Here is an 85,305-nt window from a genome sequence, read left to right on the forward strand (position 1 = left end):
CCGCACCCGCGCAGGCCATCGCCCCGCACGCGAGCGCGGCGCCGATCGCGGCAGCGGCCTCCATGCGCAGCCGGTCCGTCATTTCGTCCAGCAGGCCGAAGGCATGGGGATCGCGCCAGGCCGCTCCTGCCAGGAAGACCGCCGCCAGCCCCGCCAGCCCGCCAAACCCGCCCAGCAGCGACGGCAGCGCGGATCGCGGAACGCCGCGCCCCAGCGCCAGCCCGACGGCGCTTCCGGCGATCAGCGCCGCGCAGATTTGCGGCAGCGCCATGACATCATGGCTGTAGAGGGTCACGGCCGCCGCGACCGTCATCGCGGCGCTCGCCAGATGCGCGCCCCGCCGCAACCCGCCGCCAAGCGGGGCCAGCAAAGCCGCCGCGAACAGCAAGGCGGCCAGCGACCAGCCGGCCAGGAGCGTCGCGTTCACGCCTTCCATCATGGCCGGGGCGGCATGTCGATCCGCCGCGCCGCCACGAAGCCGCCGCAAAGCCCGGCGCTGCCCGCCACTATCGCCAGCAGGCCGAATATCCGAGCCAGGCTGCTGCCCGCTTCCGCCGAGACGATCAGCGCGCCGAGCAGAATGGCGGATGACAGCATCTGGAGGACGGAAACGAGCGCCCAGCCCTCATCCGGCCGCGTCCGCCATGCGACGAGCGCCCCGACGATGCAGGCCGCCAGGAAGAAGGGGAGAAGGAACGCCATCATCTGTTCCCCCTCATTGCGGGACGTCGACGACCGTCCAGCCCCGCCGGGCCGAAGGAGATCGTCGGGAAACCGACCGCTCCTTCATTCTCCGGGGACGGGCCGTCTCGCCCACCCCGGCGACCAGGCGCGCCTTAGCTGGCGATCAGCAGCACGACCAGGGCGGCGACGACGACGCTGGCGATGGTTCCCCATTTGATGAGGGCCACGAACCCTTCATAGGTCTGGGTTGCGCTGTTCATATTCCCGTCCGAAGCCATGCACCGTCCCTCTCTGTCCGTTTCGCGGGCATCCTCTTATCGCCAAGGCCGCTCCCCCTCAAGCCGTCAGCGAACAAGAAAATTTTTCCGGTTAAGCCGGTCTTTACCCCTCTTCCCTACTTTCGGTGCCAGTTCGCATAAGAGGGGTAAGGATGGCGCGCGACGGCGTTCCGATGCTGATGTTGATCGACGACGAGCCGGCGCAGCGCAGGCTGGTGTCGGCTCTCGCCGCCCGCGCGGGATGGCGCACCATCTTCGCCAATGACGGCGACACCGCGATTGCGATGCTGGGCACGCAGGACGGCATGCGGCTGGACGCCGTGCTGCTCGACCAATGGAGCCCCAGCTACGAGCCGACCGGCCTGGTCCGCGAACTGCGCGCCCGCCGCCCTGCCCTGCCCATATTGATCCTGACGGCGCATAACAATGTCGCCGTTGCGGTGGAGGCGATGCGGGCCGGCGCCACCGACTATCTCGCCAAGCCGATCGCGCCCGAACGGCTGCTCGCCGCGCTCAACGCCACGCTGAACGGCGAACATGGCAAGGGCGAGTTGCGCCCGCTGACCGAGAAGATTCCCGCCGCCCTGTCCTTCGAGGATGTGGTGGGCGCCGCGCCGCAGTTCCGCGCCGCGCTCGCCATCGCGGCCAAGGCCGCCCGCGCCCGCGTCCCCGTGCTGATCGAGGGCGAGAGCGGCGTCGGCAAGGATGTGATCGCCCGCGCGATCCACGCCGCATCCCCCCGCCACAAGCAGGCGATGATCACCGTGAATTGCGGCGCTATCCCTGCCAATCTGGTGGAATCCGACCTGTTCGGCCATGAACGCGGCGCCTTCACCGGCGCCTTCGACCGGCAGGTCGGCAAGTTCGTCGCGGCCGACATGGGCACGATCTTCCTCGACGAAGTGAGCGAAATGCCGCTGGACGCGCAGGTGAAGCTGCTGCGCGTGCTTCAGGACGGCGAGGTCCAGCCGATCGGCGCGCGCCGCCCGATCCATGTCGATGTCCGCGTCATCGCCGCCACCAACAAGCGGCTGCATGACGAGATCGAGGCGGGGCGCTTCCGCGAAGACCTATATTACCGCCTCAACGTCGTGCAGCTCACCATTCCGCCGCTGCGCGAACGTCTGGGCGACGTGCCGGCGCTGTGCCGCCATCTGCTCGCCCGCATCGCGACCCAGCCGGGATTGCGCGGCCTTGGCCTTACCGACGACGCGCTGGCGCTGCTGATGCAGCATGACTGGCCGGGCAATGTGCGCCAGCTTCAGAACGCCCTGTTCCGCGCCGCGGTGCTGTGCGAGGGCGATGCGCTGACCCCCCAGGACTTCCCGCAGATCGCCGCGCAGATCCGCGGCCGCGGCCATGGCGAGTCCCGTGGCCGGCTCCATGCCGTGCCGCAGCCGCATCGGGAAGCCGCCGGCATCACCCTGTTCGAAGGCGACGGCCATGTCCGTCAACTGGCGGAGATCGAGGCGGACGTCATTCGCCTGGCCATCGGCCATTATCGCGGGCGCATGACCGAAGTGGCCCGGCGGCTGGGCATCGGCCGCTCGACCCTTTACCGCAAGCTCGCTGAACTGGGCATCGACAGCGCCGCCTGATCTTTTCGGGCTGCCTTTTCTGGGCCGCCTGATCGGGCCGGACGCCCCGCGCCATCGTCGCTCCATCGCGCCGCGTTCGGTTGCGGCGTTGAAATGTCGCGGCGGCTATGCTTTGGGGGAGCGATGAAAAGCGCCACCCTCGCCGCCGCCATGCCACTCCTCCTGCTGGTCGCCTGCGGGCGGGCGGAACCTGTAGAGGATCTCCCGAGCCAGGACGAACTCGCCGCCGCCGCCAACGCCGCCGCGGCCAGGGCGATGGCCGAAGCGAAGGCCGACACCCCCGAATCGCGCAACTATGTGAATGTGGAACGCGGCTTTTCCATCACCTTCCCCGAAGGCTGGCAGAAGGACGCGGCGTCCAGCAATGCCGACGGCGTGGTCTATCAGGACCCCGGCGCGGGCGCGGACGTCCGCATCTTCTGGCAGAAGAAGGAGGGCGACCAGACGCTGCAACAGATCGTCGAGACGGTGAGCGAAGGCTCCGAAGGGGTAAGCGGCGATTATATCGGCGACAATGAATATCGCGGCACGGCCAATGACGGCGAGGGGAACAACGTCGCGCTGCGGCTTATGAAGCAGCCGGACGGCGCCATCGTCACGGCCAGCTTCGTCTATCCCGAAATGCTGAGCGAGCAATATCAGGCGATGGCGGAAAAGACGCTCGACAGCCTGCGCATCTTCGCGCCCAAGGCGCAGACGCCCGACGGCGCCGCCGTTCCGGCGGCTGCGGGAAATGCCGGCACGCGTTGAGGCGGCCGGTGATGAAGTGATCATGGATGGGGAGCGGACATTCCCCTATTCGTCACTCCGGACTTGATCCGGGGTCCCGCTACCTTTTCCAGGCGCACTCTCAGAAAGAAAGCGGGACTCCGGATCAAGTCCGGGGTGACGAAACTGATGACCGCAACTGGCCACAAACCACCCCCAGCGCGAACTCACTCGTCGATCGGAACGAAGGCGCCCTTTTCCCGGTCCTTCATCACCTTGTCGGCCCGAAAGACCGACCCGCTCATCGTGATGTAAACCCCCGGCGCGGCAAGCTGCGCCGTCGCGAAGGCCATGCCCAGGTTGAAGCTGGCGTCGCTTTCCCCGAAACGCGCCGGGGCGAGAGCGCCCACCAGCACCACCGTCTTGCCGGCAATGGCGGAGAGCGACTTCGCCGTCTCCGTCATCGTGTCGGTGCCATGGGTGATGATGATGCGGCTTTCCGGCGCGGCGGCGACCCGGTCGCGGATCAGGGCGCGGTCGGCATCGTCCAGTTCCAGGCTGTCCTTGCGCACCACCTCCTCGATGCGGAAAGGCCGCTTGACCCGGCCGATGTCGAGCAGCTTCGCCACCACGGTTTCGCCCACCTGATAGTCCGACAGCGCATCGAAATAGATCTTGTCGATGGTCCCCCCGGTGGTGAGGACAAGAATCGGCGTTTCGGGGGACGGCATCGCAGGACTCCAAAGGGGACTGTTGCCCCCTGTAAAGCATTTCCATGAAGAGGTGAACCGCCCGGCCCTATTCGCCCCTGGCCATGGCCTCGCCCCGGTCGCGGGCGGCGACCAGCGTGTCGGTGAGCAGCTTCAGCAGCCGGTCGTCGGCGTCGAGCACGTTCAGGCCCTGCCGCGTCATGCCGCCGGGGCTGGCCACGCGGTCCGCCAGCGCGGCCGGGCTTTCGCTCGCCAGCGCGGCCATGCTGGCCGATCCGCGCACGGTGGCGAGCGCCATGCGCGCGGCCTGATCGGCGGGCAGGCCGATCGCTTCGCCCGCCCGCGCAAGGGCATCGACGAAGCGGAACAGAAAGGCGGGGCCGCAGCCGGACAGCGCGGTGACTTCGTTGAACTGGCCTTCATCCGCAATCCATTCGGCAAGGCCTAGCGGGGCGATGAACGCATCCACCGCCTTGCGCGACGCCGCCGGGAATGCGGCATCCGCATGGAGCGCGGTGACACCCTCCCCTATGCCCACCGGCAGGTTGGGCATGGCGCGGACGATTTCCGCCGCCGCGGGGAAGACGGCGCGCAGATCGGCCAGCCGCGTTCCCGCAAGGATCGAAACGATCCGCATATCGGCGCTGCAAAGCGGCGCAAGCAGGCCCGCGACATCGCCAAGCTGATAGGGCTTCATGCCCAGCAGGATGGTGGTGCCGGCGGGCAGGGAGGCGGGATAGTCGGTGACGACCGCCACCCCTTCCGCCACCGCCTTGCCGCTGGGACGCAACACGACCACCCGCGCCGGATCGAGGCCGCAGGCGAGCCAGCGCCGCAGCATCTGCCCCGCCATATTGCCGCAGCCGACAAGGAAAAGATGGTCGGGCCAGATGTCGGTCATGGGAAAGGGTCTCAGGCTTCGCCGCGCGTTTCGATGAGGCTGGCGGAAATCGCCTCCGTCGGGGTCTTGCCGCCCCAGAGGACGAACTGGAACACCGGATAGAAGCGCTCGCATTCGTCTATGGCGGTTTCCACCAATATCTGCGCCTGGTCGAGCGTCAGCGTGCCGCCCGCCCCCAGCAGCGTGCCGTGGCGGAACAGCACGATGCCGCTGGACGACCAGAGTTCGAAATGGCCGAGCCAGAGCTGTTCGTTGATCAGGCCCAGCGTTTCGTAGATGGCGCTGCGCTTGTCCTCATTCACCCTGATGTCGGGCAAGGCGAGCATTTGCAGCACCTGGTCCTCGTCGCGCCAGATGCCGCGCAGCTCATATTGCGCCCAGGACCCCTGGGTGCTGGCGACGATCTCATCCTCACCGACCTGATCGTAGCTCCAGCCATGCGCCTCGAAATAGGCGGCCAGCATGTCGATCGGCGCGGCCTCTTGGCCGCCATTTTCATATTCGTCGCTGTCCATCATCTGCGCGCCTTAAAGCATTTTTGTGCGCCGGTGGAAACCGGGGCGGCATGGAAAATGCGTGGACAACTCCGCTTCCGCCGGAAATCAGCCGGTTATTCGCCGTCCCTGGGCTTGGCCCGGACCGTCTGCTTGACCGGTTCGGACGCCTTGCCCTCCAGCGCGTCGAGCCGGGCCTTCAGCAATTCCACCTCCTCCCGGGCGGCGGCGGCCAGCGCCTTCACCGCGTCGAATTCGTCGCGGCTGACGAAATCCATGCCGCCGATCCACTGCTTGGCCTTTTCGCGGGCGTTGGTTTCGAATTCGCGGCTCATGCCCGCGACGGTTCCGGCCGCGCCGTTCACCAGCTTGGCAAGGTCGTCGAAAAAGCGGTTTTCGCTCTGCATGATGCTATGTCCTTCCGTGCGGCGTCGCGACGGGCGGCGCCAAAAATCATATCTGGGTCTGGAGAGCGGGTTTGCCAAGGCTTTCCGCGTCCGGATTGAGGCGGCCGATCTCATAGTTGAGGTAGGAGGCGAAGGCCAGCCAGCACAGATAGGGCAGCAGCAGAAGTCCCGCGACCCGGCGGACGCGCCAGAACAGCGCGGTCGTGACGGCGACCAGCACGAACAGGACGACGATCAGCGCCAGGGCCTGATCCACCTGATGCGCCCGGAAGAAAAGCGGCGACCAGAGGAGGTTGAGGATGAGCTGCGCGACGAAGGCGATGATCGCCGCGCCCCTGCCCCTGGCGCCGCGGGCGTGGAGCACGATGGCGAAGGCCAGCGCCATCAGTACATAAAGCACGGTCCAGGCGGCGCCGAAGACCCAGCCGGGCGGGATCAGTTCCGGCTTGGCGAGCGCGGCGAACCAGCGATTGCCATAGCCACTATTGGCGAGCTTGCCCGAAAGAAAGCCAAGGAAAACAATCGCGGGCACAGTAACCAACGCCCAGCGCGCATAGGCAAGACGTAATTGACCCGGAGACGCAATCTCGTTCATCGGCAACGAAGCTCCACCTTTTACTCGGCGGCTTCGGGCGAATCCTTCAAGGCCGAGTCCAGCCGCCGACTGACGGTTTGCGGTGAAACGGTTCGTCCCGCAACCCGCGAATAGAGGATCGGGATCAGGAACAGCGTGATCAGCGTCGCCAGGCTGACGCCGGACACCACCACCACGCCGATGGAATGGCGCGCCGCCGCGCCCGCGCCGCCGCGTATGACCAGCGGCATTGCGCCGATGACCGTGGCGATGGAGGTCATCAGGATCGGGCGCAGGCGGCGGGCCGCCGCTTGGCGGATGGCCGCGCCGATCTCCAGCCCCTCGTCGCGCAACTGGTTGGCGAATTCGACGATCAGGATGCCGTTCTTCGCCGCCAGCCCCACCAGCATGACGATGCCGATCTGGCTGTAGAGATTGACCGAGCCGCCCGTCAGCGAGAGGCCCAGCACGCCGCCCGCGACCGCCAGGGGGACGGTGGCGATGATGACGCCGGGATGGACGAAGCTTTCGAACTGGGCGGCCAGCAGCAGGTAGACGATCAATATGGTGAGGCCGAAGACCAGCCAGATCGACCCGCCGGTCTCGCGCAGCGACTGGCTCTCGCCCCGATAGCCCAGCGCCAGCACTTCGGGCGACTGGCGGGCCTGATCCTCTAGGAAATTCAGCGCCTCGCCCAGCGAATAGCCCGGCGCCAGGGCAGCGGTCAGGGTGATGGCGCGCAGCTTGTTGAAACGGTTGAGCTGGCGCGGCCCCGCCACTTCGCGAAGGGTGACGACGGCGGACAGGGGCACCAGCATGCCGGTGCGGCTGCGCACGTTGATGCGCTCCAGGTCGGCCTGGGTCTGCCGCCCCTCCCGCTCCGCCTGCACCAGCACGCGATATTCCTCGCCCCGGTCGACATAGGTCGTGACGCGGCGGGAACCGAGCAGCGTCTGCAAGGCCTGGCTGATGTCGTTGGCCGATACGCCCAGGTCGCCCGCCCGCTGCTGGTCCACCTCGATCCGCATCTGCGGCTTGGTTTCCTTATAATCGGAATCGAGGTTGATGAAGCCCGGATTGGTCGCGGCGGCGGCCATGATGCGGTCGCGCGCGGCCACCAGCCCCTCATAGGTCGATCCGGCCAGCACCAGATTGACCGGCAGGCCGCGTCCCCGGCCAAGCCCCGAACGCGGCGCGACATTGCCGCGCACGCCGGGCTGGCTGGCGATGATCTTGTTGATCGTGTCGGCCACCTGCGCGGTGGTGACGGTCCGGTCCTCCCACGGCCGCAGGAAGGCGATGATGTTGCCGCCGTTGAAATCGTCGCTCGCCCCGAAACCGGCGGGCGCGCGCATGTTCAGCACCTGGAGAATGCCCTTGTCCCGCAGCGGCTGAAGATCGGTTTCGATCTTCTGCATATATATATTCATGCGGTCGAAGCCGGTGCCTTCGGGCGCCGTCACCTGGCCGTCGACCACGCCGGTATCCTCCGCCGGGGCGAGTTCGGTCGGCAGCATGGTGAACAGCGCGCCCGCGACCGCCAGGAACAGCGCCACGGGGACGACGGCCATGAGAGGCCGCCTCAGCACCCGGTCGAGCAGGCGTCCATAGGCCGCCTCCAGCCGCTGGAACCGGTCGTCCACCCAGCGCGACAGGCGCGACCGTTCGGAATGGCGCAGCAGCTTCGAACAGAGCATCGGCGCGAGGCTCAGCGAAATGAAGCCGGAAAAGGCGATGGCGGCGATCATCGCGATGGCGAGTTCGCGGAACAGCAGGCCGGTCTGCCCGGCTAGGAACATCACCGGCACGAACACCGCGCAGACCACCAGCGTCGTCGAGATGATCGCGAAGCCCACCTGCCGCGTGCCGAGATAGGCGGCGGCCAGCGGGTCTTCCCCCTGTTCGATGCGATGATAGACATTTTCCAGCACAACGATGGCGTCGTCCACCACCAGCCCGATCGCCAGCACGAAGGCGAGCAATGTCAGCAGGTTGATCGACAGACCCAGCAGCCACATGACGGCGCAGGTCGCCAGCAGGCAGATCGGCACGGTGATCGACGGGATGATCGTCGCCCGCATCGACCCCAGGAAGAGGAAGATGACCAGCACCACCAGCAGGGCCGCTTCGCCCAGCGTGTCGTAGACATTGTCGATGGCGCGGCTGATGAACAGCGATTCGTCCGATCCGATGGTGACCTTCATGCCCGGCGGCAGGGTGGTCCGCAGTTCGGCGATCAGCGCCTTCGCCTTTTCCGCGACTTCCAGAGTGTTGGCGCCCGACTGGCGGATGATGCCGACGCCAACGCCGGTCGCGGCGTTGGAGCGGAAGGAGGTGTAGGGATTTTCCGCGCCCTGCTCGATCCGCGCCACATCGCCCAGCTTCACCTGATAACCGTCCGCGCCGCGCCCGACGACAAGCTGCGCGAACTGTTCGGGCGTGGAGAAGGCGCGCTCGACGCGCAGCGTCTGATTCTGATCCTTCGACTCGAAACGGCCGGCAGGCAGTTCCACATTCTGGGCGCGCAGGGCGCTTTCGATGTCGCCCGGCGTGATGCCGAAGGCGGTCAGCTTCTCCGCATTCAGCCAGATGCGGGTGGAGGGCCGCTCGTCGCCGCCGCCGGTGACGCGGGCGACGCCGTCAATGGCCGAAAAGCGGTCCAGCACGTTGCGGTCCAGATAATCGGCGATCTGGGTGGGGGTCCAGCCGTCCCTGGTGAAGACGATGAACAGGATCGCCCGCGCATCGGCATCGACCTTCCGGATTTCGGGGGCCAGCGCGTCCTCCGGCAAATCCTCCACGATGCCGCTGACGCGGTCGCGCACGTCGTTGGCGGCGGAATCGATGTCCCGCGACGGGTCGAATTCGATATTGACCGAGGAAACGCCGTCCCGCGAGGTCGAATTGATGTTCTGGATGCCCTGGACGCCCGCGACGCCATCCTCGATGATCTGGGTGATGCGGGTTTCGACAACCGAGGCCGCCGCGCCGGTATAGCTGGTCTCGACCGAGACGATGGGCGGGTCGGTGTCGGGATATTCGCGGATGGACAGGCTGAGATAGCCGACCACCCCGACGATGCAGAGCAGCACCGCGACGACCGCCGCGAAGACCGGACGGCGAACGGACAGGTCCGAAAGCTGCATGGCCCGCCTCCCTTAACCGGCCGCCCGGCCGGCGCTCGCGCTCTTCGCCTCCGGCTTGTCGCCCGGCAGGCGCACCGGCACGCCGTCGGTCAGCTTGACGACGCCGTCGGTGACGACGGTCTGGCCCGCCTTCACGCCGCCCAATATCTCGACCAGGCCGTTCTGGCGGATGCCGGTGTCGACCTTGGTCCGCTTGGCCTTGCCGTCCTCCACCACGAAGACGAAGCGATCCTCGCCATCGCCCACCACCGCCAGTTCGGGCACGGACAGCGACTGGCGCTGCTTCGCGATGACGTTGACGGTCAGCAGCATGCCGGGCTTCAGGGCGCGGTCGGGATTGGGCAGGATCGCCCTGATCCGGACGGCGCGGGTGGCGGGGTCGATCACCGGGTCGATGGTGGCGATGGTGCCGGTGAAGGGCCGGTCGGGCCAGGCGGCGGAAACCGCCTTGATCGCCTGCCCTTCCCGAACCATCGACAGGCGGGTTTCGGGAATCGTGAAGTCCAGCTTGATCCGCGAAATGTCGCTGACCGTGGCGATGGGCGTCCCGGCGGTGACGATGGCGCCGGGCGACACGGTGCGCAGGCTGACCCAGCCGGAGAAGGGCGCGCGCACCACGCGGTCGCCGATGGAGGCGCGGGCCTGCTGCGCGCTGGCGCGGGCGGCATTGGCCAGCGCGACCTGGCTGTCCAGGCTGGCCGCGGTCGCGAAGCCCCGCGCCTTCAACGCCTGGATGCGATCCAGTTGCTGCTGGGCGGCCAGCGCCTGGGCCTGGGCGGCGGCGAGTTCGGCCCGCTCCTGTCCCGCCGCCAGGGTCGCGATCACCTGCCCCTTGCCGACATAGCCGCCGTCGCTGAAATTGAGGGAAGTGATGCGCTCCGTCACCGGGGCGGACAGCACCACCTGCTCATTGGCGAAGGCGGTGCCGACGGCGTCCAGATTGTCGGTGAAGGTTTCGGGCGCGATCGGCGCGGCCTCCACCAATGCCGGGGGGCGCGCCTTCTTCTCCTTTTGACCGCCGCAGGCGGAAAGGGTGAGCGCAATCAGGAAGATAGGCAGGATGGTGCGCATGGGATCGGGCTAATCGGCCTTTGCAAGCGACTCAAACGGACGTTTGTCGCAGATGGTTACTATAGCGGCGAAACGAACAGGGGGGGATTATCCGCCAAATATGCGGAGAGGAGAAATTCGACATTGCCCTGGGGTCCGGTGATCGGGCTAGCGACGATGCCTTCGACCTGCCACCCCCTGGAAAGCGCCCAATCCCGCACTTCGCCGCACACCCGTTCATGGATGGCGGGATCGCGCACGACGCCGCCCTTGCCGACTTCCTCCCGCCCCGCCTCGAACTGCGGCTTGATGAGGGCGACGAGGCGCGCGCCGGGGCGGGCGAAGCCCATGGGGCGGTCCAGCACCTTGGCGAGGGAGATGAAGCTGGCGTCGCAGACGATGATGTCGACCGGCTCCGGCACATGGTCGGCGGTCAGGATGCGGGCGCTGGTCTGTTCATGCACGATGACGCGGGGGTCGGACCGCAGCTTCCACGCAAGCTGGTTGGTGCCGCTGTCCACCGCATAGACCCGCGCCGCGCCGTGGGCGAGCAACACGTCGGTGAAGCCGCCGGTCGAACTGCCGACGTCGATGGCGACCGCGCCGGTCACGTCGATCTGGAAATGCTCCAGCGCATGGGCGAGCTTGATGCCGCCCCGCGACACCCAGGGATGGTCCCGGCCCTTCACCTCCAGTTCGGCGTCGGCGGCGACCTGCTGCCCGGCCTTGTCGATCTTCCGGTCGCCCAGGAAGACGAGACCGGCGAGGATCAGCGCCTGGGCGCGGGCGCGGCTCTCCGCCAGGCCATTGTCCACGAGCAACTGATCGGCGCGCACCTTGGCCATCACGACACCAGAGCGGTCAGCGTGGCGGGGGTCAGGAGCTGGGGCAATGTCCGCGCTTCCCTGCCCGGCGCATACCAGAGGTAGAGCGGGACGCCGGAACGCCCCTGCCCTTCCAGGAAGCGGGTGATGGCGGGATCGGCATTGGTCCAGTCGCCCACCATCACCGTGACGCCCGCCTTTTCGAAGGCGGCGCGGGTTTCGTCGCGGTCGATGGCGGCGGCTTCATTCGCCTTGCAGGTCAGGCACCAGTCGGCGGTGAAGTAGAGGAAGACCGGCTTTCCGGCGGCGCGCAGGCCGGCAAGGCGGGCTTCGTCGAAGGGCAGGCCCTTTTCCGAAGCCGCAGCGGCAGGGGCATGGGTGGGAAGCAGGATGGCGGTTCCCGCGAAGAGGATCAGCGCCGCGCAGGCCACCGCCAGCCCGCCGCGCCGGCCATGAAGCTGCCGCCGCCCCAGCCACCACAGGCCGATTGCAAGAGCCGCCGCCGCGCCGAGGCCCAGCAGGATCGCCGGAACGCCCCTTTGCTGGCCGAGCAGCCACAGCAGGCCGAGCGCGGTCAGCGCCATGGGAATGGCCAATATCTTCTGGAGCCGCCCCATCCACGGCCCCGGCCGGGGCAGGCGGGTGCGGAGCGCGGGAATATGGGCCAGCGCCAGGAAGGGCAGCGCCAGGCCAAGGCCAAGCCCCGCGAAGATCGCCAGCGCCGCACCGATCGGCAGGATAAGGGCGGCCCCCATGGCCGCGCCCATGAACGGCCCGGTGCAGGGCGTCGCGACGAAGGCGACCAGCGCGCCGGTCCAGAATGCGCCGGTCGCGCCGCCCTTCCCCGCCAGACGGTCGCCGCCGCCGAAAGCGCTCAGTTCGAACAACCCGGCAAGGTTCAGCGTGATGGCCGTCACCAGCAGCAGCAGCAGCAGGATGATGCGCGGATCCTGCAACTGGAAGGCCCAGCCCACCGCCGCACCGGCGGCGCGCAGGCCAAGCAGCAGGCCGCCCAAAGCGAGGCAGGTGAGGATGATGCCGAGGCTGTAGGCCCATGCCTCCCGCCGGACGGTGCGCTCGTCGCCGCCTGCGCGGGCGAGCTTCATTGCCTTGAGGCCGAGGATCGGGAAGACGCAGGGCATGATGTTGAGCAGCAGGCCGCCGAGCAGCGCGCCGCCTAGCGCGATCAGGACGGTCTGCGCCGTGACGGAGCGGGCGGCGGGGACGGCGCCCAGCCGGGCCGTCAGCAGGAAGCCGACATGGTCGCCGGTGCGCAGCACGGCCTGCACCGGGCCGGATTTCAGGCCCTGCCCGGCTTCGGTTTCGATGATCAGCCGGTCGCCCTGCCGCGTGACGCTCTGCGGGGCGGCATAGCGCGTGAAGCCGTCGGCAAGCGCGAAGAGATGGACGTCGCGGGCGCTGGCCGCCGCCGGAAAGGGCACGGACAGGCGCAGGCGGCCGTCAGCGACGGCATAGCTCGCCTCGCTGCCCAGCGGACGCGGCAGGTGGCTGCGCCAGCCGTCGAACTGCGCCCTGCCGCCCGGCAGGATTGCGCCGTCGCCCGCGACCAGGTCCAGCGCCAGATCGGCTCCCTCCGGCATGCAGACCTTGTCCGTGCAGGCCAGCCAGTCGGCGCGGACCCGGATCGGCAGCTTCGTGCCCAGGGGCACGTCCGGCGCGACGGTCAGCTTCGCCAGCACGCCATAGGGGCCTTCATAGACATGGTTCATCAGGCCGGAGATCAGCAATGTTTCCGGCACCGGATAGCGCAGCGGGCCGATGGCGACGCCCCTGGGCAGCGTCCATTTGACGGTCATGCCCAGGCCCGCGTCGCCCGGATTCTGCCAATAGCCGTGCCAGCCCGGCTCCGGCGTCATGGAAAAGGCGATGGCGGCGTCCTTCCCCGGCTGCGGCGCGGCGCTTTCCGCCGTCAGTTCCGCCGCGATATGCGGCGCGCCTCCGCCGAACGCGCCCTGCGCCTGCGCGCCCGCCGCCATCAGCGAAAGGACCGTCATCAGAAGGACATGAAAAATCCGCATCGGGCCTCTGTTCCAGTGGACGGAAGCGGGCTAGGTCCGCACATAAGCGCCGTCAAGGCATGAGAAGGTATCCATTATGTTGAAAAATGTCGCGGCCGCGCTGCTTCTCGCCGCTTCGCTGCCCGCCATGGCCCAAGGCCCGGTTCAGCCCGCCGCTCCCGCCACTCCGCCCAAGCTGATCGTCGCCATCTCCGTCGACCAGTTTTCCGCCGACCTGTTCAGCGAATATCGCCAATATTATACGGGCGGCCTGCGGCGGCTGACGGAACAGGGCGTCGTCTTCCCCCGCGGCTATCAGGGCCATGCCGCGACCGAGACCTGCCCCGGCCACAGCACGATCCTGACCGGCAGCCGACCGGCGCGCACCGGCATCATCGCCAATAGCTGGTTCGACCTGAACGCCGCCCGCGCCGACAAGCTGGTCTATTGCGCGGAGGATGAGGCGCAGCCGGGCAGCAGCAGCGCCGACTATCAGGCCTCGCCGGTGCATCTTCGGGTGCCGACGCTGGGCGGGCGGATGAAGGCCGCCAATCCCGCCACCCGCGTCGTGTCGGTGGCGGGGAAGGACCGCGCCGCCATCATGATGGGCGGGCCGACCGCCGATCAGGTCTGGTGGCTGGGCGGGCCGCAGGGCTATGTCAGCTACAAGGGGGTGGCGACGCCGCCGCTGGTGGCCAAGGTCAATGAAGTCATGGCCCAGCGCCTGGCCCAGCCCAATCCCGGCTTCGAACTGCCGCCGCAATGCGCGGCCAAGGATTTCCCGGTCAAGGCGGGCAGCATCACCGTGGGCACCGGCCGCTTCGCGCGGGAGGGGGGCGATTACAAGGCCTTCCGGGTCTCGCCGGAGCAGGACGCGATGACCCTGGCCTTCGCCGCCGCCGCGATAGAGGCCATGGCGCTGGGGCGTCAGGCGCAGACCGACATCATCTCCATCGGCCTGTCGGCCACCGATTATATCGGCCACGCCTACGGCACGGAGGGGACGGAAAGCTGCATCCAGGTCGACCGGCTGGACCGCGAACTGGGCGCCTTTTTCGACCGGCTGGACAAGGATGGGCTGGACTATGTGGTGATGCTGACCGCCGACCATGGCGGCCACGACCTGCCCGAACGCCACCGGCTGAACGCCATGCCGATGGAGCAGCGCGTCGACAAGGCGCTGACGCCCAAGGCGCTGTCCGCCGCCATCGCGGAGAAGACCGGCATCGCCGGCAAGACGTTGATCTGGGGCGACGGTCCGGCGGGCGATCTTTATTTCGACAAGGGCCTCACCGCTGCGCAGCGGACCAAGGTGGAGGCGGCGACACTGGCCCTGCTGCGCGCCCATCCGCAGGTGCAGACCGTGTTCACCAGGGCGGAGATCGCGGCCACCCCCTCCCCCTCCGGCCCGCCGGAAAGCTGGTCGCTGATAGAGGAGGCCCGCGCCAGCTTCGACCCGCAGCGGTCGGGCGACCTGCTGCTGCTGCTGAAACCCCGCGTCATGTCGATCCCCGAAGCGGCGGTGATGGGCTATGTCGCGACCCATGGTTCGCCCTGGGACACGGACCGCCGCGTGCCGATCCTGTTCTGGCGCAAGGGGCTGGTTCATTTCGAACAGCCGCTGGGCGTGGAGACGGCGGACATATTGCCGACGCTGGCGGCGCTGATCGGACTGCCGGTGCCGAAGGATCAGATCGACGGGCGCTGCCTGGACCTGATCGCGGGGGATGGGGATAGCTGCGCAAACTGATCATGCACAGCCTGTTCCTGCGCAGGCAGGAACCCAGTTCAGGCGTTGCCTTATCACGCCAAGCGCGGAACTGGGCTCCTGCCTGCGCAGGAGCACGAAGCGCTTGGCGCTGCCCTAGATATTCTCCGCGATGCCGTCGCGCCCCTCCTCCAGCAAAGCGTGGACGCGGTGGGGGGCGGAAACCTCGACCCGGCTGGTCACTTCATAATGGGCCTTGGCTTGGCGGACATTGCTGTCGGCGGGCACGCTGTCGGTCAGCCAGACATTGCCGCCGATCACCGAACGGCTACCGATGATGATGCGCCCCAATATCGTCGCCCCGGCATAGATCACCACATCGTCCTCGATGATCGGATGGCGCGGCAGGGCCTTTTCCAGCGCGCCCTTCTCGTCCGCCGGAAAGCTGCGCGCGCCCAGCGTCACGCCCTGGTAGATGCGCACCCGGTCGCCGACGATGGCGGTTTCGCCGATGACCACGCCGGTGCCATGGTCGATGAAGAAGCTGTGGCCGATCTTCGCGCCGGGATGGATGTCGATCCCCGTGCTGCCGTGCGCGATTTCGGAGATGATCCGCGCCACCAGCGGCGCCCCCGATTGATGGAGCCGGTGCGCCAGCCGATGGTGAATGATCGCCATCATGGATGGATAGCAGATCAGCACCTCGTCCACGCTGCGCGCCGCCGGATCGCCCAGGAAGGCCGCCTCCACATCGCTGTCCAGCAGTTCGCGCAGCGCGGGAAGGCTGTCGGCGAAACTGCCGATGATGCGGGACGCCTCCCGGTCCACATGTTCGACCGGCTCGCCCTTCATCGCATAGATGAGTTCCAGCCGGATCTGCCCGTAGAGGCGGCTCAGCACCGTCTGAAGGGTCTGGGCGACATAGGCGTCCTCATTATGCAGGCGCACGAAGCTGGGGCCGAGGCGCAGCGGAAACAGCGCGCCGCACAAAGCCTCCATGATCTTGGTCAGCGTGGCGCGGGAGGGGAAACCCTCCGCGCCATATTCGGCATGATGGTCCTGCCCCTGCCGCCAGCGCCGCCGCACCGCGCCCAGTTCGGCCGCCAGCCGATCGATGTCCCAATAACCCTGGGCGATTTCCTTTTCGCCTTCTGCCGTCATAAGCGCCTCTTTCGATACAGGCGCCCGGCATAGCGCGGCATGTTGCTTCGCGGTAAATGAGTTTTGCTTGGGGGCAGGCAGATTCTCTTTGTCAGCGCCCTTGGATCAGCGCTTTTGCGCTTCGGCCGGAAGATGCAGGCAGATTTCCGCCCGCAATCCGCCTTCGGGCCGGTTGGCGAGGGTCAGCTGCCCCCCCTCCAGTTCCACCGCCCGCGCAACGATGGCCAGGCCCAGGCCCAGCCCCCGCGTGTTGCGCTGCCGCGCCTCGTCCAGGCGGGTAAAGGGCTTGAGCACCTCGTCCAGCTTGTCGCGGGGGATGCCGGGGCCGTCATCGTCGACGCGGATCAGCACTTCCCGGTCGCGGCGTTCCAACGTGACCCGCGCCCGGCTGCCATAATGCAGCGCATTTTCGACAAGGTTGACGACCGCCCGGCGCAAGGTGAGCGAGCGCACCTCCATTTCCAGATGGTCGGGCCCGACATAATCGACCTGCCTGCCCTGATCCTGGAAGGCGTCGACCACCGTCGCCGCCAGCACGGCGAGATCGGTGCGCACCGCCGGCTCGCCATTTTTCTCTCCGCCCAGGAAGGCGAGCAGCGAATCGATCATTTCCCCCATTTCGGTAAGGTCGCCCTCGATCGCCTCCCGCGCCTCATTGTCGGGCAGGTTCTCCAGCCGCAGCCGCAACCGGGCGAGCGGGGTGCGCATGTCGTGGCCGACCGCCGCCAGCGTCTCCGTTCGTTCGGTGATCAGGCGATGGATGCGCTTCTGCATGGCGTTGAAGGCGCGGATGAGGTTGCGGACGTCGTTGGACCCGCCCTCCTCCACGATCACTTCGTCGCTCAGGCCGATGCGCTCGGTGGCGCGGGTAAGGTCGCGCAACGGGGCCAGCGTCCGCCGGATCATGATGCCGCCGACGATCAGCAGCGCCAGCACCGGGATCAGCGCCAGTCCCATGCGGCCGATGGCGAAGGTCCATTTGCCGCCGCTGTGCCGCATGCCGAAATAGAGCCAGCTTCCGTCCGCCAGGCGCAAGCCGCCGTTGATCTCCGAAACGCGGCCTGGGGAAGCCAGGCGCAGCCACAGGCCCGACTGCTCCAGCGTCGGTTCCCAGTTGACGATCTGGCGGCGCATCCGCTCCAGCCCCGGCGCCAGGGCGGGCGGCGGGGGCGAGGAGGGTGCCCAATGTATGTCGTAACGGTCGGTGGTCAGTTGCAGAGACAGGGCATGCCGCTCATCCGCCGGATGCTCGGTCAGCAGCTTGCGCGCGATCACCAGATGCTCGGCCAGGCGGCGCGCCTCGTCATCCTGGAGCGACAGGTGATTGGCCCGCTCGTTCAGGAAGACGCCGACGGCGAATTCCATCGTCAGGGTCAGCAGCAGGATGGCGAATATCTGCCCGACCAGGCTGACATGCCGCCTCAAGCGCGGCTGACCTCCGCGTTGAACATATATCCGACGCCGCGAACGGTGGTGATCGGCGCCGAACGATCGTCCGTCGTCAGCTTGCGGCGCAGGCGGCTGACCAGCACGTCGATGCTGCGGTCGCTGCTGTCGCCCATGCGGGTGCGGGACAGTTCGATCAGCCTTTCGCGGGCGATGACGCGCTGCGGGTGGCTGAGGAAGCTGCCCAGCAGGTCGAACTCCGCGCCGGTCAGATCGACGATGGCGCCGGTGGGGGAACGCAGTTCGCGGCGGGGGAAGTTGACGATCCAGCCGTCGAAGCGCGCCTCATTCTCGCGATGCTCGTCCGGGCCGCGTTCCACGCCGACGCGGCGCAATATGGCGCGGATGCGGGCGATCAGTTCGCGGGTGCCGAAGGGCTTGGGCAGATAATCGTCCGCGCCCAGTTCCAGCCCGACGATGCGGTCGGTTTCGCTGCCCTTGGCGCTGATGAAGATGATGGGGACGTCGCTCTTGCGCCGGATCTGGCGGCACAGGTCAATGCCGTTGGTGCCCGGCAGCATGACGTCCAGCACGACCAGATCGACCGGCCCCGCGTCGAACGCCACCCACATTTCAGGACCGGAGGAAGCCGGCCGGACCTGATAGCCATGTTCCTGCAAGGCCCGCGCCGTCAGCGTGCGCAGCGGCGGGTCGTCTTCGACAAGGATGATGGTCGGCGCGGTCATGAAAATGTCGGCACGGCTGTGGGCATGACAGCGGGATAGGGACGGCCGGAGCCAGGGTCAACCGCACCGGCGGCCGGAAAGCCCCGGACGCGACAACAGAAACAATTTGTCACGTCCGAGAAAGAAGCATGGCCGGGCCTGGCGAACCAGGCCCGGCCATCGGATCAGAATGCAGCGGTCAGCGAGAAGAGGACCGTGCCGCGCGCGATCGACTTGCCGGCATCCTTGCTGTCGTTGACCATGAAGTTCGGACGCAGATAATCTTCCTCGACCCGGGCGATGTCGGTGTCGACAAAGGAGACGCCGACGGTCAGCGGCGTGCCCGGAATAGCCAGGTCGGCGCCGACCAGCCAGTCGAGATATTTGCCGGTGGGCGCGACCGAAGTGCCGTTGGGGCCAAGGCCCGGATTACCGTTCGACCAGCCGACATGGGCCTTCAGCGTGACGGGGGTGCTGGGAACCGCGGCGCTGAGGTCGCCCCAGACGTAGAAATTGTCTTCCTTGTCGCCCGGATTGTCGGGCGTGCCAGCGAGATAGCTAGCTGCGCTGTTATACGTCCTGCCAAGCGCTTCCTGCTTGGGCGCGTAGGCAACGCCGACCAGGCCCTTGACCGGACCGAACTGGTGCGACAGCTTCACATAGGGTTCGGCGAAGTCGGTCTTGTCGGCGCCCGACGGGTACATGTACCAGGTCAGGCCGACGTCGACCGTGGTGCCCTCGCCCAGCGCGGCGGAATAGCCGGCGACCAGGTCGAGTTCCATGTTCGCGCCGCCGAAACGGCCCCAGCCGCCCAGGTTCGAACCCCAGGTGCCCACATAGAAACCGCTTTCATGCGTGGCGGTGATGCCACCCTGGATGGCCATGCCGCGGTCGCTCTGCGACACGCCGCGGAAGCGGTAGTCGGACACCAGACCGACGCTGCCAGTGACGGTGACGGGGCCTGCGGGCTCTTCCTGAGCGAAAGCCGGAGCGCTGGAAAGCAGCGCAAGCGCGGCACAGGCAATATGATACTTCATGAACATTCCCCTTTTACGTAAGAATGTTCCTTCCTGCGTCCGCTCCCTCCGAAGATCTTTGGGTCTTATCGTCTTCGATACCGGCGGTTCGGCAAAAGGTTTAGGGGGAGAAGGCGGAATGGGGAAACGGCTTTTCCGCAAATGCGAAAGGGCGCGAAGTCACTGTGTTATCCGCAACACGATTATTGTCTTCTATCGTTCCATATATTGCTATTATGTTTCTATTTCGCATCATAAAGCAAAACCGCCGCATCGCCCTGGGTGATGCGGCGGTTCGTTCATCGCCTGAGGAGGGGGTGAAGGATCAGGCGGCGAGATGACGCATGCGGCCGGTGGCGCCGAACAGTTCGACCTGCGCGCCGGTCCCCCGGCGACGGTCGACCCATTCGCGGACCATCTCCGCGCAAGTATGGTCGATATGGCTGAGACGCTCGACATTCAGGATGACGAGCCGCCCGGCCGGGAGCGCCTCCAGCCTGGCCGACAGCTTCGGCAGGCTGAGGAAGGTGGCGGTGCCGTGCAGCGCAACCTCGTGCGCGTCGTCCCGCGCCTCCTCGTCCACGCCCAGGCGGAGGCGCCGGGCATGGGGCAGAAGCTCGATCAGCGACAGGCCGATGCCGACCAGGACGCCGGTCAGCAGGTCGGTCGCCACGACGCAGATCAGCGTCGCCGCCCACACCACGGCCGGGAGCGGGCCGTAGCGGTGAAGGAGATGCTTCACATGGTCGACGCTGACCAGGCGCACGCCGGTGACGACCAGGACGCCGGCCAGCGCCGCCATCGGGATTTCCCGCAGCAGCCAGGGCAGCAGGGCGACGAAGCCCAATATCCAGGCGCCGTGCAGGATGGTCGACAGCCGCGTCCTGGCGCCGGCCTGGACGTTGGCCGAACTGCGGACGATGACCCCGGTCATCGGCAGCGCACCCGCCACGCCGCAGAGCAGGTTGCCCACGCCCTGCGCGCTGAGTTCGCGGTTATAATTGGTACGCACGCCGTCATGCATCCGGTCCACTGCCGCCGCCGACAACAGCGTTTCCGCGCTGGCGATGAAGGCGATGGCGATGGCCGTGGTGATGATCGTCGGGTTCAGAAGCTGTTGCACCAGATCGTCGCCCGGCAGCGAAATGGCCGAGACGATGGATTCCGGCACGACGACCCGCGCCACCGGCAAGCTCAGGAAAAAGGCGGCCAGCGTCGCCAGCACCACGCCGACGAGAGCGCCCGGGAGCAGCTTCATCGACGCGGGACGCAGCTTCTCCCACCCCAGCATGCCGCCGATCGTGAGCAGGCCGACCGCGAAGGCAGTTGCGGCGTCCTGGTTGGAAAGACCGAAAATCTGCCCCGGCATGGCGACCAGATTGGCAAGACCGCTCGACAGCGGCTTGTCGTCGAACAGCACATGGAACTGGCCGACCACGATCAGCACGCCGATGCCCGCCAGCATGCCGTGCACCACGGCGGGCGATATGGCGCGAAACCAGCCGCCGACCCGCATCAGTCCGGCCACGACCTGGATCGCCCCCGCCAGGATCAGGATCGGCCCCAACGCGGACAGGCCCTGTTTCTGCACGATTTCGAAGACGATGACCGCCAGGCCCGCCGCCGGGCCGCTGACCTGAAGGGGCGAACCCGCCAGCAGGCCGACGATCAGGCCGCCGATCATGCCGGTGATCAGGCCCTTTTCCGGCGGCACCCCGGAAGCGATGGCAATGCCCATGCACAGCGGCATCGCGACCAGGAAGACGACGATGGAGGCCGTGAAGTCGCGGCTGAAGTTGCCGCCGGAAAATGCCTTGAGCATCAGCTTACTCCGCGGCCTGCGCATAGGCGATGTCGACCGCCAGGCGCTTGGCGTGCGGCAACGCCACGGGCAGCGGCTGGCCTTCGCGCAGCGGCAGGAAACGACCGGTCTCGCCGTCCAGGCCCAGAACCTGACCCGCATGGATGTCGACATACCAGCCGTGCAGCGCGATCTCGCCCCGCGCGATGCCCGACGCGACCGACGGATGGGTGCGCAGATGGGCGAGTTGCACCACCACATTCTCCAGCGCCATGTTGCGCAGCTTCTCCGCATCGCTGAGGTCGGCGGGGTAGCTTTCGCGGCACACCTTCTGCGCGGCATGGCTGTGGCGCAGCCAGGCGGCGACATTGGGCATGGCGCTGAGGTCGGCATTGGTGGACAGCGCCTTCATCGCGCCGCAATCGCTGTGGCCGCACACGATGATGTCGCGCACGCCCAGCACCATGACGGCATATTCGACGGTGGAGGTGACGCCGCCATTCTGCGTCGCGTGCGGCGGGACGATGTTGCCGGCGTTGCGGCAGACGAACAGGTCGCCGGGGTCCGCCTGCATGATATGTTCCGGAACGATGCGCGAATCCGCGCAGGAGATCATCAGCGCCTTGGGGCTCTGCCCGTCGCTGGCGAGGCGGTTGTAAAGCGCGCTCTGGTTCGGAAAGACATGGCTTTCGAAGCTGAAGACGCGACCGATCAGATCGTTCATGTCGTTGCATCCTTCTTGTCTGATGGCCGGTCAGGGGGCAGACCGGCCTTGAGGATGCACGATAGGGGGGCGTTTTTGCTGCGTCGCAGCGGCTTTGTTAAATAATATGTCTGAGTGATGGAAAGCGCGATAGGCGCGGCGGCTCGCCCGATTTTCCAGCAGAATCAATGTAATGGATGGGAAACATTGGACCGGGTCGAAGCGGCTCAGCGCCGGTCGACCACCGCGCTGAACATATATCCGCCGCCCCGCACCGTAACGATGGGCGCTGGCCGGCCGCCATGGCTGAGCTTGCGCCGCAGCCGGCTGACCAGCACGTCGACGCTGCGGTCGGAGGACGGCGCATCGCGCACGCCGCCCAGTTCCATCAGGCGCGGACGGGCGATCACGACCTGCGGATGATCCAGCAGCACGAGCAGCAACGCAAATTCGGCGGCGGTCAGGTCGACCTGCGCGCCGTCGGGGGCCAGAACCTCGCGCCGGGAGGAATCCACCACCCAGCCGTCGAACCGCGCCTCGGTCGGTCGGCGCACGCCCAGGGCGCGTTCATTGCGTCCCCGGCGCAGCACGGCGCGCAGCCGGGCGGCCAGTTCACGTGTCGAATAGGGCTTCGCCATATAATCGTCGGCGCCCAGTTCCAGCCCGACCACGCGGTCGACCTCGCTGCTGTTGGCGCCGACCAGGATGATCGGCACGTCGCTGCGTTCCCGGACGTCGCGGCACAGATCCATGCCGTCCGGGCCGCGCAGCGCGGCATCCAGCACGACCGCTCCCACGGGCATGCTGTTCATCGCATCCCAGATTTCGCTCGCGGAGGCGGCGGCCATGGCCCGAAACCCGCTTTCCTCCAGCGATTGGCGCACATCCTGGCGCACGTCCTGCTGGGCGTCCGCGATCAATATCAGCGGTGGGTTCATCCGCCCGTTACGGCGCCCTTCGCGGACAGCGCGTGAATGCCGTCAAGCTCGCCCAGCAACGCGGCCCGATCCTGCCGCGCCACGGCGACGGCTTCGGCCGCGCGAGCGCCGGCGTGGCGGGCGACTTCCGCCTCGATCTCGTCGCGGGCGGCGGCGCAGCTGCCGGCATGGCTGCCCGACAGCGGAGCGAAGCGGTGGATCGGCTTGGCGACGGCGGCCAGGGCGCGGCCCTGCGTCGCGACGTCGCGGTTCACGACCAGTTCGGCCTGCCAGCGGCACACCGGCATGGACGGCCGATTGGCGAAGCGCGATTCGACCTCCCGGAAGCGGACCGTCGATTCGGTCTCGTAGCTCGCCCGATAGGCGTTCGACGCATGGGTGATTTCAGCGCTGTGGATCGGCGTGGCGACGGCAATGGCCGCCGCGCTGGACGCGAGAATGAGCAACATGGGGCCTTCTCCCTGACAACCGGAAATGATCGGTCCGGGTTTTAGGCGGGCTGAATGTCTCTGAAATTTGCCGAGTGTTACAAATTATTGCTCAAGCATTTTCCCGTTGCGGGCGGCGCGGGCACGATCCTCCCCTTTTTCCGACTGGAGCCAGGCCATTCGCGTCAGGGGCATGGATCGTCCGGCCGCTCACATGATCCAGCAGCGCCGACAGCCATAGCGCGTCGCTCGCCGCCCGGTGGCGATGCGGATGGAGCGCGTCGGCACGGGCGACCGCCTCCATGATCCGCCGTTCGCCCGCGCGATGCTCGTCAAGCAGCAGCGAGACATGGTCGATGAGGAAGGGCGTCGCCTGCCCCGCCGCGTCGGCCAGCGTGTCGAGCCAATATTGGTCGATCATGCTGTCGGCCACCATGCGCCGCCCCGCGCAGGCGTCGGCCAGTTCGGACAGCACGGTTTCGACAGGCTGGCCCTCGCGCTCCACCCGGTCGCGGTCCAGGCCGTGCAGCGCCTCCGCCTCGGCGGACCAATGCCATCCCGCCCAATCGTCATGCGGCCGGATCAGCCAGCTTCGCGCCTTGCCCTCGCGGGCGATGCCGACTTCAATGGGGTAGGACAGGCCGTGCCGGGGCAGGCACGACGCCTCGAAATCGATCGTGAGGATCGTCAAGATGCTCTCCATATTTCAGGGCCATGCCTGCCCCTCTTCAGACCGGCCAGTCAGTTTTCCGCTGTGGCTCACCTAAGCGGCGACTATGTCAGTCCGAAGTCAGGGGCGCGAAAAATGATGTGGACGGGCGCATTGCGTCGACCGGCCGAAAGGGCGCGTCCATCGGAAAATCCCGACATGGAAGCGCGATCGCCATGCAACCTGCGGGGCTTTCGCGCTTTTAACGGGGGCGCCCACCGCAAGTCGGGGGGATCGGTGGCGGCGCGGCCTGCAAAGGGATGCCCGACCATGAAAATCGCACAGATTGCTCCGCTTGCCGAAAGCGTGCCGCCGCGCCTCTATGGCGGCACCGAACGCATCGTGTCCTACCTGACCGAGGAACTGGTGCGGCAGGGGCATGAGGTGACGCTGTTCGCCAGCGGCGACTCCGTCACCCGGGCGGAACTGGTGCCGGTGACCGACATGGCGCTGCGGCTCAATCCCAAGGTGCGCGATCCCATCCCCTACCACATGATCCTGCTCGATGCCGTGCGCCACCGGGCCGACGAGTTCGACGCGCTGCATTTCCATATCGACCTCATCCACATGCCGCTGGTGCAGGATTTCATCGGCCGCTGCGTGACGACGCTGCACGGCCGGCTGGACCTGCCCGACCTGCCCGCCTTCTACCGCGCCTTCCCCGATCACAGCCTGGTGTCGATTTCCGACCATCAGCGGCTGCCGATGCCGCCGGTGAACTGGGCAGGGACGATCCACCACGGCCTGCCCGCCGACCTGCTGCCGCCCCGCATCGGCCCCAGCGACGGCTATCTGGCCTTCCTGGGGCGCATTTCCCCCGAAAAGCGTCCCGACCGTGCGATCCGCATCGCCGCGCGTTCGGGATTGCCGCTCAGGATCGCGGCGAAGATCGACGCGGTGGACCGCGCCTATTGGGAGCGGGAGATTGCGCCGCTCGTCGAACGCTACCCCAATGTCCACTATGCCGGGGAGATCAACGAAGCGCAGAAGGCCGAATTCCTGGGCCGGGCAAGCGCCCTGCTGTTCCCCATCGACTGGCCCGAACCCTTTGGCCTGGTGATGATAGAGGCTATGGCCTGCGCCACGCCGGTCATCGCCTTCCGCTGCGGTTCCGTCCCCGAAGTGATCGACCATGGGCGGTCGGGCTATATCGTCGAGAGCGAGGATGAAGCGGTCGCGGCGGTCGGCCGCCTCCGCGAACTCGACCGCGCGAAGGTGCGCGCCGCCTTTGACGCACGCTTCACGGCAGAGCGGATGGCCGCCGATTATGTTCAGCTTTATCACGACCTTCCCGGCGCGCGGACGCAGGCGGCGATGCTGCGGCGGCTGCGCGGAGAAGGTTCGGAACTTCAGGTCGTGGGATAGAGCATTTTCAACTTGGCCGTTTGCGGGCAGCGCCCCGGAAATGCGGCATCAGGAGAGAGGCATGACGGCAAGCCAGTTGCAGCCGGAAAACCCCAGCCCTTCGGTCCCGAACGCCGGTCACGGCATTGATCCGGGGCAGGCGCTGTCGCAGGCGCAGACGCAATTCTTCATCCCGGCGACGGCGTCGCTCCATGAGCGGCGACCGCGGACGCTGAAACATGGGGACAGCTTCGCCGTGTTCGACCATAGCGGCGATGCGATCGCGGGTCCGGGCAGTCCGGAAGGGCTGTATCACCGCGACACGCGGCATTTGTCGCATCTCTACCTCACCATCAACGACACCCGGCCGATCCTGCTGAGTTCTGGCCTTCGCGACGACAATGCGATGCTGACCTGCGACCTCACCAATCCCGACTTCGCGGGCGGGGATGGCCGCGTGGCGGTGGAGCATGACCTCATCCACCTGCGCCGCACCCGCTTCCTGTGGGAGGGCGCGGTCCATGAACGGATCACGATCCGCAATTTCGACACCGAAGTCCGCACCGTGGAGGTGAATATCAGCTTCGCCGCCGACTTCGCCGACCTGTTCGAGATACGCGGCATGACCCGGCTGCGCCGCGGCACCGTGCGGGAGCCTGTGATCAGTCCCCAGTCCGTGCGGCTGGGCTATGACGGGCGCGACGGCAAGCGGCGCGAAACGCTGCTGCGCTTCGATCCCGCGCCGCAGGTCCTGACGGAAAGCCGGGCGCGGTTCGAGGTGACCGTGCCGCCCGGCGAGCGGCGCACGCTCTACCTGCTGATCTGCTGCCAGCCGCGCGACGACGAGCCGGCGGGGGACCTGTCCAAGCATTTCCTGAAGACCCTGCGCGAATCCATGCATGCGCTGAAGCAGGCGCGCACGCGGGGGGCGACCGTGCGGTCGTCCAACCAGCTTTTCAACGAAGTCGCCCGGCGGTCCGTGGCAGACATCACCATGTTGTCGACCGACACGGAATATGGCCCTTATCCCTATGCCGGCATTCCCTGGTTCAGCACCGTGTTCGGGCGCGACGCCATCATCACCGCGCTGGAGACGCTGTGGCTGGACCCGGCGATCAGCCGGGGCGTCCTGGGCTATCTGGCCGCGCACCAGGCGACCGAGTTCAACGCCGCCGCCGATGCCGAACCGGGCAAGATCCTGCACGAAGTGCGCCATGGCGAAATGGCGGAACTGGGAGAAGTCCCCTTCCGCCATTATTATGGCAGCATCGATTCGACGCCCCTGTTCGTGATGCTGGCCGGAGCCTATCTGGAACGAACCGGCGACAGCGGCTTCATCGCCTCCATCCTGCCCCATGTCGAAGCCGCGCTGAGCTGGATAGACGAGCATGGCGACCGCGACGGCGACGGCTTCGTCGAATATGGCCGGCTGACCGACCAGGGGCTGGTCAATCAGGGCTGGAAGGACAGCCATGATTCGGTCTTCCACGCCGATGGCGACATAGCTCGCGGCCCGATCGCGCTGGCGGAGGTGCAGGCCTATGTCTATGGCGCCTGGCGGGCGGCGGAGGCGATCTTCACCACGCTGGGCGATCCGGACAAGGCCCGCACCTACCGGACCCGGGCGGACGATCTGCGGGAGCGGTTCGACGCCGCCTTCTTCGACGCCGGGATCGGCACCTATGTGCTGGCGCTGGATGGGGAAAAAAGGCCGTGCCGCGTCAGATCCTCCAATGCGGGGCATGTGCTGTTCACCGGCCTCGCGAAAGAGGAGCGCGCGGACATGGTGGTGCACACGCTGATGGCGCCCGCCTCCTTTTCCGGCTGGGGCGTGCGGACCATCGCTTCCACGGAGGCGCGCTACAATCCGATGAGCTATCATAACGGCTCCATCTGGCCGCACGACAATGCGCTGATCGCGGCGGGATTCTCGCGCTACGGCTATCGCGCGCAGGCGGCGCAGATATTCGAAGGGCTGTTCGCGGCGGCGACCTATGTCGACCTGATGCGCCTGCCCGAACTGTTCTGCGGCTTTCCCCGGCGGCGGGCGCAGGGGCCGACCTTCTACCCCGTGGCGTGCAGCCCGCAGGCCTGGTCAGCCGCCGCGCCCCTGTCGCTGATCCAGTCGAGCCTGGGTCTGGGCTTCGATGTCGGCGGGGCGGAAATTTCGCTGCGGGAACCCGCGCTGCCCCGTTTCATCGATCAGCTCACCCTCTATGGGCTGCGCGTGGGGGAAGCCTCCGTCGACATCGCCTTCGACCGGATGGGGGACAAGGTGGTGGTGAAGCCGCTCGACCGGAAGGGCCGGGCGCGGGTCGTGACCATTGCCTGAAAACTGGCGCTTGGCATTGCCGCAAATAGGCTTACATCCCGGCCCATTGGGCTGAAAGGATGGAAAGAGCATGGCAGGAACGGCGCTGATCACCGGAGCGACCGCAGGCATCGGCGCCGCATCGGCGCGGCGTTTCACGGCGGCGGGGTGGAAGGTGATCGTCACCGGGCGCCGCGCCGAACGGCTGGACGCGCTGGTGGCGGAACTGGGCGCGGACAAGGCGCATGCGGTCAGCTTCGACATGCGCGACGAGGCCGCCATCGACGCCGCACTGGCGGCCCTGCCCCCGGATTTCGCCGATGTCGACCTGCTGATCAACAATGCCGGGCTGGCGCTGGGCACCGCGCCGGCGCAGCAGGCCGACCTGGATCAATGGCGCCAGATGATCGACACCAACATCACCGGCCTCGTCACCATCACCCGCAAGCTGCTGCCCCGCCTGATCGAGCGCAAGGGGGCGATCATCAACCTGAGTTCGGTCGCGGCGACCTATCCCTATGCGGGCGGCAACGTCTATGGCGGGACCAAGGCGTTCGTCAGCCAGTTCTCGCTGGGCCTGCGGTCGGACCTGCACGGCACCGGCGTGCGCGTGACATCCATCGAGCCGGGCATGGTCGAAACCGAATTCACCCTGGTCCGCACCGGCAGCCAGGCCGCGTCGGACGCCCTGTACGGTTCCGCCAATCCCATGACGGCGGAGGATATTGCGGAAACCCTGTTCTGGGTCGCCAGCCGCCCGCCCCATCTCAACCTCAACCGCATCGAACTGATGCCGGTCAGCCAGTCCTTCGCCGGGTTCCAGGTGGCCCGGGAAAGTTAGGCCGTAAACTCCACCTCCGCCAGCACTAGCCCCTCCGCCGCCCCGGCAAAGACATCGACTTCCCGGACCTGCCGTCATGGGGCACGCGAGGCGCGAAGGGGCCGGCCGCCACGCCCGGTCATTGATCCCGCGGCATTTCTCATACATTCTGCGCGGGCCGGCGGCGGCGAAGCCCCAGAGCAGGAGGATGGCGATGCGCGTGATGGTGCTCGTAAAGGCCACCGAAGACAGCGAACGGGGCTTTGACCCCACGCCGCAGACGATGGCGGCGATGGAGGCCATGGGCCGGTTCAACGACCAACTGGCGGAGGCCGGCATCCTGCTCGCCGCCGACGGCTTGACTCCCTCCTCCCAGGGCAAGCGGATCGCGTTCGATGGCCCGAACCGGACGGTGATCGACGGGCCTTTCGCACAAACCCGCGAACTGGTCGCCGGCTTCTGGCTCTGGGAAGTCAAGGACATGGAAGAGGCCATCGCCTGGGCGAAGCGCTGCCCCAACCCCATGCCCGGCCCCAGCGAGATCGAAATCCGGCCGCTCTACGACCTTGGCGATCTTTCCTGAACGAGCCGTCGGAAACCGCCATGAACGACCAGAGCGGTTTCCAAGCGACGAGTCGGTCGCCGGCCAGGAAATCGCGATAAAACAAGGAAACCGGAGCGGAAAATGGTGCACCCACGATGATGAAGATGAGAACTGGTTGATCGTCGTTTGAGCACCGGAAACGCAACGAAAGCGTCCGCTTCGTGCCCTAATATCGGGAGCTTCGGACGTAATCGGCGGCCGCGAAAAGCGGATTTTCGTTTAGCTCAGGGGAGCATTACGATGATTGCGAAGAAACTCTGGAGACCGGCATCGCCTCTGATTTTTGTTCCAGCTTTGATTGCGTTGTCTATGCGGTCGCAACTCGCCAGTGTGTCACGGACAACCTGAACGGGCGCGAAGAAGAGCTGGCGAGCGTTGCGGTTGCGAGGGCGAACGTGCCTAATGTGGTGCGGTCTAGATGGTTGGCGATATAGCTTCGTCGGCTTCAACCACCGGCCCAACTGTAGTTTCGGGGGCAGGAATGGCGTGGAAGCGCCGGCGAAACTCCGCGTCGATAGCGTGGAGGGCAGAGGATCGAATGACATTTCCTAGGTGCATCATCGCGGCGACCATCACACGCGGTTGCTGTCCAAGAATTATCTGACCGTTGTTAGCAATCTGCGGTCCAGCATAGAGGATGCCAACGAAGACGATCCGTTGCTGTCCCATGTTGTAGGTATTAGTGCGGCGATCAAGATATCCATTCCTGTCATAGATAAATACCGGAGAACCCGAAGAGCCGGGAAAGCAAGCCATGTCTACCATGAACTCGTCCTTCCCGTTGTATTTTCGAGACAGAGGAGAGGCAGTTATCCCACGACGAGCCATAGGGAGATTGTTGACTTCATCCGAAATGCCGTTCGGGCAACCAACCATGGTCACCTCTTCTATGGCATCGAAGTATTGCCAATCATCATCCGACGGGATGATGCTCTGATCTATCCATTGCACGAAAATAGGCGTGCCAGCCTCGTTTGCTTGGTTCATGATGTCGCCCATTGGGATGGCACACAGGTCAACGCCGGGCTCTGGATGCTCGATGTATGAACCTGGCGCTATCGCCATGTTGCACGCCACAAACTTCCCCGAAGGCTTGTCCCCATCAGCGAAGTGACAAATGGCCGTTATCTGATCGGCTCCGTTGACCACATGTTTGTTAGTCACGATTGCAGGGAAGAACCGATCGCCGTCCTTCGCGAAATACATGAAGAATCCCGTGCCGGTGCTGACGGGGACTCCAGCTTTGGAAGCGGTGAGCTTCACCGTTGAATAGAGGAGTCTTTCGGCAAGCGTTAGGTCAGGCATGGCATCCCCCCCCCAAATAAGTAGGAATATGGTGGCCTACGGCTCGCTGGACAAGGAGATCAATTAGCCAGCGATTTGGCTCATCTCAGCGTGCGGAGCTGGTTCTAGGCCGCGGGCTAAGCGCCATTAGCGTGGCGGCCGAAGGTCTGCTCTCTGCCGGCTTGCCCACATATCTCAGATATTCGCGCTGTTTAACCGCTATACTCATACCTGCCCTCCGTTCAGCTTATCTACACAGTCTCAGGAGAAGCCGGATCGGTTCTTTTCCGCTCAGAGCAGCAGTTCAAGCGAACGTTTGCATCTGTAGAGAACCGACTCGCGAATTTGGGCTTTGTTAGAATAATTTGCTTAGCTAGCCTGTGAACTCGGGGGGATTGATCATGCATGAGTCGGACGAGCGCTCCGCAACCAGCCTATCAGACGATCTGGACGGAGGCCGCAAACCGGCCATAGTCGCAGACGTCGCTGGCAGCTTCACCTATGCTTCCTACCAGAACGCTATCCCCGTGCTGCGATCAATTCAGATCGATAATGTCGACGGCCAGAACTACGAAAAATGCCGCCTTGAGCTTACGTCTTCGCCAGCCTTCCTAAGATCAAAATCCTGGATAATCGACCGGCTAGTACCTGGCGACACTCTGCCACTTGCGGACCGCAAAGTGGAATTGGATGCCGACTATCTTGCAGGGTTAAACGAGGCAGAGCGCGGTGAAATTACGCTACGTCTGTCGAATGGCGATACAGTGCTGGATGAACAACACTTCCCGGTCCGGCTGCTGGCGCGGGACGAGTGGGGTGGAGTTGCCGACATGGCGCAGCTGTTGCCCGCATTCGTCATGCCAAACGATGCCGCAGTCGCTCGTGTCTTGCGGAACGCTGCCGAACGACTGGCTGAGCATGGTCATCCGAGCGGGCTAGACGGTTATCAGTCAAGCGATCCGGGGCGCACATACATGCTGGCAGCCTCGATCTACTCGGCCATCGCTGGAATGGGCATTCATTATGCGGAGCCGCCTGCCAGCTTCGAAGATCGTGGCCAGAAGGTGCGGCGTCCGGCAACGATCGCCGACGATCGCTTGGGCACCTGCCTCGATACAACCCTGTTGTTTGCCGCGGCACTGGAGGGTGCAGGTCTCCATCCCGTCATCTTGATGTTTCGCGGACACGCCGCGGCAGGCGTCTGGCTGACCAAGCGGACCTTCGGCAACACGATCGAACCGGATCAGATGGAAGTGCGCAAGGCGCTGGCCTCGCGTGAGTTGATCACCTTCGAAACGACGGGCGTCACGCACCGACCGGCGATGGCGATGGATACCGCGCAGCGCGCACTCGATCACCGGATGGGAGAAGAGGAGGCGCACAACTTTGTTGCTGCAATCGATGTTCGGCGTGCGCGAAGTGGTGGTATTACGCCGCTCGCATCGCATGAAGCCCGCCGTGTTAATTCCGATGCCGACGAAAACGCCGCACCTGTCCCGGATCTGTTGCTTCCGGCCGCGCCTGTGTTCAACGATCTGCCAGTCGTTCCGGTGGAGGAAAAACCGACAAGCGCTGCGGGGCGGATCGACCGCTGGCAGAAGAAGCTGCTCGACCTTACGTTGCGTAATCGACTACTCAACTTCCCCGTCACAAAGAAGACCATCCCGTTTCTTTGCACTGACGTCGCCTATCTGGAAGACCGGCTTGCGGATGGCGCAGCGATCCAGATCGTGTCGTTGCCCCAGCAGAACCCCCTCGGCGAGCGCGACGCCGCGCTGTATCGTGACGTTCATGGCCGGGACCTTCAGCGCGGCTTTGCAGCCGAGGCGCTTCAGCGCGACGAGCTTCCTTCTCCACTTGATCAGCAGCAGCTTGAGGCGCGACTGATCGAGTTGCATCGTCAGGTGAAGAATGATTTTGCGGAGGGTGGGGCGAACACTCTGTTCCTGGCGGTCGGCTTCCTGCGCTGGAAGCGGAAGCCCGAGGATGAACGCAGCTATCGCGCGCCATTGCTGCTGGTCCCGGTCAAGCTGGAACGACGGAGCGCCAGTTCGCCCTTCCGCATTCGTTTTCATGAGGATGATCCGCGCTTCAACGCGACGCTGCTACAATTTCTGGAGCGCGAGTTCGATCTGAAACTACCGCAGTTTAGCGAGGAACTGCCACTCGATGATAACGGGATCGACGTGCCGCGCGTGCTGGCGATGATGCGTCAGGCCGTGCGCGACGTGCCCGGCATGGAAGTGATCGACGAGACCGCGCTGTCGACCTTCAGTTTCGCCAAGTTCCTGATGTGGAAGGATTTGGTCGAGCGGACAGATGCGTTGCGCGAGAACCGCGTCGTCCGGCATCTGATCGATACGCCCGAACAGGCGTTCGCCGCCGCGAGCGGAGAGGCGACGTTTCGCGATGAGGGCGAACTCGATTCCGCTTATGCGCCGGCGGACATCATCTGCCTGTTGCCTTCCGATTCTTCGCAGACCGCCGCAAGCCTGGCCGCAGCCGAAGGCCGGGATTTCGTGATCGTCGGTCCACCGGGCACGGGCAAGAGCCAGACCATCGCCAACATGATCGCCAACTGCCTTGCGGTCGGGAAGACGGTGTTGTTCGTCGCCGAGAAGACGGCCGCACTCGATGTAGTCTATCGGCGTTTGCGCGAGCACGGACTGGGCGACCACTGCATCGAGCTCCATTCAAACAAGGCCGACCGGCGGCATTTCCTGGCACAGCTCAAGGCTGCATGGGAACATGGCGGTCGCGGCGATGATGCCCAGTGGATCGCGGTGAACGACCGACTGAAACTGCGGCGTGACACCTTGAACGCTTATGTAGAAGCTCTGCACAAGACATATCCGAATGGCTGGACGCCCTATCTGGCACTCGGCATCGCGTTGCGTGCGACGGACAAACCGGCACCGGAACTGGGCTGGCCGCGCGGGCAAGCGTATGATGCGCAGGCATTGGAACGGCTTGAAGAACTGGCGCACGAGCTAGGGCTCGTCTTCGCCTCGGTGGAACGAAAGCCGGCGTTAAATCTGGTCAATATCGAAGAGTTGAGCGCTGCGCGGCAGGAAGCGTTGCTCTCCACGGGACAATCGCTGCGCACCGCCGCCGAACTGCTGATCGGCGCGCTTGACGGCTATCGAACCGCGCTGGGCATCGCGCCTGTGGATCTGCCGGTCGATGCCGAAATCGCGGCGCTGACCAGCCTGGCGAAAGCAGTCGAAGGCGGCCGTGAGCGTGATCTTTCGATCGCGTTCGATCCCGGTTTCGGTCAGTGCGCGGGCGAACTCACGGCATTGGAAACCGCAATCGCCGCCTATCGCGACGCCGAACGCGGTCTTGTGGCGAGTTTCACGCCTTCGGCGGTGCGCGATCTGGATACCGAAGGGCTTGATCGCCAGTGGCGCGAAGCGAGCGCCTCCCTCTGGCCGATGTCGGCGCTGGGCCGACGCAAGGTAACGCGGTTGTTGCAGAGCTATGCCGATGCCGGTGCGACGCAGCCCGAGGGAGATCTTCCACGCCTGCGCACCATGAAGACAGAGTTGGCGGCCATTGATGCGTCGCCGTTAAACGCCCGACCATTGCCGATTGCAGGGCTCGATACCGACTTGGCCGTTGTCGCCGATCTGCTGGATCGCGCTCGCGCGCTGCGAAGCGCGCTCAAACTTGACGGGCGCGGGTCGGACGCCGTGGAAGAGGTCACGCAACGTGTCGCGACAGCCCTGCACAAGCGCGACGAGAATAGCTGGACGTGGCAGGCTGGCGTGAAACTGCTTGCTGCGGCGAGCGGGTTTGAGGATGCTCGGGTCCGCTTCGCTGATGTGGCGGGACAGACCGTCGCGATAGACACTGGACCAGACTCACTTTCCGTACTGGCCAAAACGCTGGGCGAATTGGCCGAGGCGCGTCATCTGTTGCGCGACTGGACAGCCTGGTGCCAAGTGCGAAACCGCACGGTTGCTGTCGGACTTGGCGCGTTGGTTGAGCAGGTCGAAAACGGTGCGATCCCGCCGGAGGAGGCGCGCGCGGCGTTCCGGCTGGGCTATGCCCGCTGGTGGCTGCCGGTCGTGCTCGACGGTGATCCGGTTCTGCGCGATTTCCGACGCTTCAGTCATGAGAATGCGATCGCCGAGTTCCGGGAGATCGACGATCTGGTGCGTACCCATGCCACCGCCCGCGTGACCGGCGCGATCGCCCACGGCCTGCCGCCGGTGCAGAGCGTACCGCGAAACTCCGAACTGGGGTTGCTGCGTCATCAAATGGAGCTGCAGCGCCCCAGCCAGTCGATCCGCGACATGATCGGCAAGATGCCGGAGAGCTTTTCCAAGCTCGCGCCGTGCATGCTGATGTCGCCACTGTCGATCGCGCAATATTTCCCACCGAACCAGGCGCTGTTCGATGTGGTGATCTTTGACGAAGCATCGCAAATCACCACCTGGGATGCTGTTGGCGCGATTGCGCGTGGTCGCCAGACGATCATCGTTGGCGACCCCAAGCAATTGCCGCCGACCAACTTCTTCGGCCGCAATGAGGAGGAGGAAGACGTCGCCGACCATGAACGGGACCTTGAAAGCATCCTCGACGAAGCCAAGGCATCGGGCATTCCAGTACGCGATCTGCGCTGGCACTATCGCAGCCGCAGCGAATCGCTGATCGCTTTCTCCAACCACCATTATTATCAAAACCGGCTGGTTACCTTTCCCTCGCCCCAGGTCGAGGACCGCGCAGTCCAACTGCGCAAGGTGCCGAACGGCATCTATGATCGTGGCAAGAGCCGCACCAACCGCATTGAGGCGCAGGCTGTTGCCGACGAAGCGGTCGCCCGGATGCGCGCATGGCTTGCCTTGCCCGAAAAGAGCCGGCCGACGCTCGGCGTGATAACCTTCAATGCCCAGCAACAATCGCTGATCCTTGATTTGCTCGATGTGGCGCGCCGCGATGAGCCTGAACTGGAATGGTTTTTCGCCGACGAACGGGTCGAGCCGACGATCGTCAAGAATCTGGAGAATGTGCAAGGCGACGAGCGTGACGTGATTCTCTTCTCGATCACCTTCTGGAAGGATGCCGCGGGCAAGACGACAATGGACTTCGGCGCACTCAATCGAGACGGCGGCGAGCGACGGCTCAATGTCGCCGTGACACGCGCGCGACAGGAGTTGATCATTTTCTCCGGCTTCACCGCTGATCTGATCGACCCGGCCCGCACCAAGGCGACAGCGGTCCATCACCTCAAGACCTTTCTGGATTATGCCGAACGCGGAGCCATCGCGCTGCCGGCGCAGACGATGGGATCGGTCGGAGGGTTCGATTCCCCCTTTGAGGAAGCGGTCGCCGAACAACTGGAGCGGCGCGGGTGGCAGGTCGTTCCGCAGGTCGGCATCTCCGGCTTCCGTATCGATCTCGGCGTCCGCCATCCCGATCTTCCAGGCGCTTATCTGGCAGGTGTGGAATGCGACGGCGCTTCCTATCACAGCGCTGCCACCGCGCGTGACCGCGACAAGGTGCGGGAACAGGTGCTGACCGGGCTGGGCTGGAACATCCTGCGCGTTTGGTCGACCGACTGGTGGTATGACCCGGCCGGCTGTTCGGAGCGACTGCACGGCGCACTGGAATCCTTGCTTGAGGCCAGCCGTGCCAACGCTGTCGAGCCGGCTATCGCCACGCATTGGGACATGGGGCACGAGGTCGAGGGGATCGAAGAAATTCGCGATGACGAAACCGCTGCACGGATCGAGGAAGACGCGCCGACGCCGGCTGTCGCAACGACCGAACCTGTATCGTCGGATATGTCGCCTGTCGGCGCGCCCTCGATTGCTGAGGTCGTTGCCGACTTGGCGGCGCCGGCTGCTGGCGCTCCGGACGAACTGTATCGCTTGACGGATCTGACAGGCTTCTTCGCTGAGCCTGATCGCTTCCATGATTTCGCCTATCGCGACACGTTGCGGGCGATGATTGGCGCGGTGATCGAGACCGAAAGTCCACTCCGCACGGACATTCTGTGCCAGCGCATCGCTCGCGCGCACGGCTGGCTTCGCACCGGCGGCAAAATCCGCGAGCGGATCGACATGCATCTGCGCGATTTCGACCGCACGGAGGAATCAAGCGGCGAGTTTATTTGGAAGTCTGGCGATGTCACCGACACCCGCACCTATCGCGCACCAGCGAACGACGACGCGCGCCGGGCGATCCCGGATATCCCGCTCGCTGAACTGACAGCGGTGGTGCGGGCGAATGCTAATCTTTTCGACGAACCCGACCCTGCACGTGAACTAGCTCGGCTGCTGGGCGTCGAAAGGCTGGCCGCCGGTTCGCGCGCTCGGTTGGATGAAGCGATCGCACGCGCACGTGGAGACGAAGCCTTGCCGACTGCGCAGGCCAGCTCGGAGATGGAATGACGATGATACGCTTTCTCCATTCGAGCGATCTGCATCTGGGCAAGCGCTTCGGCAATTTCGACGGCGACCTGCCTGGTCGTTTGCGCGAGGCGCGTCATGCGGTGATTGGGCGGCTGGCCGATCATGCCCGAGCGCAAGGTGCCGACATAATCCTGCTCGCCGGGGACACGTTTGACACCGAAACCCCGGCTGCCGAGGTGCGACGTCAGGCGCTGACCGAAATGGCGCATCGCGCACCGATCCGTTGGGTAATCCTGCCGGGCAATCACGATTCGCTCCAGGCTAGCGAGCTTTGGGCCCTGCTTGCTCGGGAAGCGCCGGACAATGTGGTGCTCGCGGCTGAAGCGAGCCCGATCGAGCTTGCACCCGGTGCGATGCTACTGCCCGCGCCATGCACCACGCGTCGGCCGGGTCGCGACCTGAGCGCCTGGATGGACAGTGCCGTGACGCCGGAGGGTGCGATCCGCATCGGTATGGCGCACGGCCCGATCCAGAGCTTCTCGGAGGACTCAGGCGCATCTGAAGTGATCGCCCCGGATCGTGCGCGTCGGGCCGGACTCGACTATCTGGCGCTTGGCGACTGGCACGGCGCAATCGAGGTCGATCAACGCACACGCTATAGCGGCACGCCGGAACAGGACCGCTTCAAACATGACCGCCCGGGAGAGGCTTTGTTGATCGAGATCGACGGGATCGGTGCGGTGCCACGAGCGACCGCGCTCCCCACCGCCAGCTTCGTGTGGCGTTCGCTCGACCTGCATCTGCTTGCCGATGACGATCCGGCACTCGCGCTGGCGGCACTGCTGCCCGAATTGCGGGATCGTCGTCAGACCTTGGCGCGTATCGTGGCAACCGGGCGGGCGGGATTGGCTGCGCGTACCACGCTGGCGACACTGGTGGCCGAAGCTGTACCAGATTTTGGTTGGCTTGCACTAGATGACAGCGGACTCGAGACCGATTGTGCCGTCGAGGATATGGACCGGATCGATCGTGCGGGCGCTCTGCGTGAGGCGGCGGACGCCTTGTTTGCCGAAAGCGAGGACGGCAATCGTTCGGCCGCCGACAGGGCCGTTGCGGCCGCCGCTCTGGCACGTCTCTACGGCTATGCTCAGGCGGTGGCGTGATGAAGCTGGCCGCTCTACGCCTGCACAATGTCAAGCGCTTCGCCGGGCGCGGCGTCGCGATCGAAGGGATCGGGGACGGCGTGAACGTGCTGTGCGCCGCCAATGAATTTGGCAAGTCGACCAGCTTCGAAGCCCTGCATGGTTTGTTCTTCCAGCCGCACGGCAGCACCGTCGGCGATGTGCGCAACCTGCGGCCCTATAGCGGCGGCAGCCCGATGGTCGAGGCGGATATCATCGTCGGCGACGACCGCTATCGCATCACTAAGCAGTTCTACAATGGCCGCTTCGCCAAGGTGATCGATCTCGGTTCAGGACGGTTGCTGGCGCAGGCGGACGAAGCGGAAAATTTCATCGCGGGGCTGGTCCATGGCGGTGCCGGCGGTCCGGCTGGGTTGCTGTGGGTGCGTCAGGGCATCACGGGAATCGAACAGCGGAGCCGGGCGGCGGAGGACAGCGATCGATTGGCGCGCACCAGCCTGCTCGAATCGGTGCAGGGCGAAGTCGAAGCGATGACTGGCGGACGCCGTATGGCCGAGATCATGGCGGCGACCATCGAGGAAAGAGACGCGCTCGTCACCGCCACCGGCCGTCCCAAGACAGGCGGGCGTTACGCGGCTGCGATCACAGAGCGCGACCGGCTCGCGGCGGACGAGCACCGGCTGGCGAATGAGGTTCTGGCGCTGCGCGCCGAACTTGACCAGCGAAGCGTGGCGCAGAAAAGGCTCGCTGAACTGGAAAATGTCGACGAGCGTGCCGCTCGGCGACAGGCCGTAACGACGGCCGAGGCTGCATTGGATGCTGCCCGCGCGCAGGCAGACAAGCTCAAGGCCGCTGAAGCCGAACTCGGGCTGGCGCGCGAGCGATGGGAAGTGGCCGAACGCAATCATCGCCAATTTGGCGAGGCGCTGGTGGCGGCAAACCAGGTGGCAGAAGAAAGCCGCGACGTGCTGCGCCGACGGGATGAAGCAGTGGAACGGCGCCATGCCGCCATCTTGACAATCGCCCAGGCGCAGGCTGACGCGGATGCGGCCGAGGCGGAGGAGACCGTTCTGCGTTCGTTGCTCGACACCATCGCAGCAGCGACGCGGGCCAGAGAGGCAGCCGAACGGCGTTCGGAAGTGGAGGAACGGCTTCGCCACGCCGAAGCGGTGCGAACGACTATCGAAGGCTGTGAAGCGCGGCTCGCCCAGCTTCGCCTGCCCGCCGCCGCGATCGACGAACTCGCCGGACTGGATGTGGAAATCGCTCGTTTACGCGCGGTGCAAGAAGCCGGCCGTCCTTCGGTGATGGTGGCCTATGAAAGCGGCACGACGAACCGGATAACGCTGGACGGCGCGACGCTCGGCGAAGGTGAGGAGCACGGCTATGCCGGACAAGCCCAGCTCGTCGCTCCCGGCATTGGCCGCATCACCTTACGATCCAATCGGGCCGAACAGGATGACGGTCGCCTTGCAGCGGCAGAGACTCAGCGCCGCACCTTGCTGGCTTCCATGGGCGTCCTCGATCTGGCTGCCGCCCAAGCGAAACAGGTTGAGGTGCAGGGGATCGAGGGGCAAGCGAACGAGGCGCGCGCGCAGCTTGCGGTGCTCGCACCTGATGGGCTTGATGCGCTGCGCGAAGCGGCGGCTGCATTTGCCGTGGTCGATCCTGCGCCACTTGAGATCAACGCAGATCCCGACGAAACCCGCACGGCCTGCGATATGGCAGAGCAGCGACGACGGGACGCGACCCAGGCGATCCGCGCGGCCGAACCCGCCCGACATCATGCCGATACTGCGTTTGTCGCAGCCGAGACAGCGCTTGCGACCCTCCAGGCGCGCGAGCAACAGGCAGCCGCCGTGCTCGGCCCCACCGAGGGTCGCGGCGAACGGGGCGAAGCGCTCACGGCGCGGCTGAGCGAACTCGAAACCATGCTCGCCGGGAAGCAGGAGCAGGTTGATGGATTGCGCAGCGCCGCGCTCGACCTGGACGCTGCCGATGCAACGCTTCGCCGGCTTCAGTCTGTCGAGCAGGCCAGCGAATCCGAAATTCAGCAGTTGCGCGAGACCATCGCTGGCCTGAACGCCCGGATCACCGCGCGATCCGACGATGCCGTAGAAGAAAACTGGCGCCAGACCGCAGACGCCCTCGCCACCGCCGAAACGCGGGTCGCGGCGTTCGAGCATGAGGTTGCAGTGCTTACCCGGCTTGCTCAGGCTCTGGAAGCCGCCCGAACAAGCGCGCGCGACCTCTATCTGGCACCAGTGATGGACGAACTCCGTCCGTTGCTCGGACTGTTGTTCGACGACGTATCGATCAGCTTCGACGATCGGACCCTCCTCCCGCAGACCATTGTTCGCGCGGGCCTGGAAGAGGATGTCGACAGACTGAGTGGCGGTATGCGCGAGCAGTTGTCCGTTCTCACCCGCCTGGCCTTCGCGCGCCTGCTCGCCCGCGACGGGCGTCCCGCGCCAGTGATCCTTGATGACGCGCTGGTCTATTCCGACGATGATCGCATCGAGCGCATGTTTGATGCGCTTCATCGCCAGGCTCGCGACCAGCAGATCATCGTTTTCTCCTGTCGGCAGCGGGCCTTTCAACGACTGGGAGGAAACGTACTTCAGATGCAGGATTGGCAACCGTAAAAGGGGGAGTAATTGGATGGCGGGGAGGAACCGCGACGGCGCGTTGACAGCGTCCGAGAAGCCTATCGTGAAGGCGCTCCTTGCCAAGGGCTAGCGAAACCAAGACATCCAAGCGCTCGTCAACGTCGGCCGAGAGGCTACGATCAATAGCGGGCGCATCACTGAGACCAAGAAGGACGCCACGATTGTCGCAGCGGGAGACGACGAGGTCGAGTTCTTCAAGATCAGGAAGGCCTCATACGATCAGAAAACCGGGCTCAACCTTTTCGATCACGAACGGCTCGTCCGCGCCCGCGAAGCGATGATTCTTGCAGTCCAAGTTTTCAACAGCCCGTCGATGCGTTTCAAGGCCGAGGTCTTCACGATGCTCGCGAACGTCGCTTGGACATATTTAATGCATGAGCATTATGAGCGGAAAGGCGTGAAGATCGTCGGCAGGGACGGTCGATCGCTTCTCCTGAGCCAGATCGTCGATCGCCACGACTGTCCACTCTCGAAAGGCGTCAAGGACAACCTGAGAGCGATGAAGATCCTGCGTGACGACGTCGAGCACAAACTCCTCGGCCGCGCCGATTCGAAATGGCTGGGCCTCTTTCAAGCCTGCTGCCTGAATTTCGACAAAGCGATGTGTGAAATTTTCGGCGCTCAGCTGACCCTGTCACACGAACTGGCATTCGCCCTCCAGTTCGCTAAGCTCAACTTCGATCAGGTCACTACACTGAACAAATACGAGATCCCCGGCGAGATCGATGCCATCGACGCCCGGCTGCGTGAAGGTATGACGGACACCCAGATCGCTGACCTCGAATTCCAGTTCCGCGTCGTCTACACATTGGACGCGGTCACGAAGTCTCGCGCCCACTTTCAGTTTGTCCAGCCCCAATCCGCCGAGGGCAAGGACATCCGCAACGTGTTGGTCCAGCACAAGCTGGCCGACCACCTCTATCCCCATAAGCCCGGCGACGTCGTGAAAAAGGTGGTCGAGGTGACGAACGCAGCGTTCACACAGCACAACCATACGCAGGCATGGAGGAAGTTCGAGGCCCGTCCGCGCAATGGTGCAGCGCAGCCGGAGCACACAAACCGTGACTTCTGCATTTTCCATGCGGCTCACGGCGACTACACGTTTTCGGACCAATGGGTGCAGAAGCTGGTGGAAGTTTGCAGTGACGCGCAGCAACTCCTAGAGCTGAAGTCCTTCAAACTATAGACTTATCTGCGCTTAGCCGAAGCTCTCTCTACATCTTCTTTGGGAAGACTGCTTCACTAACCCATTCTCGTGCGGTGACGTGCAGTCAAGACCGTAGATAATTACCCGTCTGTAAACGCTGCGATCAGGGCTCCCAGACGAAGTGAGACACGTAGCCCCAGTATGAGCGGCTGCCGTTGGCTGTGTCGAACAGGATTTCCTGCAAGCTGCCGACCTGCTGGAGTCGGACACCTTGCTCTCCTTCTCGAACATAGCGGCACCCCAAGGCCAAGGCCTGATCAGACCGTCTCGCATTATGAAGGTTTACGGCTCTCTCAAGATCAAGGAGTTGCGGACAAACGATCGCTTGGTTTTTTGCTGTGACGCGGTTTCTGGCGACGCTCACCGGAAGAGGATTTACCGCTCTCCAGTCTTTAGCGCGGGAATTTGCCAACGCTTCCTCAGCGGCGGCTTTACGCTCGCGCACACGTGCGGCCTCTTCAGCGGTCTCACGCGCAAATTGCTCATGCAGCCGCTGCTCTTCGGCTAAGGCTTCCCCCGTCAGCGGCTCCAACCCAGCAACATCGGTATTTATCGGTGTTGTCATTTCACCGGCAGCAAGTGGACGTGATGCCTCCTCGGTCCCGGAATTATTCCGCGACCCGATAATGACCACGATGATCACCAATAGCACGAAGAACAGAGCAACCTTCTTCAACATACTTCTCCCCCAATCTCCCCGCTCGCAAAACGGCCGACGTCAGCAATGACCCGCTCGATCGCGGCAACCCATCTGTCCTGATGCTGTGGCAGGAATTGCTCGATCCTCGGGCCGGAGCGCCCATTGACGGCAACATATTTGCTGTTTGGGTCGTCGATCACGGTGCCGCCGACCATCTCGGCCAACGCCTCGAAATACGGTCGCCAGATCGTTTCCGGCAGCATGCCTGATGCCGGGTTCGGCCAGAAGGTGCCGTTCTTCATGATGAAGCCAAGATTGATCGGCTTGTCCTGGTCGGCCAGATTGAGCTTCAGGTTCAGGCTGTTCTTGACTTCAGGATAAACGCCCAACGGTTCGAGCGCCGACAGGAATGACCGGACCACGACAGGCAGCGACGGATCGCGTTTCGCCATCATGTCCCAGAAGTCCGCTGAGCTGATCGACTGTGGCCCCTTCTGGGCAGCGGCAGGAATCGGATGGACGATCGCCGCCCCATCCTCGACACGGACGATACCGCGCTCGATCATCACGGTCCTGGCCAGCGTACTGGGCACAGCGAGAATATCACCTGCCAGGTTCTGCCATGTAGCAAGTTCGACGAGCGCGAAGGTGAAGTGCGCACCCGCATGGCTTTGCAGAAGATCGCTGAGGGCCTCCGTCTCCGTCCTGATCCCATCTCCCAGGACGATGACCAGCATCCTGCCTCGCCCCAGATTCAGCGAGACCGCGTCGATGAACTCCGCCTCTTCGAGGGCTTCGGGATGGTCACGGACAAGGTCATACAGGCGTTGTGGCGCCTGCTGCCCCCGTCCAACAGCCGTCTCAAACGCCTCGAATCCCATCAGGGCGAGCGCAGCCACATAGTCCAGCGCCTGCGCCACCACCTCGCGGCGCATCTGGCCGTTCCGCCAGAGCTTGGTCTCGACCAGCACGATGTCTCCGGACGGCGTAAAGAAGAGGTTGTCGATATAGCCGTGCCCTGTGGGCACTTCGCGGGCGGCCGCGATCAGATCGCCGAAGCCAGGCTCAATGTCTGAGATCGGCAGTATAGCAGGATGATGATGGATCAGTGTCTGGAGCCACTTCTCGTCATGTAGACCGTCCCCCAGCCGAACGCGCGTCAACGCGCTGCGATTGTTGTCGGTCGTAATGAGAACCGGGACTGCTCGATGCCTTGCCATGTCATTCCTGTGCCGTGAGAAAAGCAGCGGAATAACGTCCAAAGGTTAACAGCGGGATTCTTACTCCGTGGACGAATAGTCACCTCATCCGTGAGTTGACGGCGTGAGTGATCCGCATCTCGACATCCTTGGCCAGCGTATCCGCGAACGGCGGCGGACGCTTGGCATGTCGCAAGAGGAGCTTGCGCATGTCGCGGCACTTGATCGCAGTTATGTGGGGCGGGTCGAACGGGGCGAGCACAACCTCACGGTCGTTTCGTTGATCAAGCTGTGCCGGGCATTGCGGTGCGACATAGCGACGCTCGGGCAAGGTCTCCCCGTCGGGCAACCCACCGTTCTGGATTAATGACAGCAGCCGCTACGCGGTGCTTGGCGAGCATGATCGGGAGGTTGTATAGAATGGGCATGCGCACCGTCCATGATCCAACCAGGAGCGTTCGCCGACATTTGCGTCATTGCATCTGGATGTCGGCCGCCTCTTCGGTAGGCGTATTCCTGCTTTTAATGGATACGGTCACGCACTGAGGGCCTCCGGTATTAACCATAATGCAATTAATGTCATTTATGGTGAACGCGCTCAAGCCCGCAGAAATCCGCCATTTTTCGTCACAATTCCCTTGTCGAGGCGCGTCTTTCCCATAGGAAATTGGTCCCAACAATTTCAAAGGGTTAGACAATGAACGGGAACTTTTCCAATCCGCCGAGAGTGCCGCAGGCATTTGTTGACCTAGTCGGAGACCACTTCCTAGAGGCGGCTCGCTATCTCCGGGAGATACAGGACGAACATCCCGATGATTTTGCGTCGGTTGCCAAGAAGCTGCGGATCGGCCCGCGCAAGGCTTACAATCTCGCGAGGATCGACCGCTGCTTCCACGACTTGGGCATCCGGCCGGATCGGCTCCGAAAAGTCGGCTGGACCAAGCTCGCACTGCTCTCGTCATACGTCGACGCCGACAACATCGAGGAGTTGCTGACGCTGGCCGAGAATCACACAGCACATGAGTTGAAGATGCTCCTGCGCGGCAGTGGCTTCGATCCCGAAGGGAAAACCGTCGTGCTGTACCTCGACAAGGGCCAATACGAACTGCTCGAACAGGCGCTTTTGGCGGCAGGTGCAGTTCCGCATTCCAGGGGCCTGCTCTACAAAGAGGAAGCCCTGATGGAACTGATCTCGGGCGGCGAAAGGCATGATGCTGTAAACGCCAGTGCATGAAGTGAAGCGCGAAACCTAAGGATATCTACCAAATAATAGCCCGATCCCGCGTCGCCCATCATAGCAGGGCGACGCGGGTGACGGCCCCGAGAGAGCGGTCGGACCCAAATCTCCCGGGCCGCTGGCACGTCGCAGAACGCTCGATTGGGACAAACCGCGACCCGGCCCATTCATTCACTCTTGGTTGCCACGGCCCGCTTCCCGTAGACAATGGGAGATGGACCCCAAGCCCACCTCCTGCCCTGGTTCGACAGATCGCCCGACGCCGAAACGGCGTGGGCGGATCGTCATCCGACGCAAGCGAGCGGGGTCTCATACAGCGCGGTCAAGCGGCTCCGGCCCTGGCGTCATCAGCGATCTGCCGACCGCCATGCCAGTCCTTCGCGAAGAGGTTGCCATCCTGCGTGCCTATCTCGCGCGCGAGATCGACGCGATCGTCTTCGACGAGCGGTGATCATTCCGCGTCTTCCCACGAGCAGCTCCTGGATGCTGGACTACGATGCTGTCGACACGGTGTGGTCGGGGTGTGGTGATGGTCGGACAGCGATACACGTTGGTTGGTAACACCTGCCATGATTCGGGCCTAAGCGAGGTCCTGACGACCTGCAGCACGCGGAAGGCCATCGAGCGCACCTGCGTTAAACGACACAAACCATACGATGAGTGAGTTGAAAAACCGCGCAGTTCTGACGAATTCGTCACCTGCGCCAATTCCTGTCTAGGGCTACTGGGACAGTTCTTAGACCACCGACCGGCCAGGCCATTGCTACACGCTGAGCTTCGCGCTTCCCTTGAGGTCAGACGCAGTCATGTGTTGGCCCATCCACTCTGACGGAGCCCAGGTGACTGCAACACCCTGAAGGAGTTGCTGCCATGCCCATCCGCCTGCCGAAGAAGACAACCGCCGTTGAAACCCGGTCCCCCGCACCGCCGTCGTCTAAGCGCAAGGAATTCTACACTGTCGCCGAACTTGCATTCCGGTGGAGCCTGTCCCAGCGGCATATCCGTCGCCTGATCGACAATGGCGACCTCGTCGTCCATCGCATCGGACGCGCCGTCCGCGTGTCGGCGGCGAACCTCGCGCTGTTCGAAGCCCGCTGCGCTCAAGACCTCTGATGTCCTGCCCCGTCCTGTCGTCCCAGGACGGATCAAGGGTTTGGTGAAACACTGAAGCCCCATTTTCAACAAAAATGGGCACCGGGGGCATCACCAATCCGCCCCGCTGATCACACCAGTCATCACCAGTCATCTACCTGCCAAGAGGAGGGCTTCACCATGCCTGCACCTAGCGCCCCCACTTTGACTCTTCGCATGCTCGCCGAGTTGATCGCGAGCATGGAGGAAATCCCGCTGTGGAAGCGGCGGGAGTTGTGTTCCGCCATCAGGAGATTTGCCCAGGTCTGCGGCCTTACGCCCGACTATATCATCGCCGATCCCGGCACCATCCGCACCCTCGGGGCGAAGGCGCCCTGGCTGCTGGCCGGATACACTCAGGGAAGCTGGGCGAACATCATGTGGCGGCTCCGGTGCGCACTGGAGATTGGCGGTGTCAAAGTCCACCGGCAGCGCCGAAACTTCAAGCTGAACAACGAATGGGAGGAACTGCTCTTACCGCTGCTCAGGCGGGATCGTGACGAAATCCACCGCTTCGCAGGCTGGTGCTCGATCCGAGAGATCAGCCCGCACGATGTCTCTTCTGCCGTCTTCGATCGCTACTACACCTACCTCGAAGAACAGATGACACAGCGCAATCCGCGTGAGCGCGGGCATGTCGCCCGCCGCGCATGGAACCGGGCAATCGCAACGCCGGGATCATCATATCAGTCCATCCCTGCTCCCGACCCGATCGGCAAGCGCCTCGTACGCTGGGAGGATTTTCCGCAATCGCTCCAGGACGAGTTGCTCGCTTACGGCAAAAAGGCGCTGGAGGAGAACCTCGACGACGACAAGCACCGTCCGATCAAGCCGGTGACGCTCGATAATTATCACAACCGCATCCGCGCAATGCTCACCACGTTGATCGACAACGGCATGTCTCCAGACGACTTCCCGTCACTGGCGAAGGTCGTCGATCCGGCGAACGTGAAGCGGGCGTTTGAACTGCGCTTGGGCGGTCGGCCGATGGATGACAGAGCCCGAATGGATTTGCATGGTATCATAACGGCAGCGCTGAATGTCGCCCGCCATCTCAACCTTGATAAAGAACACCGTGCCAGGCTCAAGCGGCTCTCGAAAAGGGTGCGCTTCAAAGCCAACGGCATGTGCGAGAGGAATAAAAAGCGCCTAACCCCGCTGCTGGACCCTTCAGTCCGCGCAAAGCTGCTCAACCTGCCGTTGAAGGTCGCACATGAGCTTAGCGCGGTGAAAGCCCCTACGGTTCGGCAGGCCCAGCGAATGCAGATGGCCGTCCTGCTCGATCTGTTGCTGCATGTGCCGATGCGCATCCGCAATCCATCCGAACTGGATTTGTCGACCACAATCATTGCTCCAATTGCCGGTGGCACGGGAGGCTGGCGCATTTCAATTTCGGCAGATGACGTCAAAAACCACTGGCCGATTGACGCGCATCTGGGAGCAGAGCTTAGCGCACTTCTCGATCGCTATGTGACCGAGTTCCGGCCTGTCCTTGCGAAAGGATCGACGACTGCTCTGTTCGTTGGGCAGCGCGGCCACCGCAAGATGCCTTCGGCATTGTCAAAGCAGCTGGCCCGCTTCGTGAGAAGAGAAGTGGGGGTGACAATCCATGCTCATCTCATGCGCCATCTCGCCGCTCATCTCTATCTCATCGCCAATCCCGGTGATTATGAGACCGTGCGTCGTCTTCTCGGTCACAAGAACATCGAGACGACGATCCAGTTCTACGACGGGCTCCAGACAGATAATGCCTACGCGGTATATGACACGCTGATCGGCAAAATGCGCGCGGATGCGACAGCTCCGCCACCTCCCAACCCCCGGAGTAGCACGGACGGTTTCGACGAGGGAGACCTGCTGTGACCAAACAGGCATTCCCTCCACTTCCGGTCCATCATTGGCCTGCTCGCGATCGGTCTCTCTGGCAGGGTGCCCGGCAGCCCGTCGGGCCGTTCGACGACGATGCAGGATTTGCAGCCGGATGGCGCCCGCCCACCATAAAGATGTGTGAGCGCGGCTATGGCATGTGGCTCGGCTGGCTCGCGAGGACTGGCCAACTCGATCCACTGACGCATCCCTGTAATCGCGTGACGAGGGAACTTATCAGGGCATTCATCACGGAATACAGCGTCGGCCGCGCGGAAACGACGGTTGCGGGCGCCGTTCGGGGCATCGCCTACGTGCTGCGGGCCTGCGCACCGCCCGATGGCGTGGACTGGCTTACCAGACTTGCGCACCGCTTGACGAACACCGCGAAGCCCTCGCGCCCCAAGTTGCCGCGCATGGTTCGGATAATCGACATCATCCTGCTCTCCGACAGGCTGATGGACATCGGCCTGGAAAAACTGCGGAACGGTCGCCGCAGCGGCGCTCCGATCTATCGCGAGGGATTGATCATCGGCCTGCTTGCCCATCGGCCGTGGCGCCGACGCAATCTCGCGGATCTGCGGATCGGGCATAACCTGTTCGTCGACGACTTCGGCATCAGGATTACGATTCCACGCGAGGAGACCAAGAAGGGCGTTCCCTTCGACGGCTATGTGCCTAAACGGCTTGAACAGGCGGTCTTCACCTATCTCGATCGGGTTCGGCCTGTCCTGCTCAAGAGCGGTATCCCCGAAGAAGACTGGCTCTGGATCGGACGTCGGGGCCGCCGGATGCCTGCTGACGACATCAGCATCCGCGTTACTCGCACGATGCAAGAGCACTTCGGCAAAGACCTCTCGCCGCACTTGTTTCGCGACTGCGCGGCTACCGAAGTTGCTCTGGAGCGCCCTGAACTTATCGGCATGACCAAGCATCTGCTCGGCCATATGACGCTGGCTTCGAGCCAGAAATTCTACAATCAGGCAACCAGTTTCACCGCCTTCTCCCGCCACGCCGACGTCATTCGCAAGCTGCGGGGAGAAGGATCATGACCCGCGCAGCAATCTATGTCCGCGTGTCGACGGCCCGCCAGGCCGAGCGCGACCTGTCGATCCCCGACCAGATCGTCCAGTGCCGCACATGGTGCCAGCGGCAGGGTATCGAGGTGGTGCAGGTCTTCTCCGAGCCCGGCGCCTCCGCGCTCGACGAGGACCGGCCGGTTTTTCAGGAACTGATCCACACGGCGAAACGGACGGATAAGCCGTTTGATCTCGTGGTCGTGCATTCGCTGAGCCGCTTCAGCCGAGACTCGCTTCATTCCGAACTCTATATCCGCGAGTTGCGGAAGGCCGGGGTCGAACTGATCTCGATCACTCAGGAGGTCGGGCAGGACCCGACCGGCGAGATGTTCCGCAAGCTGCTGCACATCTTCGACGAGCATCAGAGCCGGGAAACCGCCAAGCATGTCCATCGTGCCATGCTGGAGAATGCCCGACAGGGCTTCTGGAACGGCTCGCGACCGCCCTATGGCTATGGTGTCGAGATCGCCGAGCGACGGGGCAGCAAGGACAAGAAGGTGTTGGTCGTCAACGACGCCGAGGCGCGCGTTGTTCGCATGATTTTCGATATGGCTGCAGGTGTGGAAGGCCGGCCCATGGGTGTGAAAGCCATCGCCACCTGGCTCAACGAGCGTGGCATATTGCGGCGGGGACGCAGGTTCTCGACCGGAGGCGTCCATGCCATCCTGACGGCGAGCACCTATCATGGGCAGCATTACTTCAATCGCACCGACAGCCGGAATGACCGGCCCCGCCCACCCTCCGAATGGATACCGCTCGCCGTCCCGGCCATCGTCGACGAGAAGACCTTCAACGCCGCACAGGCGCTCCTGCAGAGCCGCGCGCCCAAGCGGGTGGCGCCGCGCCTGGTCAACACGCCGACGCTGCTGGCCGGGGTGGCTCGATGCGGCCATTGCGGGGCTGCGTTGATCCAGAACACCGGCAAGGGTGGGCAGTATCGCTATTACTGTTGCTCGCGCCGTCTCAAGGAAGGCCCCTTCGGCTGCAAGGGGCTGCGCATGCCGATGGACAAGCTCGACGGCATCGTGATCGGCGAGGTGACAAAGCAGATATTGCAGCATGAGCATCTCGTGGGCTTGCTCGGGGATTATCTGCGCACGGCGCTGGAACGCGAAGATCGCAATCGCGATCGGCTGCGCCAGATGCGCCAGGATCATAAGGAGTCCGAAGCAGGCATCGCCCGGCTGCTGGAGCTGGTCGAGAAGGGGCTTATGGATGCCGAGGACGCTTCGATGCGCGAGCGACTGATCAATCTGCGGTTCCGCCGGGATGAACTCGCCGAGCAGATTGTCGATCTCACCCGTCGCCTCGCCATGGCAGAGCCGGTGATCACGCCGGAGAAGATCGAGAAGCTAGCCGTACTTCTACGCGACAAGCTGCATCACGGTCCGCCTGATCTGCGCCAGGCTTATGCCCGGCTGCTGCTCAGCGATGTGCGTGTAAACGATAGGGAAATCCGCATCAGCGGCTCCAAAGCCGTGCTGGCCCGGAGTGCGGCAGCGGGCGTGGCCAAAACCACGCCCGCAGTTCTCTCTTTTGTTCGAGAATGGTGCACCCGACAGGATTCGAACCTGTGGCCCTCAGATTAGGAATCTGATGCTCTATCCTGCTGAGCTACGGGTGCCCGGTGACGGCTCTATTGCGGGAGAGCGGCGCGGTCAATTCTTCGCGTCAGGGGGAATGACCGGAAATGGCAGAGGCGCCACCTCCACCCCCTCCGCGATCAAGGCCCGCGCCTCGCTGAGCGCGACCTCGCCATGGATGCTGGCGCGGTCCTGCTCGCCATAATGCATGGCGCGGGCCTGTTCGGCGAAATCGCGCCCGACCCAGGTCGAATCCTCCAGCGCCTTCTGCTGCGCCTTCGCCAGCGCCAGCACCAGTTCACGCATCTTCGCTTCCTCGCCCGCGCCCATGACGATGGACGCGTCGCCCGATGATGCGACTTGCGGCATGGGTTCCGGCCGGCTGTTGCCCTTGGGCGCGACGGCCGGGGCCATCACCGCCTTGCCGACATGCTCGTCGCCGCAAAGGGGGCAGGCGATCAGCCCTCGCGCCTTCTGGTCCTCATAATCGGCGCTGGAACCGAACCACGCCTCGAACACATGGCCTTGGGATTCGCATTTGAGGTCGAAAACGATCACGATAGCGTCACATCCATGGGCAGGGATCGCCGGTTGGCGAGCGCGGGCACCCGCCCGCGCACGTCCTCTATGCGCGACAGGTCGATCTCCGCAAGGGCAAGGCCCGCCTGCTCGCCCATGTCGAGCACCAGATCCCCCCATGGGTCGACGACCAGGCTGTGCCCATAGGTGTCGCGGCCGTCCGCATGATGGCCCGTCTGCGCGGCGGCGATGACGAAGCAGCCCGCCTCTATCGCCCGCGCCCGCAGCAAAATGTGCCAATGCGCCTTCCCCGTCGGCACGGTGAAGGCGGCCGGCATCAGCAACACCGTCGCGCCCGCATTGGTGAGCGCCCGGTAGAGATCGGGAAAGCGCATGTCGTAACAGACCGACAATCCCATGCGCGCCCAGGGCGTATCGACCGCGACAACCTGTTCGCCAGGCCCGTAGACCGACGATTCGCGCCAGCTTTCGCCCGTCGCCAGATCGACGTCGAACAGGTGGATCTTGTCGTAACGGGCGCGAATCTCTCCCCTGTCGTCGATCATGAAGCTGCGATTGGCCCACCGACCGTCGCTGCGCTCATCCTTGAGCGGGGTGGAGCCGAGATGCACCCACAGGCCCTGCTTGGCGGCCGCCTCCCTTAGGGCGGCGAGGACGGGGTCGTCCGCCTCCGACCGCAGGGTCGCCGCCGCCCTTTGCCGGTCGCGGTCCAGATAGCCGGCCATTTCCGGCGTAAAGAGCATGTCCGCCCCTTCCCCCCTGGCGCGCGCGGCCATGTCCGCAATGGCGGCGGCATTGGCGGCGGGATCGATCCCGCTGGTCATCTGGAAGATGGCGGCGCGCATCCGGCCTATGCCCCCAGCAAGGCGTCGAGCTTGCCCTGCCGGTCGAGCGCCGCCAGGTCGTCGCTGCCGCCGACATGGCGGCCGTCGATGAAGATTTGCGGCACGGTCGTCCCGCCATTGGCGCGGTCCAGCATTTCCTGCCGCTTCGGACCGCCCATGGTGACGTCATATTCCTCGAACGCCACGCCCTTCTCGTTCAGCAGAGCCTTTGCTCGCGCGCAATAGCCACACCAGGCCTTGGTATAGATTTCGACCTTCGCCATGTCTTACTCCTCGATCGCCGAAATTGTGGTTCGGCGCCTGTTTGTCAATCGCCGCCGTCCGGCAGCACCCGCGCCCAGCACAGCAGGTGAACGCTCGCCGCGCCGCCGCGTTTCAGCGCCCGGGCGCAGGCGGCGGCCGTCGCGCCGCTGGTGTGCACGTCGTCGATCAGCAGAACGGCGCGCCCCTTGAGCTCATGGCCAGGACTAAGGGCGAATGCGCCGCGGACTGCCCGCGCCCGCGCCTTCGGGGTCATTCCGCGCAGGGGCTGGGTCCGACGGATGCGCAGCAAGGCGTGATTGTCCGCCCGCAGGCCGGTCAGCCGCGCCAGGTGGCGGGCGATCAGCGCCGACTGGTTGAAGCCGCGCCACCACAAGCGCCAACGGTGCAAGGGCACCGGCACGATGACGGCATTTCCGATGGCCGGCACCTGCCGCGCCATCTGCTTCGCGATCAGCCGGGAAAGGCCGATGCGCCGTCCATATTTCAGCCGCAACGCCACGGCGCGGGCGACATCGCCATAGGCCAGCACCGCCCGCGCGCTGTCATAGGGCGGCGGATCGGCCAGACAGGCGCCGCATTCCGCGCCGTCCCCGCGATCATATTCGAACGGCAGGCCGCAACGGGCGCAGCAGGGTTCGCCCAGGAACCGCATCCCGCTCCAGCAGGCCAGGCAGAAGGCATGGTCGGCATCCACGATCTCGCCGCAGCCGGGGCAGCGCGGCGGCAGGGCGTAATCGGCCAACGGGCGAAGCGCGGCCTTGAGCAGCGGAACGCTCTTGTTAAGGAGGAGGCGGGACATCATCTCCCTTGTTCCCGCTCCTTCGCCCATGCACAAGGCCCCCATGACCAGTCCCGACATCTTCGACCGAGCCTTGCGCGCCAGGCGGCGCGACCGGATGATGGCGCGCTTTGCCGAGCATGACTTCCTCTACCGCATGATGCTGGACGAACTGCTCGACCGGCTGGGCGACGTGCGGCGCGAGTTGAAGGAAGCGCTGGTGATCGGCTGCCCCGACGGCAGCGCCAGGACGGCGCTGGAGGCGATGGGAAAGAGCGTCGTCTGCGTCGATCCCGGCTTTGCGGCGGCCAGGGCGCAGGGCGGCGTGCAGGCCGACGAGGACGCCCTGCCCTTTGCCGATGACAGTTTCGACCTGGTGATCGCCTGCGGCACGCTGGACAGCGTCAACGACCTGCCCGGCGCGCTGATCCTGATGCGGCGGATATTGCGGCCCGACGGGCTGATGCTGGCGGCCTTCGCGGGGGCGGGTTCGCTGCCCCGGCTGCGCGCCGCGCTGATGGCGGGCGAAGGGGACCGGGCCGGGCAGCATGTCCATCCGCAGGTCGACGTGCGCTCGGCAGGCGACCTGCTGGCGCGGGCGGGCTTCACCATGCCGGTCGCGGACGGCGATGTGCTGACGGTGCGCTATGGCGATATGCTGCGGCTGATGCACGACTTGCGGGGCATGGGCGCCGGCAATGTTCTGGCTTCGCGCCCCCCTGCGCTGCGGCGCGACGCGCTGGTCGGGGCGGCCGAGCATTTCGCGGCGGCGGCGGACGAGGACGGCCGCACGGCGGAGCAGATGGCCGTCCTCTATCTCAGCGGGTGGAAGGCGGACCCCAGCCAGGCGCAGCCCGCGCGGCGGGGCAGCGCGACCGTTTCCCTGGCGGAGGCGCTGAAGCCGAAGCGCTGAATCGGGCGGAAGAGGCGAGGTTCAGCCTGATCGGCCGCTCGCCTCCACTTCTTCGGCGGTGCCCGGCTCGGCCATCTTGCGGTGCCGTTCCGCCAGGACGCCCGCCGGCGTCACGTGCGCCGCAGCGGCCTGCAGCTTGTTCTTCCATCCCGACACGATATGCGCCTTCCCGTCCATCAGCGCGTCCCAGCCGTCCCTGGCGACCTTGGCCGGATCGTCCTTCTCATCCGCGCCGACCTTGGTGTCCAGCATCTCGGCGCGGTCGAAAAATTCCGTTTCCGTCGGGCCGGGCATCAGGTTGGTGACGGTGACGCCATCGGCATCCTTGATCTCGTTCCGCACGGCATCGACGAAACTGTCGATAAAGGCCTTGGTGCCGTTATAGACCGCCTGGAAGGAGCCGGGCATGAAACCGGCTATGGACCCGGTGACCAGCACCTTTCCCGCATTGCGGGCGACCATCGGCCGCAGGACTTGCTGGAGCAGGTAGACGGTGCCCGTCACATTGGTGTCGATCACCCGGCGCCAGTCGGCCGCGTCCTGCTCCAGAAAGGCATGGCCCAGGCCCCTTCCCGCATTGGCGCAGAGCAGGTCGACCTGCCGCCCGCCGGTGCAGGCGATCAGGCGGTCGACCCCTTCCATGGTGGAAAGATCGGATTCCACCGGCTGCACGTCGACGCCATGACGCCGGAAATCCTCCGCCGCGGCGTGGATCAGCGGTTCGTCGGCCACGACCAGCAGGTCATAGCCGTCCTGCGCGGCGAGATGGGCGAGTTCGAAGCCGATCCCGGTCGACGCGCCGGTCACGATCGCGAATTTCTGCGAAGCCATGCGCTTCTCCTTTTTCAGGCCTGGACGGGCTGCAGGCCCGGCTTCAGGACGATCTTGGTCACTTCATTCTGCTCGTCATGGAACATGCGATAGCCCTCCGCCGCCTGCTCCAGCGGCAGGCGATGGCTGATCAGGAAGGTCGTATCGATCCTGTCCTCCATGATCGCGTTCAACAGGCCGGGCATATAATGCTGCACATGGGTCTGGCCGGTCTTCAGCGTCAGCCCCTTCTCCATGAAGGCGCCCAGCGGGAATTTGTCGACGAAGCCGCCATAGACCGCCGGCATGGAAATCCGCCCGCCCTTGCGGCAGGCCAGGATCGCCTGCCGGATCGAATGGGCGCGGTCGGTGCCCATGAAGGTTGCGACCTTGATCTGGTCCCAGACATTGTCCGCGAAGAAGCCGTGCGCCTCCAGCCCGACGGCGTCGATGCAGGCGTCGGGACCGATGCCGCCGGTCATCTCCATCAGCGCCTCATAGGTCTTGCTTTCCTCATAGTTGATCGTCTCCGCGCCGAAACGGCGGGCGAGTTCCAGCCGGCGCGGGAAATGATCGATGGCGATCACCCGCTCCGCGCCCATCAGGAAGGCGGACTGCACCGCGAACAGGCCGACCGGGCCGCAGCCCCAGACGGCGACCGTGTCGCCCGGTTCGATCTGGGCATTTTCGGCGGCCATCCAGCCGGTCGGCAGGATATCGGACAGGAACAGCACCCTGTCGTCGTCGACCCCGTCCGGGACGACGATGGGACCGACATCGGAAAAGGGCACGCGGACATATTCCGCCTGCCCCCCCGCATAGCCGCCCGTCATGTGGCTGTAGCCGAACAGGCCGGACATGGGCTGGCCGTAGATCGTCTGCGCAATGTCCTGATTGTCGGCGGGCAGGCCGTTGTCGCAGGCCGAATATTGGTGCTTGCCGCAATGGAAGCAGCTTCCGCAGGATATGGTGAAGGGCACGACCACCCGCTGCCCCTTCTTCAGGGTCGATCCCGACCCGGTCTCCACAACTTCGCCCATGAATTCATGGCCCAATATGTCCCCCGCCTTCATCGTCGGGATATAGCCGTCATAGAGATGGAGGTCCGACCCGCAGATCGCCGTGGAGGTGATGCGGATGATGGCGTCGCGGGGATTGACGATTTCCGGATCGTCGACGGTATCGACCCGGACGTCATGCTTGCCATGCCATGTGAGAGCGCGCATCAGGAGCCTTCCTCTTCATATTCGCGGCGGTTGCGGGCGGCGGTCGCGATCTCGCCCGTTTCCATCAATTGCTTGAAACGGCGCAGGTCGCGGCGCGCCTGGATCGCCGGTTCGCGCTGGAACATCTTGGCGATGGCCTTGCCGATGAAGCCGCCCGGCGGATCGTAGAGGATCGTCGCCGTGACCCAGCATCCCCGGCCGCCCGGCGCGTCGCGAAAGTCGACGCGCCCGCTATTGGGCACGTCCGCGCCTTCCTCCGAAGCCCAGGCGATGGTTTCTCCCGGACGATCCTCCGTGATCGCGGACACCCATTCGACGGTGCTTCCCGCCGGGGCCTTCACCACCCAGCGGGACCGGCGGTCGTCCAAAGGCTCCACGGCGACGACATTCTCCAGAAACAGCGGAAGATTGCCGACCTCGCGCCAGAAGGCGTATAGCTCCTCGCGCGGGCGGTCGATCGTCACGGTCTTGCCGCTCAGATCGTCGCCCTTCGCTTCCGCCAGCCCATCGGCGGCCCTTGCCGCCGCGTCGTCCTGTTTCGCCGTGGTGAGCGGTGCGTCATCACTCATGCTGACCTCCTTGAACGGTCAGACAGCAACCAGTTCATCCGCTCCGCCGTTCCGCCGCCAATCGCCTGAAAAGGGGGCAAAGCGCCGGTCCGCTAACATGGATAAGTCGCGGCGGAAGCGGAGGAACAGGCTGCCGACGGCCCTCGTTCTCATTGCGGGACCATCGCAGGAGAAGATCATGGACAAGCCCCGCAGGATACGGACCCGCCCGACCGAACATACACGCAACCCGAACCTCTCGACGGAGAACCAGCCGGAAGGCGCGGCCCGCCGTCCCAGCGACACGCTGGACCGCGAACCGCGGCGCGATCCGCAAAGCGGCGGCGCGATCCCGTCCAATTACGACCCGCGCACGATGACGCGGCGGGGCGAGGAAGGGGACAGCCGTGCCGGGCAGGATGATGTCGGCGCCAGGAGCCGGCGGGAAGGCGGGGGACCACCGGCGGACGATCCTTCCACCTGACCCGATCCGCGCTTCGACCGCCGATTCCGCTTTTGCGAACGGTTCGCTTGGAACCGACGCATGGCTCGCGACTTCCACCGGAAGGACCGTGCAAGGAGGAGGAAGACCATGGCCAATCCGCAGTTCACCGACGCGATCGCCCTTCTGAAAGCCGACCATCGCAAGGTGGAGGATCTGTTCGAACAATTCGAAAAGGCCGGATCGCCGGCGCGCAAGAAGACGCTGGCGCGGCAAATATGCCTGGAACTCAAGATCCACACGCTGATCGAGGAGGAGATTTTCTACCCCGCCTTTCGCGGCAGGATAGAGGACGATACGCTGGACGAGGCCTATGTCGAGCATGACGGCGCCAAGCTGCTGGTCAACGACATAGAGGAAGGCGACCCGGCCGACGATTTCTTCGATGCCAAGGTCAAGGTGCTGTCCGAAGAGATCAAGCACCATGTCCATGAGGAGGAAATGCGCGGCGAGGGCATGTTCGCGCAATGCCGCAAGACCGACGTCGACCTGATCCAGCTCCGCGACGCGATGCTGGCGCGCAAGCAGGAATTGTTGAAGGAGGCGGAAAATGGCGCCCTCCCGCCGGCCAAGCCCCGCGTCATCCTACTGACGCCCGCCTGACGGGTTCGGAGGCTGGCCGCGCCGCTCCCCCGCCAGTCCCAGGGGCGCGGCAGCCTCCACAAGGCCGATTTCGACTAACCTGGGTGATGGGCGGTCCGGCCCGCTCCCGCTATGATCGCAAGGCAAAGACAAGGAGACAGCCCGTGTCCCGCCATGACGACGCGTCCTATTTCGAAGCCCGGGCCAAGGAGGAAATCCGCAAGGCGAGCGAAGCCAAGCAGCGAGGAGACAATGGCGCGATGATCGCCGTCCATGCCGAACTCGCAGTGCGCTATCAGGCCAAGGCCCTGCAATTGCAGCGCGGCTGATCCGATTCCCCGACCCCGCTTTCCCCCGCATGTCGGGAAGGCGGGGCGCCAGGCCTTGAAAGCCGCCCCTTTCCCCGCCATCTGGCGGTTCGGATTCAACTGGGGAGAGCTTTCGAAACCGCCATGACCACCACGACCGGCACCGCACCTGAAACCCGTTCCTTCGAGGCCGACGTCGCCCGGCTGCTGCACATGATGGTGCACTCCGTCTATTCGGACAAGGACGTCTTCCTGCGCGAGTTGATCTCCAACGCGGCCGACGCCTGCGAAAAGCTGCGCTATGAACTGCTGAGCGATCCCGCGCTGGCGGGCGAGGACGGCCAGCCGCGCATCACCGTCACGCTCGATCCCGAAGCGCGCCGACTCATCGTCGAGGATAACGGCATCGGCATGAGCGAGGCCGAACTGGCCGAGGCGCTGGGCACCATCGCCCGGTCCGGCACCCGCGCCTTCATGGAACGGGTCACGGCGGCGAAGGAAGGCGAAGGCGCGCAACTGATCGGCCAGTTCGGCGTCGGCTTCTATTCCGCCTTCATGGTCGCGGACAAGGTGGACGTCTTCTCCCGCCGCGCCGGGGCGGATACCGCCGCGCACTGGGCGTCGGATGGCCTGGGCAGCTACACCATCCAGCTTGTCGACCCGGCGGAGGCTCCGGCACGCGGTACCCGCATCGTCCTGCACCTGAAGGAAGACGCCGCCAGCTATACCGAAGCGTTCACCACCCAGCGCATCGTCACCGCCCAGTCGGGCCATGTCCCCGTCCCCATCTTCCTCAAGGAAAAGCCGGATGCGGAGGAAAAGCAGATTGCGGACGGCGCGGCGCTCTGGACCCGCCCGAAATCGGACATCACGGCGGAGGAATATGCCGACTTCTACCGCAGCGCCGCCGGTCAGTTCGACGAACCCGCGCTGACGCTGCATTATCGCGCCGAGGGGCTGCACGAATATTCGGTGCTCGCCTTCCTGCCCTCCATGCGTCCGTTCGACCTGTTCGACCCGGACCGGGCCGGACGTATGAAGCTCTATGTCCGCCGCGTCTTCATCACCGACGAGGCGCAGATATTGCCGCGCTACCTGCGCTTCGTGCGCGGGCTGGTGGACAGCAACGACCTGCCGCTCAACGTCTCGCGGGAGATGATCCAGGAAAGCCCGGTCCTCGCCGCCATTCAGAAGGGCGTCGCCAACCGCATCCTTTCCGAACTGGACAAGCTGGCCGAGAAGGATAGCGAAGCCTATCTGAAGTTCTGGGACAATTTCGGCGCCGTCCTGAAGGAAGGGCTGTACGAGGATTTCGCCCGGCGGGAGACGCTGCTCGGCCTCGCCCGCTTCAAATCCACCGCTGGGGAGGGCTGGCGCTCGCTCAAGGACTATGTGGAGGCGATCAAGGACAACCAGACCGCCATCTACTACGCCACCGGCGCCGATCTCGACCGCCTCGCCTCCTCCCCGCAACTGGAGGGTTTCCGCGCCCGCGGCATCGAGGTGCTGCTGCTCACCGATCAGGTCGACAGCTTCTGGGTCACGGCCGGGGTCGATTATCAGGGCAAGCCGTTCAAGTCGGTGACGCAGGGCCTGGCCGACCTCAGCCTGATCCCGCTGGCGGAGGGCGAGGCGCCCGCCGCGCAGGCATCGGCGGAGGTCGACGGCTTCATCGCCTATGTGAAGGGCGTGCTGGGCGATGAAGTGTCCGACGTGCGCGCATCGGAACGGCTGACCGAAAGCGCCGTCTGCCTGGTCGCGCCCGACAATGCGATGGACCGTCAGCTTGAAAAGCTGCTGGCCGGGGCCGGTCGGCTCGACAATGCGGCCAGGCCGGTGCTGGAGATCAACCCGCGCCACGACCTGATCGCCCGGCTCGGCACGCTGGCGGAGGACAGCGCCCTGCGCGAGGATGCGGCGCGCCTGCTGCTGGACGAAGCCCGCATCGCCGATGGGGAGCTTCCCGCCGACCCCCGCGCCTTTTCCGCGCGCCTCGCCCGCATGATCGGCGGCGCGATCCGATAAGCGCAGCGGCGGCCGGGTTCGTTCCGGCCGCCAATATCCGCTTGCCAGCCCCGCGAAAGCGGGCCAATCACGCGGCAACAGAAAAATGAGAGGATAGCGCGTCGATGAGCTATTATGACGTTCTGATCGTGGGCGCCGGACATGCCGGGGCGCAGGCGGGCATCGCGCTGCGCCAGCTCGGTTTCGAAGGCTCTATCGCGATGGTGGGCGATGAAAAGGACCCGCCCTATGAACGTCCGCCGCTGTCGAAGGAATATTTCGCGGGCGACAAGAGCTTCGACCGCATCCTGATCCGCCCCGCCAGCTTCTGGGAGGAGCGCAAGATCGACATGCTGCTCGGCCTGCGCGTGAAGTCGGTCGACCCGGCGGGCAAGTTCGTGACGGCGGGGGCCAAGGAAACGGGCGATAGGGAAATCGGCTATGGCAAGCTGATCTGGGCGACCGGCGGTTCCCCCCGCATGCTGACCTGCAACGGCGCGGACGCGCCCAATGTCCACGCCGTCCGCCGTCGTGACGATGTCGACGCGATGATGGCGAAGCTCGACCGGATCGGCCATGTGACCGTCATAGGCGGCGGCTATATCGGGCTGGAGGCGGCGGCCGTCCTGTCGAAATTCGGCAAGAAGGTGGTTCTGCTGGAAGCGCTGGACCGCGTGCTGGCCCGCGTCGCGGGAGAGGAACTCTCGCGCTTCTACGAGGCGGAACATCGCGCCCATGGCGTCGACCTGCGCACCGGCGCGCGGATGGACTGCATCGAGGTCACGGACGGTCAGGCGACCGCCGTGCTGATGCAGGATGGCGAGCGGATCGCGACCGACATGGTGATCGTCGGCATCGGCATCGTCCCCGAAACCGGCCCGCTGATCGCGGCGGGCGCGGCTGGCGGCAATGGCGTGGACGTCGACGAATATTGCCGCACCAGCCTGCCCGACATCTATGCGGTGGGCGATTGCGCCGCCCATGCCAACAGCTTCGCACGGGGCGCGCAGATCCGCCTGGAATCCGTGCAGAACGCCAATGACCAGGCGAAGACCGCCGTGGCCCATATCATGGGCAGGGAAGAACCCTATCATGCCGTGCCCTGGTTCTGGTCGAACCAATATGACCTGAAGCTCCAGACCGTGGGCCTTTCGACCGGCCACGACCAGACGATCCTGCGCGGCGATCCGGCGACCCGCAGCTTCTCCGTCCTCTATCTCAAGGGCGGCCGGCTGATCGCGCTCGACTGCGTCAATGCGGTCAAGGACTATGTTCAGGGCCGCGCCCATGTCCTTTCCGGCGCGGTGCTGGACCAGGCGCAGTTGACCGACGCCGCCATACCGCTCAAGGAAGTCGGCCTCGCCTGAGCGGACCGAAGGTCAGCCGCGAAAGCTGGCCTTCACCGCCAATTCCCACGGGCCGCCGCGATAATGCCAGGCCGCAAGCCCCGCGATGGCGAGCGGCCTGGGGCGAAAGGCGCGCCGCAATTCGTCCGCCAGCGCCTTCGCCTCCGCCGGTTCGACCTTGTTCTGCACCGTGATGTGAAAGCGCGGCCGTCCCTGGTCCTGCGGCACCAGCAGCCCGGCAAAGGCCTCCGCCAGTTCATCGCGCAACGCCGTCAGTTCCGGGCTTTCCACCCGATAGGCGACGCCCCGCCCCAACAGCATCACCTCCGCCAGCCGGGCGGCGGGCGGCGGCCCCGCGCACAGCGCCTTCAACCGCCGCGCCACTTCATCGAGGGCGGAGGGCGGCAGATGATGGAACAGCGTGACATGCGCCGGAACCCGGTTGCGCCCGGGCGGGAAATGCGCCCGGCGCAGCCCTTCGGCCCAGCCGAAATCGGCCGCGCCCATGAGGGCCGTCACGATGATCGGTGCGGCCGAAGCCTCCTGCGCCAATGCCCTGTCCCTTCTTTCGCCAAAGCCCGCCATCCCTTATGATCGATCGGGCGGGTGTCCACGCAAATCGCCCGCCCAAAGGGGGAAACAGCCATGACCGCGCCACGATCCTTCCGCATCGTCGGAATCCTGCTGCTGCTCTGGAACCTGATGGGGGTCGGCGCCTTCATCATGCAATATACCGCCGACCTCGACCAATTGGCGAAGACCGATCCCTATACCGCCCGCATCTTCGCGGCCATGCCCGGCTGGGCCTGGACGGCTTATGCCCTCGCGGTCGGCGGCGGCACGCTGGGCGCGATCCTGCTGCTGCTTCGCAAGGCTGCCGCCGCGCCCCTTTTCCTGCTCTCGGTCATCGCCGTGATCGCGCAGTTCGGCTACAGCTTCATCGGAACCCACCTGCTGGCGGTGAAGGGCGCCACCGCCGCGATCTTCCCGGCGGCGATCCTGATCGTCGCCCTCTTCCAATGGCGCTATGCCCGCGGCCTGATCGCCAAGGGCGTCCTTCGTTAGCGGCTGGAGCAGCTTGGGGCGGCATCGGTCCGCCCGCTCCAGGCTCCATCCGCTCAAAGGGGCGTCAAGCCGCCGACAGCGCCGCCGCCTGCCCCACCGCGTCGAGATCGAAAGGCGCGGTCTGGTACATTTCGTCGATCCAGTTGCCGAACAGCAGATGCGCGTGGCTGCGCCAGTGGTTTTGCGGCGTCCGCGCCGGATCGTCGCCGGGGAAATAATGCGCGGGCAACTGCCTTGCCCCATCGCGCGCATATTCCTCGGCCAGCGTCAGCGTGTCATATTCCAGATGGTTGAACATATGCAGGAAACCGCGCCCCGGATCGCCGATCAGGCACAGGCCCGATTCCTCGCTCTCGGCCAATATCTGCAATCCCCGCCCTGCCGGAATATCCTCCCGCCGCACTTCCGACCAGCGCGACACGGGGACGATGAAATCGTCCGAAAAACCCCGCATCCACGGCGATGAAGGCACATGGACATGATGGCGGAACAGGCCGATGGCCTTGCGGTCCAGCGGATGTTTCCCGACGCCGTGGAAATGGTGCAGCGCCGCCTGCGCCGCCCAGCAGATGCTGAGCGAGCGATGCACATGGGTCTGCGTCCAGTCGAATATGGCGCGCAGTTCGTCCCAATAGCTTACCGCTTCGAACGGAAGCTGCTCCACCGGCGCCCCGGTGATGATGAAGCCGTCGAACCGCTCGTCCCGCACGTCGCTCCACGGCCGGTAGAAGGACGCCATATGATCGGCGGAGGTGTTGCGCGACACATGGTCGCTGATCCGCACCAGCGTCAGTTCGACCTGCAGGGGCGACGCGCCGAGCAGCCGGGCAAGCTGCGTCTCCGTGCTGATCTTGTCGGGCATGAGGTTCAGCAGCGCGATCCGGAGCGGACGGATGTCCTGCCGGACGGCATCGGCTTCACGCATGACGACCACGCCCTCGGCCTCCAATGTGCGGCGGGCGGGCAGGTCGTCGGCTATCTTGATCGGCACGTCACGTCATTCCTCGTTGCGGAGCGACGCTTCACGATGTGGCTTGGGTCCGCTTGGTTGCCGGATCGGCCACATCCTCCTTGACGGAGTGCCACCTTGCCCGGATCGGCAGGTTGGCGTTGGGCGTCGCCCCAACTCTTGATGCTGTGCGCTCAATAGGGCGATGCCGGTCGTTTGGCAACCGCTGCTTTCGCCGAGAAAAGGAAAACTTGGAGGCTTGTCTGCGGATTCCCACATGAAATCCTCCGCAGGCGCAGCGCGCGGCGGGGAAGATGGGAATGACGGCCGATCGCCCCCTACGCCGCCAACCTCAGGAAAGGCACGGGTTGCGTCGAACGCAGCACGATGGGCCTGCCTTCCGACGCCTCGAACAGTTCGCCGTCCAATATGACGCTGCTATGGTCGCCCTCTATGCGGATGACGTCGCCCTGTTCCAGATGGATGCCCTGCATCTGCGACTTGCCGACGCGCCTGGTGATGCTGGCCCAGAACAGGCGCAGCAGGGCGGACAGGCTCTGGTCCACCGCCATCAGCTTCATGTTGCCGCGCCGGCTGTCCCCCGGCTGCACGCCCAGCAGCAATCGTTCCAGGGTGGTCACGATCAGCACCGCGAAGCGCCCCGCCAACTGCCCGTCGCGGATCAGGGATATGCGCACCGGCCGGCTGGATTGCGGCAGGAATCGGGCGCGGATGCCGAAGATCAGCGACACCAGCACCGCGATCACCGTCAGGAAATGGCTGAGGCCGTTGGACAGGCCCAGCGGATAGATCTGGTTGCGGCAATAGAGCATGTAGTCGGCTAGGCCCGCCCCCCCCAGGAACATGCCCAGCACCGGCCGGCTTTCCGCCTGACCGTCCGACAGGGCGATCAGCTCCCGCGCCACGACATGGTCGTCGACGCCCGCCTTGGCGATCTGGACGATCCTCTCCAGCGCCTTGATCGGATCGCCATGGATGCCCAGGTCCAGCGCGATCAGGTTGGTCTTGCCGTTGGGCAGCACCGCGATCGGCGGCACGCGGCCCTTGAAATGCTCGCCCTGGTACAGTTCCGTCAGCGCCGCCTGCACCGTGCCGTCGCCGCCGTTGATGACGATGACGACGGGATCGACGCGGGCGATGGTCTGCAGCGCCCGGCCGATCTGTTCGACATGCTCCACCTCATAATGGAAGATGTCGGGATTGCTGGCGCAATAGCTGCGCACGCGCGGAAGCGTCTGCCGGTTGCCCGTGGACTTGGGATTGGACAGAAGGGCGACGCGGACCATGGCGGGGGATCACATATATTTGAGGTTGATGGTGATCTTCGTCACGCCCGGCCCCGCATAGAAGGCGGCCTTTTCGACCCCCGGCTTGCCCAGGTTGAAGATGTTGATCGACGGATTGTTGGAAAAGCCGCCGCCGTCGCGCGAAATATCCGTCTTGCCGTTGCCGTCGCGGTCGTGGCGCACGGCGATGCCGTAGCGGCCGGGCTGCGGCACCGGCATGCAGAAGCGCATGGCGCCATTGCTGGCCTTCACCGGCACGTCGATGCGGCCCAGCCATTCGCCCTTGGCCAGCCATGCGGCCTTGGTGGCGGGATAGGATTGCACGCGCACCTTGCCGGTCGAGGCGGCAAAGCCGCGCACGTCGACCAGAACCGCCGGGCCCTTGGCGTCCGCAGAGCAGCGTTCCAGGTCGTTGCCGATCTCCATACCATGGGCCAGGGCCGGCGCGACGGCGAACAACGCCCCTGCCGACATCAGACCCATTGCAACTTTGAACATGACCATCCAACTCCGTGAAGCTATAGCCGCCCGGTGACACCGGACGGCGAGCCCCTGTTCGCCCCGCAACTTGCCTGACTCGCATATGGGCGGGGTTTGCGGCCAAATCATGGTGATGGGACGACCACATAGAGAAATGCTGACCGCCACCGACAGATATCTCGCCCGCCTGATCGCCCTGCCCATGCTGGGGACGCTGGTGATCTCGGCCATGCTGCTGGTGCTCGACAAGATGCTGAGCCTGTTCGACTTCGTCGCGGCGGAGGGCGGGCCGGTCAGCGTCGTGTGGCGGATGCTGGCGAACATGATGCCCGAATATCTGTCGCTGGGCATTCCCATCGGCCTGATGCTGGGGATTTTGCTCGCCTTCCGGAAGCTGGCGCTGTCGTCGGAACTGGACGTGATGCGGGCGGTCGGCCTGTCCTACGGCCGGCTGCTGCGCGTCCCCTATATGTTTGCGATCGCGCTGGCGCTGCTGAACTTCGGCATTGTCGGCTTCGTCCAGCCGCTGTCCCGCCATGCCTATGAGGCGTTGCGGTTCGAGCTGCGGTCGGGCGCGCTGGGGGCGTCGATCAAGGTGGGCGAGTTCACCAATCTGGGCAAGCGCATGACCCTGCGGATAGAGCGCAGCCTGGACGAGGGGCGCAACCTCCAGGGCATCTTCGTGCGCGCCGTGGGCAAGGACGGGCAGACCGTGGCGGTGACGGCGGCGCAGGGCGAGTTTCTGGCGACGGACGACCCCGACACCATCATCTTCCGCCTGCGCGACGGCGTGCTGGTAAACGATGCGCCCAAGTATAAATCGCCGCGAATCCTGTCCTTTTCCAGCCACGACCTGCCCATCGACCTGCCGCAGATAGAGCGGTTTCGCGGCCGCGACGTGGATCGGGAAAAGACCATCCCCGAACTGGTGACGATCGGCCATGATCCGGCCACGCCCGAAAAGCTGCGCAATGAAATCCGCGCCAATTTCCATTTCCGCATGGTGGAGGTGGCGATGATGCTGCTGCTGCCGCTGGCCGCGCTCGCCTTCGCGATTCCACCGAAACGGTCGACTTCCGCGCTCGGCGTGTTCCTTTCCATCGTGTTCATCGTGACCTATCACAAGGTCAACGAATATGGGCAGGGCGTGGGATCGCTGGGCAGGATCGACCCGATCATCGCGCTATGGGGACCGTTCCTGCTGTTCGCGGGGCTGATCCTGTGGATGTACCATGTGATCGCGCACCGGCCCGGCGGCCAGCCGATCGCCGCGCTGGAATATGCCTTCGCCAAGATCGCCAAGCAGTTCCTGCGGCTGATCGGCCTTGTCCGCCGGCGGCGGCCGAGGGCGGAAACCCTGGCGGAAGGAGCCGCCTGACCCATGCATCAGTTCAACTTCTTCCCCTCGCGCCAGCTTGGCTGGTACATGGCGCGGCTGTTCCTGACCCGGACCTTCGCGGTTCTGGCGATGCTGGTCGCGGTGCTCCAGACGCTGGACCTGCTGGGCGAATCGGGCGACATCCTGGCCTATGCCGGCAATGGCGACGCGCAACTGTGGCATTATGTGGCCCTGCGCGCGCCGCAGATCGTGGCGCGGTTCCTGCCCTTTTCCGTGCTGCTCGGCACGCTGATCATGCTGGCCAGCCTCAACCAGAACAGCGAGATCATATCGATGAAGGCGGCGGGGCTGTCGGCGCATCAGATATTGGCGCCCCTGCTGGCCGCCGCGCTCGGCGTGGCGCTGATCAGCTATGCCTTCAACGAGCGGATCGTGGCGCGGTCGACCGCCCGGCTTTCCACCTGGCAGGCGGTGGATTACGGCCCCCTGCCCCCCGAAACCGGCGTCAAGGCCAGCCCATGGGTGCGCGACGGCAACAATCTGGTGACGGCCGCCATTGTCGCCGGGCGGGGGACGGCGGTCCAGCTCCGCAAGGTGGAGATATTCAACCGGATCAACAACACGCTGACCACCATCGTCCAGGCGCCCAGGGGCCATTATGACGCTTCGACCAGAAGCTGGGTGTTGGAGGATGCGCGGCAGTTCGACGTGGCGCGGGGGACGGAACGGCAGATCGGCACCGTCCGCTTCGGCCGCGACATAAGGCCCGATCAGTTCACCCTGGCGAAGGTCGATCCGGACGCGCTCACCTTCAGCCAGTTGCAGGCGGCGATCAGCGACCTGCACGACGCCGGCCGCCCCACGGCCGAACTGGAGGGCAGCCTCTGGCACAAGCTGTCGGGGCCTTTGTCGGCCCTGCTGATGCCGATTTTGGGTTCCGTGGCCGCCTTCGGCCTGGCGCGGTCGGGGCAGTTGTTCGTGCGCGCCGTGTTGGGGATGGCGTTGGGCTTCGCCTATTTCGTGGCGGACAATTTCTCGCTCGCCATGGGCAATCTGGGGGCCTATCCGCCCTTTCTGGCGGCCTGGGCGCCGTTCCTGCTGTTCCTGCTGGTGGGCGAAACGGTGCTGTTCCGGACGGAAGAATAGTAGCTCGACTCCTCCGCGCTCCTGCGGAGGCGCTCATGAGAGCCCAGGCGTTGTTTCCGAAACGGCGGAACTGGGTTCCTGCCTTCGCAGGAGCACATTTGGAGTTAGCGCTTCCCCATCGTCGAACGCGCTATCTTCCCGACCAGCGGCCACATGCCGGGGTAATTGCCCCGATGATAGGGCGAATCGCTCACCAGCGTTGCGACCAGCCGCTTATGCGCCTCGCCCAGCGCATGATAGGGCACACTCGGCAGCAGGTGGTGCAACGCGTGATAGCGCAGGCCCACCGGCGCCCAGATCGCCGCGAAGGGCGATGGCGGCGGCACATTCACCGAATCCAGATATTGCGCGGTGACGGTCATCGCATCGCCCTCATTTTCCCAGAGATGCGCGACCAGCGTGCGAAGCTGGTTGATGACGGTCATGCCAGAATGCACCGCCATATAGGTGAGCAGCGGCTTCCAGCCGAAGGCGAAGATGCTGCCGACCAGCGCCAGCGCGAACAGGCTGGCGCCCGCTTCCTGCCAGGCCCATTGGCGGGCGAAATCCCCCTCCGGCGCGCGGCGGCGATAGGCGGGGTTGATGGAAAGCGCGGAAAATTCCGCCACGATCCTTCGCCGCAGCGGCGGGACGACCAGGCCGAGCGGCGTCAGCAGGCCGAAGCGCAGGATCAGGCCGACGGGGGCCAGCGACGCCACCAGGATGAACAAGGGCAGCGACCAGGGCTTCATCAGCGCCAGCGGCAGATATTCCGGATCGCTCGCCGTGCCGTAGCGGGTGCGGGCATGATGCTGCGTATGCACTTCCTCATACATGAAGCTGGGGATCATCAGCGGAATGCCGACGATCAGGTTCCAGCCGAAGCGGAAGCCGGGCAGCGCGCCCTTGCGGATATGGGTCAGTTCATGGATGAAGCTCGCGGCGCGGTAGAGCGCCAGCATCGCCGCCAGTCCGAACGCCAGCATGAGCGCGCTATTGTCGGTCAGGATCGCCCCGGCCAGCGCCGCATAGCCGACAATGGCCGAAGCCAGCATGTCGGGCCAATAGATGGCGGGCCGCGCCGTCGACAGTTCGCGGGTCAGGTCGGCCGCCGCGCGCAGCATCGCCGCATCGTCGGGGATCGCGCTTCGCGTCCGCGACGCGGCTGCAATAAGGGGATCGTGCACAGTCATACCGTGGTTCCTAAAGGGTAAATGCGCTGCAATTGGGGCAGCAACATGACGATTTCGTCATCCCGATCCGATCCGTTCATGTCCCGATTGACATTCCCGAAACAAGCGACGATCCGTCCTGATCCAACTCCCCTGCTCTTGCGAAAGCTCCCTCCGCCGTGGCCAATAACGAACTGGTGATCACCCCCGTCATGTCCAAGGCTGACCGCAAGGCTTTCGTGGACCTGCCCTGGCGGCTTTATGCCGACGATCCCCATTGGGTGCCGCCGCTGAAGGATGAGGTCTACAGCCTGATCACGCCGGGCAAGAACCCCTTTTTCGGTCATGCGGAGGCGCAATATTTCCTGACGCGCCGGGGCGGCAGGGTGGTCGGGCGCGTGTCGGCCCACCTCGATCATCTGGCGCTGGCCCAGCCCGCCGAACAGGGCATGGGACCGGGCACGGGCAATTTCGGCCTGTTCGAGGCGGAGGACGCCGAAACCGGCGCGGCATTGATTGCGACGGCGGAGGGATGGCTGCGCGCCAAGGGCATGACCCGCGCCCTGGGTCCGATCTCGCTGTCCATATGGGAGGAGCCGGGGCTGCTGATACAGGGCTTCGACCACAGGCCGACGGTGATGATGGGCCATGCCAGGCCAGAATATCAGGCCATGGTCGAAGGCGCGGGCTATAGCCCGGTCAAGCAGCTCAAAACCTATGAACTGGACATCACCCAGCCCTTCCCGCCGCTGATCCAGCGCATCGTCCAGTCGGGCGAGAAGAATGAACGCATCCGCATCCGCAAGGTCGACAAGTCGAAATTCGACAGCGAGGCGGCGATCATCCTGGCCATATTGAACGACGCCTGGGGCAATAATTGGGGTTTCGTGCCGATCACCGACGAGGAAGTCGCGCATTTCGGCAAGCAGTTGAAGCCCATCGTGTTCAACGACCTGATCATGATCGCGGAACTGGAAGGGGAGCCGGTGGCGTTCATGATGACGCTGCCCGACCTCAATGAGGCGATAGCGCCGCTCAACGGCTCGCTCTTCCCCTTCGGCTGGGCGAAGCTGCTCTGGTGGCTGCGCAAGCCCCAGGTGCGGACCATGCGGGTGCCGCTGATGGGCGTGGTGCAGCGGCTGCAATCGTCGCGCCTGGCGAGCCAGCTCGCCTTCATGATGATCGAATATATCCGCCGCGCCGCCATCGCCAATTATGGCGCGACCAGGGGCGAGATCGGCTGGGTGCTGGACGACAATCAGGGCATGAACGCCATCGCCGACGCCATCGAGAGCAAGGTGAACAAGGTCTATCAGGTTTATGAGAAGGCGCTTTAGGGCGTGTAGGGATTCAGTCCATGGCGGGCTGCAAATAGCGGCTTTCTGCGCTTCCGGTGCTCACGTACTGAAGTACGCTGCGTCGAAACGAGTCACGCGCCTCGTTTCGAGGTTCTCGAAATCCACTATTTTCGCCGCGCCCTGAACTGAATCCCCACACACCCTAGTCGGCGGTCGAATTCGGAATTTACCGGCTGGTCGATTTGCGTGGTTAGCGGACCTCTCCTATTCCTCCCCATCGGGAGATGGGGAGGGGGACCATGCGAAGCATGGTGGAGGGGAAATGGCGCGACCTTCGAATTTCCCCTCCACCAGCCTACGGCTGGTCCCCCTCCCTACGCTTCGCGGAGGGAGGATTTCAACGTCCGCTATCGGCCATTTCCGGGCAATTAAATCGTCTCGCTCAGGGCACGGCCACATCCACCGCTCCCGGCGCGATCCTGATTGTCGCGGGCGTCTTCGCCAGCACCTCGCCGTCGATGGAGATGCGCTGCGGCGGCACCGTTTCGATCCGGAAAGCCTTGCCGCGAAACTCCTCCGTCTGCGCGTCCCGGTCGCGCAGCTTGAAGAATTTGGCGTACCAGTCCCAGGCGAGCCGCACATGGCTGCGGCCCACCACCGCCTGGACCACGATTTCCCCCGTGTCCACAGCGGCCTGGTCGGACAGTTCCACCCCGCCATGATAGGGGCCATTGAGGATGCGCACCTCCGTCGCCCACATCCGGCGCTGCCTGACCCCATCGTCCAGCATCAGCCGGAAAGCGCGAAACCCTATGGAGCATTTGACCGCCCAGAGCAGATAGCCGATCCGTCCCAGATAGCGCTTCAGCTTGTGCGGCACCGTCTCCCCGATCCGGGGCGACAGGCCCAGCGAGGCCGCATTCACGAAATAGTCCCGGTCGATCATGCCCAGGTCGATGCGCCGCCGCCGGCCGCTGGATATGGCCGCCACCGCCCCCTCCAGGTCAAGCGGTATGCCCAGGGTGCGCGCAAAACTGTTCGCCGTGCCCAGCGGCAACACGCCGAAGACGCAATCCTTGCCCACCAGTTCGTCGACCGTCCCGGAAAGCGATCCGTCGCCGCCGCCGACGATCACCATCGGCGCGCCGTCCGCGACGGCATCGCGCACCGTTTCCTGCAATCGTTCCGGCTCCCTCACCGCATGCGCGGCGATCAGGCGCAGCCCCGCTTCCTCCAGCCTGGCCCTGGCGTCCTTGAACAGGGCCTCCCCCCGGCGGGAATGCACATTGACGATCAGCACCGCCTCACGGGGCAGATCCTTGGCGGGCGGCGATGTCGTTCCCATGCCTCAACAACACGCAACTGCGCCGCAAGGTCCGAAACCATAAAGCGGCTTGCCCGTTCATGGGTGATGGCCCGCATCGCTCATCTGTCGGACGTCCATTTCGGCGCCCATGATCCCCGCATCGTCGCCGCCACCGAAGCCTGGCTGCAACGGCATCGCCCGGACCTGGTGGTCATCAGCGGCGACTTCACCCAGCGCGCAAGGCCCGAACAGTTCCGGCAAGCCGCCGCCTGGCTCAACCGGCTGCGTGCGGCGGGCATGGAATTGCTGGTCGTTCCGGGCAATCACGACGTTCCGCTCTATGATCTTGCGCGCCGCTTCGGGGCGCCGCTGCGGCGGTACAAGCGCTATATCAGCAATGACCTCTGCCCCTTTTTCGAGGATGACGCGGTCGCGATACTGGGCCTCAACACGGCGCGGTCGCTGACGATCAAGGATGGGCGGATCAACCATGACCAGATGGACATGCTTCGCGCCAGCTTCGCGTCGGTCGCGCCGGAAAAGACGCGCATCCTCGTCACCCATCACCCCCTTTTCGCCATGCCGATCGGCAAGGGCGGGGAATTGAGCGAGGCCGTCGGACGGCATGAGGACGCCGTGCGCGCGGCGGCCGAGGCAGGCATCCACATCGCGCTGGCCGGCCATTTCCACCGCACCTATGCGGAGGCGGCGGACAGGATGGTGGCCCATGCCGGCGGCGCGCTGGTGATCCAGGCGGGAACGGCGACCTCCACCCGCCTCCGCAATGCCGAGCCGCAGAGCTTCAACTGGCTGCACGTCCACCGCCATGACGAGATCGAATTGCAGGTGGTGGTCTGGGACGGCGCCAGTTTCCAGCGCGGGCATCATGTCGCTTATTTCCGCCAGGGGGGCGCGTGGATCGGACAGGACATGGCCGATCCCGCGGCCTTGCCGGGCATCAAGGTGGCGGAGGCGGCGAAGGGGTGAAGGGTGGTTCGCCGCCATTCCCCCTCCCGCAGGCGGGAGGGGGTTAGGGGGTGGGCGCGACCCCGGACTTGATCCGGGGGAGCTTCCGCCTTCTCGGTTAGGGAAGGACGCCGCCGGCCCCTCCCGTCTACGGGAGGGGAGAAAAATGTCGTCAAAGCAGGTTACGACAATTCCACCCAGGTCGGGGCATGGTCGCTCGCCTTTTCCCGCCCTCGGAAATCCTTGTCGACCTGCGCGTCGATCAGCCGGTCGGCGGCGGCGGGACTGAGCAGCAGGTGATCGATCCGGAACCCCGCGTCGCGCGGCCAGGCGTTCATCTGATAGTCCCAATAGGTCCATACCCCGCCCGCCGGATGCCGGGAAGCGATGGCGTCGGTCCATCCGTCACCCAACAGGCGGCGATAGGCGGCGCGGCTTTCGGGCTGCATCAGCGCGTCTTCGGCCATCGCCTTGACCGAATAGACGTCCCTGTCGCGCGGAATGACGTTGTAATCGCCTGCCAGGATCGCCGGCACTTCCTCCGCCCAGATTTGCGCGGCGCGGTCGCGCAGGCGCTTCATCCAGCGCAGCTTGTAGTCGAATTTCGGCCCCGGCTGCGGATTGCCGTTGGGCAGGTAGATGCTGGCGACGCGCAGCCCCTTCACATCGGCTTCCAGATAGCGGCTATGCTCGTCCTCCGGCTCCCCCTCCAGGCCCCGGCGGACCTCCACCGGCGTCTCTCCCCGCGCCAGTATCGCAACCCCGTTGAACCCCTTTTGCCCGTGCCAGATCGCGCCATAGCCGACATCCTCAATATCCCTGACCGGGAATGTGTCGTCGGATGTCTTGATCTCCTGCAGGCAGGCGATGTCGGGGCGCGTCTCGTCCAGCCACTCCAGCAGGCGCGGCAGGCGCGCCTTGATCCCGTTGATGTTGAAGGTGGCGATGCGCATGGCCGAAATCTCCCTGCGCGCATCCCTAAAGAGGAGAGACCCCCTCCGACAAGGGCGGGACAGATTTTAAATCGAAAAGCTGGTGCCGCATCCGCAACCGGCGGTGGCGTTGGGGTTCGTGACCTTGAACGCCTTGCCGCCCAGATCGGAGACGAAATCGACCGCCGATCCGCGCACCAGATCGATGCTGACATCGTCCACCACCAGCGTCACGCCGTCGCGCTCGACCATGATGTCGTCCGCCTCCACCGCTTCGGCCAGGCCGAAGCGATATTGGAAGCCCGAACAGCCGCCGCCTTCGACAGCCAGGCGCAGGATGGCGGGCTTGCCCTGCTTGGCGGCTATGGCGGCCACGCGGGCAGCGGCGGAGGATGTGAGATCGATGTCGGTCATCGCGCTTAAATAGGATCAAGCAAAAGGCCCGACAAGCTCTCGCCTGCCGGGCCTTGGGAAAGAGACATCGGCCGGCTCAGTCCGCCGCCTTTTCCTGGGCCTTGGTCGGGCCGCCGATGGCGATCGGCGGCTTGGTGTTCATCGCCACCAGATAGTCGGGTCCGGCGACGAAGGGGATCGGGTTGATCGCCTGGCCATCGACGCGCACTTCATAATGCAGATGGCTGCCCGTCGAGCGGCCGGTCGAGCCCATGAGGCCGATCAACTGGCCGCGATGGACATAGCTGTTGGGGGAGACCAGCAGCTTCGACATATGGCCGTAGCGCGTTTCCATGCCGCCGCCATGCGAAATCTGGACCAGGTTGCCATAGCCGCTGGCCCATCCGGCGCGGCTGACGATGCCGTCGGCGGTCGCGTAGATCCTGGTGCCCGTGGGACCGGGGATATCGATGCCCTTGTGCATCCGGGCGCCGCCGTTGAAGGGGTCGGAACGAACGCCGAAATTGGAGGTCAGGGAAAGTTTCTCGACCGGACGGCCGGAGGGGATGTAATTGGCCGACTTCGCCTGGCCGTCGAGCCGCTGGAGGCTGGAGAAGAGGTTGGAAAAGCCGACATCGGCCGGGCCGAGCGCGCCGGTGTTGATTTCCGACGCATCGCCATAGGGATCGTCCTCGTCCGCCTTGGCCTGGGCCGGGACGGCGGCGCAGAGCGCGCCTGCCATGCCCATCGCTCCGGCAATTTTAAGTGCAGAACGGAACCATCGCGCAACGCGCGCATTTTCAAACTGTAGAACCAACATGCCGACCCCGACTCTCGACCGGAGGCTTTGCGCCCCTCGGCCTATCCCCACGTTTACAAAATGCGGCTGATGCCGCCACCCGCTGTCCGCAAGAGGACATGTCGCGGCTCATTGTGCAAGCGGAGTGTAAAATTCCCGCGTTAAACCGGCTTGTCGGCGCGCCGAGTCGTTGAACGGCGGCTTCAACGCCCCCCGAAAGTGGCGTTTCACAAGGATTTGGTAATGATTTGCGGGGTTCAGCCCCATTCGCTTCGTCGCATGGCCGAACCATGTCGTCCCGGCGGAGACGTGGCGGATTTCATCGGTCATGATCCGCTGCAACATGCGCGCCGACGCTTCGTCCCCCGCGTCCCGGAAGCGGACGATGGTGGCGGGCGTGATGTCCAGCGCCCGCGCCTCCAGCACCATCGGCACGATGGCCAGGCGGGCGAGCGCATCATGCGCCGTCTCGCTCGCCGCCTGCCACAGCCCGTCATGCGCCGGCAGGGCGCCGTAATGGCTGCCGAACTGCCGCAGCCGCCGGTCGAGCAGCGCGAAATGCATCGCCTCGTCAGCGCCCACCCGCATCCATTCGCCGGTGAATTCCGGCGGGAATTCCGCCCCGAACCGCCCGATCAGGTCGAAGGCGAGGTCGATGGCCACGAATTCGATATGGGCCAGCGCGTGCAGCATCGCGATCCGCGCCCGTTCCGAACCGATCCTGCCGCGCTTGGGCATGCGGTTGGGCGGCAGCAGTTCGGGCAGTTCGGGGCGCGCGGGCCGTTCCGGCATGACGGCGTCGAAACGATGCGCCAGCCGCCCCAGCCGCCAGTTCCGCGCCGCCGCCCGCGCCGCCATCAGCTTGGCCAGCGGATCGGGGGTCAGCAGCACATGGGCGCATGCCGCGCCGACGCTGTCGATGGAAACGGGCAGCGTCAAAGGCCCTGTCCGGCCTCCAGCACTTCGGCGGCGTGCCCCTTGACCTTCACCTTGGGCCAGGCGCGCAGGATCTTCCCATCGGCGCCGACCAGGAAGGTCGCCCGCTCGATCCCCATATATTTGCGGCCATAGAGCGACTTTTCGACCCAGGTGCCGAAGGCTTCGCACATCGCGCCCGTCTCGTCGGAGGCGAGCGTGACGGCGAGGCCATATTTCTCCGCGAATTTCTTGAGCCTGGCCGGCTTGTCCTTCGATATGCCGACGACCGGCATGCCCAACGCCGCGAATTCGGCCGCCAGCGCCGTGAAATCCCTGGCTTCGCTGGTGCAGCCGGGCGTGTCCGCCTTGGGATAGAAATAGACGACCAGCGGCTTGCCCCTGTAGCGCGCCAGGGTGAAATCCGCGCCGTCCGCATCCTTCAGCGTCACTTCCGGCACGGCATCGCCCACGTCCAGCATCGTCATTCCTCCTTGAAGGGCGCGGCCAGCGCCGCCCATGCGTCACCCACCCTTTGCCGGGCCTCGCCGTAGCTTTCAAGCAGCGCATCCCAGCTTTCGACGCCGCAAGCCCGCGCCACCAGAGGCCGCGTGGCGTGCGGAGGCTCGGTCGATTTCGGCGAAACCAGGCGGGAAACGACGAGAAAGCGGGTGATGAGATCGTGGGCCGGGATCAATTCGCCCGGCAGGTGGCCGGCCGCCGCCAGTTGCTCCAGCGCGGCGCGCAAATCCGGGTCGAACGCCATATTATGACGGAACTGGGTGACGTGGATCAGGAATTCCAGGTCGACCAGCCCGCCCGGCACCAGCTTCACGTCCAGATCGCTTGCGGGCGGCTTGTGCCGGGCGATGTCGCCGCGCATCTTCACCGCATGGCGCGCCAGCTCGTTGAAATCGCGCGGTCGCTCCAGCGTCTCGGTCAGGATCGCCCCCAGCGCCGCCCGCGCCGCGTCGGATCCGAAGACCGGGCGGGCGCGGGTGAGCGCCAGATGCTCCCAGGTCCAGGCCTCCTCCCGCTGGTAGCGGGCGAAGCTGTCGAGGCTGACCGCCAGCAGGCCTTGCGCGCCGGAGGGGCGAAGGCGGGTGTCGACCTCGTACAGCGGCCCCGCCGCCGTTTGCACCGACAGGGCATTGGTGATGCGCTGGCCGAGCCGGTTGAAATATTGCGTCGCGCCCAGCGGCTTCGCCCCATCGGATTCGGTTTCGAAGCTGCCGGTGAAGAGATAGACGAGGTCGAGGTCGGACGCATGGGTCAGCACCCCGCCGCCCAGCCTGCCCAGCGCCAGGATCACCATCTCGCCGCCCGGCACCTTTCCATGGGCGCGCTCGAACTCCGCGACGGTGGCGGCCGTGAGCGCCTCGATCGCGGCTTCGGCGACGCGGCTATAGCCCCGGCCCGCCTCCAGCGGATCGCCGCCCCGGATGATCTGCGCGCCCAGGGCGAAGCGGCGGTCGTTCACCCGCTGGCGCACCCGGTCCAGCAGCGCCTGATAATCCTCCCCCTCCTCCAGCCGTGCGAACTGGGCGGCCAATATCCCGACAGGCGGCGGCGGGTCGAATGCGGAGGTGTCGATCAGCCCGTCGAGCAGTTCCGCTCGCCGCCCCAGCGCGTCGGCCAGCGTCGGCGCATGGCTCAGCAGTTCGGCCAGCAGTTCCACAAGGCCGGGGCGCGCCGCCAGCAGCTTGAAGAAGTTGATCGCGCTCGGCAGCCGCCCGATCAGGTCGTCCAGCCGGTTGAGCGCCCGCGCCGGATCGGGCGCCGCCGCCAGCGTGCGCATCAGCCCCGGCAGCAATTGCTCCAGCGCCTCCCGCGACGCGCCGCTGCGCAGCGCCCGGACCGCGCCCGAACGCCAGCGCGCTATCCGCGCCAGCGGCGTTTCCGGATCGGCAAAGCCCAGTTCGGCAAGCTGCGCCTTCAATCGATCCTCGTCCAGCGACAACGATTCGCCGGGAGCCGCCGGGGTCAGCCGGTCGTAATTGCCGCCCACCCACCGCACATGCGGGCGCAGCAGGTCGAGCAGCGCTCCGCCATGCTCCAGCCCGTGCAGGCGCGCGACATTGTCCATCGCCTCGGCCGACTTGGGCAGTTCATGGGTCTGGCGATCCTCCACCATCTGCAATCGATGCTCGACGGTGCGGAAGAGGACATAGGCTTCGTCCAGCTTCGCGGCGACCTCCGCTTCGAACACGCCCGCCGCCGCCAGGGCGCGCAAGGCCTCACGCGTATTGCCCGACCGCAGCGAGGGATCGCGCCCGCCATGGATAAGCTGGTGCACCTGCGCGAAGAATTCGACCTCCCTTATGCCGCCGCGTCCGCGCTTGAGGTCATATCCCGGCCCGAAGGCCTGCCCCTGCGAATAATGGTCGCGGATGCGGCGCGAAATGTCGGTGATCGCGTCGATGGCTCCGAAATCCAGGCTGCGCCGCCAGACGAAGGGGCGGATCGCCTGCATGAAATAATCGCCGAGCGCCAGGTCGCCCGCCGCCGGCCGCGCCCGGATGAACGCCGCCTGCTCCCAGCCGAGCGCGGTCGATTCATAATAGCCGATCGCCGCTTCCACCGGCAGGGCGATCGGCGTCGCCTCCGGAGAGGGGCGCAGGCGAAGGTCGACGCGGAACACATAGCCGTCGCCGTCGCGGGCATTCAGCAGTTCGCTGACCCGCCGGCCGATGCGCACGGCCGCGTCCGCCGGATCTTCCCGCTCGCCATGGGGCAGCGTCCTGGGATCGTAGAGCAGGATCGGGTCGATGTCCGATGAATAGTTCAGTTCCCGGCTGCCATGCTTGCCCAGCGCCAGCACGACGAAACCGCGCTTCTCCGCGTCTGGATAGCGCTCCGCCATGGCGGCGGCCAGCGCCTCCTCCAGGGCCTGGTCGGCAAAGTCCGACAGGGTGCGCGTGACCCGGTCCAGCCCCCAGGCGCCCGCCAGATCGGCGGCGGCCGTCACCAGCGCCACCGCGCCGCGCCTGCGCCTCAGCGACCGGGCGATGCCGTCATCGGGCGCCGCCGCCCGCTGCGCGGCGGCCCAGGCGCCCTCGAAGTCCCCGCTCCCGACCAGATCGGCGACATCCGGAAAGCGATCCCATTGCCGGGCCAGGAAGGGCGAATGCGCCCTGATCCTCGCCGCGACCGCCAGACGGTCCGTCACCATGAATCTCCCATAATGGAGCCGATATTGCGTGCCATCGTGACGAACGCCAGAAACTTTTGCGCGGCTGGGCAGTTATTCCACCATGGAAATGCAACGAAAACCCTTTAGCCGGTCGGCCCGGGTTCAGGACGGCGCGATCCGCCGCGTCCTGAACATCGGCGTGCCGCAGCCCTATGAGGGCATCGGCAATGCGTTGCGTTCGACCTTCCGCGCAGGCGGCGGGACAGTTCCCGACGACATGCTCGACCTTCTGGCGAAACTGGACGAACATTAGACGGCGTTGATGCTGAGTGACCTGGGTGTTTGCCGTCATTCCCCCATTCGTCACCCCTCCCCCTATTCGTCACCCCGGACTTGATCCGGGGTCCCGCTGTCTTGGACGAGGCGCGGCACTCAGACAAGAAAGCGGGACCCCGGGTCAAGCCCGGGGTGACGGGAAACTAATGACCGCAACTGGCCAATTCCCGAAATCACGGAATGTCCCCGTCCGAGGCAGCATCGACGCCCTCAGCCCGTTCGCAAAGGGTAATCATGGAAAATCCTCATTCCTCCGGCCTCCTGCCGAGCGCAGCAGCAGGTCGTCCGTCACCGTCATGGTGAAGATGGGATCGGCGTCGGCCGGCACTTCTGCGATGGCGTCGACGAAGGCGGCGCGGGTTTCGGGGTCGTCATAGACCATCTTCCGGTCGAACGCCGCGCGCCAGGTCGCCTCGTCCGGCCATTCGGCATAGCCCACGAAGCGGCCGTCGGCATCCCGGTGCAGGCGCGAACCGTAGCTGCCATATTTCTCGCGGATCAGGTCGGTTCCCCGGCGCCAGGCCTTGCGGAACTGATCCTCCTTGCCGGGGTGGACGCGCCACCAATAGACCGCAACGAACATCGGCTCTCTCCTTTGGGAAGAGAATGAACCGCCCGGCCAGGAGTTGCGACGGAAAAGATACGCCACTGCGCTCCTGCGCAGGCAGGAGCGCAGTTCAAATGCCGGAATTACAGAACCGACTGCCCGGTCTTTTCCCAATCCGCCAGGAAGCCGGCAATGCCCTTTTCGGTCAGCACATGGTTGAACAGCGCCTTGATGACGGAGGGCGGTGCGGTCATCACGTCGGCGCCGATCTTCGCGCTTTCCAGCACATGGATCGGGTGGCGGACGCTGGCGACCAGGATTTCGGTGGCGAAGGCATAATTGTCGTAGATCAGGCGGATGTCCTCGATCAGCTTCATGCCGTCGAAGCCATTGTCGTCATGCCGCCCGACGAAGGGCGAGATGAAGGTCGCGCCCGCCTTCGCCGCCAGCAGCGCCTGGTTGGCGGAGAAGCAGAGGGTGACGTTCACCATCACGCCCTCGCCCGTCAGCGCCTTGCAGGTCTTCAGGCCGTCGATGGTCAGCGGCACCTTGATGCAGACATTGTCGGCGATCTTCCGCAGGACGGCGGCTTCCTTCATCATCGTCTCATGGTCGAGCGCGACGACCTCCGCCGAGACCGGGCCATCCACGATGCCGCAGATTTCCTCCACCACTTCCAGGAACTTGCGTCCCGACTTGTGGATCAGCGAGGGGTTGGTGGTCACGCCGTCGAGCAGGCCGGTGGCGGCAAGGTCGCGGATTTCGTTGGTGTCGGCGGTGTCGACAAAGAACTTCATGGGGTCTGCTCCGGCGGAGGAAAGGTCGAATCGCCTTCCCTTTAGCCGCTCCCTGACGGATTAGCCATTATTGCCGGACGCAGCCCCTTTACCTGCCGCACGGCGCGACATTATGACGGCGGCACCTTTCCAAAGGACCGATCCATGCTCCGCCGCCAGCGTCCCCGCCACATATCGGACGCGCTGATCCCCCTCGGCCTGCTGGCCGCCCCGCCCGCCCTTGCCGCCAACCCGGAAAAGCAGTTCTGGATGACCGAATCGCTGGTCGTGCAGGCAAGCGATGCGGACATCGTGTCGCTCGACCTCAGCCAGCGTTTCCGCAAGGCCTCCTCCAATGGCGAGCAGCAGACGGTGCGCGTCCTGATCGACCATCGCATTGCAAAGGCGATGCAGGTCGGCGGCGGGCTAGCCTATTTCCGGTCCGGGCCGGAACAGGAGATGCGGCTGTTCCAGCAGGTGACGCTGACGAAAGGCGTCTGGATGAGCCGTACCCGGATCGAGCAGCGCTTCTTCGATACGGCCGACGGGGCAAGCTGGCGGCTGCGACAGCGGGCGCAGGCTTCGGTGCCGCTCGACGCGGCGAAGCGGTGGACGCTGATCGCGGCGGCAGAATTCATGTTCCACCTGAACCGCGCCCGCCCCGGCGACAGGCTGGGCCTTGCCGTCCTGCGCAACCAGATCGGCCTGCGCCATCCGATCGGCAAGGCGCTGGACGCGCAACTGCTCTACATGCGGCAGCAGACATTCCGCGACGGCCGCCCCGATGCGGTGGCGCACATCCCCTGGCTGACATTGAGCTGGAAGATCTGACGCTTCTGCCTTGCCTCGCCCGCCCCTGCCATTAGGGAAGGGGCCATGAGTTCGCGCGCCCGTGTCATCCTGCTGAACGCCGCCCTGGGGCCGCTGGACTATCGCGTGCCGCATGGGATGAGCGTGCAGCCCGGCAGCATCGTCGTCGCGCCGCTGGGCCCGCGCCAGATCGTCGGCGTGGTGTGGGACGAGGACAGCTTTCCCGAAATCGAGACCGTGGGCGACAACCGCCTGCGCAACATCGTGGGGCCGGTCGACGCGCCGCCGGTGCCCGAAACGCTGCGCCGCCTGATCGAATGGACGGCGGACTATTATCTCGCCCCCATCGCCGCCGTGCTGCGCATGACGCTGGCTTCCATGGCGGCGCTGGAGGGCGCGCGCACCGTCATCGAATATCGCGCCACGGGCGACCTTCCCGACCGCATGACCGAACAGCGCGCGCAGGCCATGGAGCGCATCGGGGAACGGCAGGGGCTGATCCGCGAACTGGCGCTGATCGGCGGGGTCAGCGACGCGGTGATCCGCGGCCTCGTCAAGGCGGGCGCGTTCGAGGCGGTGGAGGTGAGCGTCGACACGCCCTTCCCCATGCCGAATCCCGACCATGCCCCGCCGCTGCTGTCCGACAAGCAGCGTGCGGCCGCCGACCAGTTCATCGCCGCGGTCAGGGAACGGACCTTCGCCCCCTTCCTGCTCGACGGCGTGACCGGATCGGGCAAGACGGAGGTCTATTTCGAGGCGATAGCCGCCGCCGTCCGGGAGGGGCGGCAGGTGCTGGTGCTGCTCCCTGAAATCGCGCTGACCGAGCCGTTTCTGGAGCGTTTCGAAAAGCGCTTCGGCACGGTCCCCGTCAACTGGCACAGCGGCCTGCGCCAGAGCGAGCGGCGGCGCGCCTGGCGGGCCATCGCGGCGGGCGAGGCGTCGGTGGTGGTCGGGGCGCGCTCCGCCCTGTTCCTGCCCTATCCCAATCTGGGCCTGATCGTGGTCGACGAAGCGCATGAGGCCAGCTTCAAGCAGGAGGACGGGGTCCATTATCACGCCCGCGACGTGGCGGTGATGCGCGGCCTGATCGAGAAATTCCCCGTCATCCTCGCTTCCGCCACGCCCGCCATAGAGACGCGGCATCAGGTGGAACTGGGCCGTTACAAGGAGATCAAGCTCCCCTCCCGCTTCGGCGGCGCGACAATGCCGGAGATCGAGGGCATCAACCTGCTGACCGACCCGCCGGATCGGGGGCGGTGGATCGCCCCCCCGCTGGTCCGCGCCATCGACGAGACCATGGGAAAGGGCGAGCAGAGCCTGCTCTTCCTCAACCGCCGGGGCTATGCGCCGCTGACGCTGTGCCGCCATTGCGGATACCGTTTCCAATGCCCCAATTGCACCGCCTGGATGGTCGAGCATCGGCTGACCCACCGCCTCGCCTGCCATCATTGCGGCCATGTCGTTCCCGCCCCCCGCTTCTGCCCGGAATGCAAGGAGAAGGACAGCCTGGTCGCCTGCGGCCCCGGCGTGGAGCGGATCGCGGACGAGGTGAAGGCGCTCTGGCCGCAGGCGCGCACCGCCATCGTCACCTCCGACACGCTCTGGTCCCCCGCCAAGGTCGCGGAATTCGTGAAGTCGGTGGAGGCGGGCGCGGTCGACATCATCATCGGCACCCAACTCGTCACCAAGGGCTATCATTTCCCCAACCTGACGCTGGTGGGGGTGATCGACGCCGATCTGGGGCTGGAGGGCGGCGACCTGCGCGCGTCGGAACGCACCTTCCAGCAGATCGTGCAGGTGGCGGGCCGCGCCGGGCGAGGGCAGAAGCCGGGCCGCGTCTTCATCCAGACCCGCATGCCGGACGCGGAGGTGATCCAGGCCCTGATCGCGGGCGATTCGGAGCGCTTCTACGAAGTGGAGACGGAAAATCGCCGCCGCGCCAACGCCCCGCCCTTCGGCCGCTTCGCCGCGATCATCGTGTCCAGCGAGGATGCCGACGAAGCCGCAGAGGTCGCCCGGCTGATCGGCAAATCCGCTCCGCTGATCGAGGGGATGCGCGTCTTTGGCCCGGCCCCGGCGCCGCTGTCGGTGCTGCGCGGTCGGCATCGCCATCGCCTGCTGATCCACGCCGCCCGGCAGGTCGACGTGCAGCAGGCCATAAGCGAATGGCTGGGCAATCTCACCTGGAAATCCGGCACGCGGGTCGCGGTCGACGTCGACCCCTACAGCTTCATGTGATCAGGGCGCGGCCGAGGCACCCTTCTTCGCCGCCTCCGCATCATACTGCTTCTTGAGCTCCAGCGCCGAGTCGCGCATGCCCGACGGGTGCGGCGAATAGGCCAGCGGATCGAGCAGGCGGGACGCGGCGGCATATTCCCCCCGGAATGCGAGCGCCTGCACATAGGCCATGCGATATTCCGGCCGTTGCGGCAGCAGCACATAGGCCTTGGCCAGCCCGTCATAGCCGATCTCCGGCATCGGCCCGCCCTTCATCGCATGATAGCGGTAGAAGAGCGTCAGCGGCACCGGGTCTTCGGTATCGGCCCGGTTCGCCTTGACAATGGCGGTCCGGGCGGCCTTCCAATCCTCCTCCCGCCCGTCGTCCTGCGCCCGTTCCAGCAGCACGCGCGCCCGGCTGCTATAGGCCCGCGACAGGCCGGGATCGAGAGCGATGGCCCGGTCGGCGTCCGCCAGCGACGCATCCTTTTCCTCGGCCTTCCACTCCGCCTCCGCCAGCAGCGCGGCGGCATAGGCGCTGGACGGGAATTTGGCGGCGGTGGCGCGGATCGCGCTGACGATCTCCGGCAGTTCCTCCGCTGTGGGACGATGCATCAGCCGCAATTCATCCTCGACCAGCGCGCCCCGCGCCGCATCGACCGGCCCGATGGCGATCTCCCCCACCGTCACCGCCTGGGGGATGAGTTTCGACGCCGCCAGCGGACGGCGCATATAGGCCTTCAGATCCTTTTCCAGCCCGTCGATGCCCCCGGCGAAATAACCGTCCAGCTTCATGTCCGGCACCCCGGCGGTCAGATCCTTCAGATAATGGCTGATTTCCGCCCGCCGGTCGGCCTTATACTGGTAATAATGGGTGAGCAGCCAGGCCGTGCCATAATAGCGGTCCCCGTCCCGCAGCCCCAGCCCGTCGGTGTCGCGGACGAACAGATTCTTCAGCGGATAGGGCGAATCCTGCACCAAAGTGGGCGCCCGCGCCATGGGTATGAGGCCGAACTGGATCGACCCGTCCTTGGGGAATTTCACGATGGAGAAGAATTCGGCGAAGCCCTCCACATACCAGGCGGGATAGGCGGCGGGAAAATGGTGCAGCATGAAATGATGGGTATATTCGTGGAACAATATGTCCTCCGCCCCCATATCATATTCGCTGGCCTTCATGCCCCGCGCCAGCACGGCATAGGCGAAGCGGTCCGATGTGGTGTAGAAGCCGCCGATGTTGGCATTGCGCGTCAGCGCCCTCACCTTGGCGTCGTTGGACAGCAGGTAGACATGGACGGGGCTGCCCGCCTCCGGATCGGTGATGCCGGTGACGTGGCGCAGCAGGCCGTCGAACTTCTCCAGCTTTTCGGCAAATTCGCGCAGCTTGCTCTCGCTGCCGTCGCTCATGATGGTGAAATGGCGGCTCTTCGCCTGCAACCATGCCGCCTGCGCCGTGCCCGGAAGCAGCGTCAGTGCACCCGCCAGGGCCAGCAGCCCCTTCAAACCCCAAATCTTCACGCCACCCCCTGCAAAGGCGTTCAACCCTTGCCGCATCCTTGACCCACAGCAGCCTGAAAGAAAAGCGAAAAGCGGCGGTTCAGCCGCGCCTTTCCCGCTCCAGCAAGGCCCGCTTGCGCTGCGTCCCATAGGCATAGCCGCCCAGGCTGCCGTCGCTGCGCAACACCCGGTGGCAGGGGATCAGCACGGCGAGATTATTGTCCCCGCAGGCCGTCCCGGCGGCCCGCACCGCGCCGGGCCTGCCGATCGCCGCCGCGATTTCGCCATAGGTCCGGGTCTCGCCCGGCGGGATGGCGCGCAACGCGGCCCACACCGCCTGCTGGAAGGCGGTTCCGCTGACGTCCATCGGCAAGTCGGGCGGTTCCGCCGGATCGTCGATCAGCCGCGCGACCTGCGCCGCCAGCGCCGCCAGCCCCTCATCGGCGGGCAATATCTCCGCCTTCGGAAAGCGCCGGCGCAAATCCGCCTCATCCTCGTCAAGGCTGATCCGGCACAGCCCCCGCGCCGTGCCAGCCACCAGCACCGGACCCAGGCCGGTCGGCACCACCGCATGGCGAATCGCCACGCCCCGTCCACCGTCCTTCCAGGCGCTGGGCGTCATGCCCAGATGCCGCTCCGCATCGGCATAGGCGCGGCTGGGCGCGTTATAGCCCGCCTCATAAATCGCGCCAGTGACGCTGCCGCCCTCCTCCAGCGCGCTTTTCAGCCGCTCGGCGCGCAGCGACCGGGCATAGGCGGCGGGCGTCATCCCCGTCTCCCGCTTGAACAGGCGGTGGAAATGATGCGGCGCATAGCCCGCATGCGCCGCCACCTC

Annotated in this window: 78 protein-coding genes, 1 tRNA gene and 1 riboswitch; of the genes, 31 read left to right on the forward strand and 48 right to left on the reverse strand. The window is 65.3% G+C overall.

Going from position 1 to position 85,305, the window contains the following annotated elements; translation table 11 throughout:
- The 3 genes from L286_RS30640 to L286_RS30650 all read right to left on the reverse strand — a co-directional run.
- On the reverse strand, nt 1-436 hold a 436-nt coding region (locus tag L286_RS30640; RefSeq protein ID WP_021223189.1), incomplete at its 3' end, for an NAD(P)(+) transhydrogenase (Re/Si-specific) subunit beta.
- Entirely contained in the window at nt 436-705 is a 270-nt protein-coding gene (locus L286_RS30645) for a proton-translocating transhydrogenase family protein (RefSeq protein WP_007683957.1), read from the reverse strand. The genes L286_RS30640 and L286_RS30645, both read right to left, overlap by 1 nt.
- 131 nt (nt 706-836) lie before the next feature.
- On the reverse strand, nt 837-944 hold the full coding sequence (locus L286_RS30650; protein ID WP_021223190.1) for an aa3-type cytochrome c oxidase subunit IV: 108 nt from the start codon (nt 942-944) through the stop codon (nt 837-839).
- 170 nt (nt 945-1,114) lie between these two features.
- Between L286_RS30650 and L286_RS30655 the strand changes: the two genes are divergently transcribed.
- Nucleotides 1,115-2,560 carry a sigma-54-dependent transcriptional regulator gene (locus L286_RS30655; protein WP_020818262.1) on the forward strand — a complete coding sequence of 482 codons (1,446 nt, stop codon included), beginning with the start codon at nt 1,115-1,117 and terminating at the stop codon, nt 2,558-2,560.
- A gap of 123 nt (nt 2,561-2,683) precedes the next feature.
- Complete coding sequence (locus L286_RS30660) at nt 2,684-3,310, forward strand: hypothetical protein (protein WP_013040758.1); 627 nt, start codon at nt 2,684-2,686, stop codon at nt 3,308-3,310.
- A gap of 185 nt (nt 3,311-3,495) precedes the next feature.
- On the opposite strand, the gene L286_RS30665 is transcribed toward L286_RS30660, so the two are convergent.
- The 9 genes from L286_RS30665 to L286_RS30705 all read right to left on the reverse strand — a co-directional run bounded on the left by L286_RS30665 (nt 3,496) and on the right by L286_RS30705 (nt 13,413).
- Nucleotides 3,496-3,999, reverse strand: a complete 504-nt coding sequence (locus L286_RS30665) for an asparaginase domain-containing protein (RefSeq protein WP_020818261.1) — start codon at nt 3,997-3,999, stop codon at nt 3,496-3,498.
- 67 nt (nt 4,000-4,066) lie between these two features.
- Nucleotides 4,067-4,879, reverse strand: a complete 813-nt coding sequence (locus tag L286_RS30670; protein ID WP_020818260.1) for a pyrroline-5-carboxylate reductase family protein — start codon at nt 4,877-4,879, stop codon at nt 4,067-4,069.
- 11 nt (nt 4,880-4,890) lie between these two features.
- Nucleotides 4,891-5,397 (reverse strand): YbjN domain-containing protein, encoded by a 507-nt coding sequence (locus L286_RS30675; RefSeq protein WP_020818259.1) that lies wholly within the window; start codon nt 5,395-5,397, stop codon nt 4,891-4,893.
- Between the two features lie 92 nt (nt 5,398-5,489).
- Nucleotides 5,490-5,780, reverse strand: coding sequence for an accessory factor UbiK family protein (locus L286_RS30680; protein WP_007683948.1), 291 nt, complete (start codon nt 5,778-5,780; stop codon nt 5,490-5,492).
- Between the two features lie 46 nt (nt 5,781-5,826).
- Nucleotides 5,827-6,375 carry a TspO/MBR family protein gene (locus L286_RS30685; protein ID WP_007683946.1) on the reverse strand — a complete coding sequence of 183 codons (549 nt, stop codon included), beginning with the start codon at nt 6,373-6,375 and terminating at the stop codon, nt 5,827-5,829.
- 20 nt (nt 6,376-6,395) lie between these two features.
- Entirely contained in the window at nt 6,396-9,500 is a 3,105-nt protein-coding gene (locus tag L286_RS30690; protein ID WP_020818258.1) for an efflux RND transporter permease subunit, read from the reverse strand.
- A gap of 12 nt (nt 9,501-9,512) precedes the next feature.
- On the reverse strand, nt 9,513-10,571 hold the full coding sequence (locus L286_RS30695) for an efflux RND transporter periplasmic adaptor subunit (RefSeq protein WP_020818257.1): 1,059 nt from the start codon (nt 10,569-10,571) through the stop codon (nt 9,513-9,515).
- Between the two features lie 59 nt (nt 10,572-10,630).
- Nucleotides 10,631-11,395 (reverse strand): TlyA family RNA methyltransferase, encoded by a 765-nt coding sequence (locus L286_RS30700; RefSeq protein ID WP_020818256.1) that lies wholly within the window; start codon nt 11,393-11,395, stop codon nt 10,631-10,633.
- Nucleotides 11,395-13,413, reverse strand: a complete 2,019-nt coding sequence (locus L286_RS30705) for a protein-disulfide reductase DsbD family protein (RefSeq protein WP_020818255.1) — start codon at nt 13,411-13,413, stop codon at nt 11,395-11,397. Before L286_RS30705 ends, L286_RS30700 begins: the two co-directional genes overlap by 1 nt.
- Nucleotides 13,414-13,489: 76 nt before the next feature.
- Here L286_RS30705 and L286_RS30710 point away from each other — a divergent pair, with 76 nt between their 5' ends.
- A complete protein-coding gene (locus L286_RS30710; protein ID WP_020818254.1) occupies nt 13,490-15,142 on the forward strand; it encodes an alkaline phosphatase family protein in 1,653 nt (550 codons plus the stop codon).
- Between the two features lie 114 nt (nt 15,143-15,256).
- Here L286_RS30710 and epsC read toward each other — a convergent pair whose 3' ends face one another.
- From epsC to L286_RS30755, 9 genes are all read right to left on the reverse strand, one after another.
- Nucleotides 15,257-16,261, reverse strand: a complete 1,005-nt coding sequence (gene epsC / locus L286_RS30715) for a serine O-acetyltransferase EpsC (protein ID WP_021223192.1) — start codon at nt 16,259-16,261, stop codon at nt 15,257-15,259.
- Nucleotides 16,262-16,366: 105 nt separating this feature from the next.
- Nucleotides 16,367-17,686 (reverse strand): ATP-binding protein, encoded by a 1,320-nt coding sequence (locus L286_RS30720; protein WP_007683938.1) that lies wholly within the window; start codon nt 17,684-17,686, stop codon nt 16,367-16,369.
- On the reverse strand, nt 17,683-18,393 hold the full coding sequence (locus tag L286_RS30725) for a response regulator (RefSeq protein WP_007683937.1): 711 nt from the start codon (nt 18,391-18,393) through the stop codon (nt 17,683-17,685). Before L286_RS30725 ends, L286_RS30720 begins: the two co-directional genes overlap by 4 nt.
- Before the next feature lie 164 nt (nt 18,394-18,557).
- The gene (locus tag L286_RS30730; RefSeq protein WP_020818252.1) at nt 18,558-19,415 is read right to left on the reverse strand and encodes a TorF family putative porin; all 858 of its coding nucleotides are present in this window, start codon (nt 19,413-19,415) and stop codon (nt 18,558-18,560) included.
- A gap of 298 nt (nt 19,416-19,713) precedes the next feature.
- Complete coding sequence (locus tag L286_RS30735; RefSeq protein ID WP_021223193.1) at nt 19,714-21,210, reverse strand: SulP family inorganic anion transporter; 1,497 nt, start codon at nt 21,208-21,210, stop codon at nt 19,714-19,716.
- Between the two features lie 4 nt (nt 21,211-21,214).
- Nucleotides 21,215-21,913, reverse strand: a complete 699-nt coding sequence (locus L286_RS30740; RefSeq protein WP_013040770.1) for a carbonic anhydrase — start codon at nt 21,911-21,913, stop codon at nt 21,215-21,217.
- Between the two features lie 206 nt (nt 21,914-22,119).
- A complete protein-coding gene (locus tag L286_RS30745; protein ID WP_007683919.1) occupies nt 22,120-22,830 on the reverse strand; it encodes a response regulator transcription factor in 711 nt (236 codons plus the stop codon).
- Entirely contained in the window at nt 22,827-23,279 is a 453-nt protein-coding gene (locus L286_RS30750; RefSeq protein WP_020818250.1) for a hypothetical protein, read from the reverse strand. Before L286_RS30750 ends, L286_RS30745 begins: the two co-directional genes overlap by 4 nt.
- A gap of 91 nt (nt 23,280-23,370) precedes the next feature.
- Nucleotides 23,371-23,961 carry a 3'-5' exonuclease gene (locus L286_RS30755; protein WP_007683917.1) on the reverse strand — a complete coding sequence of 197 codons (591 nt, stop codon included), beginning with the start codon at nt 23,959-23,961 and terminating at the stop codon, nt 23,371-23,373.
- 276 nt (nt 23,962-24,237) lie between these two features.
- Between L286_RS30755 and L286_RS30760 the strand changes: the two genes are divergently transcribed.
- From L286_RS30760 to L286_RS0124350, 4 genes are all read left to right on the forward strand, one after another.
- On the forward strand, nt 24,238-25,332 hold the full coding sequence (locus tag L286_RS30760) for a glycosyltransferase family 4 protein (protein ID WP_020818249.1): 1,095 nt from the start codon (nt 24,238-24,240) through the stop codon (nt 25,330-25,332).
- A gap of 61 nt (nt 25,333-25,393) precedes the next feature.
- A complete protein-coding gene (locus L286_RS30765; RefSeq protein ID WP_020818248.1) occupies nt 25,394-27,643 on the forward strand; it encodes an amylo-alpha-1,6-glucosidase in 2,250 nt (749 codons plus the stop codon).
- 70 nt (nt 27,644-27,713) lie between these two features.
- The gene (locus L286_RS30770; protein ID WP_007683914.1) at nt 27,714-28,463 is read left to right on the forward strand and encodes an SDR family NAD(P)-dependent oxidoreductase; all 750 of its coding nucleotides are present in this window, start codon (nt 27,714-27,716) and stop codon (nt 28,461-28,463) included.
- 193 nt (nt 28,464-28,656) lie between these two features.
- Entirely contained in the window at nt 28,657-29,025 is a 369-nt protein-coding gene (locus L286_RS0124350) for a YciI family protein (RefSeq protein WP_025160517.1), read from the forward strand.
- A gap of 435 nt (nt 29,026-29,460) precedes the next feature.
- On the opposite strand, the gene L286_RS30775 is transcribed toward L286_RS0124350, so the two are convergent.
- A complete protein-coding gene (locus L286_RS30775; protein WP_020818246.1) occupies nt 29,461-30,351 on the reverse strand; it encodes a S1 family peptidase in 891 nt (296 codons plus the stop codon).
- Nucleotides 30,352-30,731: 380 nt separating this feature from the next.
- Between L286_RS30775 and L286_RS30785 the strand changes: the two genes are divergently transcribed.
- The 4 genes from L286_RS30785 (at nt 30,732) to L286_RS30800 (ending at nt 41,686) form a co-directional block, all read left to right on the forward strand.
- Nucleotides 30,732-36,728: a DUF3320 domain-containing protein gene (locus L286_RS30785; protein WP_025160518.1), complete on the forward strand. Its 5,997-nt coding sequence runs from the start codon at nt 30,732-30,734 to the stop codon at nt 36,726-36,728.
- Nucleotides 36,725-37,852, forward strand: coding sequence for a metallophosphoesterase family protein (locus L286_RS30790; RefSeq protein ID WP_020818243.1), 1,128 nt, complete (start codon nt 36,725-36,727; stop codon nt 37,850-37,852). The genes L286_RS30785 and L286_RS30790 overlap by 4 nt, the downstream gene beginning before the upstream one ends.
- Nucleotides 37,852-40,476 carry an AAA family ATPase gene (locus tag L286_RS30795; protein WP_020818242.1) on the forward strand — a complete coding sequence of 875 codons (2,625 nt, stop codon included), beginning with the start codon at nt 37,852-37,854 and terminating at the stop codon, nt 40,474-40,476. Before L286_RS30790 ends, L286_RS30795 begins: the two co-directional genes overlap by 1 nt.
- A gap of 223 nt (nt 40,477-40,699) precedes the next feature.
- Nucleotides 40,700-41,686 carry a DUF3644 domain-containing protein gene (locus tag L286_RS30800; protein ID WP_327195670.1) on the forward strand — a complete coding sequence of 329 codons (987 nt, stop codon included), beginning with the start codon at nt 40,700-40,702 and terminating at the stop codon, nt 41,684-41,686.
- Between the two features lie 124 nt (nt 41,687-41,810).
- Here the strand turns inward: L286_RS30800 and L286_RS30805 are convergent, their stop codons facing one another.
- Nucleotides 41,811-42,386 (reverse strand): hypothetical protein, encoded by a 576-nt coding sequence (locus L286_RS30805; RefSeq protein WP_021223198.1) that lies wholly within the window; start codon nt 42,384-42,386, stop codon nt 41,811-41,813.
- Nucleotides 42,380-43,567, reverse strand: a complete 1,188-nt coding sequence (locus L286_RS47455; RefSeq protein ID WP_020818239.1) for a hypothetical protein — start codon at nt 43,565-43,567, stop codon at nt 42,380-42,382. The genes L286_RS30805 and L286_RS47455 overlap by 7 nt, the downstream gene beginning before the upstream one ends.
- Before the next feature lie 103 nt (nt 43,568-43,670).
- Between L286_RS47455 and L286_RS0124365 the strand changes: the two genes are divergently transcribed.
- From L286_RS0124365 to L286_RS49755, 6 genes are all read left to right on the forward strand, one after another.
- Nucleotides 43,671-43,913: a helix-turn-helix domain-containing protein gene (locus tag L286_RS0124365; protein WP_025160520.1), complete on the forward strand. Its 243-nt coding sequence runs from the start codon at nt 43,671-43,673 to the stop codon at nt 43,911-43,913.
- A 330-nt stretch (nt 43,914-44,243) separates the two neighbouring features.
- Nucleotides 44,244-44,780 (forward strand): hypothetical protein, encoded by a 537-nt coding sequence (locus L286_RS30810; protein ID WP_025160521.1) that lies wholly within the window; start codon nt 44,244-44,246, stop codon nt 44,778-44,780.
- 873 nt (nt 44,781-45,653) lie between these two features.
- Nucleotides 45,654-45,896, forward strand: a complete 243-nt coding sequence (locus L286_RS30815) for a helix-turn-helix domain-containing protein (protein WP_020818236.1) — start codon at nt 45,654-45,656, stop codon at nt 45,894-45,896.
- Between the two features lie 195 nt (nt 45,897-46,091).
- Nucleotides 46,092-47,777 (forward strand): tyrosine-type recombinase/integrase, encoded by a 1,686-nt coding sequence (locus tag L286_RS30820; RefSeq protein WP_020818235.1) that lies wholly within the window; start codon nt 46,092-46,094, stop codon nt 47,775-47,777.
- A complete protein-coding gene (locus L286_RS30825) occupies nt 47,774-48,832 on the forward strand; it encodes a site-specific integrase (RefSeq protein WP_125445816.1) in 1,059 nt (352 codons plus the stop codon). Before L286_RS30820 ends, L286_RS30825 begins: the two co-directional genes overlap by 4 nt.
- Nucleotides 48,829-50,448: a recombinase family protein gene (locus tag L286_RS49755; RefSeq protein ID WP_380775734.1), complete on the forward strand. Its 1,620-nt coding sequence runs from the start codon at nt 48,829-48,831 to the stop codon at nt 50,446-50,448. Before L286_RS30825 ends, L286_RS49755 begins: the two co-directional genes overlap by 4 nt.
- On the opposite strand, the gene L286_RS30830 is transcribed toward L286_RS49755, so the two are convergent.
- The 5 genes from L286_RS30830 to L286_RS30850 all read right to left on the reverse strand — a co-directional run bounded on the left by L286_RS30830 (nt 50,407) and on the right by L286_RS30850 (nt 52,893).
- Nucleotides 50,407-50,483, reverse strand: a tRNA-Arg gene (locus L286_RS30830). The genes L286_RS49755 and L286_RS30830 overlap by 42 nt on opposite strands.
- A 34-nt stretch (nt 50,484-50,517) precedes the next feature.
- The gene (locus L286_RS30835; RefSeq protein ID WP_007683721.1) at nt 50,518-51,000 is read right to left on the reverse strand and encodes a DUF1178 family protein; all 483 of its coding nucleotides are present in this window, start codon (nt 50,998-51,000) and stop codon (nt 50,518-50,520) included.
- Entirely contained in the window at nt 50,997-51,827 is an 831-nt protein-coding gene (locus tag L286_RS30840) for a carbon-nitrogen hydrolase family protein (RefSeq protein WP_020818119.1), read from the reverse strand. Before L286_RS30840 ends, L286_RS30835 begins: the two co-directional genes overlap by 4 nt.
- A 5-nt stretch (nt 51,828-51,832) precedes the next feature.
- Nucleotides 51,833-52,090, reverse strand: a complete 258-nt coding sequence (grxC, locus tag L286_RS30845; RefSeq protein ID WP_007683719.1) for a glutaredoxin 3 — start codon at nt 52,088-52,090, stop codon at nt 51,833-51,835.
- Nucleotides 52,091-52,134: 44 nt separating this feature from the next.
- Nucleotides 52,135-52,893, reverse strand: coding sequence for a ComF family protein (locus L286_RS30850; protein ID WP_020818118.1), 759 nt, complete (start codon nt 52,891-52,893; stop codon nt 52,135-52,137).
- 40 nt (nt 52,894-52,933) lie between these two features.
- Between L286_RS30850 and L286_RS30855 the strand changes: the two genes are divergently transcribed.
- Nucleotides 52,934-53,782, forward strand: a complete 849-nt coding sequence (locus L286_RS30855) for a class I SAM-dependent methyltransferase (protein WP_020818117.1) — start codon at nt 52,934-52,936, stop codon at nt 53,780-53,782.
- 21 nt (nt 53,783-53,803) lie between these two features.
- Here L286_RS30855 and L286_RS30860 read toward each other — a convergent pair whose 3' ends face one another.
- From L286_RS30860 to L286_RS30870, 3 genes are read right to left on the reverse strand one after another with little or no spacing between them, the layout of a single operon-like run.
- Complete coding sequence (locus tag L286_RS30860) at nt 53,804-54,613, reverse strand: SDR family NAD(P)-dependent oxidoreductase (RefSeq protein ID WP_013040831.1); 810 nt, start codon at nt 54,611-54,613, stop codon at nt 53,804-53,806.
- 14 nt (nt 54,614-54,627) lie between these two features.
- The gene (locus tag L286_RS30865; RefSeq protein WP_020818116.1) at nt 54,628-55,818 is read right to left on the reverse strand and encodes a zinc-dependent alcohol dehydrogenase; all 1,191 of its coding nucleotides are present in this window, start codon (nt 55,816-55,818) and stop codon (nt 54,628-54,630) included.
- Nucleotides 55,818-56,387, reverse strand: a complete 570-nt coding sequence (locus tag L286_RS30870) for an SRPBCC family protein (protein ID WP_020818115.1) — start codon at nt 56,385-56,387, stop codon at nt 55,818-55,820. The genes L286_RS30865 and L286_RS30870 overlap by 1 nt, the downstream gene beginning before the upstream one ends.
- Nucleotides 56,388-56,565: 178 nt before the next feature.
- Here L286_RS30870 and L286_RS30875 point away from each other — a divergent pair, with 178 nt between their 5' ends.
- The 5 genes from L286_RS30875 to L286_RS30895 all read left to right on the forward strand — a co-directional run bounded on the left by L286_RS30875 (nt 56,566) and on the right by L286_RS30895 (nt 61,129).
- Nucleotides 56,566-56,850 (forward strand): hypothetical protein, encoded by a 285-nt coding sequence (locus L286_RS30875; protein WP_021223204.1) that lies wholly within the window; start codon nt 56,566-56,568, stop codon nt 56,848-56,850.
- Between the two features lie 108 nt (nt 56,851-56,958).
- Nucleotides 56,959-57,471 carry a hemerythrin domain-containing protein gene (locus tag L286_RS30880; RefSeq protein ID WP_020818113.1) on the forward strand — a complete coding sequence of 171 codons (513 nt, stop codon included), beginning with the start codon at nt 56,959-56,961 and terminating at the stop codon, nt 57,469-57,471.
- Between the two features lie 143 nt (nt 57,472-57,614).
- The gene (locus L286_RS48900) at nt 57,615-57,779 is read left to right on the forward strand and encodes a hypothetical protein (protein ID WP_013040837.1); all 165 of its coding nucleotides are present in this window, start codon (nt 57,615-57,617) and stop codon (nt 57,777-57,779) included.
- A 123-nt stretch (nt 57,780-57,902) separates the two neighbouring features.
- Nucleotides 57,903-59,783 (forward strand): molecular chaperone HtpG, encoded by a 1,881-nt coding sequence (htpG, locus tag L286_RS30890; RefSeq protein WP_020818112.1) that lies wholly within the window; start codon nt 57,903-57,905, stop codon nt 59,781-59,783.
- Nucleotides 59,784-59,887: 104 nt separating this feature from the next.
- Nucleotides 59,888-61,129 carry an NAD(P)/FAD-dependent oxidoreductase gene (locus tag L286_RS30895; RefSeq protein WP_020818111.1) on the forward strand — a complete coding sequence of 414 codons (1,242 nt, stop codon included), beginning with the start codon at nt 59,888-59,890 and terminating at the stop codon, nt 61,127-61,129.
- 12 nt (nt 61,130-61,141) lie between these two features.
- Here the strand turns inward: L286_RS30895 and L286_RS30900 are convergent, their stop codons facing one another.
- The gene (locus L286_RS30900; protein ID WP_031286122.1) at nt 61,142-61,615 is read right to left on the reverse strand and encodes a 2'-5' RNA ligase family protein; all 474 of its coding nucleotides are present in this window, start codon (nt 61,613-61,615) and stop codon (nt 61,142-61,144) included.
- Between the two features lie 138 nt (nt 61,616-61,753).
- Here L286_RS30900 and L286_RS30905 point away from each other — a divergent pair, with 138 nt between their 5' ends.
- Nucleotides 61,754-62,173, forward strand: coding sequence for a hypothetical protein (locus tag L286_RS30905; protein ID WP_020818110.1), 420 nt, complete (start codon nt 61,754-61,756; stop codon nt 62,171-62,173).
- A gap of 64 nt (nt 62,174-62,237) precedes the next feature.
- Here the strand turns inward: L286_RS30905 and L286_RS30910 are convergent, their stop codons facing one another.
- The 3 genes from L286_RS30910 to L286_RS30920 form a co-directional block, all read right to left on the reverse strand.
- The gene (locus L286_RS30910; RefSeq protein ID WP_020818109.1) at nt 62,238-63,164 is read right to left on the reverse strand and encodes a homoserine O-succinyltransferase; all 927 of its coding nucleotides are present in this window, start codon (nt 63,162-63,164) and stop codon (nt 62,238-62,240) included.
- 43 nt (nt 63,165-63,207) lie between these two features.
- Nucleotides 63,208-63,314: riboswitch (SAM-I-IV-variant riboswitch) on the reverse strand.
- 146 nt (nt 63,315-63,460) lie between these two features.
- The gene (locus tag L286_RS30915; RefSeq protein ID WP_007683697.1) at nt 63,461-64,429 is read right to left on the reverse strand and encodes a diacylglycerol/lipid kinase family protein; all 969 of its coding nucleotides are present in this window, start codon (nt 64,427-64,429) and stop codon (nt 63,461-63,463) included.
- A gap of 9 nt (nt 64,430-64,438) precedes the next feature.
- On the reverse strand, nt 64,439-64,933 hold the full coding sequence (locus tag L286_RS30920) for a DUF2141 domain-containing protein (protein WP_007683695.1): 495 nt from the start codon (nt 64,931-64,933) through the stop codon (nt 64,439-64,441).
- A gap of 130 nt (nt 64,934-65,063) precedes the next feature.
- Between L286_RS30920 and lptF the strand changes: the two genes are divergently transcribed.
- Nucleotides 65,064-66,287 (forward strand): LPS export ABC transporter permease LptF, encoded by a 1,224-nt coding sequence (lptF, locus tag L286_RS30925; protein WP_007683693.1) that lies wholly within the window; start codon nt 65,064-65,066, stop codon nt 66,285-66,287.
- Between the two features lie 3 nt (nt 66,288-66,290).
- Nucleotides 66,291-67,394: an LPS export ABC transporter permease LptG gene (gene lptG, locus L286_RS30930; protein ID WP_020818107.1), complete on the forward strand. Its 1,104-nt coding sequence runs from the start codon at nt 66,291-66,293 to the stop codon at nt 67,392-67,394.
- Between the two features lie 104 nt (nt 67,395-67,498).
- On the opposite strand, the gene L286_RS30935 is transcribed toward lptG, so the two are convergent.
- Complete coding sequence (locus L286_RS30935; RefSeq protein ID WP_020818106.1) at nt 67,499-68,566, reverse strand: fatty acid desaturase family protein; 1,068 nt, start codon at nt 68,564-68,566, stop codon at nt 67,499-67,501.
- Between the two features lie 158 nt (nt 68,567-68,724).
- Between L286_RS30935 and L286_RS30940 the strand changes: the two genes are divergently transcribed.
- Entirely contained in the window at nt 68,725-69,882 is a 1,158-nt protein-coding gene (locus L286_RS30940) for a hypothetical protein (RefSeq protein WP_020818105.1), read from the forward strand.
- 403 nt (nt 69,883-70,285) lie between these two features.
- Here L286_RS30940 and L286_RS30945 read toward each other — a convergent pair whose 3' ends face one another.
- The gene (locus L286_RS30945) at nt 70,286-71,188 is read right to left on the reverse strand and encodes a diacylglycerol/lipid kinase family protein (protein WP_020818104.1); all 903 of its coding nucleotides are present in this window, start codon (nt 71,186-71,188) and stop codon (nt 70,286-70,288) included.
- Between the two features lie 66 nt (nt 71,189-71,254).
- Between L286_RS30945 and L286_RS30950 the strand changes: the two genes are divergently transcribed.
- The gene (locus tag L286_RS30950) at nt 71,255-72,136 is read left to right on the forward strand and encodes a metallophosphoesterase family protein (protein WP_020818103.1); all 882 of its coding nucleotides are present in this window, start codon (nt 71,255-71,257) and stop codon (nt 72,134-72,136) included.
- 161 nt (nt 72,137-72,297) lie between these two features.
- Here L286_RS30950 and xth read toward each other — a convergent pair whose 3' ends face one another.
- The 6 genes from xth to L286_RS30980 form a co-directional block, all read right to left on the reverse strand.
- The gene (xth, locus tag L286_RS30955; RefSeq protein WP_007683678.1) at nt 72,298-73,068 is read right to left on the reverse strand and encodes an exodeoxyribonuclease III; all 771 of its coding nucleotides are present in this window, start codon (nt 73,066-73,068) and stop codon (nt 72,298-72,300) included.
- Nucleotides 73,069-73,134: 66 nt separating this feature from the next.
- Complete coding sequence (erpA, locus tag L286_RS30960) at nt 73,135-73,461, reverse strand: iron-sulfur cluster insertion protein ErpA (RefSeq protein ID WP_007683676.1); 327 nt, start codon at nt 73,459-73,461, stop codon at nt 73,135-73,137.
- Between the two features lie 76 nt (nt 73,462-73,537).
- Nucleotides 73,538-74,260 carry a M23 family metallopeptidase gene (locus L286_RS30965; protein WP_025160563.1) on the reverse strand — a complete coding sequence of 241 codons (723 nt, stop codon included), beginning with the start codon at nt 74,258-74,260 and terminating at the stop codon, nt 73,538-73,540.
- A gap of 108 nt (nt 74,261-74,368) precedes the next feature.
- The gene (locus L286_RS30970; protein WP_020818102.1) at nt 74,369-75,178 is read right to left on the reverse strand and encodes a ferritin-like domain-containing protein; all 810 of its coding nucleotides are present in this window, start codon (nt 75,176-75,178) and stop codon (nt 74,369-74,371) included.
- A complete protein-coding gene (gene bcp / locus L286_RS30975) occupies nt 75,175-75,636 on the reverse strand; it encodes a thioredoxin-dependent thiol peroxidase (protein ID WP_007683672.1) in 462 nt (153 codons plus the stop codon). Before bcp ends, L286_RS30970 begins: the two co-directional genes overlap by 4 nt.
- Nucleotides 75,637-75,638: 2 nt before the next feature.
- On the reverse strand, nt 75,639-78,326 hold the full coding sequence (locus L286_RS30980; RefSeq protein ID WP_020818100.1) for a bifunctional [glutamine synthetase] adenylyltransferase/[glutamine synthetase]-adenylyl-L-tyrosine phosphorylase: 2,688 nt from the start codon (nt 78,324-78,326) through the stop codon (nt 75,639-75,641).
- Between the two features lie 82 nt (nt 78,327-78,408).
- On the opposite strand from L286_RS30980, the gene L286_RS30985 reads away from it, so the two are divergent.
- Nucleotides 78,409-78,600 carry a hypothetical protein gene (locus L286_RS30985; RefSeq protein ID WP_007683668.1) on the forward strand — a complete coding sequence of 64 codons (192 nt, stop codon included), beginning with the start codon at nt 78,409-78,411 and terminating at the stop codon, nt 78,598-78,600.
- Nucleotides 78,601-78,855: 255 nt separating this feature from the next.
- On the opposite strand, the gene L286_RS30990 is transcribed toward L286_RS30985, so the two are convergent.
- Together L286_RS30990 and fsa are read right to left on the reverse strand one after the other, a co-directional pair.
- Complete coding sequence (locus L286_RS30990) at nt 78,856-79,206, reverse strand: antibiotic biosynthesis monooxygenase family protein (RefSeq protein WP_007683666.1); 351 nt, start codon at nt 79,204-79,206, stop codon at nt 78,856-78,858.
- Between the two features lie 107 nt (nt 79,207-79,313).
- Nucleotides 79,314-79,967, reverse strand: a complete 654-nt coding sequence (gene fsa / locus L286_RS30995) for a fructose-6-phosphate aldolase (protein WP_013040855.1) — start codon at nt 79,965-79,967, stop codon at nt 79,314-79,316.
- Between the two features lie 144 nt (nt 79,968-80,111).
- On the opposite strand from fsa, the gene L286_RS31000 reads away from it, so the two are divergent.
- Nucleotides 80,112-80,777: a DUF2490 domain-containing protein gene (locus L286_RS31000; protein WP_021223208.1), complete on the forward strand. Its 666-nt coding sequence runs from the start codon at nt 80,112-80,114 to the stop codon at nt 80,775-80,777.
- Nucleotides 80,778-80,822: 45 nt separating this feature from the next.
- A complete protein-coding gene (locus L286_RS31005; RefSeq protein WP_020819475.1) occupies nt 80,823-82,994 on the forward strand; it encodes a primosomal protein N' in 2,172 nt (723 codons plus the stop codon).
- Here L286_RS31005 and L286_RS31010 read toward each other — a convergent pair whose 3' ends face one another.
- Nucleotides 82,995-84,527, reverse strand: a complete 1,533-nt coding sequence (locus tag L286_RS31010; RefSeq protein WP_051146804.1) for a hypothetical protein — start codon at nt 84,525-84,527, stop codon at nt 82,995-82,997.
- A gap of 43 nt (nt 84,528-84,570) precedes the next feature.
- Nucleotides 84,571-85,305, reverse strand: a 735-nt coding sequence (locus L286_RS31015) for a methylated-DNA--[protein]-cysteine S-methyltransferase (protein ID WP_021223209.1), incomplete at its 5' end; no start/stop codon positions are given.

It is taken from the genome of Sphingobium sp. HDIP04, assembly GCF_000445085.1.
Lineage (GTDB): Bacteria > Pseudomonadota > Alphaproteobacteria > Sphingomonadales > Sphingomonadaceae > Sphingobium > Sphingobium indicum.

Bases quoted from the DNA above. Each gene is read 5' to 3' on its own strand.
- L286_RS30875 (WP_021223204.1), top strand. From the start codon at position 56,566: ATGGACAAGCCCCGCAGGATACGGACCCGCCCGACCGAACATACACGC.
- L286_RS30810 (WP_025160521.1), top strand. From the start codon at position 44,244: ATGAACGGGAACTTTTCCAATCCGCCGAGAGTGCCGCAGGCATTTGTT.
- L286_RS30915 (WP_007683697.1), bottom strand. From the start codon at position 64,429: ATGGTCCGCGTCGCCCTTCTGTCCAATCCCAAGTCCACGGGCAACCGG.
- L286_RS0124350 (WP_025160517.1), top strand. From the start codon at position 28,657: ATGCGCGTGATGGTGCTCGTAAAGGCCACCGAAGACAGCGAACGGGGC.
- L286_RS30735 (WP_021223193.1), bottom strand. From the start codon at position 21,210: ATGCTCAAGGCATTTTCCGGCGGCAACTTCAGCCGCGACTTCACGGCC.
- L286_RS30690 (WP_020818258.1), bottom strand. From the start codon at position 9,500: ATGCAGCTTTCGGACCTGTCCGTTCGCCGTCCGGTCTTCGCGGCGGTC.
- L286_RS30755 (WP_007683917.1), bottom strand. From the start codon at position 23,961: ATGGAGAGCATCTTGACGATCCTCACGATCGATTTCGAGGCGTCGTGC.
- L286_RS30710 (WP_020818254.1), top strand. From the start codon at position 13,490: ATGTTGAAAAATGTCGCGGCCGCGCTGCTTCTCGCCGCTTCGCTGCCC.
- L286_RS30950 (WP_020818103.1), top strand. From the start codon at position 71,255: ATGGCCCGCATCGCTCATCTGTCGGACGTCCATTTCGGCGCCCATGAT.
- L286_RS30650 (WP_021223190.1), bottom strand. From the start codon at position 944: ATGAACAGCGCAACCCAGACCTATGAAGGGTTCGTGGCCCTCATCAAA.
- xth (WP_007683678.1), bottom strand. From the start codon at position 73,068: ATGCGCATCGCCACCTTCAACATCAACGGGATCAAGGCGCGCCTGCCG.
- L286_RS30990 (WP_007683666.1), bottom strand. From the start codon at position 79,206: ATGTTCGTTGCGGTCTATTGGTGGCGCGTCCACCCCGGCAAGGAGGAT.
- L286_RS31000 (WP_021223208.1), top strand. From the start codon at position 80,112: ATGCTCCGCCGCCAGCGTCCCCGCCACATATCGGACGCGCTGATCCCC.
- L286_RS30785 (WP_025160518.1), top strand. From the start codon at position 30,732: ATGCATGAGTCGGACGAGCGCTCCGCAACCAGCCTATCAGACGATCTG.
- L286_RS30700 (WP_020818256.1), bottom strand. From the start codon at position 11,395: ATGGCCAAGGTGCGCGCCGATCAGTTGCTCGTGGACAATGGCCTGGCG.
- L286_RS30705 (WP_020818255.1), bottom strand. From the start codon at position 13,413: ATGCGGATTTTTCATGTCCTTCTGATGACGGTCCTTTCGCTGATGGCG.
- L286_RS30660 (WP_013040758.1), top strand. From the start codon at position 2,684: ATGAAAAGCGCCACCCTCGCCGCCGCCATGCCACTCCTCCTGCTGGTC.
- L286_RS30895 (WP_020818111.1), top strand. From the start codon at position 59,888: ATGAGCTATTATGACGTTCTGATCGTGGGCGCCGGACATGCCGGGGCG.
- L286_RS30965 (WP_025160563.1), bottom strand. From the start codon at position 74,260: ATGTTGGTTCTACAGTTTGAAAATGCGCGCGTTGCGCGATGGTTCCGT.
- L286_RS49755 (WP_380775734.1), top strand. From the start codon at position 48,829: ATGACCCGCGCAGCAATCTATGTCCGCGTGTCGACGGCCCGCCAGGCC.
- L286_RS31010 (WP_051146804.1), bottom strand. From the start codon at position 84,527: ATGCGGCAAGGGTTGAACGCCTTTGCAGGGGGTGGCGTGAAGATTTGG.
- L286_RS30725 (WP_007683937.1), bottom strand. From the start codon at position 18,393: ATGACCGCGCCGACCATCATCCTTGTCGAAGACGACCCGCCGCTGCGC.
- L286_RS30750 (WP_020818250.1), bottom strand. From the start codon at position 23,279: ATGTTGCTCATTCTCGCGTCCAGCGCGGCGGCCATTGCCGTCGCCACG.
- L286_RS47455 (WP_020818239.1), bottom strand. From the start codon at position 43,567: ATGGCAAGGCATCGAGCAGTCCCGGTTCTCATTACGACCGACAACAAT.
- L286_RS30775 (WP_020818246.1), bottom strand. From the start codon at position 30,351: ATGCCTGACCTAACGCTTGCCGAAAGACTCCTCTATTCAACGGTGAAG.
- grxC (WP_007683719.1), bottom strand. From the start codon at position 52,090: ATGGCGAAGGTCGAAATCTATACCAAGGCCTGGTGTGGCTATTGCGCG.
- htpG (WP_020818112.1), top strand. From the start codon at position 57,903: ATGACCACCACGACCGGCACCGCACCTGAAACCCGTTCCTTCGAGGCC.
- L286_RS30680 (WP_007683948.1), bottom strand. From the start codon at position 5,780: ATGCAGAGCGAAAACCGCTTTTTCGACGACCTTGCCAAGCTGGTGAAC.
- L286_RS30795 (WP_020818242.1), top strand. From the start codon at position 37,852: ATGAAGCTGGCCGCTCTACGCCTGCACAATGTCAAGCGCTTCGCCGGG.
- L286_RS30740 (WP_013040770.1), bottom strand. From the start codon at position 21,913: ATGAACGATCTGATCGGTCGCGTCTTCAGCTTCGAAAGCCATGTCTTT.
- L286_RS30935 (WP_020818106.1), bottom strand. From the start codon at position 68,566: ATGACTGTGCACGATCCCCTTATTGCAGCCGCGTCGCGGACGCGAAGC.
- erpA (WP_007683676.1), bottom strand. From the start codon at position 73,461: ATGACCGACATCGATCTCACATCCTCCGCCGCTGCCCGCGTGGCCGCC.
- L286_RS30820 (WP_020818235.1), top strand. From the start codon at position 46,092: ATGCTCGCCGAGTTGATCGCGAGCATGGAGGAAATCCCGCTGTGGAAG.
- L286_RS30870 (WP_020818115.1), bottom strand. From the start codon at position 56,387: ATGAGTGATGACGCACCGCTCACCACGGCGAAACAGGACGACGCGGCG.
- lptF (WP_007683693.1), top strand. From the start codon at position 65,064: ATGCTGACCGCCACCGACAGATATCTCGCCCGCCTGATCGCCCTGCCC.
- L286_RS30865 (WP_020818116.1), bottom strand. From the start codon at position 55,818: ATGCGCGCTCTCACATGGCATGGCAAGCATGACGTCCGGGTCGATACC.
- L286_RS30815 (WP_020818236.1), top strand. From the start codon at position 45,654: ATGCCCATCCGCCTGCCGAAGAAGACAACCGCCGTTGAAACCCGGTCC.
- L286_RS30840 (WP_020818119.1), bottom strand. From the start codon at position 51,827: ATGCGCGCCGCCATCTTCCAGATGACCAGCGGGATCGATCCCGCCGCC.
- L286_RS30655 (WP_020818262.1), top strand. From the start codon at position 1,115: ATGGCGCGCGACGGCGTTCCGATGCTGATGTTGATCGACGACGAGCCG.
- L286_RS30695 (WP_020818257.1), bottom strand. From the start codon at position 10,571: ATGCGCACCATCCTGCCTATCTTCCTGATTGCGCTCACCCTTTCCGCC.
- L286_RS30675 (WP_020818259.1), bottom strand. From the start codon at position 5,397: ATGATGGACAGCGACGAATATGAAAATGGCGGCCAAGAGGCCGCGCCG.
- L286_RS30730 (WP_020818252.1), bottom strand. From the start codon at position 19,415: ATGTTCATGAAGTATCATATTGCCTGTGCCGCGCTTGCGCTGCTTTCC.
- L286_RS31005 (WP_020819475.1), top strand. From the start codon at position 80,823: ATGAGTTCGCGCGCCCGTGTCATCCTGCTGAACGCCGCCCTGGGGCCG.
- L286_RS30855 (WP_020818117.1), top strand. From the start codon at position 52,934: ATGACCAGTCCCGACATCTTCGACCGAGCCTTGCGCGCCAGGCGGCGC.
- bcp (WP_007683672.1), bottom strand. From the start codon at position 75,636: ATGCTGGACGTGGGCGATGCCGTGCCGGAAGTGACGCTGAAGGATGCG.
- L286_RS30850 (WP_020818118.1), bottom strand. From the start codon at position 52,893: ATGATGTCCCGCCTCCTCCTTAACAAGAGCGTTCCGCTGCTCAAGGCC.
- fsa (WP_013040855.1), bottom strand. From the start codon at position 79,967: ATGAAGTTCTTTGTCGACACCGCCGACACCAACGAAATCCGCGACCTT.
- L286_RS30880 (WP_020818113.1), top strand. From the start codon at position 56,959: ATGGCCAATCCGCAGTTCACCGACGCGATCGCCCTTCTGAAAGCCGAC.
- L286_RS30920 (WP_007683695.1), bottom strand. From the start codon at position 64,933: ATGGTCATGTTCAAAGTTGCAATGGGTCTGATGTCGGCAGGGGCGTTG.
- lptG (WP_020818107.1), top strand. From the start codon at position 66,291: ATGCATCAGTTCAACTTCTTCCCCTCGCGCCAGCTTGGCTGGTACATG.
- L286_RS30745 (WP_007683919.1), bottom strand. From the start codon at position 22,830: ATGAACCCACCGCTGATATTGATCGCGGACGCCCAGCAGGACGTGCGC.
- L286_RS30905 (WP_020818110.1), top strand. From the start codon at position 61,754: ATGACCGCGCCACGATCCTTCCGCATCGTCGGAATCCTGCTGCTGCTC.
- L286_RS30670 (WP_020818260.1), bottom strand. From the start codon at position 4,879: ATGACCGACATCTGGCCCGACCATCTTTTCCTTGTCGGCTGCGGCAAT.
- L286_RS30790 (WP_020818243.1), top strand. From the start codon at position 36,725: ATGACGATGATACGCTTTCTCCATTCGAGCGATCTGCATCTGGGCAAG.
- L286_RS30645 (WP_007683957.1), bottom strand. From the start codon at position 705: ATGATGGCGTTCCTTCTCCCCTTCTTCCTGGCGGCCTGCATCGTCGGG.
- L286_RS30860 (WP_013040831.1), bottom strand. From the start codon at position 54,613: ATGGCTTCGCAGAAATTCGCGATCGTGACCGGCGCGTCGACCGGGATC.
- L286_RS30760 (WP_020818249.1), top strand. From the start codon at position 24,238: ATGAAAATCGCACAGATTGCTCCGCTTGCCGAAAGCGTGCCGCCGCGC.
- L286_RS30685 (WP_007683946.1), bottom strand. From the start codon at position 6,375: ATGAACGAGATTGCGTCTCCGGGTCAATTACGTCTTGCCTATGCGCGC.
- L286_RS30980 (WP_020818100.1), bottom strand. From the start codon at position 78,326: ATGGTGACGGACCGTCTGGCGGTCGCGGCGAGGATCAGGGCGCATTCG.
- L286_RS30765 (WP_020818248.1), top strand. From the start codon at position 25,394: ATGACGGCAAGCCAGTTGCAGCCGGAAAACCCCAGCCCTTCGGTCCCG.
- L286_RS30770 (WP_007683914.1), top strand. From the start codon at position 27,714: ATGGCAGGAACGGCGCTGATCACCGGAGCGACCGCAGGCATCGGCGCC.
- L286_RS30665 (WP_020818261.1), bottom strand. From the start codon at position 3,999: ATGCCGTCCCCCGAAACGCCGATTCTTGTCCTCACCACCGGGGGGACC.
- epsC (WP_021223192.1), bottom strand. From the start codon at position 16,261: ATGACGGCAGAAGGCGAAAAGGAAATCGCCCAGGGTTATTGGGACATC.
- L286_RS30805 (WP_021223198.1), bottom strand. From the start codon at position 42,386: ATGTTGAAGAAGGTTGCTCTGTTCTTCGTGCTATTGGTGATCATCGTG.
- L286_RS30900 (WP_031286122.1), bottom strand. From the start codon at position 61,615: ATGGGCGCGGCCGATTTCGGCTGGGCCGAAGGGCTGCGCCGGGCGCAT.
- L286_RS30985 (WP_007683668.1), top strand. From the start codon at position 78,409: ATGGAAATGCAACGAAAACCCTTTAGCCGGTCGGCCCGGGTTCAGGAC.
- L286_RS30945 (WP_020818104.1), bottom strand. From the start codon at position 71,188: ATGGGAACGACATCGCCGCCCGCCAAGGATCTGCCCCGTGAGGCGGTG.